The sequence below is a fragment of the Gordonia terrae genome (assembly GCF_001698225.1).
GTDB lineage: Bacteria > Actinomycetota > Actinomycetes > Mycobacteriales > Mycobacteriaceae > Gordonia > Gordonia terrae.
The window spans coordinates 3,792,197-3,905,704 of record NZ_CP016594.1; the positions used below are offsets into that span (position 1 = coordinate 3,792,197).

Genomic DNA, 113,508 nt, shown 5'->3' on the forward strand with positions numbered 1-113,508 from the left:
GCTTCATCAGCGCGCGGGGGATGATGCCGATCGTGTGACCGCCCGCCTCGCGGGCGGCGTTGACCAGCGCGCCCATCATGGAGATGTTCCCGCCACCGGAGACGACGACATGCCCCTGCTCGGCCAGGGTCCGCCCGACCTCGGCGGCGAGGTCGAGATAGGGCTGGTCGACGGGACCGGACGCGCAATAGACACAGACAGCACTCACCGGGCAATCGTGCCATCGCCGCCCGACCCGGTCATCTCGGCCCTCAGGGTGTGGCGGCCTCGATCGCGGCGACCACGTCATCGGGGTCGTCGACGACGGTGAGCAGGTCCAGATCCTCGGGCGAGATCATCCCGCGCGCGGCGAGGACGTCGCGCATCCAGGCCAGGAGCCCGCCCCAGAAGTCGCTGCCCACCAGCACGATCGGGAATCGCACCACCTTCTTGGTCTGTACGAGGGTCAGCGCCTCGAAGAGCTCGTCGAGCGTGCCCATCCCGCCGGGGAGACAGACGAACGCCTGCGCGTATTTCACGAACATCGTCTTGCGGACGAAGAAGTACCGGAAGTTCATCCCGAGATCGACCCACGGGTTGAGGCCCTGCTCGAAGGGCAGCTCGATGTTGAGGCCGATGGACTGGGCAGCCGCCTGGCGGGCGCCCTGATTGGCGGCCTCCATCGCTCCGGGCCCGCCGCCGGTGATGACCGCATACCCGGCCTCGCCGAGCGCACGTCCGACCCGCACCCCGAGCGCGTATTCGGGCGATTCCGGGGCGAGGCGGGCGGAGCCGAACACGGTGACGGCCTCGGCCACCTCGCTCATGGCGTCGAACCCGGCCACGAACTCCGACTGGATGCGCAGCACGCGCCACGAGTCGCGCATGGTCCGCTCCGAGCGCCGCTCGGCGTCGCGCGGGTCGACCCACTCGAGCAGCCGTCGATCGGTGGTCTTGCCCTGCTGATCCCGGCGGATGCGGATGGGCCCGACGTAGCAGGTGTCGGGATCGGTTCCGTCGGTGTCGGCGGCGGGATCGGGCGTGGTCGACATGGCGGTCACGCTAGCAGCGTGGCCGGGCCACCCGATCCGGCCACTCAGGACAGGTAGTCGCGCAGCAGCTCGGTCACCGCGCGGATCTGCTCCACCGGGACCCGCTCGTCGACGCGGTGCGCGAGGTTGGGGTCGCCGGGACCCAGGTTCACAGCCGGGATGCCCAGCGCCGAGAACCGCGACACATCGGTCCACCCGTATTTCGCGCGGAAGCGGCCACCCGCGGCCTCGACGAGCGCCGCAGCGGCCGGGTGTGCCAGACCCGGCAGGGCGCCGGCGGCCGAATCGGTGACCGCCAGCTCGATGACACCGTCGGCCAGGTCGGCGGCGAACACCTCGCGCACGTGGTCGAGGGCCTGATCGATCGAGCGGTCGGGCGCGAAGCGGAAGTTCACGTCGACGTGTGCGGCGTCGGGGATCACGTTGCCCGCGACCCCGCCCCCGACGGCGACCGCGGACAGACCTTCGCGGTACTCACAGCCGTCGATGTCGACCCGACGGGCCTCGTAGCCCGCCAGCGTGGTCAGGACATTGCCGAGCTTGTGGATGGCGTTGTCGCCCATCCACGATCGGGCCGAATGCGCCCGGATCCCCGACGTCGACAGCCTGACCCGGAGTGTTCCTTGGCATCCCGCCTCGATGAGCCCCGCGGTCGGTTCGCCCAGGATCGCCACGTCGCCGGCCAGCCATTCGGGGAGTTCGCGTTCGATGTCGTTGAGGCCGTTGAACTCCGCCGCGATCTCCTCGCAGTCGTAGAAGATCAGCGTCAGGTCGGAGGCCGGCTCGGGCAGCGTTGCCGCCAGGTGGAGGAACACCGCGTCACCGGACTTCATGTCGACGGTGCCGCAGCCGTGCAGGACGTCACCTTCCTCCGGATGGGTCTCACGGCGATGCGGGAGGTTGCCGGCCACCGGCACGGTGTCGAGGTGACCGGCGAGGATGACTCGCCGGTCATGCCCCCGATCGGTACGGGCGAGAACGCGATTGCCGTGGCGGAGGATCTCGAAACCGGTTGTCTGCGCCCGCAGTGCGGCCTCGACCGCGTCGGCGATGGCCGATTCGTTGCGCGACTCGCTCTCGATGTCGACGAGCGCGGCGGTCAGGTCGACGGGATCGGCGGTCAGGTCGAGATCGGGAGTGCTCACCCCTTCACCGTAGTGAGCCCATCTCGGCGGCGCCGAAGGAGACGCTGAACTTCACGCACCAGAGGAACACCGACGGATAGTCGCCCGGGTCGACGTCGGCGGGGATCTCGTAGAGCTGGTCGCCCTTGTTGCCCTTGATCATGCCGAGGTCGACGTGCGGGGCCCCGGCGGCCGTGCGCCAGCCGGCGAATCCCTCGACCACCTCCCCCTGTGACAGCCACACGTGGACGTCCGGGCCGGTGGTGGTGTCCAGGTTCTCGATCGCCAACACGCGTGAACCGTCGGGTTGTTCGATGACCGAGACCGTTCCGGAGGTCGAATGCTCATGGCTGATCAGGCTTCCGCGCGAGACCACCACCGGTCCGGCGGGGGGCGCCTGGCCCGGCGCCGAGGTCGTCGGGGTGACCGCCACGGGGATCGCGTCGTCGATCTCGGTGTCGACGAAGATCAGCCACGGCTGGAAGACGACGGCCCCGACCGCCAGCACCGCGACGAGCACGACGCCGAGGCCGCCGAGCACCCACGGCCAGCGACGACGTCGACGCCGGGGCGGTGCAGGTGGCTGCGGATGACCGGTCATGGTGGCGACCCTACGAGCGCCGCACGGCACGTGACCAGGACTTTGGGCCGAATGGATGACGGCAGAGCGGCGGCGGGGCACCGGTGGCGGCGCGGGACGACGGGCAGCGATCACCTAGACTCACCTGTCGTGACATCTACTGGCGCACACGCAACTGGCATCGCGACCGTGACCGACGGGGGTTCGACTCCCGGCGTCGTCCTCGACGTCTGGTTCCCCGAACCCGAGCTCGACGGTGTCGAGACCGCCGAGACCGTGACCCTCGACGACGAGTCGACGCCGGCCCATCTCCGCGATCTGGTGGGCGTCGACGAGGCCCGCGGAGTGAAGACCATCGCGGTCCGCACCGGCATCGCCGACATCGCCGCCGCGCCCATCGACGCCTACGACGTCTACCTCCGGCTCCACCTGCTGTCACATCGCCTCATCACCCCGCACGGCGCCAACCTCGAGGGCATCTTCGGGATGCTCACCAATGTCGTCTGGACCAACCACGGCCCATGCGCGGTCGAGAACTTCGAGTCGGTCCGGGCGAAGCTGCGTGCGCGCGGACCGGTCACCGTCTACTCGATCGACAAGTTCCCGCGCATGGTCGACTACGTCGTGCCCGGCGGCGTGCGGATCGGCGACGCCGACCGCATCCGCCTCGGCGCGCACCTGGCGGCCGGCACCACCGTGATGCACGAGGGCTTCGTGAACTTCAACGCCGGCACCCTCGGGTCGTCGATGGTCGAGGGCCGGATCTCCGCGGGCGTCGTCGTCGGCGACGGCTCCGACATCGGCGGCGGCGCCTCGACGATGGGCACCCTGTCGGGCGGCGGCAAAGAGATCATCGCGCTGGGCAAGCGCTGTCTCCTGGGCGCGAACTCCGGCTGCGGCATCCCGCTTGGTGACGACTGCGTCATCGAGGCCGGCCTCTACGTGACCGCAGGCACCAAGGTCACCGGACCCGACGGCACGCAGATCAAGGCGCGCGATCTGTCCGGCCAGTCCAACCTTCTGTTCCGTCGCAACAGCCTGACCGGGGCGGTCGAGGTCGTGCCGTGGAAGGGCGACGGCATCGCCCTCAACGAGGCGCTGCACAAGAACGACTGAGTCCGGCCGACGCCACCGTCGCGCACTGGCCGGATCGGTGATCGCGACGTATGGTGGGCTCATGAGCACATCGAACAATCGTTCGACGAACGATTCCGACGACGTCCTCGGCGCAGGCGCCGGAAACACCACCGAAAAGGACCCGGACGACTGGGTGACCGGTGACGAGCCGATGACCGGCGCCCAGCGCAGCTATCTCGACACCCTCGCACGAGAAGCCGGCGAGACGCTCTCGGCCGACCTCACCAAGGCCGAGGCCTCCGAGGAGATCGACCGGTTACAGCAGAAGAGCGGCCGCGGCTGATCCGGTCGGGACTGATCGGGTCGGGGCTCAGGCGGCCAGGCGGGCGACGGCCGCGCTGATCCGCTCATCGGTCGCGGTGAGCGCCATCCGAACGTGGCGTTCACCCGCCGGGCCGTAGAAATCGCCAGGGGCGCAAAGGATTCCACGCGTGGCGAGCCAGTCGACGGTCTCCCGGCACGGTTCGTCCCGGGTTGCCCAGAGGTACAGGCCCGCCTCGGAATGGTCGACCCGGAAGCCCGCACCCTCGACCGCGGCCTTCAACAGTCGACGACGGGCTGCATAGCGTTCACGCTGCTCGTCGACATGCGCGTCGTCGCGCAGCGCGGCGGTCATCGCCCCCTGTATCGGGAACGGCACGATCAGTCCGGCATGCTTGCGGACCGCGAGCAGTTCGCCGATGAGATCGGGGTCGCCGGCGAAGAAGCCGGCACGGTACGACGCGAGGTTCGAGATCTTCGACAGCGAGTGGACGGCGAGCAGCCCGGTGTGGTCGCCGTCGCAGACCCGGGGGTCGAGGATCGACAGCGGCTCGCCCTGCCAGCTCAACCCGAGGTAGCACTCGTCGGACACGACGACGGTTCCCCGCTCGCGTGCCCACCCGACGACCTTGCGCAGATGGTCGAGACCCAGCACCTTGCCGGTCGGATTCGACGGCGAGTTGATGAACATCAGCGCCGGGTTCATCGGCCCCAGGGCGACTGTCGAGTCGGCGCGCACCGGCCGGGCACCCGCGAGCAGTGCGCTCACCTCGTAGGTCGGATACGCGACCTCGGGGATGACGACGTCGTCGCCGGGTCCGAGCCCGAGGGTCGACGCGAGTCCCGCGATGGCTTCTTTGGTCCCGATCACCGGCAGGATGCCCGTCTCGTCGAGAGCGGTGACGCCATGCCGACGCGCCAGCGACTCCGCCGCGGCCCGGCGCAGTTCCGACGTCCCGATCGTCGTCGGGTACCCCGGGAACGTCGAGTTGTCGGCGAGCGCGTCACGGATGAGGGCGGGCACCGGGTCGACGGGCGTGCCGACCGAGAGGTCGACGATGCCGTCGGCGTGGGCCCCCGCCGTCGCCTTCGCGTCGGCGATCGTGTCCCAGGGAAAGTCGGGTAGGCGCCCGCTCACCCGGGTCGAGGTGACGCGTAGCGGAGCGGCCGCACGGGATACAGGACTGCTCATGCCGAGCCGGTCAGTCCTCTTCGTTCATCGGCGGGAGTCCCTTGATGAACGCCGGATCGGCGTCGGTCTTGCCGACCTTGCTGGCGCCGCCGGGCGAGCCCAGGTCGTCGAAGAAGTCGGCGTTCGCGCTGACGTAGGGCTCCCACTCGTCCGGCACATCATCTTCGTAGAAGATCGCCTCGACCGGGCACACCGGTTCGCACGCACCGCAGTCGACGCACTCATCCGGCTGGATGTAGAGCATGCGTCCACCCTCGTAGATGCAGTCGACGGGGCATTCCTCCACGCAAGCCTTGTCCAACACGTCGACGCAAGGCTCCGCGATGATGTAGGTCACCACTCACTCCTTCGCTAGGGAAGATCCGGGTCGGCGCGACGAGAAGTGCGGGTTCGGCGTCGAACAGCACTCCGGCGTCGGCGCCGGTGCGGCTCGAGGGCTGGTCGAACCGCACCCCACAGTATCCGCCCCGGTGGACGCTGCGACGAAATCGGCCCCCGCCCAGAACCGCGTGGATCGGCCTTCGAGTAACGAGGATCACACTTGGACCGCACGCGAGCGCCTCGGGTTTCGCTCAGCGTGCCGACAAACCTCGACGCCGCGACCATCCGCGGGCAGTGTCGGGCGCATGATCGTCGTCGACGAATCCGTCCTGAGGGGACACCGACCCGCGGGTGCGTGCGCCCGGGTGCCGCACCGACCCACCGCGCGGTCGATGTCGATGTGCTGTTGCTGAACCGATCGGCCTCATCACCTCCTCATCGACCCACGCAAGGATTCGCCATGACCTCCACCCTCGCCCGCACCGAATGGGCGTCTCGGTCCTCCGCTGCCCCGCGCACCATCAGCCACCTGCCGACGCGGCTCCGGCCCGCCGACCTCCTCCGTATCACCGATCAGGGCGTCGCCGACGTTCTCGACGGCCGGCACGACGCCGTGCTCCCGAAGGTCTGGGACGAGCGGCACCGCTGGTCGACGCGACTGCACGCCGACGACGACGTCGACGTGTGGCTGATCAGCTGGACGCCGGGAGAGGCCACCGAACTCCACGACCACGCCGGCTCGCTCGGCGCGCTCACCGTGCTGTCGGGCAGCTTGCGCGAGTACCACTGGACGGGAGACGATCTCGCGGTGCGCATCCTCGACGCCGGCGACCAGGCCGCCTTCCCCCTCGGCTGGGTGCACGACGTCGTGCGGAACCCGGTCGTGGCCGCGCCGGAGCCGTCGACGAGTGAGCAGCCTGTCGCACTGGTGACCCCGACACTGAGCGTGCACGCCTATTCCCCGCCGTTGACCGCCATGTCCTATTACGACATCTCCGAGGGCGGGTACCTGCGCCGCAACCGGACCGTCCTCACCGACGAACCCGAATGAGCGCTCACCGGACCATCGACGACGTGCTCGCCGACGCGCGGTCGCGGATCGCGCGGGTCGAGCCCGTCGACGTCCCCGCGGAGCTGGCCGACGGCGCGGTGCTGGTCGACATCCGGCCCGCGGCCCAGCGCGCCGAGGAAGGCGAAGCGCCGGGGGCTCTCGTGATCGAACGCAATGTCCTCGAATGGCGTTGCGATCCGGCGAGCGACGCACGTATCGACCAGGCAGTCGACCACGACGTCCGCTGGATCATCCTGTGTTCGCAGGGTTATACGTCGAGTCTCGCCGCGGCGGCGCTGCAAGAGCTCGGACTCCACCGCGCGACCGACGTCATCGGCGGATACGAGGCTCTGGCACCGGTTCTCGGCTGACCCTTCGAGGCTCGCTTCGCTCGCACCTCAGGGAGCACACGGCTCGCTTCGCTCGCACCTCAGGGAACACACGGCTCGCTTCGCTCGCACCTCAGGGAGCAGGACATCAAGCCACCGCGGGCCAGGGCCTTGGCGCGGGGCGGGTGTCGACGGCGAGGCCGGTGACCGGGTCGGCGAGTGCGGACACATGGTGTGCGAGGGCCGGATCGATCCAGTCGATACCGTTCAACACGTACGGCGGCTGCGCGGTGATGCGTTCGGTGAGAACGAAATCGGACTCCGCGGTCCGCGCGGCCAGAGCGTCGAGGTGGGGCCAGGGGCGCTCCGGGTTGACGTGGTCGGGCGTCAGGGGTGACACCCCACCCCAGTCGTCGACGCCGGAGGCGATCAGGGCAGCGCACTCGGCGGGCGACACGAGGTTCGGCGGCGCCTGGATCCGCATGTGCGGGCCGAGGACGATCCGGGCGACCGCGACGGCGGCGAGGAACTCGGTCATCTCCGCATCGGGCGTCGAGCGCATGGCGGTGTCCGGCTTCGCGCGGAAGTTCTGCACGATCACCTCCTGGATGTGCCCGCCCGCGGCGTGCACATCGGCGAGCGCCAGCAGCGATTCGGCTCGCTCGGTGAGGGATTCACCGATCCCGACGAGGATTCCGGTGGTGAACGGAACGCGAGCGGTGCCCGCGTCGCGCAGCACCTGCATGCGGACCAGAGGGTCCTTGTCGGGACTCCCGTAGTGCGCCTGCCCCTTCTCGGTGAACAGGCGTCGCGACGTCGTCTCCAGCATCATCCCCATCGACGGCGCGACCGGCCGCAGGTGGCGGAGCTCGTCGAGGCTCATCACACCGGGATTGAGGTGCGGCAGCAGACCCGTCTCCGACAGCACCGCGACCGCGGCCGCACGCACGTAGTCCAGCGTCGAGGAGTATCCCCGTTCGGCGAGCCACTCGCCGGCCTGGGGCCACCTGTCCTCCGGTCGGTCGCCGAGGGTGAAAAGGGCTTCCTTGCAGCCCAGTTCGGCGCCGCGCCGCGCGAGATCGACGACCTGGTCGAGCTCGAGATACAGGCCCTCCCCCGCTCGGGCGAGCTTCCCGGGGACAGTCACGAAGGTGCAGTAGTGACACCGGTCGCGGCACAGGCGGGTCAGCGGGATGAACACCTTGCGCGAATAGGTGATCTGACGCGACCTGCCGACCGCCGCGAGGCCTTCGTCGCGGATCGCCCCCGCGATCGACTGGAGTTCGGTGAGGTCCTCACCCGAACAGGACAGGAGCGCCACGGCATCGTCGAGACCGATCGGCGCGCGTTCGTGAGCGGCGGCCAGCGCCCCGCGGATGATGGACTTGTCGGTCATTCCTGCCCCTCCTCGGGTGTTCCGGTGCCGGGATCGCCGGGATGTGGTTCATAGGGTGCGGGGTCGAACGTGCCGTTGCGTTCGCGGAACGACGCCGCGGTGCCCGGCCAGAGCAGGGTCAGGCGACCACTGTCCGGATCGACATACCAACTGTCACAACCGGTCATCCACACGGTCGACTCGGCGCGCGCGTCGATCTCCCGGGTGTAGGCCTCCTCGGCGGCAGGCGACACCGCCAGGGTCCCGATCCCGTTGTCGGCCATGTACTCCAACGCGCCCAGGACGTAGTCGAGCTGCGTCTCGATCATGTAGATCGCCGAGTTGTGTCCGAGTGCGGCGTTCGGTCCGTCCAGGACGAACATGTTGGGGAAACCGCTGACGACGGTCGAGGCGTGGGAAGTCATGCCTGCGGACCAATGCCCGGACAGCCGACGTCCGGCGCGGCCGGTGATACGCGACGCCGCGGGCGGGCGCGCGGCCTCGAAACCGGTCGCCATCACCAGGACGTCGAGGTCGTAGGTGCGGCCGCTGTGCGCGGTGGCCTTGGACTCCGCGACCGACGTCAGCGCGCTCGGCTCGAACACCACGTTCGACCGCTGCAACGCCGGGTAGAAGTCGTCACTGAGAAGGATGCGCTTGCAACCGATCTCGTAGTCGGGGGTCAGCTGCTCACGGAGGCCGGCGTCGGCCACCTGCCCGTGCAGGTGGTCTCGGGCGCGCGCCCGGATCTGGTCGATGTCCGGATGCAACCCGAGTCGCTGCCGGAACGCAGAGTCGGCCTCGATCAGCAGGTGCTCGCGCACCTCGGCGGCGACGACCGGATCGAGCATCGCGACGCGCTCGTCGGCGGTGTAGCTCCGATCCGCCCGCGGCACGACATACGGCGCGGTACGAGAGAAGACGACGAGGTCCTCGGCGACCTCGGCGAGGTGCGGGACGAGTTGCACGGCCGACGCACCGGTCCCGACGACCCCGACCCGCGCACCGGCCACCGCGACGGCGTCGTGCCAGCCGGCCGTGTGGACGACCTGTCCCGGAAACGTGTCGAGCCCTTCGATGTCGGGGATGCGCGCCTCCGACAACCGCCCCACAGCCAGGACCAGCGTACGGGCGCGGAACGTCGCGGACCGCCCGTCCGGCGCGGCGGCGGTGATCATCCAGTGTGCGCCGCGCTCGTCCCAGACGGCTTCGCGCAGTTCACGATTGAGATGAATCCGATCGGCCAGCCGTTCGTCGACGACGATCTGCTCGAGATAGCTGCGGATCTCGGCGCCGCGCGGGAACCGCGCGGACCAGTCCGCGGGCGGCCGGAACGAGAACGAGTACAGGTGCGCGGGGATGTCACAGGCGATTCCGGGATAGGTGTTGTCGCGCCACGTGCCTCCCACGCCGTCGGCGCGTTCGAGAACGACGAACGACTCCTGCCCTCGGCGCGCGAGTTGCGTCGCCATGCCGAGTCCGGCGAAGCCCGCGCCGATGATGACCACATCGACGTCATCCATCATCAGCGACGACGGTCGCATCTCGTTCGACGGCCCGGCATCGGACGGTGTCCGGCTCACGCGGACACCGTGGGCAGTGGGAGCAGCCGGTCCGGTCCCGGCACCCCATAGCGGGTGGTCCGCTGACGCGGCGCCCGTCCGGCTCGCGCCGCGATGTCGACGACGGCGGCCGCGTCGAGCACACGACCGGCTTCCGGTCCGGCCGTCGGCATCAGCGTGCCGTCGAGCAGCAGACCGCCCAGATCGTCGGCACCGCCCCGCAACACCCGATCGACGGTGGCGGCGGGAAGCTTCGTCCACGCCACCTGGAGATGGTCGAGAAGGCCCGCGGACATGAGTCGGGCCACGGCGTGCACCGCTCGGGTCTCCCGTTCCGACGCCGTCCGGGTCGCGGTCCCGGCAAGGTGCGGCGGCACGTTCTCGGGCAGCAGCGGCATCAGGATGAGTTCGCTGAAACCGCCCGTGCGACGCTGGATCTCGAGCAGGAGCCGCAGGTGGGCGACCTGGTGCGCAGGCGTCTCGACGTGCCCGTAGAGCATCGTCGCGGTGGAGAAGAGACCCAGCCGATGAGCGGTCTCGATGACATCGACCCAGCTGCCGACCGCCGGTGCCGAGCCGGTGGGCGACAGCGTCGCACGCACGGTGTCGTCGAGGATCTGGGCAGCGGTCCCCGGCACCGATCCCAGGCCTGCCGACCGCAACCGCTCGAGATGTTCGGCAACCGACACCCCGGCGCGCTCGGCTCCGTCGACGATCTCCGGTGCCCGGTACGCGTGGAGGTGCAGTCCGTCGGCGGCCCCGGTGATGACTTCCACGAGCCGGACGTACTCGTCGGCCGGGAGCTCCGCGGGCAGTGGTCCCTGCATGCAGATCTCGGTCGCCCCGAGACCGACCGCCTCGGCGACCAGGTCGTCCAACCCGGGATCGTCGGGGCCGAGACAGCTGACGACCCCCGTGTCGAAGTTGCGGTTGACGACGAACGTCAGCACATCCGGATCGGTGACGCGGCGACGCACGGAGTCGGCGAGGTCGCACAATTCGTCGAGCTGCGCACCCGAGGCACCCAGCAGCGCAACCCAGCCGTCATCATCCAGGGCGTCGGCCCCGAGAGTCGGGTCGTCACGAACACGGCTCAGTGCGGCCGTGACGCGCTCGATCGGGGCCAGGATGTCTTCGGCCCACGCGCGCAGAAGCATGTCTCTCACTCTAACTCCGCACCGCGAAGTGCAGCGCAGAGCGCCCCGTCGCCGGGCGGTCACTCGGGTTCGGGCAGCCGACCCGTCCAGGCCAGCGCGACGCACGGCCCGACGCCGAGCACCAGGAGCAGAAGGGTCTGCACCAGGTAACCGCCGCTGATCGACAGCACGACATCACCGCCCGGCCCGGGGAATCCGCCGGCGATGACGACGACGAGCCCCCAGGCGGCGAGCGGACCGTACCGCCACGGGGTGGCGGTGAAGGCGGACGCGAGCCAGAGCAGGGCCGCGTTGACCGCCCCCGCGACGAGCGCCGCCACGGGTAGCGCGACACCACCGAAGCGCTGGTAGGTGAACGCGACGCCGAGGAGTCCGACCGCGAACCCGTCGACGATCAGGAAGCCCAGGAGGAGCCGGTCGAGGACGGAACCCGGTGCGGGGCGAGCCGAACGTGTCATCGTCGCAATCCCGGTCTCAGTCGATCCCGGCGAACAGGTCCGACTCGCGCGTGTCCGCGGCACCGAGGGACTCGTGGCGTTCCGGCTCGGTGAGGATGAAGTGCTCCGCACGGGCGATCGGCTGCAGGATGTTGTTCGACAGGGCGTACTCGGTACCCGACGCGGCGACGGTCACCTGGGTGGCGTGGGCGGCCAGTGCGGCGACCTTGTGGGCGAGGTATGCGCTGATGTCGATCTCGGTGGTGATGTCGGCATCGGGATAGCTGGGGAGCTCACCGTCGTGCGGCATCCGCCAGCCGTCGGGCACGGTGACGGCTCGGGCCAGCCCGGACTCGAGGGCACTGCGTTCGGTCACCGATTCGTAGACCTTGACCGGACCCGACCCGACTTCGCGGGCCCGCGCGACCGCGGCGGCCGTGACCTCGTGGACGAGTTTGTGATCGGGATGCCCGTACGTGCCGGATGCGTCGTAGCTGACGACCACCTGCGGTGCGAACTCGGTGAGCACGTCGACCAGCGCACCGACCGGCTCGTCGAACGCCGCCCGCACGAGCGCGCGCGGGTGGTTCGCGGACGGCGCGCCGGCCATGCCGGAGTCCCGCCAGCGCCCGGCGCCGCCGAGGAACCGCGGCCGCAGCGGCGCGCGGCCGTCGGGAGTGAGCGCGGCCAGTGCGCGCGAGAGCTCGAGAATCCGGAAGCCCCCCAGCTGATCGGCACCGCCGTCGGCGACCAGCTGCGCCCACTCGTCCCCGATCACCTCACCCTCTTCGCCGAGGGTGAAGGTCAGCACCCGCACGTCGACGCCCTCCGCGAGATACCGGGCGATGGTGCCGCCGGTCATGATCGTCTCGTCGTCGGGATGCGCGTGCACGAGCAGCAACCGACGACCGGCGGGGGTACCGGTCACGACAGCTCCCAGTTCACCGCGGTCCCGAAGATCGAGACCTGGATGGGCCCGGTGAGCGGGACGTCGCGCACGGCCGGCGTGGTTCCCACGACCATCGAGTCCTGGTACAGCGGCAGGTAGATCGCCTGGGCGGCCAGGAGCGGTTCGGCCTCGTTCAGGGTCGGGATCGGGTCGTCCTCGGAGAGCGCGGTGCGGGCGAGCTCGATCAGTCGCGGATCACACAGGCCGGAGATGTTGCTGGCGTAGCTGTCCCCGGGATCGCCTCCGCTCGGCGCGATGCTGGTGGGGGTCGGGGGCGTCGCGGGCGACGGTTCGGTACCGGGTTTGGGCTGGTTGCAGTCGACCTGCGAGGCGAGTGAGGCTGCCGGGGGCACTCCGAGGCCGGACCATCCGACGACCAGGTCGACACGTTTGTTCGTGAGTGCCGACCCGTACAACTCGCTGTTGGGGAGCGTGACCACCTGCGCCCGCACACCCGCCCCACGGAGCTGGTCGACGATGCTCGACGCCGCCGACGTGGTCCGCGGATCGCCGGCCACCGCACCGACACGGACGATGAGGTCCTGTCCGTCGCGCTGGAAAGGCAGGATGCCCTCGGGCAGCTCCGGCACCTCGACCAGACCCTCGATCGGGGCGTCCGTCGCACCGGGCGTCGTGGACCCACCGGCGGACGGTGACCCGGATGCGGGGGGTGAGGACGGCGGGACCGAGGGTGCCGCCGACGAGGATTCGGACGACGCCGACGGGACCGGGGATGCGGAACCGACGGGTTCCGGCGCGGCCCGACGGTAGCCCGCAGACCCCAGCAATGCGTCGATCTCGGCCGGCCCGACACGGGGTCGGTCCACCGGTGAATAACCGGGGTCCGACGGCGCGAAGACCGTGTTGGCGAACGGCTCGACGACCCAGTCCCCGGCGCCGGCGAAGGTCGTCAGCCGCGGATCGACCAGTCCGAGGATCGCGCGGCGGACCTCGACCAAGCTCATCGCGTCGGTGCGGGCGTTCACGCTCACCCCGAGTGACCGTGACGTCAGGCTGCGCGCGGTCTCCAGACCGGGCAGGGCGGTCAGTTCGGCGTCGGTGGCCGGCGAGGCGCCCAGGGCCACGACGGCCGAGTCGCCGGAGCGCACGGAGTCGAGCATCTGGGCCGAGGTGCCCGCGCGGCGCAAGACGACCTGATCCAGCCGTGGCGGGGTGACCCAGTACCGGTCGTTGCGGGCGAGCCGCACCTCGTCACGGGTCTTGTCGATGCCGACGATCGCGTAAGGACCGGCCGACACCGGCTTGCCGGTGTCCATCCCGGTCTGGAAACCTGCCGGCGCTCCCTTCAGCACGTGACTCGGCAGCAGTCCGGTGAACAGTTCCCGCCAGGCCGGGAACGGTCGCTCGAACCGGACCTCGACGACCTTGCCGCCCTCCCGGGATTGCACCGAGTCGATGAGGCGGTAGCCGGCCGGCGCCACCACGTTGGGTTGCCGGGACATCTGCTGCCACAGGAAGTTGAAGTCGTCGCCGGTCACCGGCAGCCCGTCGGACCACTGGGCGTCGGTGTGGATGCGGTAGGTCACGGTGAACGGCGCTCGCGAGGTGACCTCCGCGGAGGTCACGAACGAACGCTGGAGTTCCCACACCGTCCCGCCCGGTGTCTGCACCGGGGCGAAGGCACTCGGCAGCGTCATCGCCGCGACCGCCGTGGTCACCGGGTTCTGATCCGCCGCGATGTGCGGATTGAACCCGGAGCCGACCGAGTCGGTGGCGATGTAGATTGTCTTCTCCACCGGGTACTCGGTCGGGGTGGGCGGCGGCCCGGTGTCGCGGACCGGTGGCGGCGGATCGGACATGCACGCCGTCAGTACGACGAGCAGGGCGATCCCGCACGAGACCACGCCGAACAGCCGGCCCCGGACGCGATTCGTGGTCTCGCGGCCTGGTCGTGGTCTCGCGCGATTCACCTCGGATACCCCCATGACAAAGAAGCTGCTCGGTCCGTCAGACGTGTCTACCACCGTGCACGGGCGCTGCCGTACCGCCGTACCGCCGAACCGTCAGCTGACAGCTGCATCCCGGGACTTGGCACGCGAACGCTCGCGGGCACGGGTGTTCGAGTCCAGGTGGACCTTACGGACGCGGACCACCTCCGGGGTCACCTCGACACACTCGTCGGCGGCGCAGAACTCCATCGCACCCTCGAGATCGAGCTGCATCGGCTTGGCGAGGGTCTCCATCACGTCGGCCGACGACTGACGCATGTTGGTCAGCTTCTTCTCGCGGGTGACGTTGATGTCGAGATCTTCCTGACGCGGGTTGATGCCCACGACGTGTCCCTCGTAGGAGTCCTCGCCCGGGTTGACGAAGAACGTGCCCCGGTCGGCGAGTTGGATCATGGCGAACGGGGTGACGGTGCCGGCGCGATCGCTGACGAGCGAGCCGGTGTGGCGGGCGCGGATCTCGCCGGCCCAGGCGTCGTAGCCGTCGAAGACGGCGTTGGCGATGCCGGTGCCGCGGGTCTCGGTGAGGAAGTCGGTGCGGAAACCGATCAGGCCGCGGGACGGCACGATGAACTCCATCCGGACCCAGCCGGTGCCGTGGTTGTTCATCTGCTCCATGCGGCCCTTGCGCGCGGCGAGCAGCTGGGTCACCGCGCCGAGGTACTCCTCCGGCACGTCGACCGTCAGGTGCTCGAAGGGCTCCTGGATCTTGCCGTCGACCTTGCGGGTGACCACCTGCGGCTTGCCGACCGTCAGCTCGAAGCCCTCACGGCGCATCTGCTCGACGAGGATGGCGAGCGCGAGCTCACCACGGCCCTGCACCTCCCAGGCGTCGGGGCGGCCGATGTCGAGCACGCGCAGCGACACGTTGCCGATCAGCTCGGTGTCGAGGCGCTGCTTGACCATCCGGGCAGTCAGCTTGTGACCGGACACCCGGCCGGCCAGGGGTGACGAGTTGGTGCCGATGGTCACCGAGATCGCCGGCTCGTCGACCGTGATGCGCGGCAGCGGCTGCGGGTTCTCCAGATCGGCGAGGGTGTCGCCGATCATGATCTCCGGCATTCCGGCGACGGCGACGATGTCACCGGCCGACGCGGACTCGGCGGGGGCGCGATCGACGCCGACCGTGGCGAGGAGCTCGGTGATCTTGGCGCGCTCGACGACGGGTTCACCGTCGACCTCGCGGCACCAGGACACCTGCTGACCCTTGCGGAGGGTGCCGTTGTGGATGCGGACGAGCGCGAGGCGACCCAGGAAGGCCGAGGCGTCCAGGTTCGTGACGTGTGCCTGCAGGGGCGCGTCCGGGTCTCCCTTGGGAGCCGGGACGTGCTCGAGCAGGACGTCGAAGAACGAGTCGAGGTTCTCCCCGGCCGGGATCTCGCCGTCGGCCGGCTGCTCGGTACTGCACACACCGGCGCGGCCCGAGGCATAGAGCACCGGCAGCTCCAGGACGAGCTCGGCGGCTTTCGCGGCCTCTTCGTCGAGGTCGGATGCGAGGTCGAGAAGGAGGTCCTGCGTCTCGTCGACGACCTCCTGGATGCGGGCGTCGGGTCGGTCGGTCTTGTTGACGACGACGATCACCGGCAGTTCGGCGGCCAGCGCCTTGCGGAGCACGAAGCGCGTCTGCGGCAGCGGGCCCTCTGAGGCGTCGACGAGGAGGACGACACCGTCGACCATCGACAGACCGCGCTCGACCTCGCCACCGAAGTCGGCGTGGCCGGGGGTGTCGATGACGTTGATGACGACCTCGGTGCCGTCCGGCTGGCGCCGGTGGACCGCGGTGTTCTTGGCGAGGATGGTGATGCCCTTTTCACGTTCGAGGTCACCGGAGTCCATCACCCGGTCGACGACCTCGGCGCGCTCGCCGAAGACGCCGGACTGGCGCAGCATGGCGTCGACGAGTGTGGTCTTTCCGTGGTCGACGTGCGCGACGATCGCGACGTTGCGGAAGGTGGGGGCAGCGCTCACTGGCTCTCTTTCGTGTGGGTGGGGACCTGCGGCGACGGACGGCGCTCGGCTCACTGCGGAACGTCGGCGACGCTCGCATCCGAACGGCTCTGACCGGCGCGGGGAGCAGATCACCTAGGGATTCAATGTGACAGAGTATCGGCTCGGACGGTGAGACCGCGATCACAGCACCCACAAAGGCGATAGTTAGGGTCTGCTAACCTCGCCGTATGGGCAAGGTCGACCCGACCAGAGTGGGCTCGTTGAAGCCCAAGAAGAAGTGTTGCAAGAGTTCCACGCGCTGCGTTCGCTGTCCGGTGGTCATCCATCGGATGCGCAAGCTCGACACCTCCGACATGTCGAAGAAGGAACTCCACAAGGCGTTGAAGAAGGCGCGCGCCGCCTGACCACGGGTCAGCCCGGCGGTGTCTCGCCCTCGCGGTCGACGAGCCGATCGTCCTCGTCGGCCGATCGGACCGCGACGGCCACCGCGACGAGGGCGATGCCGGCTGCTTCGAGCGGCCGCGGAACCTGTCCGAGTGCGAGCAACCCGATCACCGACGCCGTCACCGGCAGCAGTGCGAGCAGGATCGCGAACCTCGCCTGTCCGACTCTCCGCAGCACGATCTGGTCCAGGGCATACGGCACCGCGGTCGACGCGATGCCCAGCAGCAGGCCCTGTGCCAGCACGGCCGGCAGGGCGGCACCCGCGCGCACCGCGTCGGCCACCCACCACGCGAGCGGCGCGGTGAGCAGTGCGGCCACCGCGAAGCCGGTGGCCAGATCCTCCACGCCCGCACCCCGCGCCGCGACGCGTTTGCCCAGGACGATGTACCCCGCCCAGCAGGCGGCCGCGGTCAGCGCCAGGACGACGCCGATCGCCGTCCCCGACCACCGGACATCGGCGATCAGGACGACGCCGACCGCCGCCAGCACGAGCGCGGCGACGTCGCGACGCGTTGCAGAACCCAACGCGGCCACCACGATCGGACCCAGGAACTCCAAGGCGACGGTCGTACCCAGCGGCAGATGTGCGAGGGCCTCGTAGAAGGCGATGTTCATCCCGGCGGTGATCAGCCCGAAGCACGCCGCGAGGCGTAGCCGTTCCCACCGCCAGGCGGTCCGCGGTGGCCGCACCCACAGCAGCAACACCAACGCGGCCCCGGCGATCCGCAACCAGGCGACCGCGGCCGGGGAGATGACGTCGAACAGGCCGACGGCAACGGCCGCGCCGAGGTACATCGACGTCGCGCCGACGACCATCAGGCCCGGCGGGACGAGCAGGTCGCGTCGCGTCACCGGCACGGCGAGGCCTCCACCACCGCGCATCGTCACGGCCCGATCACCGCGACGCGTTCGGGCACCAGACGCATCCGGACCCGGTCGCCGACGGCGACCGATGCGTCTGTCACGGCGTCGATCTCGCCGACCGGGGTGTCGATGCGCACGCGCGGGCCGGCCGGGAGTTCGGCGACGAGCATGACGATCGCTGTCGCTGCCGTGTCCTCGTCCGCCCCCGGCGACGCCGGGCCGATCGAGACCGACTCGGGCCGCAGACCGAGCCTGCGACTGCCATCGGGGAGGTCGAGTGGCATCTCGCCGAGCACGGTGTCGGCAACACCCGACCGGACCTGTGCGTCGACGACGGTCGTGGCGCCGAGGAATCGTGCGGTCCACTCGTCGACCGGGCGTCGCCACAGCCCCGCCGGGGCGTCGGTCTGGATCATCACGCCGTCACGCATCACCGCGATCTCGTCGGCCATGGTCGCGGCTTCGGCGTGATCGTGGGTGACCACCATCGTCGGGACACCGGCCGCGCGGACGATCTCCGAGATCTCCACCGCCAGTTCGTCTCTCATACGTCGGTCGAGGGCCGCGAGCGGTTCGTCGAGCAACAGCAGCCGCGGGCGTGGGGCCAGCGCACGCGCGAGTGCGACGCGCTGCGCCTGGCCGCCCGACAGGGTGTCGACGAGACGTCTGTCGTAGCCCGTGAGGCCGACCACGTCGAGCATCTCGGCGACGCGTTCGGCGATGGCGCGGCGCGACCAGCGCCGCACCCGGAGTCCGTATCCGATGTTCGACGCGACGCTGCGCCCGCCGAAGAGCTGCCCGTCCTGGAAGACCACGCCGAAGTCCCGGCGATGGACCTCCACCCCGGCGAGGTCGACACCGCCGAACCGCACGGTTCCCCGGACCGGCGACTCGAGCCCGGCGATCGCCCGGATGAGGGTCGACTTGCCGCACCCCGACGGGCCGAGGATCGCGGTCACCAGGGAGCCCTCTCCCCCGAGCCGCCAGGACAGGCCGTCGATGACGGTCTCGTCGCCGTACGCAACGGTGAGATCACGGACTTCCAATGAATTCCCGGGGGTCACAGCAGCGGGACCTCCGAGCGGGGACGGAACGCCTCGACCGCGACGACGGCGAGAACCGTCGCGACGACCAGGACCACGGAGGCGGCCATGGCGGTCGCCAGATTGTCGGCACCCGGCCGGTTGAGGGCCGACCCGATCAGCACCGGGAGGGTGGTCGTGTCCGCGCGGGCGAGAAAGCTCGTCGCGCCGAACTCGCCCAGGGCCATGACGAAGGCGAAACCCCCGGCCGCTCCCATCGACCTGCCGATGATCGGCAGATCGACCGTCGCGAACACCCGAATCGGCCCGGCTCCCAGCGTCGCCGCGGCGTGCCGCAGCCGGGCCGGCACCGATTCGAGCGCGGGCATCATGATCCGGATGACCACCGGTATCGCGATGAGCGCCTGGACGAGCGGGATGACCGCGGGCGACGCGGCGATCTCGTAGGGCAGCGACGCCAACACGATGAGATATCCGAATCCCAGTGTGACGGCGCTGATCCCGAGTGGCACGAGCGACACCGCCGAACCGATCGCCCCGACCACCCCGTGTGCGCGGTGGAGCGCGACCGCGGCGAGTGTCCCCACCACCAACGCGATCGCGGTCGCCGCGGTCGCGGTCACCAGTGAATACCGCAGACTCTCCAGCGGCGTCACCCCGTTGACCGGTTCGGCGAGTGCGCGATAGCCGGCGAACGTCCAGTCGCCGTGCGCGACCGGCCGGACCGACCGCACCATCAGCACCAGGACCGGCCCGACGAGGAGTACCGCCGTCCATGCCCCGACCGCCCAGACGGCCGGCCGCGTCCACCGGCCGCCGGCGACCCTGCGGTCGCGTTCGGCCCGCCGCGCACCGCCGCCCGATCCGCGGCCGGCCGGATCGGCGAACACCCGTGTCAGCAGCAACGCGGCGAGCACCACCACGATCTGCAGCATCGACAGGGCGACCGCCTCGGGGATGCGGAAGTATCCGATGGCCTGGGTGTAGATCTCGGTCTCCAGGGTGCGCAGCTCGCCCGCGCCGAGGATGATCACGACGCCGAAACTGGTGGAACAGAACAGGAAGATGAGCGCTGCGGCCGACGCGATCGCGGGCACGAGTCGCGGCACGACCACGGTCAGCGTCGCCCGTATGCGGCTGGCGCCCAGCGACCGTGCCGCCTCGAGCAGCCGTGGATCGAGGTTGCGCCAGGCCGCGCCGACGACGCGGACGACGACGGCGATGTTGATGAAGACGTGGGCCGCGAGCACGGCCGGCAGCCCGGACTCGATGTGCAGGAACGCGAGTGGGCCCGACAGCAACGAGCGGAACGCGACGCCCACGACGACGGTGGGCAGCACGAACGGCACGGTCACCACGACGGCGAGGACGACAGCGGTGGCCCCGCGCACCCGGGCGAACAACCACGCGATGGGGGCGGCGGCGGCGAGCGCCAGGACGGTCGACGCCGCCGCCTGACCGAGGGTGACGCCGAGAAGTCCCAGTGCGTCGGTACGTTCGAGCAGTTCACCCAGGCCCGCCCCGGAGTCGCGGGCGATCGACACGGCCCGCCGGACGAGGGCGACGACCGGCCACGCGAACAGCACCACGATGAACAGTGCCGGGAGGAGCCACAGCGCCACCGGTCCGGCAGCCCGGGACGCCCGGGTCACCGCCGTCCCGGCGCGGGTCACCGAGGCATCACCGGCCGACCGCGGCGCGCCACTGGTCGAGCCACATCTCGCGGTTCTCCGCGATCGTGGCGGGCGGCAGCGACGACATCCAGGCGGGCACCTCCGCGCGCGCCGGCCAGCCCGGGGGCAGCGGCGTGTCGCGCTGCACGGGATAGACGTACATCGACGACGGGACTTCTTCTTGCACGGTGGGACTGAGCATGAAGTCGACGAGTTTGCGTGCCCCGGTGGAGTTCCGGGTGCCCTTCAGGATGCCGATGTACTCGACCTGCGGGAAGCAGCTGTCGAGCAGCGCGCTCGTCCCGGGCGTGGCCGCCGGGGACGAGGCGTAGGACAGCACGATGGGCTTGTCGCCGCGACCCTCGCCGGCCGTGAAGAGCTGGTTGTAGGCGACCTCCCAGCCCGAGACGACCGTTGCGCCGCCGCCGACGACCTGTTTCCAGTAGTCCTGCCAGCCGTCTCCGAGCGCGCCGACCGTGGTGAGCAGGAACGCCGTGCCCGGTGAGGAGGTGGCGGGGTCGGTCACCGCGGTGAGCGACGCGAACTCCGGGCGGGTCAGATCGCGGAAACTCACCGGCGGGGTCAGTCCTCTGGACTCGAACCAGCCGTCGTCGACGTTGAGGCACACATCGCCCCGGTCGACGGCCGTCAGCTGCCCCTCGGCGCCGGGTACCGCATAGTCCGCGGCACCGTCGACCGCGGCGGGTGACTCGTAGGATTCCAGGGCGCCGGCGTCGATCGGGCGCGACGCAAAGGTGTTGTCGATACCGAAGACCGCGTCACCCTTGGGTGCGCCCGGTGTCAGCGACACCGTCGATGCCAATTGCCCGGCGTCGCCGGACTTCACGATCTTCAGGGTCAGGCCGGTCTCCTGGCGGAATGCGTCGAGGACGGACTCGGGCAGTTCGAACGAGTCGTGGGTGAGCAGGGTGACCTCCGCACCCGACGACGAATCGTCTGCGCATGCGACTGCGGTCGACGCAGCCAGTGCAAGGGCGGCCACGGCGACGACGACACGCGTCAGCCGCGATCTCCCGCGTCGACGACCCGGCAAGCCGTCGGTGCGCAGCTCGTTCACATCAGACTCCTGTTCGACATCGGCGAGAGTTCCCCGATTCTCCTCATCCAACCAGGTGGCCGACTGGCCGCACGCCCCGACCGCGTTGACCTCACTTGAGTAACAATTGCATCAATAACCACACAAACCTCACCCGTAACAGGACCTCGGCCTGGACATTGGAACCCGCGAGGGGCTTAGAATGACCCGCGACGACTCGGGTGAGAGGATGGGCTGTCCGCGAGCCGACACCCGGGCGGATGCCACGACCACGAGGCGCAGCACGACTCACCCGCCTGCGCCACGACCGTTAGGACACACCAGTGCGTTTCTCCCGGCCACCGAGGTTGCGATCCGGCAACGCCCCGCATCGAATCCGGACCCGTCGCCTCCTCGTCGCCGCGTCGGCGCTCGCGGCGGCCACGTCGCTCGCTCTTCCGGTCGCCGCCCAGGCCGCACCGGCGCCGAAGGTCGACCAGCGCGTGCTGGACTCGCTCGGCGCGTTCGCACCCGCGATCATCGGCTCGGTGGCGACCCCCGGACCCGACGGCAAGGTCTCGGTCGATCTGCTCCGTCAGGCCCAGTCGTTCGCCGACACCCCCGGAATGCCCGGTGAGGTCAGCAAGATCTGGCGCTCGATCGCCGACTTCCTGGGCGAACCCGGCCGCAAGCAGGCCGCGCGCGAACTCGCCGCCGAGCGCAAGCCCGGCGATCCGGAGATCCCGCAGGGACCGAACGCTCCGAAGATCCAGGAATTCCTCTACCCGACCTTCGGCCTCGGCTGCATCCCCGGCGGTGGTTCGCTCGGACGCGCCCTGGCCACCGCCGGACCGCAGGAAGCCCCGGCTCCCGGCCCCAAGCGCGGCGAGGCGGGCTACGTCTACACCTCGCTCGGTACCGGCCCGGCCATCGACAACAAGACCGCACCCCTCACGGTGAGCTGGTTCAACGTCGACACCGGCCGCACCGGCACGACGACGCTGAAGCGGAACCCGAAGATCAACGTCCAAGAGGGACCCGGCACCTTCACCGGTATCTCGCGGACCGGCAAGGGCCGTGTCATCTCGGCGATCCACGGCAACGTGACCACGAAGACGAAGGGCAAGATCGTCTCCTGCACGATCGTCCCGGTCATCGGACTCGCGATCATCTGACCGCTTTCCCTCTCACAGACGAAGGCACCTCGGCTCATCGCCGGGGTGCCTTCGTCGTGGCGGGGGGTGGGGCGCTCACTTCGAACACGCAGCTCGACGCGGGTTCGGTCTCTCGCCGATCGCGCCCATGTCACAGGTCGGACTCGCAACTTGCCGGGGCCGACACCGACATGGTCTCTTTTAACTTGAGTCCCACCTGTCACACCCGCCACACGTGGCGGGTGCTCGATCGCCCATCCGGTCGTCATGGCCGGTTGCCACAAGGAGAGCCATGTCCCTCACGTCTCGGTTCACGCGTTCCGACGCTCCGCGTCGCGTCACTCGCAGCCGCGCGATCCAGCGCTGCGGCGCCGGTCTCATGGGTGTGGCGATGGCGGCGGCCACCCTCACCGCAACGTCGGCACCCGCAGCCGCGGAACCGCTCGTTCCCGCCAACATGCTCGGTGCGCTGTCGATCCCGTTCGACGCGGAGCTGGCCGGAGCGGTCCGCCTGCTGAAGGCCGCGGGCGTCGACCAGATCGCGGTGCAGGCCGCACAGACGATCATGGGCAGCGCCGGCCAATTGTCGGTCGAGGACATCGCCGGTCGTGCGGGAGCCCTTCCGCTCCCGGCAGCCGCCGAGGGTGCCCCCGCCCCGGGCGCCACGCCCGCCGCCGCGCCGACCGATCCCATCGCCCTGCTCCGCACGCTGGGCATCCAGACGCTCACCCCGTCGGTGTCGCCGTTCTGCACCGCGCCGACCGCCGACAACCCGCTCGGTCTCGTGACCGCCGGGGCGGGAGCCGTGGCAGGTCCGTGGCCGATGAAGACCGATCCGCTGACCCAGCTCAAGCCGCTGCTCGACATGATCCCCGGCGTCAAGCTGCCCGAGAAGTTGAACCTCGTCGACAAGGGCGAGACCGCCTACGCCTTCGTGCCTGCCTCACCGACGGCCGGCAGCGGCGGCAAGATGCAGGTCGCCTGGTTCAACACGAGCACCCTGCAGGGCGGCTTCGCCGATCTCGACCCGATCACCGACCGGACCGCGCTCACCGCGCTGCCCCTGCTGTCCGGGGTCCGGCTCGCACCGGTCAAGACCGGCAGCGGCACCATCCTGTCGGCGGTCTTCGGCAACGCGAGCAACGGCACCCAGAACTGCTGGTTCCTGCCGGCCGTCGGCGTCGTCAACGCCTGAGCGACAACGCCTTCGGTAACCGACCCACCTCACAGAACGAACTGACACATGAACCCCCACGGCAACACTTCGAAACCCCGGAGTGCCCACCTCACCCGCGCCCTCGCGGCCGCAGCGGCTCTCACGATCGTCGTGGCTCCGGCCGTCGCCGGTCTGACGGCCACGGCCGCGGCCCAGCCGGCCCCGAGCACCTCGTCACCAGGCACGGCGGAACCGTCGTCGACAGACAACAGTGCCCCCGCCGACGACAACGCGGGCACCGTCGACACGCGTGGTCCCGGACAGGCCCCGGGCGCCGTCTACGCCAATCGTGAACTCCCCCGGGCTCGTACGGTCGCCGGAGCGGCCTCGGGCAACGACTTCACCTACTGGAGCACCGGCGCCGACGGCAAGGCCCACCTGTCCTCCGGCGTGCTCATGGTGCCCGGCGGGCGCGCGCCCGCCGGCGGCTGGCCGATCGTCGCCTGGGCGCACGGTTCGCGCGGTATCGCCGACAAGTGCGCGCCGTCGACGCGGCCCACCGCCGAGGACACCGAGGAACTCAAGCGTTGGCTCGGACGCGGATATGCCGTCGTCAGCACCGATTACGCGGGTGTCGGCACGCCCGGCACCCCGCAGTACTACGACCTGGAGGCCACCGCACGCAACATCGTCGACGCGGTGCGCGCCTCGCGGGACATCGCCGACAACCTGTCGCGCTCGTGGGCGGTCGTCGGCGAGGGACAGGGGGCGGCGGCCGCGATCACGCTCGCCCGGTTGGCGCCGACCATCCAGGGCGGCAAGCTCGACTTCAAGGGTGCCGCGGCGAGCTCGATCCCGGCCCAATTCGGTTCGCTGGTGGCCAATCTCGGCCCGTCCTCGGCGGCGATGCCGTCCGGACTGGCCGCCGACGCGCTGTACACGCTGAGTGCGATCCGCAACGCGCACCCGGACATCGACGTGAACGCCTACCTCACCGACGCCGGCAAAAAGTGGATGACCAGGGCCGCCGCATCATGTGTGACCGAGTTCGTCCGTGAAGTGGATGGTCTCGCAATCGGTTCGCTGTTCACCAAGCCGCTGTCGGGGAACACCGAACTCACCTCCCTGCTCACGAAGGCGACCGACCTGCCGACCCGCGGTTTCGAACGTCCGGTTCTGATGACGCAGACCCTTCAGGACACCTCCGTCGTCGTACCGCTCACGCTCAAGTACCTCAACGACGCACGTGGCGGTGACGCCAAGGTGTCGGCACGCACGTATCTGACTCTCGACGGGGCGCAGTCGAAACGATTCTCCGACACCGACATCCGTGGGTTCGTCGCCCGAATCCTGCAGTGAACCGGGCATTCCGGATCGCCTATGCGGCCACCGCCGCCGCAGCGACGATCAGCGGGTCGGTCGGTGACCGACGCAGCGCCGAGATCACCAAGCCGCTGCCGATCGCGCTTCTCGCGGCGCGGGTGGCCGCCGGAGCACGCCGCCGCCCGGTCGCCGACACCGTCGCACTGGCAGCCGTTCTCGGTTTCTCGGCGGTCGGCGACCGATTCATGCTGCGGGAGGAGTTCGAACACGACGACCCGGTGGCGAAGGATCGTTGTCTGCGCAGAGGTGCAACGTCTTTCGCGGGTGCGCAGCTGAGCTACGCGACTGCGATGTGGCGCGCAGGCGCCCGGCCGTCGGTCCGCACGCTCGCGCCGCGAGTGAGCATCCTGGCCGAGTCGGCGACGGTCCTGGCGCGCCACCGTCCGGCACTGCTGCTGGTGCTCGGTACGTACGGCAACACGCTTGCGACCATGTCGGCGCTGGCGTCGGACGTGCCCGCGCCGCAGCCGCGCCTGCGCGCCGGCGGGTGGTTCTTCCTGCTCTCGGACCTCGCGATCATCAATCGACGGCACCTGGTCACCGATCCACGACTACGGGTCGCCGGTGAGGCCTGGGTGCTCGCGAGTTACTTCACCGCGCAGTACCTCCTGGTCGGCGGACTCGCCGACCGGTAGGTCATGCGACGGCGCGACCCGAGCACGACGAGTACTTCGGATTGGTCATCGGGAAGAACGCGAGCGCGCCGATCTTCTGACGGATCGTGAAGGCCACGGGACCGCTCCCCGGATGGATGTCGACTTGCCACTTGACGGTGTAACCCCGTCCGGGAACCGTCGTCACACCGGTCCGCCCGGTGCGCAGATTCCGCCACGACACCGACACCTCGTAGGTGTATTCGAGTGCGACGCGCTTGGCGCGGTCGGTGCCGATGAGCGCGATGACCGGACCGGGCAGTCCGTCGGCCGGGTGGCGGATCTGGTTGAACACGTCGACGCGGACCTTGACCGTGCCCGCGGGCCACGGGTTGACGCTGTCGCACCGCAGCGTGGTGACGTAGTTCGCCCCGTCGTCGGCCGGCGCGGCCGTGGCGACACCAACACCGAAGAGCGACACCGCCAGTCCCATCACGGTTCCGACCACCATGGCGATCGTCCCCGCCCCGAAGCCCCCTCGCCGTGGCCTGCTGTTCTCGACGCCGCCCGTGTTCTCCCCGCTGATCATGGAGGCAGTCTAGAGCCGCGCACGGGTGCCGTCTGCCAGAATCGACCCATGCCGAAGATCCAGATCGCCCAGGAACCCGCGGCCGACGAACTCCTCTCCCGCGATTCGTTCGCCCTCCTGACGGGAATGCTCCTCGACCAGCAGTTCCCGATGGAGCGGGCGTTCGCCGGGCCGGCCAAGATCCGCGACCGGTTCGGCACGATGGACCCGGTCGAGATCGCCGACGCCGATCCCGAGGCGTTTGCCGACCTGTGCGCCACTCCCCCGGCCATCCACCGCTACGGACGCTCGATGGCCGGGCGGGTCCAGGCACTCGCGAAGGTCGTCGCCGACGAATACGGCGGCGACGCAGCGCGCATCTGGACCGAGGCCGCCGACGGTGCCGACCTCATGAAGCGGCTGCGCGCACTGCCCGGTTTCGGCGACCAGAAGGCCAAGATCTTCGTCGCCCTCGTCGCCAAGCAGCTCGACGTCAAGCCGTCGGGCTGGACCAAGGTCGCCGGGGACTACAGCAAGAAGGGGTTCCGTTCGGTCGCCGACGTGACCGGCCCGGATTCGCTGCAGAAGGTCCGCGACTTCAAGAAGGCCGCCAAGGCGGCCAAGGCCGCGCAGGCCTCGGGCGCCGACTCCTAGGGCGACACCGCCCGCCGGATCGCGCAACCCTCGCCCCGAACGCACACCCCTTGGCCTAGGGTCGGACACCATGGAGTCCCTTCCGGATCGGTCGCTGTCCGACCGTCCCGTCCCCGGTCGGCGCGACGTCGAGCGTCGGCAGGCTGCACTCGATCCCGGCCGTGCTCTCGTCGAGATGCCGTTCCGGGTCGGATTCGCCGTCACCGGCGTGGTGCTGAGCGCCGCGGAGTCCGCCGTCACCATCGCTCGGATCACCGCCGGCAGCGTCCAGCACGAGCTCGCGCTGGCCGTCGGCGTCGACGCCGACGAGTTGGGCAGCGCCCGCACGCCGCTCGCCCTGCTCAACCAGCTGTCCGAGCTGCTCGGACCCGACCGGCCGTTCGGACGCATCCTCGCCAGCGCGGGTCCGCTGGAACGGTTGCTGAACCCGGGCGGCGTCATCGACCGGCTCACCGCGTCTGACGGCCCGCTCGAGAAGCTCACCGCGAAAGGCGGGCTCCTCGATCAGATGGCTGACGAGCGAGGCATCCTGATCCGCCTCACCGCCAAGGACGGCCCCCTCGACCGGTTGACCCGCCCGGGCGGCGTCGTCGACCAGTTCACCGAGAACGAGGGCATCCTCGAACGTCTCACCTCCGAGGGCGGGATCGTCGACAAGCTCACGGCACCCGACGGTGTGCTGGAGAAGGTGACCGCGGCCGGGGGCATCCTCGACCGGCTCGCTGAGGACGACGGCCTGCTCGATCAGCTCCTGGGCGAGAACGGTGCGGTCGAGCGTGCGATCGCACCCGGCGGGCCGCTGGACCGGATCACCGAGCTGACCGAGGTCATCGGACAACTCGGCCCGACCCTGATCACCATGCAGGAGACGGTCCACGAACTCGCCGAGACCGTGGACCTGCTCAACCAATCGGTCGCACCGCTCGGCGGTCTCGCCGAACGACTTCCCAAACGCCTCACCCGTCCGCCGAAGGGGTCGGGCGGAAACGGACACGGAGACGCCCCGGCGGACACGAACGGGTACCCGCGGGGTTAGCCACCACAGGCCACGCCGAGCGCCGGGTCAGAATGGCGGGGGCTCGTCGTCGTGGGTTGTCGGCTGGTGGTGGGCTGCCTCGGTCCGGGCCCGTCGATCCACTTCGCGCTGTGTCTTGTTGCGGGCGCGTTCTTCTCGCCGCTTCGCGTGTTTCGCGGCGGTTCGTTCGGTGATCGTGCGGGGTGGTCGGCCGTGGTGGTCGGGCACGATGATGCGCGGTGTCGGTGGTGCTTTCGCGGCTTGCTCGAATCGGATACGACGTAGGTTCGGGAAGAGATCCTCGAGGGTTTCGGCCGCGCCGGGGATCACGAAGCCTTCCGGCGTCACGAATTCGGTGACCAGTCGGCCCTCGTCGTCGCGGTACTGCACGTCGGTCCAGTCACCGTGCGTCTTGTGCAGATGACCGGCGCGGCATTTGGCGTTGAGGTTCTCACTCGAGGTCGCGCCGCCGCGGGCGGGCCGGGCGTGGTCGTACTCGGCGACGTGATCGACGTCGCCGGTGAACGCCGAACGCGTGCAACCCGGCTCGGTGCAGTAACCGTCGCGCACCCGCACGAACTCCGCACACGCACTCGTCGGCCGGTACGGGTCACCGGGCAGGGCGCCCGGGTAGACCACCACGATCTCCGACGACGTCGGCTCCGTCGACGACGTGGCCGGAGTCGGGGGTGCCGACGCGTAGCCCGCTCCGTCGCCGTCGGCGTCGGTGTCGGTGTCGGTGTCGGTGTCATCCGTATCCTGCTGTGGTGCGGAGATGTTCGCGGTCCGCGTGGGCTCGTCGTCGTATCCGTCCTCGCCGGTGACGCCTGGGCCGCCGGCGACGACATGCGACGCTGGTGTCCGCACCGGGGTGACCGGCCGGATCGTCGCGTCAGGCCGGGCGGCGAGATCGCGCACATGCTCATCGCAGATCACCCCGTGCCCATCGACCCAACCGGGCCCGGAGCCGCCGGCCAGGGTGTCGGCGTCGGTGACGACATGGATCACGACCTCGGTACCCGCGGTGGCGCCGGCAGGATCGGGCAGTGTTGCGGTGCAGTCGGATCGTCCGCACGCGCAGGTGAACTCCGTTCGGGTGAGCAACGCGCACATGGCGTCGGACTTCCGTTCCCCGAGGGTGCGGCCATCGCGGTCGCAGACGGATGCGGCCAACTCGCGTACCGAGGCGTTGGAAGCCCGGATGTTCTCGGCGGCCATCACCGCGGTGATCTCACCGGTCCCGTCACCGTGGTTCTCGGTCCACACGCCACGGTTGTCCAGCGCCTCGCGGCGCCGTTCGCGGACCGCGTCGGCGTCATGGCCGAAGACCAGGCGGTCGATCATGTCGCGCAAACCTGACGTCGACCACGACCCGGCCCGAGAGCGCAGCAGGTCGGCGATGGCTTCGTCGAGCACCTCGATGATCCGGCGGCTGGCGGGGTCGGCGGGGTCGAGCAGGTGGTCATCGGCCACCAGGTGGGTGCGGCCGACGATCTCGCGGATCTGGTGCGGCCCGATGATGCCGTCGCGCAACGTCTCCAACACCCGCGGCAACCGGTCACGCAGACACAGCGCCTCGTCGACCAGCACCCCGGCGCGGTAGCGGGTGATCCCGGCCTCCCGCGAGACCCGGGCGACGATGTCACCGAAACCATCAGACACGTAACTGTTGCCGACAGTGTTCAGCAGACGGTCGCACAGCACCAGGATCGTCTGATAGCGGCACCACGCCAGATACGACTCCCCGGCACGGATCGACCCCAAACACTGCATATGGGTGGCGGTGTCGGCATCAGCCGGGCGCGCTGGATCGACCCCGGCGAGAAACTCGCCCGGCAGATCCGTCCATGCCCCCACAGTGACCCCCCCCGAAGTCGTTGCCGCCCGGCCTGGTTGACCGGTCCACCTGATACATCCAAGATAGACCCGACCACCGACAAGAAATCGCGCCCGACGAGCAGTCCTCGACATCTGGCTATGGTCGGCTGCGCAGATCATGTCGAATTCGAAGGGAGCGGGGACATTTCGTCGCCATACCCTTCGTGACGCACCCTCCGCAAGCTCCGGGCGCTCCTCAAGGAGCGGAAAGTAGGCTCGTCGACCTCGACGCGCTCCTTCGTCGCTTGCTCGGCCCGGCGGCTATGGCTCCTCGCACCTCAGTAACTGCGGCCCGGCGGCCGTCGTGGATCAGAATGGACCCGTTGTGTTGGAGCGACCCCAACCACTGCTCCCTGAGGAGGCCGGAGCTTGCGGAGGCCGTCACGAAGGGTCCCGGCGAGATGACGTCGCCACCCTTCGAGGCTCGTCGCTAACGCTCCTCGCACCTCAGGGAGCAAAGGGAGGGCATCGCAGACCAGCGGTTTCGTGGTTCTTTCGGATCAGGGAGCAATGCGGTCGCTTCTTTCGGATTAGGGAGCAGAGGGGCGCCTGCGCTCGTCGCGACGAAGGGAGCGGGGGCGCCGGTTTGCGGCGGCGGTGAGGACCTTAGCTACCCACCGCCCGCGCGAGCAGCTCCACGTACCGGTCCACGTCGTCCATCACATCGGGGCTCGTGGTCACCGAGATCGCGATCCGATCGCCGATCCCGTGCACGCCGTGGGTCAGGCCCTGAGCGGGCGACAGCGCGGGAAAGCCTGTGGTGAACAGGATCTCGCCGCCATCGAGGTGGAGGTCGGCGGCGCCACGGTTCACCGACGACACCACCGAGACGCCGGTGACCGTCTCGGGCGGGGTGTCGAGGTCGAAAGCGTCGATCCCCCATCGGGCCAGAAGCGCGGGCGTCGATTCGGACGCCCGACGCCGCGCATCCCGCAACGGGTCCTTCTCGGCCGCTCGAGCTGTGGCGATGTCGGCGCCGATGAGTCGCGCGCGCTCGTCGAGGTCGTCGACGTCGATGTGCAGGTCCACTCCGGCATTGCGGAAGTGGTTGCGGGACCGCGGTTCACCCGACCGGCCGATCGTCAGCTCGACGCCCATCCGCCGCCCGGTCTCACCCAGGTATTCCGGCAACGCCACCGAGATCGCGGTGAGTACCGCGACCGTGACCGGCTGTCCGCGGGCGGTCAGGCGATCGCGCTCGACGACCAGCACCCGAAGGGTCCGACGCGGGCCGGGCGAGGCGTTCAACGCAGTCGGTGTGTACCCCGGCGTTTCCGGCACGGACGCCGAGGCGAGCCGCGCCGCGCGGAATCCCCGCCGGGCCGTCATGACGAACTCGCCGGGGAATCGGAGGACACCACCGAGTACAGTCCCGGCGTCGACCAGCAGCTCGCGACCCGGCCGGTGTCGCGCGGGTCCGGGATCTCGTTGCGTGGCGGGCGCAGTGAACAATTCACGAGCGATCCGAGAAGCGCGACGTCCGTCACCCAGCGCGTGACAGATCTGCAGTACGACGACGCAGGCCGCGCCCGCGGCGCCCGGGGCGTCGACGACGGGACCGAACAGGTGTACCCGCCACGCCGCCGACGTGGGGTCGAGTGGACTGGCGATGAGTGCGGCGATCTGGGCCAGGCACGACGACCACGTCCGGCTCGACCGGTTCACACGGACCTGGTCGTCGGTGGGCCGTACGGATTCCCAATACGGGCGGTCGACCGTGCCGGGAACCTCTCGTATCCGGAGGCACAGATCGTCGACGAACGCGGCACGGAGCCGGAGTCCCGCCGCGCAGTCCTCGATCGGACTACGCGGCGCGGCAAAGCAATACACCACGAACTCGTCGTTCGGGATGTGTTGCGACATCCAGTACGACGCCGCGTCCGCCGCGGCCATCCGGTGCATGGCCGCCAGAGTAGCGGCGCGGCGCGCGCTACTTCTGTCCGGCGCTCCAGGCGTAGGGCAGGTCGGTGCCGTTGAGCACGTGGTCGCCGACCGCCTGCAGTTTGAAGATCAGCGGGTTGTGCACCGAGATCACCCGGGCGTTGCGCCAGTGACGGTCGAGGCGCAGACGTTCGGAGGTGATCGACGCACCACCGACCTCGAACAGCTGGGTGGTGGCGTCGAGGACGGCGGGGATGACCGCGGCCTGGGCACGGGCGACGTCGAACTCGACGCGGTCGAGGAGATCGGCGTCCTCCCAGCCGGCGAGTGCGAGCTCGTCGAGTTCGTCGGCGATGTCGAGAACCAGCGTGCGCGCGGTGTAGGCCGCAGCCGACAGCCGGCCGATCACCTGCTGCACGAGCGGATCATGACGAGGCAGGTCGGCCGTCGAGTGGGTGAAGGTGCGTGTGCGGTTGCGCACCCACTCCACGACGTCGTCGGTGGCGCGCGCCGCGATGCCCGCCAGCACCGCGAGCTGGACCAGCTGCAAGTACGACGTCGCATACGTGCGGCCCTCCCCGCCGTAGCCCGGACCGAGGACACGTTCGGCCGGGACCCGGACACCAGCGAACTCGGTGGTGCCACTGGCGGTCAGGCGCTGGCCGAAGCCATCCCAGTCGTCGTGCTGGGTGACACCGTCGGCGTCGGCGTCGACGAGCACCGAGACGCGCTCCCCGTCCTGGTCTGCGGCGACGAGGATGTGATCGGAGTAGAGACTGCCGGTGCTGTAGTACTTGGTGCCGTCGAGCCGGAACCCGTTGCCGTCCGCGCTCGCCGGATCGGGGGTGAGGCGCGTCTGATAGCGGTCGATGGCACCGACGCCGGGCTCGGTGATGGCGTTGCCGACCAGCGTCCCCTCACCGACCTTGCGCAACCACTGCTGCGCGGCCTCGTCCGGGAGTGCGGCGAGCTGGTCCTCGACGAACGACCAGTGCACGCGCAGGGCCTGCGGCAGATTGGACTCCGCGGCAGCCAGATCGATGAGCAGCCGGAACAACTGCCGGATCGACGCACCGTATCCGCCGAGTTCCACCGGCACGCGCAATGCGCCGAACTTCGCCTCCCGCAGCCAGGAGACCTCGTCGTGTGCGAGCCTGCGGTCGTCCTCGCGCTGTACCGCGCCCTCGGCGATCCGGGCGAAGATCGGCGCGAACACCTCGTCGAGCCGCTCGTCGGTCGTTCCGGCGGACTCGCCGGTCGCGGGCCCGCCGGCAGGCTTGGTGGACACGGTGGACGTCATCGGTGGTCCTTTCGATCGCAATCTGGTCGGCGACAGTCTGGTCCGATCCGCGGCGCCCGACCACGGTTGGAACCGCGCTGACCGCAACACTGACGTTCTCGGCGAGCCGACCGCACACTGACGCCCCGACGTTCGTGCACCACCTCCGATGAGACCCCGGTCACGCCGTGTGTCAATGTTTGGTATGCCAACAACGCTCGTTGATATCGATCCGACCACCCCCGTCGTCGTCGGCGTGGGCCAGGCCTCGGAGCGCCTGACCGATCCCGGGTACGAGGCGCTCGGCGAGGCCGACCTCGCCGCCCGGGCGGTGACCGCCGCGTTCGCCGACTCCGGAGGCGACGTCGCCGCGTCGATCGACACGATCGCCGCGATCCGCTCGTTCGAGATCTCGAGCCCGTTGTCGTCGTCACCGCTGGGCCGACCGGACAACATGCCGCGCGCGGTCGGCAACCGGGTCGGGGTGGACCCACGCCGCGCCGTGCAGGCCGTGACCGGCGGCCAGACCCCGCAGACGATGCTCACCGAACTCGCGGCGGCCATCGCGGCCGGCAGATCCGAGGGCGCAGTCGTCTTCGGCGCCGAGGTGATGTCGACCGTCCGCCATCTGATGTCCCAGCCGGAGGACCAGCGGCCGAGCTTCGCCGAAGAGGTCGGGGGCCAGCTCGACGACCGCGGCTTCGGGCTGAAGGGGATCATCACCGTCGCCGAGATGCGGCACGGCCTCGCATCGGTGCTGCCGCAGTACGCCCTACTGGAGAACGCCCGCCGGCACGCCTCGGGGTTGGGCCGGGACGCCTACATCGCCACCCTGGGTGAGTTGTTCGCACCCTTCACCGAGGTGGCCGCCGCCAACCCGCACTCGGCGGCACCGACGGCGCGCACCGCCGCCGAACTCGTCGCGGTCACTCCCGAGAACCGGGTCGTGGCGGATCCGTTCACCCGGTACATCGTGGCGCGCGATCAGGTGAACCAGGCAGCCGCGGTGGTCGTGATGTCGGTCCGGGCGGCGCAGGCCGCCGGGATCGATCCCGCGAAATGGGTGTTCCTGCATGGTCACTCGTCGACCGTCGAACGCCCCGTCCTGGCTCGTCCCGACCTCGGCTCCGCCCCCGCAGCCCCGGCTGCGGTGCAGCACGCGCTGCAGGTCGCCGGACTCGGACTCGACGACATCTCGGTCCTCGACATCTACAGCTGCTTCCCGATCGCGGTGTTCAACGTCCTCGACGGAATCGGGATGGCGCCCGACGATCCACGCGGGCTGACCCTCACCGGCGGGTTGCCGTTCTTCGGCGGCCCGGGCAACAACTACTCCCTGCACGCGATCGCCGAGGTGGTCACGCGGGTCCGACGATCACCGGGCGATTTCGGTCTGGTCGTCGCCAACGGCGGGGTGCTGAGCAAGCATGCCGCCGGGGTTTACTCGACGACGCCGGCACCGTGGCGCCCGGACACCAGCGGACCGGTCCAGGCCGAGCTCGACGCGGCGGCAACCGTTCCCACCATCGCCGACGCCGACGGCGCCGCGGTCATCGAGACCTACACGGTCATCCCGCAGAAGAGCGGCCGCCGCACCGGTGTGGTCATCGGCCGGCTGGTCGACCCGACCTCGCCGGACGGGCTCGGCGCCCGGTTCGTCGCCAATCTCGACTCCGACGACGACGAGTTCTTCGACCTTCTCCTGACCTCCGACGACCCCGTCGGCACGCCGATCGTCGTGCGGTCGTTCGACAAGGGCAACCGGGTGGCCCTGACCGCCGCGGCCATGAACTCCCGGCATCCAGTTGTCGCACCGGCATTCCGCGAGTCCTACGAACATGTCGAGGTCCGTCGCGACGGTCGGTTGCTCGAGGTGACCATCAACCGCCCCGACGCACGCAACGCGTTGAACCCCGCGGCCAACGCCGAACTCGACTCGATCTTCGACGCCTACTTCGCCGATCCCGACCTGTGGGTGGCGATCCTGACCGGTAAGGGCGACAAGGCCTTCTCGGCGGGCAACGACCTCGCCGCGACCGCAGGCCCGGCCGCCCTGTCGGTCCCGAAGAACGGGTTCGCGGGACTGACCTCACGGCGCAGCCTCCCCAAACCGGTCATCGCCGCGGTCAACGGGTTCGCACTCGGCGGTGGCTGTGAGATCGCGATGGCCTGCCACATCGTCGTGGCCGACGAGGACGCCTCCTTCGGCCTGCCCGAGGTGAAGGTCGGACTCGCGGCGGCCGCCGGCGGGTTGGTCCGGCTGCCGCGGATGATCCCACCTGCGCTCGCGCGCGACATGATCCTGACCGGCCGCCGGATCTCGGCCGCCGAGGCCACCGCCGCCGGTCTGGTGAGCCGGATCGCCCCGGCCGGAAAGGTTCTCGAGACCGCGCGCGGAGTGGCCGAGGAGATCCTCGCCGCCTCACCCACGTCGGTGCGGGCGTCGATCGCCACCATGGAGCAGTCCGATGCCATCACCGACACCGTCGATGCCGTCCACGCCAGCACCTCGGTGCTCGACTCGCTGGTCATCAGTGGCGACACCCTCGAAGGGATCATGGCGTTCGTGATGAAGCGTTCACCGAACTGGAAGGGTCACTGAGAACCAACCGGAGACGTAAGCACCCCGAAAGCGCGCGGATGGTCGTCGAATGGTCAACACTTGACGGCGGCCACCCCGCGCGTCGGGGTGGCCGCTGTTCCGACACATCAGTCGTGTCCAGAAAGGCGGCACACCATGTCCGGTCGCAGTGAGGCAAGCGGAACGAAGTCGTCCAAACGCACTCCGCCACAACCCTCGTATCGAGTCGATCCGCCCGATTGGACGCTGCCACGGGGCACCATCGTGCTCCTCACCATCGCCGGCCTCGTCGTCGCCATCGCCGGGATCAAGTCGGTGGCGTCGCTGGTCGGGCCGATCTTCCTCGCGCTGATGCTCACCGTCGCCGTTCAGCCGATCCCGACCTGGTTGCGCAAGAGAGGATTTCCCCGCTGGGCCGCCTTCGTGACGACGGTGCTCCTCGTCTACGGCATCCTCATCGGATTGTTCGCGGCGCTGGTGTTCTCGGTGGCGCGCCTGGCGTCGATACTCCCCCAGTACGACGACAAGTTCGACGACCTCGTCACCAGCTTCCAGAACTTCCTCACCAGTCACGGCGTGAGCCACGACAAGGTGCAGGACATGATCTCCCACGTCGACACCAGCAAGGTCGTGAGCGCGGTGACCGACGTGCTGGCCAGCACGTTCAGTGTCGCCTCGGCACTGATCCTGGTGCTTGCCCTGCTGCTGTTCATGGCGGCGGACTCGGTCGGCTTCGACGACCGGATGAACATCCTGGACCGGATGCGTCCCGACATCGCATCGGCCTTCCGTTCCTTTTCCCAGGGCACGCGCAGCTACCTCTGGGTGTCGACGGTCTTCGGGCTCATCGTCGCCGTCCTCGACAGCGTGGCCCTCGCCTTGCTCTCCATCCCGCTCCCCATCCTCTGGGGCCTGTTGTCGTTCATCACCAACTACATCCCGAACGTCGGCTTCATCATCGGTCTCGTCCCACCCGCACTGCTCGGACTGCTCGACGGCGGGGTCAGCAAGATGCTGATCGTCATCGTCGTCTACAGCGCCATCAACGTCGTCATCCAGTCGGTGATCCAGCCGAAGTTCGTCGGCGACGCGGTGGGACTCTCCACCACCCTGACGTTTCTGTCCCTGCTCTTCTGGGCCTGGGCGATCGGACCGTTGGGCGCGATCCTCGCGGTACCGCTGACACTGCTCGGCAAGGCCCTGCTCATCGACATCGATCCCGCGACCCGCTGGGCGGACGTGCTGCTGTCGTCGGGCGGAAAGCCGAATGACTCGGGCGGAAAGCCGAATGACACGGACTCACCCGATGACGAGGCACCCGACGGCGACGGCGCCGAGCCCACGAAGACCCCGGACGCGGAGGGCGAGGATCCCCCTCGCGGTTTCACTCCGGACGTCACACTGAAGCCGGAAACGTGAGGCGGGCTACGCACCGCGCCGATCATTGGGTAGATTCCCTTTCGACCCCAATCTGACCACAACCGTTTACAGATAGGTTGCGCACCGCTCATGGACATGAACTGGTCTCCGGACGACGCTGCGTTTCGCGACGAGGTCCGCGCGTTCCTCGACGAGAAACTGACCCCCGACCTACGCGCTGCGGGCACGCTGCGCACCAGCGTCTACTCCGACCACGAGGCCTCGATGGAGTGGCAGGCGATCCTGCACGAGCGTGGCTGGGCCGCTCCCGCGTGGCCGGTGCAGTACGGCGGGTGCGACTGGTCGCAGTCCCAGCACTACATCTTCAGCCGTGAGTCGATCCTCGCCGGCGCACCCTCGCTGTCGCCGATGGGCATCCGCATGGTGTCGCACGCGATCATGGCGTTCGGCACCGACGAACAGAAGAACTTCTTCCTGCCCGGCATCCTCGACGGCAGCGTGTTCTTCTGCCAGGGCTACTCCGAACCCGAGTCCGGCTCCGACCTCGCGTCGCTGTCGATGGCCGCGGTCGACGACGGCGACGACCTCGTCGTCACCGGTTCGAAGATCTGGACCACGCACGCCTCGGAGGCGAACTGGATCTTCTGCCTGGTGCGCACGTCGCGCCAGGAGCGCAAGCAGCAGGGCATCACGTTCGTCCTCATCGACATGAACTCGCCGGGTATCGAGGTACAGAACCTGGTGTTCGCGTCCGGCGAGCAGGTGCAGGCGCAGGTCTTCTTCGACGGCGTGCGCGTGCCCAAGAAGAACGTCCTCGGCAAGATCGACGACGGTTGGACTGTCGCCAAGTACCTGCTCGTCTTCGAGCGCGGGGGCGGCGCGGCCGCACCGGCGCTGCAGGTCATGGCCGAGCAGCTCGGGCGGGACGCGGCATCGGTGACCGCACCGAACGGCGGCCCGTTGTCGGAGGATCCGGCGTTCGCGGCCAAGCTCACCGATCTCCAGGTCCGCGCGAAGATCCTCGAGGTCCTCGAATACCGCGCGCTCGCCGCGATGAGCTCGGGCAAGGACCCCGGTTCCATCGCATCGATGCTGAAGATCCTCGGCACCGAGCTGAGCCAGGAGATCACCACCCTGAGCCTGGAGGCCGCCGGCCCCCACGGACGCGTCTTCCAGCCGCACGCCACCAAGCCGGGCGGACCCATCTTCCAGTACACCCCGCCCACCGACGGCTACGTCAGCGGCGAACCGTGGCAGGCCGTCGCCCCGCTGCACTACTTCAACGACCGCGCGGGCTCGATCTACGCCGGCAGCAACGAAATTCAACGCAACATCCTCGCCAAAGCGGCTCTCGGTCTCTGACGGGTCACAGGAGAAAACTGATGGACTTCACACTCACACCCGAACAGCAACTGCTGTCCGACGGTCTCGGCAAGTTCCTCGACGCACGGTACGACCTGCAGGTCAGCCGCGACGCGGCCAAGGTCGGCGAGGGCTGGCAGCCGAAGATCTGGAAGGCCTTCGTCGAGGACCTCGGCGTCGTCGGCGCCTGCCTGCCCGAGGACATCGGCGGATTCGGCGGCGGCCCGGAGGAACTGATGGTCGTCACCGAGGCGCTTGGGCACGCTCTCGTGGTCGAGCCGTTCGTCGACACGGTGGTGCTCGGCGCGGGTCTCCTCCATGCGACCGGCAACCCGGCCGCTCTCGAAGCCGCCGGTCGCATCGCCGAGGGCGAGGCCCTGAGCGCGCTGGCCGCACTCGAAGACGGCTCGGGCGGGGTTCTCTCACGGATCGAGACCAGTGCCGACCGCGACGGTGATGCCTGGGTGCTCAACGGCACCAAGGCTGTCGTCACCACGGCGCCGCTCGCCGACTACCTCATCGTCAGCGCCCGCACCGCAGGCGAACCCCACGATCCCGCCGGGGTCTCGCTGTTCCTCGTCGACCTCGCCGATGGCGGCCCGAAGGGTCTCGAGCTGCACAGGCTGCGCACCATCGACGACCGCCAGGCGGCCGACATCACGTTCACCGACGTGCGCCTGCCCGCCGACGCGCTCATCGCCGACGAGAATGCGATCGAGATCCTCGAGAAGGCCTGGGACACCGCGACCGCCGCGGTGGTCTCCGAGGCCGTGGGCCTGATGCGCAAGGTGTTCACCGACACCGTCGAATACTCCAAGCAGCGCGAGCAGTTCGGCGTGCCCATCGGCAGTTTCCAGGTGTTGCAGCACCGCATGGTCGACATGCACCTCGAACTCGAGCAGTCGGTCGCCGCACAGTATTTCGCGATCCTGTCCCTCGACGGCTCCCCGGCCGAGCGTGCGGCGGCGGTCTCGGCCGCCAAGGCCACGATCAGTCGCGCCGCCCGGTTCATCGGCCAGAACGCGGTGCAGTTGCACGGCGGCATGGGCATGACCGAGGAACTGGCGATCGGTCACTACTTCAAGCGACTGACCGCGATCGAGTACGAATTCGGCACCGCCGACGCCCATCTCGCGCGCTTCGCGACCGCCACCGCGCAGATCGACGCCTGACTCCATCGCAGAATCGCCGCCTCCCGCTTCCGGTGGGCGGCGATTCTGCGACCAGGCCCTAGCTGTCGGTCCACACCGGCTTCCGCTTCTGCAGGAACGCCGACATCCCCTCCTGCGCATCGCACGTCATCGCATTGGTCGCCATCGTCTCGCCCATCTCGTCGTAGGCGGCGGACTCGTCGAGCTCGATCTGCCGGTAGAACGCCTGCTTGCCGATGGACACGGTCCGGGCACTCGATCCGGCGATCTGCAGAGCCAGTTCACGCACCGAGTCCGCCAGCGCCTCGTCGTCGACGACACCGCTCAGGAGTCCCCACTCGGCGGCGGTCTCGGCATCGATCGCCTCGCCGGTGAGCAACATGTGCATCGCGCGCTTGCGTCCGATCGCGCGGGACAGCGCGACCATCGGCGTCGAGCAGAACAACCCGATGCGGACGCCCGGCGTGCTGAATCGCGCGCTGCGACCGGCCACCGCCAGATCACATGTCGCGACCAGTTGACACCCCGCCGCGAACGCCATGCCGGCGACCTCGGCGATGACGGGCGGTCGCACGTCGTGGACCGTCTGCATCAGCTCGGTGCACGTCGCGAAGACAGCGCGCTCGTCGTCGAGGGTTCGGTCGACGAGCTCACCGAGGTCATGCCCGGCGGAGAAGGCGGGCCCGAGCGCGCGGATGACGATCACTCGCACGCGCGGGTCGTCGTCCAAGTTCCGCAGCGCGGCGGTGATGGCGCGCATCGTGCTCGTGGACAACGGGTTACGACGCCGCGCATCCCCCAACGTGATCACCCCGAGGGGTTCGGCGATCTCCGTCGACACCGCATCGAGCGCGGTCTGATCTGTCATGTTCGGCTGCCTCTCATCCGTTCTCTTCACTGACGCACGTTCGTCACTCGCGCACCCGGTATCGGTCGCCGACCGCGATGTAGACGGTGTAGCCGATCAGCGCCAGGACGTAGACGACGAGCGGCACCGCGAACGCCCAGGCGTTCATCGACGCCTCCCCCGACGCCGAGAAGACCGTCGTCGCCGCCAGCAGCCAGGCCAGCAGCGCCATCGTGGCCGCCCCGATCAGCAGGCCGACCGCACCCAGGCCAGTCAGCACGACCCACTTCGAATCCCACCTGGTGACCTCGCCTGCGGCGTCGATGTGCCCCGCGATCCGGGCCGGACCGGCGACGGCGACCGCCACCCACACCGACGCGAACACGGCTGTGGCGAGTACGAACGCCCATCGCTGCGCGCTCCACGGCGAATCGGTCATGCCACGACGATATGGCAGCCGGCAGGGAATACGGCGCCCCGTCGATCGTTGTGTCTCCTCGTGACCAGTACCGCGCTCTTCGAACCGATCACCCTCCGCGACGTCGCCGTCCCGAACCGGATCTGGCTCGCCCCGATGTGCCAGTACAGCTGCTTCGCCGGCGATGGGGTGCCCACCGACTGGCACCTGACGCACCTCGGCGCCCGAGCCGCCGGCGGTTTCGGACTCATCCTCACCGAAGCGGCAGCCGTGGTACCCGAGGGTCGGATCAGCGCCCATGACGCCGGACTGTGGAACGACGACCAGGCGGCGGCGTGGCGGCACATCGTCGACTTCGTACATTCCCAGGGTTCGATCATCGGCACCCAGCTCGCCCACGCGGGCCGCAAGGCATCCACCTATGCGCCGTTCGACGACCGCTCCGGGGCGATCCCGCTCGACGACGGCGGCTGGACGACATTCGGCCCGTCCGACGTCGCCTTCGAGGGACTACCCGCCCCCACCGCGATGACGACCGAGCAGATCGTCGACGTCGTCGACGCCTTTGCCCAGGCCGCCCGTCGTGCCGACGACGCCGGCTTCGACGTGGTCGAGATCCACGCGGCACACGGCTACCTGCTCCACCAGTTCCTCTCCCCGCTCTCGAACCAGCGCACCGACGCCTACGGCGGCGACTTCGACGGACGCACCCGGCTGACCCTCGAGGTCGCCGACGCGGTCCGCGCGGTGTGGCCGTCGTCGAAGCCGCTCTTCATCCGCGTCTCCGGCACCGAATGGACCGAGGGTGGGTGGGACGTCGAGGAATCGGCGCGTCTCGCCGCTCTCCTCGCCGGCCGCGGCGTCGACCTCGTGGACGTCTCCTCGGGTGGCAACGTCCTCGCCGACATCCCGGTCGGTCCCGGCTATCAGGTCGATCTCGCCCGCTCGATCCACCGGGAGTCGGGCGTTCCGACCGCGGCCGTCGGCCTCATCACCGAACCCGATCAGGCCGAGAAGATCGCCGGCGACGACGACATCACCGCCGTCTTCTTCGGTCGTGTCGCGCTACGCGAACCGTCGTGGCCACTGCGCGCCGCGCACGAGCTGGGCATCGACCGACGCGAGGCGCCGTATCCGCCGCAGTATCAACGCGGTTCGTGGCACTGAGCCCGGTCCCCGCTCCCTGAGGAGGCCCGGAGCTTGCGGAGGGCCGTCACGAAGGGTCTCGTCACTCCGACCGTGGCGTCACCAGTGCGAGGGACGCCGCGGTCGCGGGCTCGATGATCGATGCCAGCGGAGTCCCGGATTCGACCGCGCCGGCAGTCAGTTCCCGGAAGCCACCCCAGAGGAAGATCGCGCGTTGGCGGTCCATCGGCACCACCCCCGCCGCGGCCATCGTCGGGGTCGAGGTGAGGCCGACGAAGAGTTCGATCCACGCTTCCATCGTCTCGTCCTTGACCGCCTGGGCGGCGCTGCCGAGCGCGGGCAACTCGCGTATCCAGCTCAACGTGAGACCCGGATACCGCTCACTCGCTTCGACGTATGACGACACCGCCTGTCGCACTTGATCTTCGATGGATGCTTCCGCATCGACGCGCCGCGCGATCTCGGCGATCATGAACTCGTTGGTCACCGTCAGCAGCGCGAAGAAACACGACTGCTTGTCGGCGAACTCCTGATAGAACGACCGCCTCGAGGTCCGCGCGACCCGCACGATGTCGGCGACCGTGGTGTCGCGGTAACCCGCCTCGGCGATGCACTCGAGCATCGCGGCGAGCAATCGGTCCCGAGTCGACGCGCCGGCCGGCGAGCTCAGCCAGGGCGCAGGGAGCGGAGCGAACGGGCCCGGCGTCGCGGGCGGGGCAAGCGGGCCCGATCCAGCAGTCACGTCTTCGAGCATAGGCCCTTGCCCCGGCCGGTACGTGAGCGTACCGTCTGCTGGTACGTGGACGTACCAGCAGACTGCGGCGAGAGGACCCGACGCCCGTGAACACACCGACCCGAAGCGGCGAGGCGGTACTCCCGCCCACCACGTCGATCCCGTCTGCCATCCAGGGGCTCGGCGCGGTCGTGTCGCGCCGGCACTTCTTCCGCCACCTCCACGACCGGCACGGCTCGGCGTTCACCGTGAACCTGCCCGTCTTCGGTCCGTCCGTCGTCATCTCCGATGCCGCGATGGCGCGCGAGTTGTTCACCGCGGGCGACCAGGTCGAGAACGTCCAGCCCAACCTCGGTCGCATCCTCGGCACCGGATCGATGTTCGCCCTGGAGGGCGCCCGGCACCGCGCCCGACGCAAACTGCTCACCCCGCCGTTGCACGGCAAGCCGATCCGATCGTACGAACAGTTGGTGGTCGACGAGGTCCGCGCCGAGTGTGCGTCCTGGCCCTCCGGCGTCGAGTTCGCCTCCATCGAACCGATGATGCGCATCACCCTGAACGTCATCCTCCGCGCGGTCTTCGGCGCCGAGGGCAGCGAGCTCGACCGACTCCGCGACATGATCCCGCCGATGGTGACCGTCGGTTCGCGCGCCGCAACGGTACCCCCACTCCCACGCCCTCTCCGTCGGATCGACCCCAATCACCGGTACGCACGACGCAATGCCGAATACCGGGACTATGTCGGCGGACTGATCGCCAAGGCGCGCAGCGATTCTCACCTGGACGAGCGCACCGACATCCTGGCGATCATGCTTGGCAGCACCTACGACGACGGCAGTCCGATGACCGACGACGAGATCGCCGAGGAGCTGGCCACCTTGCTCGCGGCCGGGCATGAGACCACGGCAACAACCCTCGCGTGGGCTCTCGAGCGGCTGCGGCGGCACCCCGAGGTGGTGCGCGAGCTCGTGGCCGAGATCGACGCCGGCGGACATGACTACCGCCACGCGACGATCCTGGAGGTCCAGCGCAGCCGACCCGTCATCGACTTCGCCGGCCGGCATGTCGTCGCCGACCATCTCGACCTCGGCGAATGGCGCATCCCGAAGGGATACAACGTCCTCGTCTCGATCGCCCTTCTCCACGACGACAGCAGCGAATTCGCTCGCCCCGAGCTCTTCGACCCGACCCGCTTTCTGGGCACCAAGCCCTCGCCGGCCTGGCTCCCCTTCGGCGGCGGGACCCGGCGGTGCATCGGGGCTGCGTTCGCGACCATGGAGATGGACATGACCCTGCGGACACTGTTGGCGGACTTCCAGCTGCTGCCGACCGACGACAAGCCCGAACGCTGGTTCTCGCGCGGGGTGGCCTACGCCCCGTCCCGCGGCGGACGGATCGCGGTCTTACCACGCTGAGCCCCGCCTGACGCCGACTCGAACGTGACGGGTACCACTTTCCCCCTGTGACCTTCGTCATCGAACGCGCCCGAACACGCCCGCTCGAGAACCCCCACGGAATTGCGGGATGCGCTGGGAATTCGCCGGAAAGCTAACAGCGTTATCCGGACGTTATCCGAACCCCGCAGGTCACGGCGTCGACGTGACCCAGCCGTTACCGGACCCGTATGGTCGCCCACGGTCCGAGATCAACTGTCCTGCCAACCCCGGGGCAGTGAGGAGGAACGAAGACCATGCGTATGACCAAGACCCACATGACCAAGCTCGTCGCCCGCGCCGCGATCGTCGGCGCACTGACCGCCGCCCCCTTCGGGATGCTGGCGTCCACCGCACATGCGGCAGGCGGCAACTGGGACGCGGTCGCTCAGTGCGAGAGCGGCGGCAACTGGGCCACCAACACCGGCAACGGATACTACGGCGGCCTCCAGTTCTCGATGAGCACCTGGCAGGCCAACGGCGGAACCGGCAACCCGGCAGACGCCTCCCGTGAGGAGCAGATCCGCGTCGCGGAGAACGTGCTCGCTTCGCAGGGCGCCGGAGCCTGGCCGACGTGCGGCGCCAACCTCTGACGCACGCACCGGCGCAGCACGCGCCGTGAGGCCGTGCAGTCGTTGACACGACGAGGCCGGCGGGTCCATCCAGGACTCGCCGGCCTCGTTGCGTCTGACGCCGCCTACGGTTCTGACGCTGCCTACGGCGTGGGTGCGGCGTCGTCCCCGCTGTCCCCGACAGCCGTGTCCAGCGCGCTCACCGCGATGCCATACGGCAGGAATCGCACGTTGCGGCGTGGGTCGGTGTTGCTCTTGTTGGCGCGCAGTGCGTCGAGTTCGGTGGCGTAGACCTGCTCGACCCGGGCACCGCCGTCGTCCTCGACGACGAAGACCGCCCAGACACCGGAGCCGGCCTCGCCGGTGGTCTCTTCGCGCGGCTTGGTGCGCGTGCGCCCGCGGGCGGCCTCGTCGAAGAACATCGAGAAGGCCGCCGGCCCGGCCTGCCCCTCGAAGAGCTTGCCGAACACGTCACGCAATCCGTCCCCGGCCTCCCGTGCGAACCGGTCGAAGTCCTCGGGGCCGAAGTTGAATGAGCCGCCGAAGCCGCTGTTGTCGCTCATGATGTTCCCTTCCTCCGGCACCCTGACGGGCCGCCGGCCAACTCAGCCCAGTCTCCTCACAAATCCGCGGCTTCGCCACCCGCGTTCTCGGTCTCGTCGAGCCGCTGATGCAGTCGGGCACGAACGTCATCGGCCGAATAGGACTTCCGCTGCCGCTGATCCCGCGCGACCATCACCCCGCCGGTGGCCACCCCGACCGCGCCCGCCAATCCCAGCCATTTCCAGAGGTTCCTCATGCGGGCAGGATAGGTCGCTCGGTCCGGGGACGCATTAGCCTTCATTCGTGCCCACCAGCAGAATTCTCTTCGGCCGAGACCGCGCCGACGCCGGCATCTCGTTGACCGACGCACTCGACGCCACCCGCACCGGCGACATCTGGCTCTTCCATGGTCATTCCGGACCCGACCGGGCCATCCGCACGCTGACCAATGCGCCGGTGAACCACGTGGCGATGGCGGTGTGCATCGACGATCTGCCCCCACTGCTCTGGCACGCCGAGCTCGGCGATCGCCTGACCGATGTGTGGACCGGATCGAACCATCGCGGTGTTCAGCTGCACGACGCGCGAGAAGCCGTCGAGCAGTGGATGATCCGCTACAAGCAGGCGTGCTGGTTCCGTCAGCTCACCCCGGAGGTCACCCTCGATCAGGAGAACGCTCTGCTCAAGGTGATCGCCGAACTCGACGGGACACCGTTCCCGACGACCGCACGCCTGGCCGGACGGTGGTTTCGTGGCCGGGTGCCCAACTCGATCGATCTCGTCCGGGGCATCCCCTACCTCGACCGCAAGGTCCGTCAACGACGCGATGAACGGCAGCAGCGCCGCAACCGCACCACCGACGGCGCCGGACTCGAAGCCGCCTACTGCGCCGAGGTGGTGGCGATCACCTACCGCGAGATGGGCATCCTCGATACGTCGAAGGATTCCAACTGGTTCGACCCCGGGCGATTCTGGAGCGGCGACGATCTCCCCCTTCACGCGCCGCATGAACTCACCCCGGAGGTGGGGGTTCGGCTGGACTGACGCCGGCCGTCGGCCACGAGGGCGACCGGCCCCCGAAGGCCCGCAGAGTCGCCTCGACCAATGCGTCGGCATACGCCGGGGTCAGCGGTCCGCTGCGGTGTAACCACCGTTGGAACAGCGGGGCGTAGAGCATTTCGAGGAACAGGTCGAGGTCGGTTCCGGGCGGCAGCTGACCGTCGCGCTCGGCAACACGGAGTCGAGCCTTCTTGGCATCGTCCAGCGGTCGCGACAGCTTCTCCCGGTACTCCGTCGCGAGGTCGGCGTCGTTCGCGATCTCGGTGTTGACCGCCCGGATCAGCCGGTCGAAGGACGGATCGCCGAACTCCGCGACCGTGGCTCGCACGACCTGCTTCAGGTCGGCCTCGAGATCCCCGGTGTCCGGCAGGACGACCGACTGCCCGTCGGCATCCTCGCTCAGGGCCAGCACGGCCGCGAAGACGACCGCACTCTTCGACGGCCACCGCCGATAGATCGTCTGCTTGCCGACGCCGGCACGGGCAGCGATCGCCTCGACGGTGACCTTGTCGTACGGCTCCTCGACGACGAGGGCCCGGGTCGCCTCGAGAATCGCCTGTCGAGACCGCTCCTTTCGACGTGAGTGGTCCGGTCCGGCGTCGTTCCTCATGTCGCCAGGCTAGTACACGAAACGAGACGGTCCGTCTTGACACCCGACACCGGGACGTCTAACTTACTTTCGAGACGGAACGTTCCGTTTACTTGAGGAGGCGACCATGTCAACCCCACGGGTCTGGTTCATCACCGGTGCGTCCCGCGGACTCGGGCGAGCGTTCGCCGAGACGGCCCTCGCCGCCGGCGATCGTGTCGTTGCCGTCGCCCGCAACGTGGATCCGCTGGCGCCGCTGGTCGAGCGATACCCCCAGCACCTGCGCCCGCTGTCGCTGGACGTCACGGACCGGCAGGCCGTGTTCGACGGTGTCGAGAAGGCGGTTGGCGCTTTCGGCCATCTGGACATCGTCGTCAACAACGCAGGCGGAATGCTCTACGGGATGGTCGAGGAAGCCTCCGAAGCGCAGATCCGGGCGCATCTCGACCTGAACTTCTTCGGAGCCGTCTGGGTCGCGCAGGCGGTGCTGCCCCACCTGCGCGCCCGCGGCGGCGGACGCCTGCTGCAGGTCACGTCGATGGGCTCCGGCGGTGGGATGGCCACCGTCGGCTATTACGGAGCCGGCAAGGCGGCGCTCGACTCGGTCAGCGAGGCGCTGGCGATGGAGGTCGAGCAGTTCGGCGTCAAGGTCACCATCGTGCAGATGGGCGGCTACGACACCGGGTTGTTCACCACCGGGACGACCACCACCGAGCCGATGTCGCAGTATCAGGATCTGCGCACCGGGATGGAGGAGTCCTGGGGTGACGACGCCGGGCCGTCACCGGCCACCGCTGCGCCGGTCATCCTGCAACTCGCGGCGCTCCCCGACCCGCCTCGACGGCTGATCCTCGGGAGCCAGTCGTACGATCACGTGCTGGAGATGGACCGGGCGCGTGCGGAGAACTATCGGGCATGGGAGCACCTCAGCCGGCAAGCGCCCGGCTGAGGCACCCCGCAACTTCCTCCAACTAGATTGTCATCGCTTCGCGCACAGCGTTTTCCGCAGTCGAACCGCCGTCACCCGACGACGTCACACGCCCGCTCTCCAGCACGTAGTACCGCTGCGCCGCCTCGAGGGCGAAACCGATGTGCTGCTCGACGAGGAGCACTCCCAGTCCGCCGCGCTCGGTGAGCGTGGTGATGGTCTGCTCGATCTCGGCGACGACCGAGGGCTGAATGCCCTCGGTCGGCTCGTCGAGGATCAGCATCCGCGGTTCGGTGATGAGAGCGCGAGCGATCGCCAGCTGTTGACGCTGGCCCCCGGACAGCAGGCCGGCGCGTCGCCCCAGCAATTCCTTGAGTGCCGGGAACATGTCCAGCATCTCGGCAACCAGTTCCTTGCCACGTTGACGACCGTCCGCCACGACCTGCAGATTCTCGGCAGTCGTGAGGTGACCGAAACTCTGCTGCCCCTGCGGCACATACGCGATGCCGTGCCCCACCCGGGCGCTGGGTCGCGCCCGGGTGATGTCGACACCGTCGAACGTGATCGTGCCCTTGGTGGTCTTGACGAGCCCGACAGCTGCGCGCAACAGAGTGGTCTTCCCCGCTCCGTTGTGTCCCATCACCGCGACGACGCCGTCGGTGGGTACCTCGATGTCGACCCCGTGGATCACCTCGGTGCGCCCGTAGCCCGCATGGACCCCGGAGAGTTTCAGCATGATTCAGCCCCTGTCCTGGGTCGATGGCGTGGAGAGTCCGGCGGTGTCGGTCTCGGCGGCGATCTCCTCGAGTTCCTCACCGCCCGCGGCGGTTCCGAGGTACACCTCCTGGACCTTCGGATTGGCCTGGACCTCGGCGACCGTGCCCTCGGCGAGCACCCGGCCGCGGGCGAGCACCGTGACCGAGGTCGCGAAGGACCGCATGAAGTCCATGTCGTGTTCGACGACCACCACCGTGCGTTCACCCCCGATGCGACGCAACAGGTTCCCGGTCTCCTCCCGCTCCTCGTGACTCATGCCCGCCACCGGCTCGTCCAGCAGCAGCACGGAGGCGTTCTGTACCAGCAGCATCCCGATCTCGAGCCACTGCTTCTGCCCGTGGGCGAGCACCCCGGCCGGCGTCTCGGCCAGATGCTGCAGGCCGATGGTCTCGAGCGCCTCTGCGATCGAGTCCGGGATCCGAGCCGGCCGTCGCCGGAGCATCGTCCACACCGACCGCCCCGCGCCCGCGGCGATGTCGAGGTTCTGCAGCACGCTGAGTTCCTCGAAGACGCTGGCGGTCTGGAACGTTCGGCCCACACCGAGACGCGCGATCTGGTGCACTTTCTTTCCAACGAGTTCGACCCCGGACTTCTGGATCGACCCGGTCGGCTTCACCAGTCCGGTGATCGTGTCGATGATCGTGGTCTTGCCGGCCCCGTTCGGCCCGATCAGGAACCGCAGATCACCCTGGAGCAGGGTGAGATCGACGTCGGAGACCGCCTTGAAGCCGTCGAACTCCACACTGAGACCGCGCACCTGGAGGTAGTCGCTGTCCATCCCGGCGTTGCCACCGGCGACGGGCAGATGCTCGACGACCGTCGATTCCGCTTCGGTCATGACGACGCTCCTACCTTGCTGACGGTGTGTTCATCGATGTCGCCGGTCGGCGACGAGTCCGGGGCTCTCCTCCGCCGCCACTTGATCAATGCCCCGAGTCCGGCCAGACCGGCCGGGAAGAAGCCCACGACCACGATGAACAGGATGCCCTGGGCGTAGGTCCACCCGGACGGGAAGTTCTCCGACAGACTGGTCTGCGCCCAGGCCACCGCGATGGCGCCGAGCACCGGGCCGAGAAGCGTTGTGCGCCCGCCGATCGCGACGCCGATCAGGAAGGCGATCGAGGGCACGATCCCGACGTCCGCGGGTGAGATGATGCCGACGATGGGAACGAACATGGCGCCCGCGATGCTCGCGAACAGCGCCGCGACCGCGTAGGCGACGACCTTGGTGTTGGCCGGGTCGTAACCGAGGAATCGAACCCGCTCCTCCTGGTCGCGGACGGCGACCAGCAGTTCGCCGTACCGGCTGTACATCAGCTGTCGCGTGATGGCGACGACGGCGAGCAGGATGGCCGCGGTGATGAAGAACAACAGCTGCCGGTTCACCGGGTCATTCAGGGCCAGGCCGAAGAAGCTGCGAAAGCGGTTGAGGCCGTTGCTGCCACCGGTGGTCTGCTGACCGATGAGCAGGATCGCGAAGGCCGCGGCGAGCGCCTGCGACAGAATAGCGAAGTAGGCGCCCTTGACCCGCCGTTTGAAGACACCCAGACCCAGCAGGATCGCGAGGAACGTGGGCACCAGCAGGATGCCAAGGATCGTCACCACCGGTGAGGCGAACGGCTTCCAGTACCCGGGCAGGTCGCTGATCCCGGCGATCTGCATGAAATCGGGCACGTCGTCGCCGCGCAGTTCGGCGTCGGAGATCTTCAGGTGCATCGCCATGATGTACGCACCGAGACCGAAGTACACGCCCTGCCCGAGGGTGAGCATGCCGCCACGCCCCCAGGCCAGGCCGATACCGACCGCGACGATGCCGAAGCACAGGAACTTGCCGAGCAGATTGAGGCGGAAGTCCGACAAGACGGCGGGCGCGACCGCGAACAGCAGGATCGCCGCGAATCCGAACCCCGCCCAGACCTTCCACGAAGCGCTGAAATAGTCCTTCACACAAGACTCCTCGACTGGACCGTGAACAACCCCTGCGGCCGGATCTGCAGGAAGATCACGATGATGACGAACACGGCGACCTTCGCCACCGACGCCGTCGTGTTGTATTCGATGAACGAGTTCAGGACGCCGAGGGCGATGGCCGCGATGACCGCGCCCTTGATCTGGCCCAGGCCGCCGATGACGACCACCAGGAACGCGTCGATCAGATAGGTCATCCCGGTGTTCGAACTGGTGGAGCCGATCAGGGTCAGTGCCACACCGGCGACGCCGGCGAGCCCCGAGCCGATGAAGAACGTAGTGATGTCCGTACGGCGGCTGGAGATACCGCTCGTCTCGGCGAGATCTCGATGCTGGACGACCGCGCGAATCCGCCGTCCCATCGGCGTGTACTTCATGGTGACCGCGATCGCGGTCACGGCCACGATGGCCAGCAACATGATGAACAGGCGCGTCTTGGGGACGACCGCACCGAGGATGTCGACGCCGCCGGACAACCACGACGGCGCCACCACGTCGACCGCCGGTGCGCCGAAGATGTCCCGGGCCAGCTGCTGGAGGATGAGTCCCACGCCGAAGGTCACGAGAAGTGTGTCCAGCGGCCGGTCGTACATCCGCTTGATCAGGGTGACCTCGAGCAGGACCCCCATCAGGCCACCGACGAGAAACCCGATGACGAGCGAGACGAGCAGGGACACCCCGGCATCGGAGATCAAGTACTCCTGCACCGTGTACGCGGTGTAGGACCCGGCCATGATGAACGACCCGTGGGCCATGTTGATGACGCCCATCTGCCCGAAGGTCAGGGACAGGCCGAGAGCTGCGAGGAGCAGAATCGAACCGAGGCTGAGCCCGGTGAAGAGCTGTCCGATAACGGTTTCCACGTGTCTATCCGTTCGTCGGCGGCGGGTGCCGCGTTCGCCAGGAGGGACCGTGCGCGACCCGTCCCGCGTCAGGTGGACGCGGGACGGGTCGTCGACGGTGTCAGTTGCTCAGGCCCTCGGCCCACGGGTACGACTTCAAGTAGGGGTCCGGTTCGATCGGCTGACCCGAGTCCCACACCGTGTAGATCAGTCCGTCGCCGCGGATCTCACCGATCCGAGCGGTCTTGGTGATGTGGTTGTTCTCGCCGTCGATCGTGACAAGACCCTCGGGAGCGTCGAAAGTGACGCCGCCGGCGGCTTTCTGGACATCCGCGACGGCAAAGGACTGGGCCTTCTCGACGGAGTTCTTCCACAGATACACCGAGACGTAGGCGGCTTCCATCGGGTCGGAGGTCGGCTTGTTCGCGCCGTAGGCGGCCTTGTAATCACGGACGAACGACACGTTCGCCGGGTTGTCGACGGTCTGGTAGTAGTCCCACGCGACCAGCTGGCCCTCGATGTTGTCCACACCGATGCCGCCCACCTCCTCCTCGGCGATCGACACCGAGACGACGGGCATGGCCTGCGGGGTGAGCCCGACGTTCTTGTACTCACGGAAGAACGCCACGTTGGAATCGCCGTTGAGAGTGTTGAACACGGCGTCGGCGTCGGCGGTGCGGACCTTGTTGACGATGGTCGAGAAGTCCGTCGAACCGAGCGGGGTGTAGTCCTCGCCCTTGATCTCGATACCGTTGGCCTCGGCGTACGCCTTGATGACCCGGTTGGCGGTCTGTGGGAACACGTAGTCGCTACCGACCAGGTAGAGCGACTTCACGCCCTCTTCTTTCAGGTACTCGAGCGCCGGCACGATCTGCTGATTCGTCGTCGCGCCGGTGTAGAAGATGTTCGGCGATGACTCGAGCCCCTCGTACTGCACCGGGTAGTAGAGCAGGGAGTTGTTGTCCTCGAAGACGGGCAGCATGGCCTTGCGGCTCGACGAGGTCCAGCCGCCGAACACTGCTGCGACACAGTCGCTGGAGATCAGCTTCTCGGCCTTCTCGGCGAAGATCGTCGGCTCGGAGGCGCCGTCCTCGCCGATGAGCTGCACCTGCTTGCCCAGGACACCGCCGTTGTCGTTGATCTGATCGACGGCGAGCTTGATCGAGTCACGAACGGTGACCTCGGAGATCGCCATCGTTCCCGACAGCGAGTTCAGCGACCCGACCTTGATGGTGTCGCCGGAGGTGTCGACGCACGATTGCGCATTCGACGCCGATTCCTCGCTGGCCGAGCTGCCGCAGGCACTGAGGACCAGTGCCACCGCGGAGAGGGCCGCGGGGACGAGAATGCCGTACCGCCGCCCGCGTGACCGGGTGGTGGTGGGCGGCGGGGTGTCGGCCGGCAGGGAGCCGGACGGCAACGGAACAGACGGCATCGGCGGAGCCTTTCTCACTACGTCACTGGTCCACTCAGGTGGGGGCACGACGAACACGCGGCTGTCACCGCTTGACCCCCGATGAGATACGCGCCGCAACAAAGCTTGCGATCTGGCGTATGGGGGGTAAACGTATTTTGACTTTGTTACACCGGCGTGACGTGAGATGAATTCGATGTTTCTGCTTCCGGACGCGTCACCGCAGCCGAGTTCCGCTGAATCCCGTTGGCCTCATTGACGATTCAGAGAGGCCCAGTTTGACACAAGGACCCACAGGCGCTAGTGGGCGAATGAGGCCTCGACGTCGGCGCGGGTACGCTCGGGGTCGGATCCGAGCTCATATCGCGGAAGAGTGTGCGGCACAGTGGTCCCCCGCGCCACGCGGCGGCGCGCGGCCGCGAACTCCGGCGCCTCCCCCATCGTGAGATGCGCCGAGTTGATGATGCTCCACACCGCACTCCGGCGCGCACGCCGCTCGATCGGATTGGGCGCCCGATACATGATCAGCTGTTTCGCCCAGCGCGGCATCGTGTCACGGATCGCCCAGTCCACGGCACCCTGGGCCGGGTTGCGCACATTCAGCCCGGTCGCCATCGCATTGCCGTGCGTCAGAGCCAGTTTCGGCAGATACTCCTCGAGACAGGTGAGGGTGTCGGCCTTGGTCGTCGGCAGATCGGTACCACCGAGCGCATGGCCGACCCGGACGAATTCCCGGTAGTAGGCGTCGAGCTCGCCACCGCGCAGCGGCTGCGGGTGGTAGATCTCGTGTGCGGTCGCGATGCCCCAGACCACCGTCGCGTAGTTCCACCGCAACCAGGACGGGTCGTCGGCGTCGTAGGCCGCCCCGTCGGGGCGGACGCCCTTGATGGTGTGGTGCATCGCGCGAACCGTTCGTGCCAATCGTTCGGCGGACTCGGTGGACCCGTATGCGGTTCCCATGAAAAATGCCAGCGAGTGCCCGAGCCTGGTCATGGCACCGTCGGGATCGATGGACAGGGTCGGGGTACCGTCCTCCCGTCGCCGGACCAGCCGCGAATGGTGTACGCCCATCCAGAAGATGCTCGGGTCCAGACGTTCGAGGTACGACGCGCACTGGAGACCGAAGATGAGTGCCGGGGTGTGCGAGTGGACGTACCAGGTCGCGCTGTCCGGCCCGAACCAACCGGGGTCTCCGGCGGGGTTCTCGAAGTCCATTCCGCGGAAGAACTTCGCACGCACGTGGGCGTCGAACTTGCCGTTGAGCCAGGACCCGACGAACTCGTGCGGGAGCCGGACGGGGACCCGGTCGGTGGACGGCAGCCGGAGGGGAGCCAGGGACACAGTCATCTACAGACCTTCCGCTCGGGGCGACCATCGGTCACCGTCGTGTCCAGACTAGCCCTTTGGCTACGGGTGTGACCAGATCCGGTACGGCCGGGTCACGGCCGACTATGGTGAGACGATGTCATCACCGACCCGCTGGGCGGGCGTACCGCTCGCGGACCGCCGCGCAGAGCGCAGATCCGACCTGATCGCGGCCGCCTTCGACATCTTCGGGGGCGTCGGCGTCGAGTCCGAGCTGTCGGTCCGCTCCGTGTGCCGGCACTGCGGCTTCAACACCCGATACTTCTACGAGAGCTTCGCCGACACCGACGAGCTGCTCGGAGCCGTCTACGACGCCACCGCCGCAGAGCTCGGCGCGGTGGTCATGGCGGCGATGGCCGACGCAGAGCCCGCGGTCCGGTCACGCACTCGAGCGGGTATCCGCGCGGTCCTCGGGCACGCATCCTCCGACCCCCGCCGCGGTCGCGTGTTGTTCACCGCGGGGGTGACCAATCCTGTTCTCGCCCAACGGCGCGCCGAGACCCAGGCGATGCTGCGCGACATGGCGTTCGCCGAGGCCGACGCCCTGGACACCGATCGGCTCACCAGCCGGGTACGAGCCGCCGTCTTCACCGGCGCCATGGCCGAGCTGGTGCAGCAGTTCTTGGCCGGCAGCCTGGGCGACGACCTCGACCGCGTCGTCGACGAGGCGATGGCCACCCTGCTACCCACCCGGACCTCGTAGCAACGATCCGCGCCGTGGGCGCACTGTCGCTACGGGATCGAGGTTCCGAGGCGTGTCATGAGACCACGATCGAGGGCACGGATCATGATGAGGCACCCGAGTCCGGACAGGACCAGCCCGGTCGCGAAGATCGCCGGGAATCCGAAGAGGTCGCCCACGATGCCCGCGGCGAATCCGGCCGCGCCCTGCACTCCGACCACCGCGCAGGCGAACAACGTGTAATCGCTGCCCTCATAACCCTTCTGGCAGGCGTCCATCATCAGCGTGAACACCGCGACCGTCGCCGCCCCGCCAAGGACGTGCTCGGCGAGACTGGCCGTGACCACGAGCCAGAAGCCGCCGACCCCCATCGACGCCACCAGATACAGGCCGAGACTGAGCGTCTGGGTGACCCCGCCGACGAGCAGCGCGTGCCGCCGGCCGTAGGTGTAGGCGAGCCACCCGCCCAGCGCCGCCCCGCCGAGTGCCCCGGCCGACGACAGCGCACCTTCGACAAGCGCGATCTGCCCCAGGGTGAGCCCGATGTCGGACATGAACGGACCGACGAGCGCCGACGCCATCGAGTTGCCGAACTTGAAGGCGCCGACGACGAGGATGAAGGCGATCACGCCGGGGCGTCGGAGCCGCGACGCCCACCCCGTCAGCAGCAAGGCAGGTGACACCGACCTCGGCTGCCCGGGCGTCGCATCACCCCGGCGCGGCCCGGGGTCACGGGCGAGGAGCCACACCCCGACGGTGACCGCGAACAGCAGCACCGACATCACGACGAAGAGGGCACGCCACCCGGCGAGGGAGAACAACCAGAGAAGTCCGCCGCCGCCGGCGATCATGCCGATCCGATAGGCGCCCACTTGGATTCCGTTGCCCAGACCACGCTGTCGCGGCTCGAGCATCGACACGGCGAGGCCGTCGGTCGCGATGTCCTGCGTCGCCGAGAGCAGGTTGATGACGGCGATTCCCACCAGGAGCCAGACCAGGGTCCCGGACAGGTCGAGACATGCCAGGACGAGCGCGACGACCGCCGACGACAACTGCAGCGCGAGCAGCCATCTGCGTCGGGTGCCGTAGGCGTCGACGTAGGGCGCCCACAGGAACTTCAGGCCCCACGGCGCGAACAGCAGTCCGTAGACGCTGATCTGCGTCAGTGAGTAGCCCTCCTCGCGGAGGATGACGGGTATCGCCTGGCTGAAGAACCCATAGGGCAGACCCTGCGCGAAGTAGAGAACGGTGAGCAGCACCAGGGTGCCGACAGCGAGCCCGGAGCGCGGAGTCGACATGGACCGCGGAGTCGACATGGGTGACATCATGCCGCACGTCGTGCCGGCCGGTCGGCTCTCATCTGTTCGCGAGCGGCGGCTAGTTGCTCGCGCGTTTCGTGAAGGGTGCCGATGCCTTTCGCGGCGAGGTCCCGGGCCGAGGCCGGTACCCGCTGACGATGGACATCCGGTTGAACGCGTTGATGGTCACCGCCGCCCAGATCAGGACCGCGGTCTGCTCGGTGTCGAGGATGTCCGTCGCCCGGTCGTAGGCCAGGTCGGCGGCGTCGTGGGCGGGTAGCTCGGTGACCAGTTCGGCGATCTCGAGAGCGGCCTGTTCGACGTCGTCGTAGAGGTCCGGTGCATCGCGCCACCCGGCGATGACGTCGATCTGCTGCGTCGACAGACCCGCGGAACGGCCCAGTTGCGCATGGAGATCCATACAGTAGGCGCAGCCGTTGATCTGCGAGCACCGCAGATTGACCAGCTCGACGAGTGACCGACTCAACCCGATCGATTCGGCGGCCGCCGCGACCTCGGCCGACACCGCGATCAGCTTCCGGTAGACCTGCGGTGTGGTCTTGTCGATTCGCACCCGTTGCGCAGGCATGGGCCAACAGTAGCCGTCCGGGAGCCGGCTCCCGCGAAGTCCCCACGTCGTCTGGGTAGGACTACTCATCCATGCCGGGACGCCACGGGTCATCGTCGAACCATGACCTCTTCCAGCAGCATGTTCGGCGGCGCTCCCGGCACTGCCACGCTCGCCCGGATCTCCTCCGAGTTCGAGGCGATCGCCCGCCAGATGTCCACCGTGTCCGAGGAATTCGCCGAACTCCAACGCATCGCCATGCGGCCGGAAGAGCCGGCCCCCGACGGCACCACCGCGCCACAACCAGCCCCAGCGGCGGCGTCCCGCGGACTGACCCCGCCGATGGTGACCTCGACTTCTCCGCATGCCACGAGACCCCCACTCGTGCCCCCGTCCCGTCCCTGGCCCCCGGCGCCGCCCGTCGCGCCCCAGCACCGGATCGCGACCGCGCCCCCGATGCCACCGGCTTCTGCCGCACTCCCCCCGATGCCGCGACCGACCGCCACGCCCGGATTTCGTCCACCCGCATCGCCGGTCCCTCCGGTCATCCAGCCTCCTCGACCGCCGGGGCCGTCGATGTCCGAACGGATCGGCGCCGCCGCCGAACGCGGACTGATCGGCAAGATCCTCGCGACCGCAGGCGTCGGTGTGACCCTCGTCGGCGTCGCACTCCTCCTCGTCCTGGCCGCACAAGCCGGAATCCTCCGCCCGGAGTTCCGCGTCGCCGGCGGGGCGGTCCTCGCGGCGGCACTCATCGCCGGTGGGATGTGGCTGCGCGGCCGGAGCGATGGTCGGATCGGCGCCATCGCCCTGACGGCCACCGGCATCGCGGCCGGGTACCTCGACGTCCTGGCCGCGACCAAGATCTACGAGTGGCTGCCGATCGTGCCCGGACTCGGCGTCGCCGGACTCGTCGCGGCGGGTGGTCTCGTCTTGGCCCACCGTTGGCGCAGCGAACATCTCGGCCTGCTCGTCGTGGTGCCGCTGATCGTCCTGGCCCCGGTTCTCACCGGTGGACTCGACACCACCTTGATCGCATTCATGGTGGTGCTCTGCGCCGCGTCGGCGTGGGTCCAGTTCGGCCGTGACTGGATCTGGCTGCATGCCGTCCGTCTGGCGGCACCCACGATCCCACTCACCCTGGTCGGGCTCTTCGGCCTTGCCGGGTGGAGTGCGCCCGGAAGCTCCGACCCGGTCTTCGCCGCCGCGGTCACCGTGGTCGTCGTCCTCGGCGTCGGCGGCGCGCTCATCGCGATGCCCACCACCGAGTTCCGGGAGGTCCTGGCGGGCCTCGCGAGTGCGACGACCATCCCGGCACTCTTCGCCGGCACGGCGATGCACCTACCCGGCGCGGTCATCCTGCAGACCTCCCTCGCCCTGGCCCTCATCGGCACCGTGTTGGTCGGCTCGGGACTCACGGGTTCGGGCGCCGTCACTCGTGTCATGCCCGACTCTGTCGCCCAGATCTGGTCCGCCACCGCGCTTCTCCTGCTGTTCGTCGCAGTGCTCGTGACCTTCGACGGGACCGTGGCGGTCGCCGTGCTGCTGGGGTTGGCCACGGTGACCGGCCTCGTCGCCCGGACGTGGTCGACGACCTCGCGTGTCCTCCTCGCCGGCAGTTCGGTCATCTGGGCGATCGGTTTCGCCGCCCTCCTCGACGCAGCGCCGCCGTACGTGCTCGCCGACGCCGACCTCATCGGACGCGACGCGAACCTGGAGATCGTTGTCGCGAGCCTGTTCGCTGCTGTGGGCGCACTCATCCTGGCCGCGGGTTGGGCGCGCCTGACCGACGAGAGAGTCTCTCGCGCAGCCCACATCGCGGCGGGGGTGGTCGTCGTCTACGCGCTCACCGCGATCAGCGTGACCGCCGGTGTGCTCGTCGGTGGGCCCGACGGATTCCTGGCCGGACACGTGCTGGCGACCACCTGCTGGATGGCCCTCGCCGGCGCCGCACTCGCGTATGCCCGACGACGTGGCGGCGCGGCGCGCACCGCCGCGGTCACCGGCGGTCTGGTCCTCGTCGCCGCGGCGATGGCCAAGCTGTTCCTGTTCGACCTGGCCACCCTCGACGGCATCTTCCGAGTGATCGTGTTCATCGTGACCGGACTCATCCTGCTCGGACTGGGCGCCTGGTACGCACGCGCCCTGCAGGGCGACCCGGTCGAACCGGATTCGGCTACAGCCGTGTGACTCTGCCGAACAGTATGACGTCGTGCCCGGAATGCGGGCACGACGTCATACGGCTGGGCGTCGGAACTACGCGGTCGTCGTGCGGACCGGCGCGGCCACGTCGACCTCGGTCGTCGCGTCGTGGGCGGGCGGCCGACGATCCGGCGCGGTCCGCACATGCGTCAGGTACAGCGTCAACCCGACGAAGGTGAGCCCGCCGACGAGATTGCCGATCACCGTGGGGATCTCGTTCCAGACCAGGTAGTCGGCGATCGAGAAGTCGCCACCGAGCATGAGGCCCGACGGGAAGAGGAACATGTTGACGATCGAGTGCTCGAAGCCCATGTAGAAGAACAGCATGATGGGCATCCACATACCGATCACCTTGCCGGGCAACGATGTCGACATCAGGGCGGCGACCACGCCGGTGGACACCATCCAGTTGCACAGCACCCCGCGGATGAACAGGGTCAGCATGCCGGCCGCCCCGTGCTCGGCGTATCCGACGGTCCGGCTGTGACCGATCTCGCCGAGCTGCCGGCCCACTTCATCGGGTGCGACGCTGAACCCGTAGGTCAAGATGACCGCCATCATGACCGCCACCAGGAAGGCGCCGAGGAAGTTCCCGAGGAACACCAGACCCCAGTTGCGCAACATCGACCGCACGGTCACGCCTCGGCGCTTGTCCAGTAGTGCCAGCGGCACCAGCGTGAACACGCCGGTGAGCAGATCGAATCCCATCAGATAGAGCAGGATGAAGCCGACCGGGAACAACACCGCCCCGAGCAGCGGCTCACCGGTGCGCACGGTCACCGTCACCGCGAAGGCCGCGGCCAGAGCCAGGATCGCGCCGGCCATGAACGCTCTGATCAGCGTGTCGCGGGTGGACATGAACGCCTTCGACTCGCCGGCGTCGACCATCTTCACCGCGAATTCGGACGGTTTCACATAGGACATGTGGTTCTCCTCGAACTCTCCAGTTGTCGGGCCCCATCGAACCGAGGTCACATGTCCGTCCGGTGTCATCGACGATTCGTCCTGTTACACCGCGCTCACTCGCGTCACCTCGCCGTGTGAAGTGCCGGTCACGCCTTGCCGTCCGGCCATATGTCGTTCGTGTGAACACTGCCGGATGTCGCTGCCTCGACTTGGCATCGCGCGTGCCGATGGGCAATGTGGGTGCGGTCCAACACTATCGACGGAGATGATGATGACCACCCCGATCATGCCGAAAACCGATGCCGCAGAGCTCATCAACGCCGCACGGATACGCCAGGGACTCACGTGGGCGACGATTGCCGACAAGATCGACGCCCCGCTGGTGTGGACCGTTGCGGCACTGCTGGGCAAGCATCCGGTCCCGCCCGCGAAGGCGACCGCCGTGGTCGAGTTGCTCGGACTCGGCGAAGGTGTGGCGGAGAGCCTGCGGCAGCAACCCACGCGGACGCCCGACGAGGCGGCGGCGAACGATCCCACCATCTACCGCTTCCACGAGGCGATCGACGTCTACGGACCCGCGCTCAAGGAGCTCATCCACGAGGAGTTCGGCGACGGCATCATGAGCGCCATCAACTTCAAGATCGGCTTCGAGCGACGGTCCGACCCCAACGGCGACCGGGTGGTCGTGACCTTCGACGGCAAGTTCCTCGACTACAACTGGTGACCCTCGCTCGTCAGCGAACGCAGGGCGAGCATCATCGACGCATAGACGGCCGGGTCGGTGGGATCGAACCCGAGAAGGGTCCGAATCCGCTCGATTCGCTGGTAGAGGCTCTGTCTGCCGATGTGGAGCGCCGCGGCCGACCGCGTCGCACTGCAACCGTTCGACAAGTGGACCGTGAGGGTCCGCACGAGGTCCGACGACGAGCGTCCGTCGTATGTCACCAGCGGCTCCACCATCGCCCGGAGTTCCGCGCGCACGGCGGGGTCGAGCGCCCGGACGGCCTCGTCGGCGAGCAACTCGCGGGAGGTGAACACCCGACGGGAAACCCCGAGACGCGCTGCGGTCGACGCTGCGAGTCCCAGTTGTCGCCCGCATCGCCGCAGCGACTCGGACAGGGCGGCCGCAGTGTCGGCAACGGGCCCGAGATCGTCCACGCGGCAGGGATTTCCGACAACGATCGTGGTACGTCCGAGCCCGCCGCCCCGCGCGGTCAGCGTGGACGCCACCCGGTCGACCGGGTCGACGGTGCCCTCACCTCGCCCGGCCGGCACCGCGGCCAGCGCATAGACCGTCGCATCGACGATGCTGCGCGCCACCGCATCGAGCTGCGCACCGGCGACCGCGTCGTCGGCCATGCGCGGATCAGGGGCCTCGGCGGCCAGCGGCACCACCAGGGTGGGCCCCGCCGCGGACAACCCGGCACCGGCCAGGCGGATCCGGAGGTCGGCGGGGCGCATCGGTCTGCCGTCGACCAGATCTTCGACGAGCCGCGCCGCCAGCGCCGAGCCCCGCACCCCGGTCCGGGTCAGGCCGACTGCCACCGGACCGGCAGCCGCGCGCAGCAGGCTGTCGGCGAACGGGATCTCACCGGCGTCGGCGCACTCCCCCACGATCAGGCGGGCCATCGGGCGCCCCTTGCTGTGAACCGCGGCCTCGGCCACCGCCCGGTCGACGACCCGCCACGCCGCCGAGTCGTCGTCGACCCCGTGCGCGGACAGCAGCGCACCGGATGTGGACACGAGAACGACCGGGGCATCGAGGCGCTCGGAGATGTGGCCGAGCATGGGGGCGACACCGGCTCCGGCCGCCAAGTCGTCGTGCAGGGCGTCGACGAGAGCGGACCGGACGCGCAGCTCGTCGACCTCCCGCGCGGCGATCGAGGTGTTGACCGCGCGACACACATCGATGAAGGGGACCACGGCCCGCAATTCGATGATCGGAAGCCGGGCCGCCGAGCCCGCCCGCACCATCTCCTCGGGCACCTCCTCGAACGTGCGGCCCACCTCGATCGCCACCGCGGCGACACCTCGCTGTGCGAGGTCTCGGACGTAGTGCTTGCGGGTGCCCGCGTCGAGTCCGCGCAGACCGAGTCCCGTGGTCAGCAAGAGCTCGCCACCGGTGAGCAGCGGGCCGATCTCGTAGATCTCGCTCGAGTGCACCCAGCACACCGGCGCGTCGAGGTGCTCGTGACCACTGAGAATCCGCGGTTCGGCGGCCGCGAGGTGGCTGTCGAGGACCTCGCGGAGCGTCGGCGTCGTGCTGCTTGTCGAGAGTCGACCACTTGTCATGGACCGAGACACTATGCACAGTCCGCATCGGCCGCAGGGCGACGATCTGTCAGTTGCGGCAGCTGACGCCGCGCGGCACCCTCGATGGCATGACGCTCTCCCTCCCCGATCGCGCCGACCTCGACCTCTCCGGGATGCTCGATGTCGCCTACGCGCAGGCTCGAATCGGCCTCGAGGAGGGCGGAATACCGATCGGCGCGGCACTCTTCGCCGCGAACGGCACGGTGCTCGGTGCGGGTCACAATCGGCGCGTACAGGCCGACGACCCGTCGGCGCACGGTGAGACGGACGCGTTCCGCGCCGCCGGACGGCAACAGGACTACGCCTCGACGATCATGGTGACGACGCTGTCACCGTGCTGGTACTGCTCGGGTCTCATCCGTCAGTTCGGCATCGGCACGGTGGTCATCGGCGAGCACACCTCCTTCTACGGCGGCGAGGACTGGTTGCGCGACCACGGGGTCGAGGTCATCGTGCTCGACGACGAGCGGTGCACGGAGATGATGTCGTCGTACATCGCGGCGAATCCCGCGGTGTGGAACGAGGACATCGGCATCGCACCCGCGGACGCGTCGGAGCAGCGGGCATGACCGACAGTCCGGTCCTCACCGTCGATCTCCGCGAATGGCGATCCGGCGGGGCCGGCGCACAACGCGTCTGCGCCGCCGTCGACGAGTCACTGCAGCAGGCCGGGTTCCTGCTCGTCACCGGGCACGAGGTCGATCCCGAACTGCCGCGGGCGTTGCGCGCGGCGGCCCGCAAGTTCTTCGCCCTCTCCGCCGACGTGAAGAGCGAGTACTCGGCGGGCGTCGGCGGCCGCGGCTGGATCGGGCCGGGCAAGGAGGCGAACGGCTTCTCCGAGGGCACCGAAACCCCGCCGGATCTCAAGGAATCGTTCACCGCCGGTGCGCAGACACCGGTGGGCACACCCGAGATCGACGACTACTGGTTCGCTCCGGACGTATGGCCGACGGAGACACCCGAACTCCGGGAGTTGTTCACCGCGTGGACGTCTCAGATGAGGAAGCTGTCCGACGACCTGCTCGGTTTGATGGCCGCCGCACTCGGCCTCGTCGGTCCGGACAACCCGTTCCGGGATCTCGCGTCGAACCCGACGTGGTCCGCCAACATCAACCACTACCCGCCACTGCACGACGTCGGACATCCCGAGCCAGGCCAGTTCCGCATCGGGCCGCACACCGATTTCGGCACCGTCACCATCCTCGACCGCGAACCGGGCGCCGGTGGATTGCAGGTCTACAGTGAGCATTCCGGCTGGGCCGACGCGCCGTGGAACCCCGATGCCCTGACCGTCAACATCGGGGACATTCTCGAATACTGGTCGGCGGGACGCTGGCCCGCCGGTCGGCACCGCGTCCTACCACCACAACCCGACGCCCCAGCCGAAGACCTCGTCTCGCTGATCTTCTTCTACGAACTCGACCACGACGCCCTCGTCACCCCTGTTGCCCCGCCCATCGGGCGCCGCGCCGGACTCGAACCGGTGGTGTCCGGGGACTTCATCAGACAGCGCCTGGACGCGATCACCGTCGGCTGAACCCTGCCCCTGCCCCTGCTCCCGAGGCGCGTGCGGCGCCCCTCCGCGTCCGCGCCTCGGGGAGCAGATGTCGTCAGCGGGGTTCGGAGCCGGTGACCAGCGGGAGTGACGGGTCGTTCGCCCACGCGGTCATCGAGCCGTCGTAGACCGCCACGTCGTCGCGACCGACGAGCGCGAGCGCGTGCGCGATTCCGGTGGCTGCGATGCCGCCGCCGCAGTACGTCACCACCGCGGTGTCGTCGGCCAGCAATCCGGCCGCCTCGAACTCACGACGCAACTCGTCGATGGGCCGGAGGGCGCCGGTCTCGGCGTCGCGGATCGAGAACACGGGCAGGTTCACCGACCCGGGGATGTGCCCCTGCCGAGCATAGGTGGTGGTTTCGCCGCGATAGGTCGGCTCGTCGAGGACATTGACCAGGAGGGTCGACGGATCATCGAGCGCCGCAGCGACATCGGCGGTCGATCGCAGGAGTTCGGGGCGACGCGTTCCACTGAAGGCACGCGGGGTGATGGTCGACTCGGCATCGGTGACCGGGGCACCGGCAGCCTTCCAGGCAGGCAGTCCGCCGTCGAGCACGGTCACGGCGTCGAACCCTTCGAGGCGCAGGTGCCACCAGAACCGCGTGGCCCAGAATCCCTCGAGTTGGTCGTAGACCACGACGGTGGCGCCGTCGCCGATACCCAATGCCGAAGCAGCCGAGGCGAATTGCTCGGACGACGGGACCGTCCACGGCTCGGCGCTGTCGGCGTCGGCGAAGTCGGTCAGTAGGTCGGCGAAGACTGCACCCGGGATATGTTCTGCACGAAAAGATTCCGCACCCGACTCCGGGACATAGGGCCCCTCCTTCGGAATCGGGAGATGGGTGGTCGCGTCGACGATGACCACGGACGGGTCATCCAGACGATCCCGCAACCAGGCGACATCGACCAGAGCAGGCAGGACAGGTGTACTCATCAGAACCTCTCGAGAAACGGGCAAAACACCCCCGACTCCTCCGAGCGTAGGTGGCCGCCGACCTCAGGGCACCGTGCCGAATCTCACCGAGCGCGACGGTTGACGCACCTCCCCGCACAGGGCAGCGTGTGCCCGGCCGCGGGACCGCCGGCGATCAGGCCCGCTCCCGCATGACCCCGACGTGACGGACGGTCCCGGAGATGCCCGGGATCTGCTTCACCGGCGTCCAGGTGCGCATCCCATCGGTGCTGTCGGAGTACAGATATCGGCCGTTTCGATAGGCGTCGAGGTACATGCGCCAGGCACCGTTCGGCAGTTGGACGACGGCCGGCCCCTCGACGAGAAGGCCCCAGTTGCCCGGCGGCACGAATCGATAGGGCCCCAGCAACGACGTCGCGACCGCGTGCTGGATGAACTTCTTCGTCTCGTTCTTGGTGAATGCGTGGTAGGTCGGGCCGACCTTGACGACCGTCGTGTCGATGTGGTCCGCGCCGATGCTCAGCATCGGGACGGGCGGGCTCCAGATCCGCAGCCCGGGGTCGAGGGCCGTCATCACGTACGGGATGAAGCCACCGCCGGTCGACATCGACAGGATCACGCTGACCCGGCCGCCCTCGACGAACCATTCGGGGGCCCAGGCCTTGGTGGTGAAGGGCGACAACGACGGGCCATCGCTCGAACCCGCCGATCCGGACGAGCCGGCCGAACCGGACCCGCTCGACGAGCCGAGCCCCCGGCCGTCGCCTGTACCCGGCAGGAACGCGCAGCACAGCGGGACGGGCCAGTTGTACAGGAAATTCCAGTTCATGCGGTCCCGGCTGCGCGCGAAGCCGATGTTCGCCCCGTCGGCGGTCGTGTACGTCACGTAGTACCAGCCGTCGGTGTGCCGGAAGATGCTCGCGTCCCGCACGTACCCCGTCGGCGGCCGATACGCGGATCTGCGAACCATGCGGTACTCGAGACCATCGGTGGACTCGTACACGTCCATGTCGCGTGCACTCGAATTGCTGAACGCCACCATCGTGTACCGCCAGCCCGAGGGTGCGGCGTCGCCGATCGCCGGCGTCGGGATGAGGAGTCCGGCCACGGCGAGCAGCACCACGGTCACCGCCGACAGGACGGTACGTCTGGAAAGAGTCACCGATGCAGTATCGACGACGACCGGCACGCGATGTGCAACTTTCACCGGGAACATCAGCGCGTGTCCGCCGAAACCACCGGGCCGCACGGATCGACGAGCAATCCGTGCGGCACGGCGAGGATCACGGGGTCCGTCGGACCCCCACGCGCTAGCTGCCGTTGGCGTACAGCGCCAGGAGCGGACCGATGAAGGCGAGCAGAGCGGTGAGACCGAGTTCAGACGAGGACACTGAGTTATCTTTCGAGATGCCAACTGGATGGCCGGTGAACACGACTGCGCTCATCGGCCAGGCAACACCATCTCATGCCGCGTTTTGTTTGTCAGGCGAATGAGCGACAGAACCCGTTCCGGCACAGACCATTTGAACATCACCGATCGGCCGGTCGTCTCAGTCAGGCGTCCCAGTCGGTGCGTGGGTGCGACTCACGCAACCGCCTGTCGAGATCGGCCATCAGAACGCCGACGCGCGACGCGCCACGACCGGGTTTCGGATATCTGCGCAGGACGTCCACGAGTTCGGGTGGCGTGCGGCTGCACACGATCTCGATCATCTCGCTCCCGACGACGGGGTCGCCCCCGCTCTCGAGTTCGGCGACGAGAGCCCGATTCGCCGCAGCCCGCAAGATGTGCCTGACCTGGTGCGCTTTGGCGATCGGGTGCAGATAGGCGGCCGCCGAGGCGTCGCCGGCGGCCTGTGCGGCCAGTCGCGCGACCTCCAACGGCGCATCCTTCGCCGCCCGATGCGCCGCAAACGGCGAACTCCGCTGCAGCGCGGATCTCCGTGCGCCGCAGGCAAATTCCTGCGCCGCCTCGATGGCTGCGCGCGGCCGATCGTCATCGGGCTGCGCTCGCTCGAAGACCGGCAACACTTCTGCAGCCCACTGCGTGGCATAGCCGACGACGACGCGCAGGTCGTCGTCGGTCAACTCGAAGTCTGCCATCGGGCGAAGGCTAGCAGCGTCCTCACCCGGTCGTGGACGACCCGTCGATACCCGGATCGCGGAGCATCGAATGCACGACGAGGCCCATGTCGACCGGAGTCGTTGCGGTGACGACGAACCCGACGCGTTCGTAGATCATCACATTGCGGTCGTCGGAGGTCTCCAGCGCGACTCGCGCACCCGGAGGGGTCCTGCCGTCGACCATGGCAAGCCCGGCGCGGACCAGAGAGCTCCCCAGACCCTTGCCCTGGCTGTCCGGGTGGACACCGAGGGTCGCCAGGTTCCATGCGCCGGCCGGGAACGCGGGGGTCTGCGCCCGCGCGACCGCGGCCAACCGGTCGCCGTGCAGGCCGGCCACTTCTGTCTGGAACCGGCCGTCCGGCTCCGGCACGTCCGGGGGTAGCAAGGCGATCACACCCCGCCGATCCGTGGTGACCAGCACGACGCCGTGGTCGAAGGCATACCCCAGATACATCCGTTGAAGTCGGTGCAACCGTTCCGGATAACCGTCCTCGGGAATGGACCATCGGGTCCAGGGATAGGCGTCGAAAGCGGCAGCGAGAGTGCCGGCGGCATCGTCGAGATCCGCGATGATCGCGTGGTCGATGGAAATGTCACTGCCCTCGATGGTCTGCGTCGGGTGTCGGCGGGTCGACGGGTCACATTACCGCGCACCCGCATTCGGACGACAACGACTTTCCCGCGCAGCCCCGCCGGAGACACGCTGTGCGCAGGTCAGAAACTGCTGAGAGTCCGCGTCCACCTTGTCAGGAAATCCGCAGGATATCTGTAGCTCTGTTCACATGAGGTCCGGGCATCGTGGTGCCGTGAACACGCCCCAGACCCCCATGCCCCAGAACCCCGACGGCCATGATCCGATCACCGAACCATTTGTGCCACCGCACGGATCGGCGCATCCGCCCGGGCCGTGGATGATGAACCAGCAGGCAACCTCGCCGCTGCCGCCTCCGCCGATGCCGCCGGTGTCGCGACCCCGTGCCGGGGTGACCAAACCGATCATCGTCACCGCGCTGCTGGCCGGGTTGCTCGGTGGCGCCGTCGGCATGGGCGGCAGTGCGCTGCTCGGGCACGACGCCGCGTCCGTTCCGGTCCTCAGCTCGCAACCGGCCGCGGCGGCCAATGCTGCTGACGCACAACCCGGTTCGGTGACCTACGCCGCGAGCGTGGCATCGAAGTCGACCGCGGACATCAAGGTGCAGACCGCGAACGGCACGGCCGTGGGCAGCGGGGTCGTTCTCTCCCCCGACGGCTACGTCCTGACCAACCATCACGTCGTCGCCGGCGCCGGCTCCGGGAGCACCATCGTCGTCACCACCGGAGACGGACATCAGCACAACGCCACGGTGACCGGAACGTCCCCGTCGTACGACCTGGCCGTGATCAAGCTGCAGGGCGCGTCGGGACTGACCCCGGCGGCACTCGGCGACTCCGACGCGCTGAAGGTGGGCCAGCAGGTGGTGGCCGTCGGCAGCCCCGACAGCCTGTCCAACACGGTGACGTCCGGCATCGTCAGTGCACTGTCGCGCACGGTGACCGCCGGAGACCAGAGCGGTTCGTCGCTCACCGTGTACAACGGTCTGCAGACCGACACCCCGATCAACCCGGGCAATTCCGGTGGGCCACTGGTGAATCTGCAGGGGCAGGTGATCGCGGTGAACTCGGCCGTGGACACCGGTCAGGCCGCGAGCGGCGGACCGCAGTCCTTCGGGCTGGGCTTCGCCATCCCGATCAACACCGCCAAGCGCATCGCCAATCAGCTGTTGCAGGACGGCAAGGCGACCAAACCGGTACTGGGCGTGTCGGGTTCGCTGTCGGCCGGCGATCGGACCGAGGGCGCGTCGGTCTCGTCGGTGCAGCGTGGCGGCCCGGCCGCGGCGGCAGGCATCCGGCAGGGCGACGTCATCACGAAGATCGGGGACACCGCCGTCGCCGACTACGCCGACCTGATGGCGCAGATCCTCACCCACAAGCCCGGTGAGACGGTGCCGGTGACCATCGGTTCGGGCTCCGATGCCCGCACGGTCGAGGTGAAGCTGGGCAGCGCCGTCGACGAGCAGGAGACGACAGTCCCGGAGTCCGGCAGCGGATCGGGCGGCTCCCCACTGCCGTTCGGCGGCAACCCCTTCGGCCAGAACCCGTGAGTCAGCTCGGCGAGAGTTGCTGGGCGAGCATGACGATTATGTCGCTCGGGCCGCGCACGTAGGTGAGTTTGTACAGGTCCTCGTAGGTGGCGACGCCGCGCAACGGATGACACCCGTGCCGCGCCGCCACTTCGAGAGCCGCGTCGATGTCGTCGACCGAGAACGCGACGCGATGCATCCCGATGTCGTTGGGCTGGGTGGGCCGGGTCTCGACGGCCTCCGGATGTATGTACTCGAAGAGCTCGAGGCGCCCGTGCCCGTCCGGGGTCTGCAGCATGGCGATCTTCGCGTGATTGCCGTCGAGCCCGACGGCGGTGTCGGTCCACTCCCCGCTGACGGTGTCCCGGCCGATGACCTCGAGACCGAGGTCGGTGAAGAAGGCGATCGCGGCGTCGAGGTCCCGCACCGCGATGGCAACGTTCTCGAGTGAGATGGGCATGACCGTCACGCTACGCCGGACCTCGACGCTGAGCGTGGCCGCGACCGCCAGACGTCAACTCGACTGCCAGACTTCGATCGAGGTCTGGCAGTCGAGTTGAGGTCTGGCGGTCGTTTCGTCAGGCCCGGTACTTCGTCAACAGCTCCGGCGGAAGGTGGCACGAGCTCCCCGGGAACCGCGCGAGCCGATCCTGGTGCTCGTCGGCACTGCGCACATAGTTCGTCAGCGGGAGCACCTCGACGGCGATGCGATCAGCGTTGTCCCGAGCACCGATGAACTGTCGCGCCCGCTCGAGATGAACCGGGTCGTCGGAATACACGCCGGTGCGGTACTTCTCGCCGACATCAGGCCCCTGCCTGTTCAGGCTGTACGGGTCGATGATCTCGAAGAGGTACGCCACCAGTTGCTCGGTACTCACGACGGCCGGATCGAATCGGGTCCGCACACATTCGGCGTACCCGTCGTACTCGCCGTCGAGGGACGCGCTGCTGCCGTTGGCCCGACCGGCCTCGGTGAACGTCACCCCCGGCAGCGTCGCGAGAAACGCCTGCACGCCCCACAGACAGCCGCCGGCGAGGTAGATCTCCTCGTTCGGCGCGACAGACGTCATCGCCCGATCAGACGTTGAACCGGAACTCGACGACGTCGCCATCCTTCATGACGTAGTCCTTGCCCTCCATGCGCACCTTGCCCGCGGACTTGGCCGCGGCCATCGATCCGGCGGCGTCGAGGTCGTCGAACGACACGATCTCGGCCTTGATGAAGCCCTTTTCGAAGTCGGTGTGGATCACGCCCGCCGCCTTGGGCGCGGTGTCGCCCTGGTGGATGGTCCAGGCGCGGGACTCCTTGGGTCCGGCCGTGAGGTAGGTCTGCAAGCCCAGGGTGTGGAAACCGGCGCGCGCCAACGACGTCAGGCCCGGCTCGTCCTGCCCGATGGAGTCGAGCAGTTCCTGGGCGTCCTCCTCGTCGAGCTCCAGGAGCTCACTCTCCACCTTCGCGTCGAGGAACACCGCGTCGGCGGGTGCGACGGCGGCACGCAGCTCGGCCTTCTTCGCGTCGTCGGTCAGCACTCCCTCGTCGGAGTTGAAGACGTAGAGGAACGGCTTCGCGGTCATCAGATGCAGCTCGCGCACCGATGACAGATCAAACGAATTGCTCTGAGAGAACAGTGTTTTGCCGCTGTCGAGCAATTCCTGCGCCTTCTTGGCGGCCTCCAGGGTCGCGGCGAGCTCCTTGTTCTTGCGTGCGTCCTTCTCCAGGCGCGGGATGGCCTTCTCCAGGGTCTGCATGTCGGCCAGGATCAGCTCGGTCTCGATGACCTCGATGTCGGCGAAGGGGTCGACACGACCGTCGACGTGGACGACGTCGCCGTCGTCGAACACCCGGACCACCTGGCAGATGGCGTCGGCCTCACGGATGTTGGCCAGGAACTGGTTGCCCATGCCCTCGCCCTCCGATGCGCCCTTCACGATGCCGGCGATGTCGACGAAGGACACCGTGGCAGGCAGGATCCGCTCGCTGCCGAAGATCTCCGAGAGCCGATCGAGCCGGCGATCGGGCAGTTCGACCACGCCGACGTTGGGCTCGATGGTCGCGAACGGATAGTTCGCGGCGAGGACGTCGTTACGGGTCAGGGCATTGAACAGGGTCGACTTACCGACGTTGGGCAGACCGACGATTCCCAGGGTGAGACTCACGGGCGCCCAGTCTATCGGCAGCGGGCGCAGCGTCCGGCGGGGCGTCGGTCAAGCAGGTCAGTCGCGGTCGAGCAACCCCTTCACCGGGTTTGGTTTGTCCTCCGGCGGGTCCTTGTCGGGAACCCCGACCTGGGTCGTCACCGGGGTGTTCGGCGGCGGCAGCGACTCACCGGCGCGCTCTGCGATCTGCTCGTTCAGATAACGCAGGACGACGGCCAGAGAGGCCACCGCGGGCACCGCGAGGAAGGCCCCGGTGATGCCGAAGAGCGTGCCGCCGAGGGTGACCGACAAGAGCACGATCACCGCGTGCAGGTCCATGGACTTGGCCTGCAGCCACGGCTGCAGCACGTTCCCCTCGAGTTGCTGCACCGCGAGGATGATGCCGAGCACGATGAGCGCGGTGGTCAGACCGTTCGACACCAAGGCGATCAGCACGGCCAGGGCACCGGCGACGAATGCGCCGACGATGGGGATGAAACCACCGAGGAAGGTGATGACCACCAGTACGCCGGCGAGCGGCACGCCCAGGATGAACAGGCCCAGGCCGATGAGTGCGGCATCGACGAAGCTGACGATCGCCTGCGTCCGGATGAAGCCGCCCAGGCTGTTCCACATGCGGGTCAGGACCTCGCCGAGGTGGTTGCCCGACGGGCGGCCGACGGTGCGACCGAGCCACGGCACGAACTTCGGGCCGTCCTTGAGGAAGAAGAACACCAGCACGAGCGAGGTGAACATCGTGATGAGGACCGAGGTGGCCGTCCCGACGCCGCTGAACACGCCTGCCGCGATGACCGATGCGCTGGACTGGAGCCGCCCGGTGATCGTGTTGACCATGTTGTCGAGTTGCTTGTCGTCGACGTTGAGCGGCGGACCCTGCACCCAGTCCTGCAGGTGCCGGACGCCGTCGGTCGCGCGACTCGCGAGTTCGGGGGCCTGATCGACGACCGACGGCACGATCAGGCCGATCACGCCGCCGAGCACACCGAGCCCGATCAGCATCATCAGGAGCGACGCGGCGGCGGCCGGTATCCCGTGGTTGCGCATCCATCGCACCGGCGGCCACAGGATGGTGCACGCGATGATCGCCAACAGAATGGGTAGCAGGATCACCCAGAACTTCGCCAGCAACCAGAACAGCACCCACAACGCCGCGGCGACGAGCACGATCTGGAGCCCCACGGTCGCGCACGAGCGCAGGCCGGTCATCATCACCTGCAGTCGCGTCGGATACGACTTCTTGCCGCCGCCGAGCACCGCATCGCCGCCGAGGACGGCATCGGCACCGAGCTTGCTGGTCTCCTGTGTCGCGTCGGCGGACGTGCCGTCCGCGCGCTGATCGTCCGAGCTGTCGGTCACCCGAGGATCCTCACACATCGCGGTGACAAAGCGACATCGACGCGGCGACGGCCGGCCGAACGCGACCGGACCGCCGACGAGATCTGCGGCGACGGATCAGTGGCGACGGAGCTTTCGCCCGAGATAGCGGATGAGGGAGTTGATCGCCTCGAGTTCCGCGTCGACCTGATTGAAGACGACCGGCTCGTCCCCGCGTCCGTCGGAACCGGCTCCCGATCGCGACCGGTCGGTGTCGGCCGGGGAAAGTGTGGGCGCGGTGACCCGGGAAGGCGGCTCGTCCGGCGGGGCCACGACCCCGAGTTCGGCCTCTTCGGCGCAGACACGCCTGATCGTCTCGGGGCCGTACAGGCCCATCATCATCTCCAGACCCCAGGCGGGGAGTCCGGCGAGCGGGAGGTCGTCGTGCCGGCTTCGTCGGCGGCCATCGAACCGGGTCGTCATGGCGCCATGGTGCCACACACATGTAACCCAGATCACACTTTTCGCCCGCTCAGTGGGACGGCCGTCGCCGTGTCCGATTCCCGCCAGACCCCGCCGCCGCCGGGTGACACAGTGGACCGGTGACCACACGCATCGCAACCGACGCCGACACCGCGGGAACCGCGCCGGACTTCGACCGGTGTTACCGCGCGGTGCAGGCCCGCGACGCCCGCTTCGACGGACAGTTCTTCGTCACGGTCCGCACCACCGGTATCTACTGCCGTCCGTCGTGCCCGGCCCAGACACCCCGGCCCGCCAACGTCGGATTCGTGCTCACCGCCGCAGCGGCCCAGCAGCAGGGCTTCCGTGCCTGCCGACGGTGCGCGCCCGATGCCGTACCCGGGTCTCCACTATGGAACATCAACGCCGACATGTCCGCTCGCGCGATGCGGCTCATCGCCGACGGGGTCGTCGAACGCGAGGGAGTCGACGGACTCGCCACGCGCCTGCGGTACTCGCCCCGGCATATCACCCGCGTGCTGACCCGGCATCTGGGCGCCGGGCCGCTCGCCCTCGCCCGGGCGCATCGGGCCACCAACGCGCGGGTGCTCATCCAATGCACGACGATGCCGATGACCGACATCGCCTTCGCCGCCGGATTCGCCAGCGTTCGTCAGTTCAACGACACCGTCCGCGCGGTCTTCGGGCTCACCCCCACCGAACTCCGCCGACTTCCCCGTCGCAAGAACACGCCGAACGGCACCGATTCCGCGCCCGGGAGCGTCACCCTACGACTGCCGTTCCGCGCACCGTACCGCTGGCCGTGGATGCGGTGGTTCCTCGACGCGCACGCCGCCGCGGGCGTCGAGTCCGTCGTCGACGACCCGGACAGCCCCCATGGCTGGCGCTACCGTCGAATTCTCACGCTGCCGCACGGCATCGCCTCGGCAGAAGTGGAGCCGCGGGACGACCATGCCGTGGTGGCGCTCCGTGGACTCGACATGCGCGATCTGGGTGTCGCGGTCAACCGGATTCGTCGTCTGCTCGACCTCGACGCCGACATCACCGCCGCGCAGGACGCGCTCGCCGCGGACGACACGATGCGACCACTGCTCGAACGCGCTCCCGGGCTCCGGGCGCCCGGCAGTCTCGACCCGGCCGAGACGGTCATCCGCACCATGCTCGGTCAACAGGTCAGCCTCGCCGCCGCCCGCAACCAGATCGACCGGCTCGTCGATGTACTCGGTGAACCCGTCGGCGACTGGTTCGGCCCTGCGCCCGGCGACGCTTCGACGGCAGATGGCGAGCCGCCGTCGAAATCCTTCCCGACGCCGAGCGTGATCGCTGCCCGCGGACACGAGGTCCTGCGCGGACCGAGGCGGCGGGTCGACGCCGTGATCGGTGTCGCCGGGGCACTCGCCGACAAGCGAGTGGAACCGCATGTGGGGGTCGATGCGTCTGATCTTCGTGCCCAGCTTCTCGAACTGCCCGGCATCGGCCCCTGGACCGCCGACATCGTCACGATGCGAGTCACCGGCGATCCCGACGTCCTGCTCACGAACGATCTCGTCGTCGTCCGAGCAGCCGCCGACCTCGGGATCGATCTGCGCACGACCGATCACTGGGCACCCTGGCGCTCGTACGCGACCATGCATCTGTGGCGGCACCGACTCGACGCCGCCGGGCAGATCGTGTGACGAGCAGACATCCGACGACCGACTCCCCTCTCCGTCCCTGTACCGATCTCCGCCCCACCGAACCCTCAGGAGCGACATGTCCACACCGACCACCACCTCCGACACCCCCCGCGGCACCGCCGGCCCCGAAATCATCGACACCGAGTCCTCTGTTGCCGAGACATCGGGTCCCACCACCACAATCGCCGGCCATGCCACCGTCGCCACGCCGAACGGTCCGTTCACCGTCGTCGCCGACCGCGACCACAACGTGCTGGCCTCGGGCTGGACCGACGACCCCGCCTACCTGACGGCACTCGTCCACCGGGCTCTACGACCGGAATCGATCCAGCCGTCGGCCGCGCTGGGCGCGATCACCGACGCGGTGTCGGCCTACTACGCCGGAGATCTCACCGCGCCGGCCGGCATTCCCGTCGTGCAACGCTCCGGCGGCGTCTTCCTGGGCCCGGCCTGGGACGCCTTGCGCACGGTCGAGGCCGGGCATCCCGTCACCTACACCCGCTTCGCCGAACTGGCCGGCCAACCGGCGGCGGTGCGGGCCGCGGCGGCGGCCTGCGCGCGCAATGCGGCCGCGCTCTTCGTGCCGTGCCACCGGGTGAAGCGCAGCGACGGCTCCCTCGGCGGTTTCCGGTACGGCCTGCCGATCAAGCAATGGCTGCTCGATTTCGAGGCCGGCACCCAGGACGCCGCTCCCGGGCGGTGACGCCCGCGGCCGTCAGGCCAGCCGAACTTGTCGGGGGTGTCCGACACCATCGGCGTCATGACTGCTGCTGCGCTCGCCCTCGTCGTCGGACTCGCCCTGGGGATCGCGCTGGGCTGGTGGGCGCACGCCGCCCGCAGCGCCGCCACCGTGGCGGCCGCCCGCGCCGAGGTCGAGATGCTGCGCGCCGGCCGCGAGGATGTCGCGTCCTCGCTGTCGTGGGCCACCGAGGACGCGGCCCGGCGGCAGTCGTCGGCGATCAGCAGTTCGGTCGCCCACATCGTCGAGCCGCTGCGCGTCAACCTGGCGCAGCTCGCCGACGAACTGCGCCGGGTCGAGAACAACCGGATCGGCGCCTACGCGGGCCTGACCGAGCAGGTCCGCGGAATCCACTCGGCATCGATCGCGCTGAACGACCAGACCCGGCAGCTCGCCAACGCGTTGCACAGTCCGCACGCCCGCGGCCGGTGGGGCGAGGTCCAGCTCGAGCGCGTGGTCGAGCTCGCCGGGATGACCAAGCACTGCGACTTCAGCACACAGGTGTCGGTTCCGGACACCTCCGCCTCCAACGGCTCGGGAGGCCGCACCGGCAACACACTGCGGCCGGACCTCGTCGTCCACCTCGCCGGCGGCCGCGACATCATCGTCGACGCCAAGGTGCCCCTCGACGCATACCTGCGAGCGGCCGAGGCCGGCGACTCGTCCGCACGCGACAAGCTCATCGGCGAGCACGCCCGCTCACTGCGCGCGCACATCGCACGCCTGTCGGCGAAGTCCTATTGGTCCGCTTTCGACAACACGCCCGAGATGGTGGTGCTGTTCCTACCCGGTGACGTCGTTCTCGAAGCCGCGGCGCGCACCGATCCGGATCTGCTCGAATTCGGGTTCGCCCGGAACGTGGTCATCGCCACCCCGACCACACTCATCGCCCTGCTGCGGACGGTCGCGCTCGGCTGGCGACACGATGCGATGGCGCGCGACGCCGCGGTCATCCATGACCTCGGCCTGCAACTGCACCAGCGGCTCGCCGGTGTCCTCGGTCATCTCGGCTCGCTCGGGACGTCACTCCAGCGCACGGTCGACGCCTACAACGCGACGATCGGTTCGGTGGACAGCCGACTGGGCGTGACCGCGAGGCGGCTGGCCGAACTCGATGCTCTCGGCGACGTCCCCGAGGCGCCGCAGCCGCCCGTGATCCACGACACCTGCCGGGCCACAGGATCGAGGGTCACACCTGGGACGACGCCGGAGCCGGCACCGACGCCACGGCCCGGGGGTGGAACGAAATCCATCGACAAACCGGTACCGTGACCATGTGTCTTCCCCGCAACGTCTCCAAACCGCGGTACCTCTGGACCAGCAGTCGGTACTGCCCGCGGTCCGCGGTGTGCCGTGGTGGGGCGCCGTTCTCCTGGGTACCGGGATCACGGCCCTCGGTGCGGCGATCGACGCCGGCAGCAACGATTCGCTCGGGTCGATCTACAAGTTCTGTTACCTCGTCGGCTGCGTGATCGCCGCTCTGGCCGTCCGCCGCCGAGCACTGTTCACCGCCGCCGCGCAGCCGCCGCTCATCGCGTTCTTCGTCAGTATCGTCACCCTCTACGGCATCAATTCCGAGCAGGCGTCGTCAGGTTTGAAGAGCCTGATCTTCAACGTCCTGCTCCCCATCGCCGCAGACTTCCCGTGGATGTTGACGACCTTCCTCACGACGCTGGCCCTTGTGCTCGCCCGGTGGTTCCTCACCCGCGACCCGGGCAAGTCCGGGAAGGGCGGGACCCCGAACCGCGACAAGTCGGGCCGCAACCCGGCGAGCAGGGCCACAGCCGACAGCAGCACCGACCGTCAGCGAGGCCGCGCGACGTCGCATCGCCGGGCCAAGGGCGGTGGAACCTCCGAATCGGCCGCGGATGCCCCGTCGGCGTCGACCCCCTCGGCGATATCTCCTACTTCGAGGCCTGCACCGAAGACGCAGGCAGCGAAGACGCAGTCACCTGGAAGCCGACCGAGGCCACGGACCAACGTCGCTTCGGACCGGCCGTCGCCGACCTCGCGCTCGGCGGGTGGGTCCCGTTCCACGCCGGGCGGCCAACGGCCGACGGTGGCCGATCTCGGGGCCCCCGACCTCACCCCGTCGGACGCCGCGCCGGCCACCCCGCGCCGCTCCGACATCCCGACCTACGAATCGGCGACCGACATCCCACCGGCCGGAGTCGCCGACACCCGGTCCTGAACCCTCAGCTCACCAAGTTCAGTTCCAGCCACCGACCCAGACGCCGTGCCGCGGCATCGACGAGTGCGGGCCACTCCATCGCACCCTCGTCGGCATTGTCGGTGACCGCCTTGACCAGGCGGCAGGGCACCCCGAATTCGGCGCTCACATGCGCGACCGCGCAGCCCTCCATGTCGACGAGATGCGCGTGCTCCGCCAGTTCCCGGCGACGAACCGGATCGGCCACGAAGGTGTCGCCGGAGGCGAGCACGGTGCCGTCGCCGTCGGGGAGGTCCCAGCGGTCGGTCATCTCATAGCCCATCGCCCGTAGCTCGGTGCTGCTGATGTCGTGCTCGAGTACCGTCGACGGCAGGAAGAGGCCCAGTTCGGCGTCGCCGGTGACACCGTCCCGCAGCGCACCGGCCGTGCCGATGTTGACGACCTCCGTGACCGGGGCCCCGCCGGCGAGTTCCCGGCTCAGCGACAGCGTCGCCCGCACCTTGCCGATACCGGTCACGAGCACCCGCGTACCGGGCGGCACATGTCTGGCCTCGGCCCGCGTCGCGGAGACGACGAGGACACCTTGTCGGGGCATTCCGTTGGGAGTCACGCGGACGATTATCGCGCGCGTCAACCACGCGCGAGCGCCGAGGCCGCCCGCGCCGCCCGCCCCAGCGACGACCCGTATCCAGGGCCGTGCCCGGCAGCGTGCACGGCGAGCGGATGCAGTTGATGGACGGCGACGCGGTCCGTCCTACCGGCGACGAGCGGGTGAACGTCCTGGTACCCGTCGACGATCGCATTGAGGTGCGGACAGCCGAAGAGCGCGAGCATCGCGAGGTCGGTCTCCCGATGACCGCCGTGCGCGGCCGGATCGATCATCACGACACCCGCGGGAGTCCACATCACGTTGCCGTTCCAGAGGTCGCCGTGGATCCGCGCCGGCCCCTCGTCGTCGTCGAACACGCCGTCGGCGATCAGTGCGCATGCGTCACGGACCGCGTCCTCGTCGGCGGCGGTGAGGTTGCCGGCCTCGCGGGCGGGCACGAGATACGGTTCCACCCGTTCATGCGCGTAGAACTCGCCCCAGGACCGGTACTCGACCGAACTCAGCGGCCGCCTCCCGATGAACAACTGACCGGAGAACGGCGTACCGTCCGGACCAGCAGGCGGAGAACCGAAATGCGCGGCCCCGGCGTCGTGCATCCGAGCGAGCGCGGCCCCGAAGTCGCGTGCAGCCGCGGGGGTCGGCCGGCCGAACTCGAGACGCTCCAGCTCGATGGCGTGTTCCTCGAGCGAGATCACCTGTACGACAGGAGCACCCGCGTCACGAAGCCAGCGCAGGCCTGCGGCCTCGGCCGCGAAGAAGTCGGGATGGCCGCCCGGCGGGCCGCTGTCGCGCAGCGTCTTGACGAAGGTGGGACTCACCGGGGCGAGTGCTCGTCGGCTGCCCTCGCCTCGAGGCTCCGCGCGCTCACCCGGGCGAGCCGGTCGAAGCGGTCGTTGGCCACCCGCATCGCTATCTCATAGGGCAGCGCGAACTTTCGCGCCCACCAGTATCCGAAGCGGATGTCGAACGAGGTGTAGACCAGGAAGCGGTTCTTGCGGACGCCCTTCAGGATCGCGGCTGCCGCGACATCCGGCGACACCGCGACCTTGTGAAAGCCGTTGATGGCGGCCTTGATCCGCGGATTCTCGCGGTCGACACCGACGATCTCGACGGAGTCCACGAGGGGCGTGTCGACGCCACCCGGGCACACCAGCGACACCCCGATACCGTGGCGCCGCAGATCGAATCGCAGCACCTCCGACACCCCGCGCAGACCGAATTTGCTGGCGCTGTAGGCGGCGTGCCACGGCAGCGCCAACAGACCGGCTGCTGACGACACGTTGACGATGTGGCCGCCGCGGCCGCGTCGGATCATCTGCGGCACAAAGCTTTCGATGATGTGAATCGGCCCCATCAGGTTGACGTCGACCAATGTGCGCCAGTGGCGGTGTTCCAGGTTCTCCACCGTCCCCCAGGCCGAGATGCCGGCGATGTTCATCACCACGTCCATCACCCCGACCTCGGCGTCGACCTGCCGAGCGAACCCGGCCACCCAGTCGAAGTCCGAGACATCGCCCGCGACGTGATAGAGAACAGTTCCATCGGCCGCGGTGATGCCCGCGACGACCTCGTCGAGCTGGTCGGCGTGGAGGTCGGTCAGCACCAGTTCGGCACCCCGGGCCGCGGCGGCCTGGGCGGTGGCCCTGCCGATTCCGCTCGCGGCACCGGTGATGAGTACCTTGCGGCCGCGCAGCGACGGCACCGGGGTGTCCATGAACAGCAGCTCTTTGATACCCATGACGCGAGGTTAGCCGTCCGCCGCGGCCCAGCTGCGCCGATCGGCGGATCAGCAGGTCAGGCCCCATCTGTCAGCCGACCACACGCACTCAGCCGATCGGCAGCTTCCCGTCGAACAGTCCGTAGACGATGGTCAGCATCGCCTTGAGCACCTGAGCGGACACGTCTTGGCCCTGCGTCATCAGGAGGCGCGCCACGGCTTCGGGATCTTCGGTGGCGAGGAGTTGCTCGACGAACGGGATGATCGAGGACAGGCCACTCGCGTCGTCGGTGGGTGTCGACGGCGCCGGCCCGGCTCCGGTCGCGGCGTTCCCGTTGACGTAGTTCAGGATGCCGTCGGTGATGGCCATGGCGTACTTGACCTGACCGTCACGCCCGGCGAGGGCCTTCGCCTCCCCCGGATTGGCGAGATTGCCCATCTCGATGAACACCGCAGGCACCTTGGTCAGGTTCACCGCCGCGATGTCGGAACGGGTCTGGATGCCGTCGCGCACGCCGGCGTAGTTGGCCGACGGGAACCCGGCCTTGACGAAGGCGTCCCGCATCGTCGTGGAGGCCTTGCGTCCTTCGCCGGACTGCACACGATCGACGGTGGCGTCCGGGACCGGCAGCGAGGGCACGATCATGTGAAAGCCCTTCTTGGACTCGTCGGCTCCACGCGCCGTCGAATCGGCGTGCAGGCTGACCGCGACCGCGGCACCGGACCGACTGGCTGCGGCCGCGCGTTCGTCCACGCAACCGCCCCACCCGGTGTCATCCGGGCGGCTGAGGACCACGCGTGCCCCCTGGCTCTCGAGACCGGCTTTGACGAGCTGGCCGATCTGCCAGTTGACGGTGTGCTCCCTGGCGCCGTTCACCCCGGTGGCGCCGCTGGTCTGACAGTCCTTCTTGCCGCCACGCCCATCGGGAACCTGCGCCTTCAGGTCGTGGCCGGCCGCCGAGGCCTGATGACCCGGGTCGAGGAAGACCGTCTTGCCCGCGAGGGCCGTGCCCCGGGCGGGGGCCGCGTCGGCCGTGGGCGCGAACAGGTTCGACGCCACCACCGTCGAGGTGGCCGCGACCACCGCGAACGCGATCGAGGTCAGGCGTCGTGTTGTCGTCTTTCGGAACATGTTCTGTCGAGGCCGCGACGCACGCTGGGTGCGCAGGTCACTTGCCTCACTCCCTCCCGTTGAGTACCACTGGTCACACTGGTCACAGACTTAACAGTGAAACAAATGAACCCGGGAATCCGAAATGGTCGTCCTGGCACAACTGGATTTCGTTAGGGAGATGTGACTTCTGCGATCGGCGTGTCCGGCGTGGCGCGGTCGGTCGGCGACGTTCAGTCCGCCAGGTGCCGTAAGACCCCGAGGATGCCGTTCTCGTCTGCAGCGTCCGCCGGGCGGGCGAGGGCGGCGTCGAGTTCGGCACGCACGGCCGCCACGTCGAGCCCACGCCCGATCGTGACCAGCTCGGTGACCGGGCGACGGTCTCCCCACGGTTCGCGCAGCACCCGGACGAATCCGCCCACACCATGTACGACGAACCGCTGTCGGTGCCGCGGCACATCGAAATGGACGATTCCCTTGATCCGGAAACAACCATCCGGCGGTCGTTCGAGGAATCGGGCGAGGCGACGTGGGTCCATCGGCCGGTCGCTGGAGAACGACACCGACTCGTATGCCGCGTGCAGGTGCTCGTGATGGTCGTGACCACCCTCCTCCAGCAACAGCTCGTCGAGGGTCAACTGGCCGGGGCCGGCCTGTTCGACCTCCCGTCGGGCGAGGTCGAACAGCAGCTCCGGATCGATCGCCGCATTGCGGGTCGCCACCCGCGGGGCGGTCGCATTGAGCTGTGCGACAAGCTCTTCGACGGCGTGTCGGGTGTCATCCGAGATCAGGTCGACCTTGTTGACGAGGACGAGATCGGCGATCGAGACGTGCGCGTCCAGCTCCGGGTGCGTGCGGCGCACCGCTTCGATGTGTGCCGCGTCGACGACGTACACCAGTCCGCCGTAGCGGAGTCGCGCGTCGGCGACCGACGTCACCATCCGGATGAGCGCTTTGGGTTCGGCGATCCCGCTCGCCTCGATGACGATGGCATCGATCCCCACGCTCGGCCGGACCAACGAGGTCAATGCGTCGGCGAGGCCATCGGCGTCGACGGTGCAGCACATGCACCCGTTGCCCAGGCTCACCGTGCCGTCGGCCTGCGCCGAGACCAGCAGGGCGTCGATGTTGACCTTGCCGAAGTCGTTGACCAGTACGCCGAGGCGCGTGCCGGTGGCCCCGGCGGACCGCAGCAGATGGTTGAGCAGCGTCGTCTTGCCCGAGCCGAGATATCCGGCCACCACCACGACCGGGACCGGACCGCGACGATCGGAAGTCCTCACGGTGCTCATCGGTGGGCTTCGGGTCCCAGGCAGTCCGGGCAGATGACGGCGAGGTCGCGTCCGTCCCGATCCGGATGGTTCGCGACGTTGCTCGTCGGACGGCCACAGTCGACGCACCGGCCGAGCACCTGAGCACGGTCGGAGAACTGCACGCCCATCCGGTCGTCGAAGACGTACAGCGACCCCTGCCACAGCCCGTCGTCACCGTAGCGCTCGCCATATCGCACGATTCCGCCGTCGAGTTGATAGACCTCGGAGAAGCCGCGGTGCCGCATGACCGTGGAGAGGACCTCGCAGCGAACCCCGCCCGTGCAGTAGGTGACGATCGGGCGGTCCTTGAGGTGATCGAAGGCACCGCTCTCGATCAGCGGCACGAAGTCCCGGGTGGTGCGCGCCTTGGTGGTGACCGCGCCGGCAAACCGACCGACCTGCGCCTCGATCTCGTTGCGACCGTCGAAGAAGACCACGTCGTCACCGCGGGCGTCCACGAGCTCGTGCACCTGCTCCGGAGTCAATCGGGTCCCGGTGTCGACCACGCCGTTCTCATCGACCTCGATCTCGTCGGGGACCCCGAAGGTCACGATCTCCGGGCGGACGCGCACGCTCAGCTTCGGGAAGTCCCGACCGGTGCCGTCGGACCACTTGATGTCCGCTCCGGCGAACCCGGGGTACGCGCGGGTCGTCCTGACGTAGCGTTTGACCGCGGCGATGTCGCCACCGACGGTGCTGTTGATCCCGTGGCGTGACACGATGATCCTGCCCCGGACCCCGAGCGACTCGCACACCGCCAGCTGCCACAACCGGATGGCCTCGGGATCGGGCAGCGGGACGAAGACGTAGAACAGAACGATCTTGGGGGTCGGCACAGTGCAAGGGTACGGAAATCGGCGACCCCGCCCCGAATCCACATCGGGGTCTCGCGATCACCGATTCCTGCGCGTGATCTGCGCAACCGCGGCAATCGGGACGCTGTCCGTTTCGGCCGCCCTCGCCGGGTGCTCATTGCCGTCCGAGTCGGGCCCCTCTCGAATCGTCATTCCGCCCACCGACGAGTTGTCGACGGTGACCGAGACAGAGTCCTCGTCGACGACGTCGACAACCGGAGAGGACTCGGCGCAGAATCTGCCCGAGTGGACAATCGGGCGAGTGATCGCCATGGCCCCACGCGTCGACAATTCGCGTTTCCATCAGGGCTCGGTGACCGAGGATTCACCACTGCAGGATTCGTCCGGCTTCCATTTCTCGACACCGGACCGCGCGGTGAATTGCTCCACCGGCACCAACGGCACGTCGACGCTCGCCTGCCGGATCGACGACGAGCAGGGCGACGACTCCCCCGCGCGACCTCCCTCGTCCGTCCCCGCGGCCTGCGACTGGGAGCGGGATCTCGCCATCCTCGGACCGGACGGCCCGCAGCGCGGAGCATGTGCCAATCGATATCCCGTTCTCTATCGGAGTTCGATTGTCGACTTCGGCCGGACCATTTCTATATCCCGCTTTTCTTGCCTCGTTGAGACCGCGGGGATGTTTTGTCTCGAATCCAGATCTAAATCGGGATTCGCAATCACACCGAACGGTTACCAAACGATCTATGCAGCAGATCGGGCACCTGAATCGCTGGTGAGCGTATCCCCCGAGGAATCGGACGAATCGTCCCGCCGGACCGCTGGGGCGGACTCCACGACCGTGACCACACCGACATCGAACCGGACCGCCACTCCGCGTAACCCGGGTCCGACCACCAGCACCGAGCCGACCCGTTAACAATCGGCCGTGTCTCGACTTCCCTAATGCTATTCAATGATTTATGGTCTAGGCGGGGGTTCTCAGCAAGTGCTCATGGTTTGAGTCTAAGCTGTGCACAGTTGGAATAGATCAAAACGGGGGGACGCAGGTTTCAGGCCTCGCGCGTCCGTCTTGGTCGGATGACACAATTCGAGGGGACAAGCGTTTCATGGCGAAAAAGGAAATCGTTCAGGTCATCGACGATCTCGACGGCAAGGTACTGGATCAGTACGAAACCGTCCGGTGGTCGCTCGACGGAAAGAACTATGAGTTCGACACATCGTCGAAGCATGCGCAGCAATTCCGCGATTCGCTGTCGAAGTACCTCGACATCTCCCGTCAGACCGGTCGTGTGACCAAGCGCGCGACGACGGCCTCGGCGGCGACCGGGGGCGGCCGCAACAAGGAGACCACCAAAGCGATCCGCGAATGGGCCATCAAAGAAGGTTACGAACTCAGCGATCGCGGTCGTATCCCGCAGAGCATCATCGAGGCCTTCGAAGCCGCACACTGACCGGTCAGACCTGACCGTCACCGAACACGAGACCCACTGCCCGGCCGCACTTCGCGAGCCGGGCAGTCGGCGTCGGGAGGACTGTTCACGATGAGGTCCTTCACCCCGCTGTCGGCCCCGGTCGACCCGGTTGGTGCACTCGAACGCATCTCGTGGCTGCTCGAGCGTCGTCGCGAGAGCACCTACCGCGTCGAGGCCTTCCGCCGCGCCGGACAGGCAGCGGCCGGACTCGATCCGTCTGAGATGCAGGCGCGAGCCGCCGCCGGCACCCTGACCGCGATCAAGGGCATCGGCAAGACCACTGCGGCCGTCATCAGCGAGGCCGCCGCCGGCGAGCTGCCTGGGTACCTGGCGCGGCTGCAGAGCGAGGACCCGCCCACCGCCCCCGACGACGCCGCCGGTCTCGTCGAGGCCGTGGTCGGTGACCTGCACGCCCATACCGACTGGAGCGACGGCGGGGCGCCGATCGACGAGATGGCCGCCGCCGCAGAGGCCTCGGGTCACGACTGGCTCGCCATCACCGACCATTCGCCCCGCCTCACGATCGCGAACGGGCTGAGCGCAGAACGCCTCGCCTCCCAGATCGAGGCGATCGATGCCTGGAATTCCGCTCACGCCACCAGTTTTCGCCTCTTCCGTGGGATCGAGATCGACATCCTCGACGACGGCGCGCTCGATCAGACCGACGAGATGATCTCGCGGCTCGACGTCGTGACCGCATCGGTGCATTCCAACCTGCGGATGGCGCACGCCGCGATGACCTCCCGGTTGGTCGCCGCGGTCTCCGATCCACGCGTGCACGTCCTCGGTCACTGCACGGGACGCCGGGTGCTGAGCGGTCGAGGCCATCGACCGCCCTCGACCTTCGATGCCGAGGCCGTGTTCGCCGCGTGTGCCGCCAACGACACCGTCGTCGAGATCAATTCCCGTCCCGAACGGGTCGACCCGCCCGACGAGTTGATCGAGATCGCGCGGGACGCCGGCTGCCTGTTCGCGATCGACTCGGACGCACACGCGCCCGGACAGCTCGACTTCAAGATCCTGGGCGCACGCCGCGCCGCGGCGCACGGTATCGACCCGGACCGGATCGTCACGACGTGGTCGTCGGAGCGGCTGTCGGAGTGGCTCGCCCGATGAGCCGGGCGATCAGCGGGAACAGCAGCACTGTCGTCGCTCCGGCAGCCACGAGAATCGACGCGAGTTCATCGGACATCAGCTCCGACGACACGGCGACCTGGGTCACCGCGACGATGATCGGCAGGCCGGTCGCCGCGAAGAACGCCAACTGGGTCCGCTCACGGGGCCTACGGAGGAAGTAGCCGTCGTCGAGCCGCCCGGCGCCGGCCCACACGGGTCCGCCCCGCGCGATCGCGATGGCGAGGATGAGCACCACCCACAGGCCCGGTTCCGACGCCACCGCCGAGACATCGATGTTCATCCCCGAGGTGACGAAGAAGATCGGGATCAGAATCCCGAAGCCGATGACCTCCAGCGACGTGCCCACCTGCGGGTGTTCCGGACCGATGAGGCGACGCAGGATGAGTCCCGCGGCGAAGGCACCCAACACGACGTCGAGGTCGAAGACGGAGGCCACCGTCATCAGCGAGACCAGCAACAGCACGACCACTCGGACGGGCAACTGCACTGTGCCCCCGGCGGCCTCGCGAATGGCGGCGCCGATGCCCGGCACGCGCGCCAGAATCCGCTGTGGCGCAGCCGATATCAGTAGCGCCGCGATCGCGAACAGCAGGAGTACGACCACCGCCGCGCCGATGCTGCGGCTCGTCAGCAACAGCGACATGGCCACCACCGGCCCCAACTCCCCGACAGCCCCGTGTGCCATCACCGCCCGCCCCAACCGGGTCCGTTCGAGTCCGGCTTGTTTGAGGATCGGCAGCAGCGTTCCCAGAGCGGTGGACGACAGGGCGATGGCCACCGCGACGTGGGCGGTGAAGCCTGTCTCGCCGAGGCCCAGCGCCAGGGTCACCGCAACCAGCGTCACGGCGGCCAGCGCAATCAAGAGACTGACCAGCCAGGAGAGCTGCGCGATCCGGCCGGTCCGGCCGCCCAGCAGCTTCGGGTCGAGCTCGTATCCGGCGAGCAGGAAGAGCATGCCAAGCCCCAACTGGCTCAACACGTCGATGCCGTCCTGCGAGGCCACGTCGAGTGCATGCGGGCCGATGAGGATGCCGGATCCGAGCAGCAGCACGGCGTCGGGCACATATCCGCGCGACATCCGGGACAGGAGCGGCGAGATCACCGCCACGAGCGCGATCCAGAACAGCGACACGGTCACCGAGGTCGCGGAGTCCCCGGACTCCGCGAGAACGAGCACAGGACCACTCGATGCCGTGTCGACGAGCAGGGTCTCCGCCGGTGTCATGGATGACATGGTGGCACGACGGGCGCCGGGAGCGGAGCGAGCGGGCCCAGGTGTCGACGGGCGCCGGGAGCGGAGCGAGCGGGCCCAGGTGTCGACGGGCGCCGGGAGCGGAGCGAGCGGGCCCAGGTGCGACGGGCGCCGGGAGCGGAGCGACGTCAGCTCAGGGCACCGACGCGATCCCGGATCACCGGCAGCACACCTTCGGCGAACCAGTGCGCCTCTTCGATGTGCGGATAGCCCGACAGGATGAAGTGTGCGAACCCTTCGGATTCGTACTCGCCGATGAGCGCCGCGACCTCGTCGTAGCTGCCCACGAGTGCAGTGCCGGCTCCTCCGCGGATGAGGCCGACACCCGCCCACAGACCGGGATGGATCTCGAGGGCGTCGCGCCGTCCGCCGTGCAGTTCGGCCATTCGTCGCTGACCGGTCGAGTCCGAGCCCGAGTGCAGGGCGAAGGCCGTCGCGATCTCCTCGTCGGAGATCCCCTGCAGCAGGGTGTCGGCTACGCGCCACGCCTCCGCGGAGGTCTCGCGTGCGATGACGTGAAGTCGCACACCGTATTCCAGCGACCGGCCGACGGCCGACGCGCGGCGCGCCACTTCCGCGATCTTCTCCCCCGCCACCGCAGGCGGTTCGCCCCACGTGAGATAGACCTCGGCCCGTGACGCGGCGACCGTCAGCGCCGGATCCGACGAGCCGCCGAAGAAGATCTGCGGCTTGACCACCGGCGGATCGGGCAGGAACGCCCCGGCTATCTGATAGAACTCACCGTCGAAATCGACTGTCTCGCCGGACCAGAGCCGCTCGACGATCTGCAGGAACTCGTCGGTGCGCGCATAGCGGCGATCGTGGTCGACCCAGTCACCGAATCGTCGTTGCTCCACCTCGTCGCCGCCGGTCACGATGTTGACCGCAACCCGTCCGCCCGAGAACCGTTGGAGCGTCGCGGTCTGCTGCGCCGCGAGGGTCGGCGAGATCAGCCCGGGCCGGAACGCCACGAGGAACTTCAGTTGCTCGGTGTGCGTGATCGCGGCGGCGGTGGTGAGCCACGCGTCCTCGCACCAGGTTCCGGTCGGGGTCAGGACACTCTCGTAGCCGAGCCGGTCGGCGGTGCGTGCGACGTCGATCAGATAAGGCAGTTCCGGCGCCCGGTAACCCGGGGGATGCCGTTTGGTCGCTGATGCGTGCGAGGCGCCGACGATTCCGCGGCTGTCGCCTGCGGTCGGCAGAAACCAGTGGAAATGACTCACGAAGATCCCTTCCTGCGGATGGATGGGCGGGTCTAGGACTGAGGCGTACCGAACAGCGGTGCCAGCGATTCGTCGTAGCGGTTGTCGACGAATGACGCGAAATCGACCTGTCCCTGCAGCTGACCGGAGTCGGCGAAGGCGTCGGCGAGTTTCTGCTGCGACGCCACGACGCTGTCGTCGAGTGCGATGGCGGGCCGCAGGCTGCGGCCCTGCGCGACCTTGCCTGCCCGCGGATCGATCCCGACCTCGGCGGAGTACTGCTCGGCCCAGGCATCCGGGTTCGCCTTCGCCCAGTTCGCGGCGCGCGCGATGCCGGTCGCGAGTTCTCGGATCGCGGTGTTGCGACGCGGGTCGGCGAGCGCCTCGTCACCGGCGATACCGAAGCCGAAGCCGTTGGAGACGCCCTCGGCGGTGACGAGCGTCTTCGGAGTGTTCTCGAGCTGCACGATCGCGGTGTACGGATCCCAGATCGCCCACGCGTCGACGCTGCCGGAAGTGAACGCCGACAACGCATCCGCAGGCTGCAGGAACACCGGTTCGACGTCCTTGCCGGGCCCGAGGGTCAGGTTGACCTTGTTCAGTTGCAGCAACAGATGTCCATGTGCCGAGCTGCCCTTCGCCACGGCGACCTTCTTGCCCTTGAGGTCGGCGACCGAGGCCAGGGGTGAGTTGCCCGGGATCAGGATCGCGTCGCCGCTGGCGTTGTTCGCGTACCCGGTGACGATCTTGACCTTCGCGTTCGCCGCTGCGCCGAAGATGGGCGGCGTGTTCCCGGTGACGGCGAAGTCGATCTTGCCCGCCGTCGCGGCCTCGATCTGCGGTGGGCCGGAGGTGAACGTGGAGAATTCGACGGTGAACGGGAGCTTCTCGAGCTCGCCCGAGGCACGCAGCAGGGCTTCGGTGCCGCCCTTTTGGTCTCCGACACGCAGAGTGAGGTCCTGCAGCGAGGCGACGTCGACCGTCTCGTTCGCGATCGATTCGGCGTTGTCCTCGCGTTGGACACATCCTGCGAGGCCCATGGTCAGGGCGGCGGTGGCCAGCACGGCGGCGAACACACGGCGTCGTCGGGGACGGGCGGAACGCACGAGGGCAGGGTCGTTGGTCATCGAGGGTGCTTTCGGGTTCAGGGGTGGACTGGTCAGCGCGTCGTGTCGGCAACGCCGAGGGCGGTCAGCAATTCAGCTCGCAGGCGCGGGATCTCGGAGTCGGGATCGTCGGGTTCACCGGTATGCCGCGGGCGCGGCACGGCGAGGTCTTCGACGATCGTGCCGCCGGCGAGGACGACGACGCGGTCGGCGAGCCGCAGCGCCTCGTCGACGTCGTGGGTGACGAGCAGCGCGCCGAAACCGTTGTCGCGCCAGAGACGAATGAGCAACTCGTGCATCGTGCGTCGGGTGAGTGCATCGAGGGCACCGAACGGCTCGTCGAGCAGCAGGAGCTGCGGACGTGCGACGAGGGCACGGGCGAGTGAGACCCGTTGCGCCTGGCCGCCCGAGAGCTGCGCGGGCCAGGCACCTGTCTTGTCGCTGAGACCCACCTCGTCGAGAGTGTGGCGCGCCCGCTCCCTGGCCTGCGACTTGCCGACCTTCTCGCGCACGAGGCCGAAGGCGACGTTCTGCAACACGGTGCGCCAGGGAAAGAGTCGCGGTTCCTGGAACGACACCGCCGGGTGGCCTGCGGTGCGCACGGTGCCCGCCTCGGTGGTCGACAGGCCGGCGAGAAGTCGCAGCAGCGTCGACTTCCCGCTGCCGCTGCGTCCGATGAGCGCGACGATCTCGTGCGCGCCGACTCGCAGCGTGACGTCGCGCAGCACGGGATTGTCCCCGTAGCTCAGGCTGGCGTGTTCGACTTCGGCGGCGTAGGCGACCGGGCCGGCGGGCTTCTCGGCGAGCGGAACCTCGAGATCTCGGGTGGCGATGGCGGTCATGATCGGGCCTCCTTGACTCGGGATGTTCGGGATGGGACCGTCACCGGTTCTGGTACCGCGTCGTGTAGCGCTCCAACGCCCGCACGATGGCGTCGGTGATCAATCCCAGTGCGGCGTAGACGATCAGGCCGAAGAAGATGATGTCGGTGCGTAAGAAGTCACGAGCGTTGTTGATCAGGTATCCCAGTCCGGAGGTCGCCGCGATCTGCTCGGCGACAATCAGGCTCAACCAGGCGATGGCCAGGGCCTGTCGGAGGCCGACGAGGATCTGCGGCATCGCGCCGGGGATGATGAGGTCCCGGACGGTGGTCAGCCGCGAGAAGCCCAGGACCCGCGCAGTTTCCACCAACCGTCCGTCGATCTGGCGAATCGCGGCCGACGTGTTGAGATAGAGCGGGAACAGTGCGCCCAGTGACACCAGCAGGACTTTCGGCATCTCGCCGATGCCGAACCACAGGATGAACAACGGGATCAGACCGAACAGCGGAAGTGCGCGGATCGCTTGCATGTTCGGGTCGATGGCCGAGTCGGCGAACTTGCTCAGTCCGACCAGCAGGCCGAGCCCGATCCCGACCGCGACGCCGATCGTCAGTCCGATCGCGACCCGCTGCGCCGACGCCGCGATGGCGTCGAGGAGCTGCCCATTGCCGAGGACTTCCCAGCCGGCTTCGGCGATCAGCGACGGTGCGGGCAGCTTGTCCTGCGGGATGATCCCCAGTGCGCTGCCCACCTGCCAGAGCACGAGGACCGCGACGGGCGACAGGGCGCGCAGGGTCGTGTGCAGCCGGGAGGATCTGGCTGCCTTGACCGACGCCGATGAGTCATCCGGCGAACCCGGCTTCGCTGCTCGCGGGACGCCGGGCGCGCTGATGCTGAGTGTTCGGTCGGCCACGTGCGGCAACGTTACGAATCGGGAAACACTCGCGACACCGTTGAGGTCAGCGTGAGCACAAGTAGGTCGCGGGCCCCGGCATTCGCGTACTGCGAGCGTTCGGCCCCGTGTGACCTCAGCTCCGCTTGATCGTGATCCCGGTCATCCCCGACGCCGAACCGGTCAGTTCGATCACCGGTCCGCCCGGACGCGTCGGCGCACCGGCCTTGTCCTTCACCTTCGACCATCCGGACAGTTGCAGGTCCCCGTATCGGATCTCGTGATCGGGACCGATCCGCAGCTTCACCGTGGTGACGGACACCTGGAACTGCAGCGTCGTCGACGGCCCGGGGAACGACGCGTGGGTGAAATCCAGATCGACGGTGCCCATGCTGCCGGTGACGAGGGTCGACGGCGGGACGTGCCAGGTCCCCTTGCGTCGAACCGTGTCCCATTCGGCCGCCAGGTGCACGGGTGCGGCCGACGGCACGGCGACGGCCGGAGTCGCGGCAGCGGCTGGACTCGGGTCGTTGAACAGGCGACCGGCGTTCGGCAGGTTCGCCAAGACGGCTCGCAGGTCGGCGCGGGTCTTCGCCGCATACACGAGGCCCGATCGGTCCTCGAACTCCGCGATCTCCAGGTAACCGGCGGAGAAGGCGTCGTTCAGCAGGGTGACGGCACGTTCGCGTTCCGGGTTTCCGACCCGAAGATCGTCGTCGGGGAGGCGGTCGACCATGCCTTCCACCCTATTGCACCGCGCCGCGGCGTTGTTCGCGGCACGAGCGCCGGTGGTCGCGGCTCGATCAGTTCCGCGGGATCGGCGGCGCGGCGTCGGGTGCCATCAACGCGCCGATCTGCGCGAAGATCGGGTTGCCGCCGTTGTCGTAGGAGCCTTCGGGACCGAACGCCTCGGGGTCGTAGGTCACCGACACCGCGATGGCGATCTTCTCCGACGGCAGATATCCCGCGACCGCGGAGTACCCGTTGAACAGCGGGTTCTGCACGACCCAGTCGCCGGTGCGGACGACACCCATGCCGTAGGTGTATCGGTCGGTCATCGTCATGCAGGTCGAGCAGCCGGCCAGTGGGCGCGCCACCCCGCGCAAGCTCGTGGAGACCATCGTGTCGTATGACTCCGACGACAACGTCTCACCCGCGAACAGTTTCCGTGCCGTCGCCTCGACGTCGTAGATGTTCGACGTCTGGATGGCGCCGTGGGTGATGCTCCACGAGGGGTTCCAGCCGGTGGTCTCCTCGTAGAAGGGTGTCGTCGGTGGAAGGTTCAGAATCCCGCGTCGCTCCGACGAATAGGCGTGCAGGGCGGGTTCGGGGATCACCGCTGTCAGATCCGAGACCGTGTTGTCGAGGTCGAGCGGTTCGGAGATCCGCTGCCGGAGCAGATCGGCGACCGACTCGCCGGTGATCTTCTCGAGAGCCAGCCCGAGGATCACGTAGTTGGTGTGCGCGTAGTTCCAGTTGGTTCCCGGTTGGTAGAGCAACGGCTTGTCCACGGCGTAGGACAGCATCTCCTCGGTCGTCCACGCTTTGAACGGGTTCGTCAGCTCCTCGGTCTCGAATGCGTCGTTGCCGAGCACGTAGTCCTGGTATCCGGACGTCATCGTCGCCAGTTGCCGCAGAGTCACCCGGTCGCTGTTGGGGATCTGGGGAACCCATTTCGCGATGATGTCGTCGAGACCGACGGTCTTCTCGTCGGCGAGTTGCAAGAGCACGGCCGCGACGTAGGCGATGGCGACGGAACCGTTGCGGAAGTGCATGTCCGTGGTCGCGGGGACACCGGTCTGCGATTCGCCGAACGCCTTGGTGATCACGTCCTGCCCGTCGTCGGTGACACGCACGATCGCCGACTTCAGGTGTTTGGTCTCCATCAGATCTTCGACGATCCGCTCGATCTGCGCCGCCTGCTGTGGGTTCGACGACGCGGCCGAAGAGGTCGCGGATTCGGAGCCGCCGTCGGTACCGCATGCGGCGAGCGCGACCGCAAGGATCACGACAACCAGCGTCGACCAGCGCTTTCGCATCCTGGGATTGTTCCACGAGCGCAGAACTCCTGTCGGCGACTTCGGCGATCCCGGAGTAGCGTCGATCCCGTCCGCGCGGCGGACGGAGGAGGGCGTCGATGACAGCAGGACACGCGACCGGCCCGGCGGCGGTTTCGATGCCGAGGCCGATGCCGACCGCGTTCATCGGGCATGGCAACCCGATGAACGCACTCGAACGCAACAGGTACACCGAGGCCTGGGCCGCCCTGGGCGCATCGGTGCCCAGACCCCGCGCGATCCTGGTGATCTCGGCGCACTGGTACACCAACGCCACCGCGGTCACCGCGATGCCGCGGCCGCGCACCATCCACGACTTCTACGGCTTCCCGCAGGACCTCTTCGACGTCGAGTACCCCGCCCCGGGAGATCCGGATGTCGCCGACATGGTTGCCGATGTCGTCAAACCCACATGGTGCGGTCACGACGTCGACAGTTGGGGCATCGACCACGGGACCTGGTCGGTCCTCGTCCACACGTTCCCGGATGCGTCGATACCCGTACTGCAGTTGTCGCTCAACGCCTTCAAGGACTTCGAGCACCACTACGACCTGGGCCGCAGGCTCGCGCCGCTTCGAGAACAGGGTGTGCTGATCATCGGCAGCGGCAACATCGTGCACAACCTGCGGGCGGTCGACTTCGCCAAGTCCGACAGCGGATTCGACTGGGCCAACCGATTCGACGATGCCGCCCGAGAGGTGTTGCAGGACAACCCGTCCGACATCCTCAGCCTGGACGGACATCCCGACTTCGACAAGTCCGTGCCGACTCCCGACCACTACCTGCCGTTGCTCTACATCGCCGGACTGGCCGGCGACTCGCCCCTGGACCTGTTGGTGAACGGCCATGCCGCCGGGTCGATCTCGATGGCCGCCTACACGCACGGGCTCGACGTCGAGCCCTCGGGGTCCGGCGCCGACGCTCCGGCCGCCGAACTACCCGAGGGGTTTCCGACACTCAACTCGAACCTGTGAGCCTCAGGCCGCGAGGAACTCGTCGATCTGGTTGATCGCCGAGGACGCACCTTCGACGACGCCCATGTCGAGCACCTTCTGCAATGCCTCGGCCGAGTCATAGGTGCTGATGTAGGTGGCGACCGTCGTGCCGTCTTTCTCGGTGAACGCGTAGGAGTTCCGAGACTCCGGCATGTCGGTGATCGGGTTGAGGTCCCCATCGGCGAAGCCGTCGAGGAAGGTGAAGCCGGTGGGCTCGTCGACGGACTCGACCTTCCAGTAGCCGCCGAACTTCTCCCCCTCGGGACTCGTCATGTAGTAGGTGACCCGACCGCCGGGGCGGAGGTCGTGGTCGACGACGGTGGCCGGGTAGGTCGGCGGGCCCCAGATCTTCTCGAGCTGGCGCGGGTCGGCGTAGATCTGCCACACGCGGTCGATCGGCGCCGCGAATTCGGCATTGATGGTGATGGTGCGGGCGTCGAGGTCCGGCGTCACGTCGATGACAGGCATTGTTCATTCCTCCGATGAGGTTGTGGGTGAGGGTGATTCAAGTGAGAGCAGATCGTCGATGCGGGCGATACGACCGCGCCACACCTGTTCGAGCTCGGTGAGCATCGATGCCACCGAACGCACTGCCGCGACGTCGCCACTGGCCAGCTGCTCACGCCCGGAACGACGCTTGGTGAGCAGGCCGGCCTTCTCCAGGACGGCGACGTGCTTCTGCACTGCCGCGAAGCTCATGTCGTATTTCGCAGCCAGCACCGAGACCGAGTGTTCACCGGCGAGCACACGTCGCAGGATGTCGCGACGGGTGCGATCCGACAGCGCGTGGAACAGGGCGTCCGCCCGGTCCTCGTCGGTCGGTTCGCCCGCGTTCTCGGTCACCTCTCAAACATACAACCAATCGGTTGTATGTCAAGAGCCTGTTGCGATCACCCCGGGCGCAACCCTCGCCCTCGGCGTTCGGCGCGCCTTGACTTGTCCCGATCACCTCCCCGCCCGTGGCGGCACCTCCCCGACTCGCTCCGGCGACCCAGACCGAAGGACATCATCCGTGACCCGTCAGCTCCATCTCGGTGGATTCTTGATCGCCTCCCCCGTCACCCACTCGCACGCCGCGTGGCGTCATCCCGGTTCGGTGACGGACTATTTCGGGCCGGACCACTATCACCGGGTCGGGCGGATCCTCGAGCGCGGCAAGTTCGATTTCGCCTTCTTCGCCGACCTGCTCGCCGCCCCGGTCCGATTCGGCGGCGATCAGTCCGAACCGTTCCGACGCGGCACGCAGGCCGCCGCGACGATCGACCCGAGCCTGGTGGCGGCGAGCATCGCCGCGGTCACCACCCGGCTCGGAATAGCGGTGACCAAGTCCACCACCTACTTCCACCCCTACGAACTCGCACGCGTCTTCGGGTCCCTCGACCACCTCACCCGGGGACGCATCGCGTGGAACATCGTGACGTCACTGTCGCAGGCCGAGGCGCAGAACTTCGGCTTCGACGACCACGTCGGACACGACGAGCGGTATGTGCGCGCCGAGGAGTTCGTCCGCACGGCGATCAAACTGTGGTCGAGCTGGGACGCCGATGCCGTGACCGCCGACAAGGAGTCCGGCGTCTGGGCGGACCCGGCGAAGATCCACACCGTCGACCACGACGGCGCGCATTACCGCACCCGAGGCCCGCTCAACCAGCCCCGGTCACCGCAACACCGACCGGTCCTCATCCAGGCGGGGTCGTCGAACACCGGCAAGGATTTCGCCGCGCGGTGGGCGGAGGCGATCTTCGAGATCGACCCGACCCCGGAGGGGCGCCGCGCCTACTACGACGACGTGAAGTCGCGCGCGGTGAACTTCGGCCGTAACCCCGACCACGTCAAGATCTTTCCGTCCTTCATCCCGTTCATCGGCGAGACCGAGTCGATCGCCCGGGAGAAGCAGGCCTTCCACAACGAACTCGCCGACCCGATCTCGGGCCTGATCACGCTCTCGGTCCACACGGACCACGACTTCTCCGCCTACGATCTCGACGCCCCCGTCGAAGACGTTCAGGTGAGCGGCACACAGGGGCTGTTCGATGTCGCCCGACGCCTCTCCGAGCGGGACAGTCTCACCCTCCGCGACATCGGCAAGCTCTACGCGCAGGGAGTCCTGTTGCCGCAGTTCGTCGGCACGGCCGCCGACGTCGCGGACCAGATCGAGGAGTCGTTCTCCGGTGGCGAGGCCGACGGGTTCATCGTGTCGAGTGCCCAGACTCCCGGCACCTTCAACGACTTCGTGGACTACGTGGTGCCGGAGTTGCAGCGCCGCGGCCTGTTCCGGACAGAGTACGAGGGCACGACCCTGCGCGAGCACCTCGGACTCGGGACCGCGGAGGAGGATCTGCCCGCGGACGTGCGCGGGGTCGACACCCGGCTCGCGGGCTGAGGCGGGGAGGACCTCAGCGCTCGCTGACCCGGCCGCCGTCGACGTCCCAATGCCGGTCGACGTGGACGTTCTCCAACATGCGCCGATCGTGGGTCACGAGAAGCACTGCGCCGTCGTAGGAATCGAGCGCGGACTCGAGTTGTTCGATGGCCGGCAGGTCGAGGTGGTTGGTCGGCTCGTCGAGGACGAGGACATTGGTGCCGCGCGCCTGGAGCAGTGCCAGTCCGGCCCGGGTGCGCTCGCCCGGTGACAGCTCGCCGACCGGCCGGTCGACGTGATCGGCCCGCAGACCGAACTTGGCGAGCAGGGTGCGCACGTCGGCGGAGGAGTATTCGGGGACGAGGGCCTCGAATCGTTCGGCGAGCGGCCGGGTGCCGGTGAACTGGCCACGCGCCTGGTCGATCTCACCGATCGCGACGTTGGCTCCGAGTTGCGCCGTTCCCTCATCGGGTTCGACCCGCCCGAGAAGCAGCCGCAGCAGCGTCGTCTTGCCGGCACCGTTGTGGCCGGTGATGCCGATGCGTTCGCCGGCATTCACCTGCAACGACACCGGCCCCAGCACGAAATCACCCTGCCGCACAACCGCTTCGTTGAGTGTGGCGACCACCGAACTGGAGCGTGGGGCAGAGCCGATGGTGAACTCGAGCACCCATTCCTTGCGCGGCTCGGCGACCTCGTCCAGCCGCGCGATCCGACTCTCCATCTGCCGGACCTTCTGCGCCTGCTTCTCGCTGGATTCCGTTGCGGCGCGGCGTCGGATCTTGTCGTTGTCCGGCGCCTTGCGCATGGCGTTGCGGACGCCCTGACTCGACCATTCGCGTTGCGTCCGCGCCCGGGCGACGAGATCGGCCTTCTTGGCCGCGAACTCCTCGTATTCCTCGCGGCGGTGGCGCCGGGCGACGGCACGTTCCTCGAGGTAGCTCTCGTAACCACCGCCGTACACGGTGTTGGTGTGCTGCGCGAGGTCGAGTTCGAGCACGCGGGTGACGCTGCGCGCGAGGAACTCTCGATCGTGACTGACGAGGACGACGCCGCCACGCATCCCGGCCACGACCTCCTCCAGCCGCGCGAGACCGTCGAGGTCGAGGTCATTGGTCGGTTCGTCGAGGAGCACGATGTCGAACCGAGAACACAGCAGCGCGGCGAGCCCGACCCGCGCGGCCTGGCCACCGGACAGATCCGTCATCAGCGTGGCGTCCGGGTCGATGACGCCGTCGCCGAGACCGAGATCGGCGAGAACGGCGGGCAGTCGCTCGTCGAGATCGGCCGCCCCGGTGGCCAGCCAGTGGTCCAGCGCGGCCGCGTAGACGTCGGCCGGGTCTGCCGACGTCGCCGTGCCAGGATCGGCCAGCGCGTCGGCCGCGGCGTCCATCGCCACGGTGGCCGCCGCGCACCCGGTACGGCGTGCCACATAAGCGCGCACGACTTCCCCGGGAAGTCGCTCGTGCTCCTGTGGCAGCCAACCGACGAAGGCGTCGGACGGCGCCCGGGTGATCGTGCCCTCCAGAGGAGCGAGGTCACCGGCGAGGACCCGCAGGAGCGTGGTCTTCCCGGCTCCGTTCGCACCGACCACGCCGATCACGTCCCCGGGGGCCACGGTGAGATCGAGGTGATCGAACAGGACGCGGTGGGCATATCCCCCGGCGACGTCCTTGGCGACGAGCGTGGCGGTCATCGGTCCATGGTCGCACCCTGGCCGCGGCCGACGAGGACCCGGCGGGCGGCAGGCCCGTGTCCCCCGGTTTTCCCGACAGCCCGGCCGGGTATCCCCACGCATGACCTCAACTCGTGAGACCCGACACTTCGACGTCGTCGTCATCGGCGGCGGGAATGCCGGCCTCAGCGCAGCGGCGCGCCTGCTGCGCCTGGGCTTTCCCGACGTCGCGGTGATCGAACCGCAGGCCGTGCACACCTACCGCCCGCTCCTGTCCTATGTCGGCGGCGGCCAGGCGTCGCTTCGTGACGCCGAGCGCACACAGCGATCGGTCACGCCGGACGGGGTGACCTGGCTGCGGGACACGGCTGTCGTCGTCGACGCGGGCAAGCGAACGATCCGCTGTGCCTCGGGCGTCGACATCGGCTACCGAGACCTCATCCTGGCCGTCGGACTCGTGCCGGATCACGACGCGATGCCGGGGATCGACCTCGCGATCGCCGACCCGGCGGTCGCCAGCAACTATCTCGACCGAGCCGAGCAGACGTGGAATCTGGTGACCTCGATGCCGCGGGGCGGACGCGCCGTGTTCACCGTCCCGCGTCCGCCGGTCAGCTGCACCGGCACCACGCTCAAACCGTTGTTCCTCGCCGCCGCCCAGTGGCGGCGGGCCGGAATACTCGAATCCCTCGACATCACCCTGACCGTCGACCGGCCGCATCTGCTCGGCGTCGACGGCCTCGACGCCCGTCTGTCGGAGTGCCTCGACGAACTCGGCGTCCGCGTCCTGCTCGACAGCTCCGTCCGGCTCCACCCGGTCGATCGCCGGGTCACCGTGGTGACGGGCTCGGACACGCAGGACGTGCACTACGACATGCTGCATCTCGTGCCGCCGTTCCGTGGACCCGACCTCGTCACCGACTCGGGCCTGTCCGGCACCCGCGACCGGGGACTCGTCGACATCGACCCGCACACCCTCCGACACCGGACCCACCCGTCGGTCTGGGGCGCCGGCGACGGTGCCGCGATCGCCACCGACCCGTCCGGCGGCGGGCTGCGACGACAGATCGCGGTGCTCGTCGACAATCTCGCCGCGGCGCGGGCCGGCGAGGAACTGACGGCCTACGACGGGTACACGGTCGCTCCGATCGCGACCGACGCCCACCATCTGATCGCCGCCGAGTTCGACCGCGACGGAACACTGACGTCGTCGTTGCCGTCGGTGATCGACCCGCTCAAACCGCGTCGGAGCGCGTGGGCCTTCGACCGTTACGTCCTGCCGCGCCTCTACTGGAACGCAATCCTGCGCGGCCGGGTGTGAAACGCGCCCACCTGCCCCATCGGTTCGGAATCGAGAAGCTCTGCGGCCCGACCCGCACTACCGTGGGAAACGCCTCGGCACCGGGGCGTTGACCACGAAAGGAATGCGAATGGGCGACTCGGGAGGATTCTCCGACCAGGAACGTGCCGCGATGAAGGAGCGTGCGGCGGAACTAAAGAAGGAGAAGGCCCGCGGACGCGGCAACAAGCGCGCGGCCGAGGAACTCGATCTGCTCGCCAAACTGGAGAACATGGAGCCGGCCGATCGCGCGCTGGCCGAACGCATCCACGCGATCGTGACCGCGACCGCGCCGGACTTGGCGCCGAAACTCTGGTACGGGCAACCGGCCTACGCGCTGAAGGGCAAAGTGGTGTGCTTCTTCCGGAGCGGCCAGGACGACAAGGAACGCTACTCCACCTTCGGCTTCACCCAGAACGCGAACCTCGACGACGGCGGCTTCTGGCCCACGTCATTCGCGGTCAGTGCATTGGACACCGACGCCGAGAAGACCATCGCAACACTGGTCGCCCAGGCCGTGAATTGACCGTCCGGGTATCCGGGACAGGCCGCGGAAGCCACCCCTCTGGCCAAGAGGACTGCGACACGGTATATTTCGTCAGGTGTTGACTTCCTCTGAACAAAGATTGGGGGTCCACGTCGTGCGCGGTGAGTGCTGATGCGCCTCCCGCCCACGACTGGAATTCCTCCCCGCCTCTCCCCCTGGCTCCGCGCCCGTCAATTCGCGGTACCACCCTCCATGATCGACGCCGCCACCGCTGCGCGTCGTGCCGCCGACTGGATCGGCGCTTGCGCCGCAGCAGGTTTCGACGCCGACATCGATCTGGACGCCGTGCGCCGAAGGTGCGGCGCCGACCTGGCCGAACACCTTCAGGACGACCTCCTCCATCTCGCGCCCGACCTGCTGCGTTGGCATCTGCCGCGGATGGGCCCCGCCGGACACCTGCGCCCTGGCCTCACCATCGCGCTAGCCCGATATGGGCACGGTCCCGGAAACCGTTTCGGCACAGCAGGTTCGGTATACCTCGTAGCACGGACCGCACCGCGGTGGGCCGATGCCGGACAACGAGTGTCGCTGACCCTGTGGGACGGGTCGACGCCCGTCCCCCATCCACACCCCCGGCCGGACCGCAGATACCGGCTGGACCTGCATCGTCATCTGTGGGACGTCCGCCGCACCGCAGAACTCCGAATGCGTTGCGGTGCTTCCTCATCACCGTCACCGCCGACCCCGTCCCCGCCGCGTGACCCGCCCGACGGATGCGCCGTCGATCGATGGGCAGCCGAAGCCGCCTTGGTCCTCCGCGCCGACGGCCGTCGGTCAGGGTGCGTGCGGATACGGCTTGGAGCTGGTCGAGAACTGTTCCTGCACACCGACATCGATGATCTCGACGCCACCCGGTGGGTCGTCGACCCTCCTGCGGGAGGGATCACGGCTCTCCCGGTTCTTCCCGACGCCGCGACCAGGACGCTTCCGGATCTCGAACTGATCCGACACGGCGCGATCACACCCGGTCGGTTGCACCCGCTGGTGGCGGCCGCGCTCACGCCCGGGTGTGCCTCGGCACCTCGTGATCGAGAAGAGCTGGACGGAAACGGCTTTCAGAAGGTGCGATGTCGGGGCGAGCTACATCGCATCGGGATCGCCGACGGAGTTCTCTCGGCCCTCGATCACGACCGCGACGAGATCCGCCGCGAGGAGATGCTGGCCTCACTCACGGGCACACCCCTGCCCTGCCTGCAGGCCATCGACCGCGCCCACCGGCGGCCCGATTGCCTCGCCGGAGTACGTGAACGACTCGACTTCGGCGACATCGACGGCGCACTGGCGATCGTGGAACGACTACTCGGCCCGGAGGCGACCCTGCGGAACGGGCCGCTGCGTGATGCGGTCGAGCGCACCCGCGCGCAACAGGAGATCTACGACGCGTATCGCGCCGGGGCGACAGATCCTGTTCCGCAGCCGGTTCCGGGCGGGCCCCGCTGTCGTCACCACCGCGGTCGGCGTCGGCGCGCCCGTCCGCGCCACGCAACTCAACTCTGACGCCGACAACACCCCCACTTCTCCCACCCCTAGGTGAATCATGTCCACACACACCATGCCCACTGTCACCACAGCCACTGACATCACGGCCACCGACATCACGGCCACCGCGGCCCATTCGACATACCTCGGCAGGGCCGAACTCGACAGGGCCGCCTCGCTCCTCGCGATGCTCGAGGAGACGACCACCGAACAGCGGACCCATGACCAGCTCGAAGCGCTCACGCTCGCGGTGGCCGCCGACCTCCCGGTCCTGCTGTGGGGTGAACCGGGGATCGGCAAGACCGCGGCACTGACACAACTCGCCGAGTCCCTGGACCTGCCACTCACGACGGTGATAGCGAGCGTTCACGAGCCCTCGGACTTCTCCGGGCTACCCATCATCGGGGATGACCCGGCCACCCGGGGCGTTCCCATGGCACCCCCGGACTGGGCCGTTCGTCTCGCCGACGCCGGCCGCGGATTGCTCTTCCTCGACGAGCTCTCCACGGCACCTCCGGCAGTACAGGCGGCGCTCCTGCGACTGGTGCTCGAGAGACGCGTAGGCGCTCTGCAATTGCCTCCCGATGTGCGGATCGTCGCCGCCGCCAACCCGCCGTCGTCGGCGGCGGACGGCTGGGAGCTGAGTGCACCGCTCGCCAACCGTTTCGTCCATCTGCACTGGACCCACGATCACGACGTCGTGGTCCGCGGCCTCGGCGGCACCTGGCCCACGACGGACCTGCCGACCCTGGACGCGGAGAAATTCCCCAGTGCAGTCGATTTCGCGCGCCGAGCCGTGTGCACGTTGCTGGCGGCGCGTCCCGCGCTGGTCCATCAGCTCCCCGGGAGCCAAACCCGTCGGGGCGGCGCCTGGCCCTCGCCGCGAAGTTGGGCCGCGACGGTGCGACTGATCGCGTTCGCCACCGCCGCGTCGGCGTCATCCGACGTCCTGTCGTTGTTGGTCCGCGGCACGGTGGGCGACGGGCCCGGCTTCGAATTGCTGGCGAGTATCGATCACATGGATCTGCCGGATCCCGAAACGCTGCTCGCCGATCCGTCAGCGGCGCAACTCCCCGAGCGAGGTGACCTGTGTCAGGCGACACTCGACGCCGTCGTCGCCGCGGTCCGGCGTCGACCCGATCGGACCCGGTGGGACGCCGCATGGGAGGTGCTGGCCGTCGCGGTCCAGACCGGCGCACCTGATCTCGTGGTGGTTCCGGCGACCACCCTGGCGACGCTACGACGGGACGACTGGCAGATCCCCGCCACCATCGACCGACTGGCGGGGGTGGTGTCGGTGTCCCGCGCGGCCGATGAGGCCGCCGACCGGGTCGCCGCGCGCCCAGGACAGGACCGGATGCGATGACGGTGACCGAAGCATTGGTGTCGACGCCATCGGTGTCGGTCTCGGACCGGATCTACGCTGCTCGCCTGCACGCGGTGCGCGCACGGCCGTACATGGCAACCGCGCTCTACGCCCTGCACCTCATCGAGTCGCCGCTCGTCCCGACCATGAGCGTCGACCGCTATTGGCGGTGCTACCTGTCGCCGGCGTTCGTCGCGAGCCGACCCGAGGAAGAGATCGCCGCTCTCCTGGTGCACGAGGTGTCACATCTCCTCCGGGATCACGCCGCCCGGTCCGACCGGTACGCCGAGGATCACGGCTTCGACAGCCCGGCCGAACGGTTGCGGATGAACATCGCCGCCGACTTCGAGATCAATGACGACGTGTACGGGTCCGGGCTCGTCACGCCCGACGACGCAGTGCACCCGTCCGCACTCGACCTGGACACCGGATTGCTGATGGAGGACTACCTCCGCTGGTTCAGTCTGGGTCCACGGACCGAGGCGATGGCCTGGCTCGAATGCGGTAGCGGAGGCGACGGCCGACATCGCGAGTGGGAACGGGGGCCGGAGGACGCCGATGGTCTGAGCGGCCAGGAGCGCGACGCCGTCCGATTCGCGGTCGCGACGGCGATCTCCGACCGCGCAGGCGATGTCCCGGCCGGCTGGCGGCGGTGGGCGCACGACGCCGTGCACCCGCCGCAGCCATGGCAGGCCCTGTTGGGCGCCGCGATCCGGGCCGCCGTGTCGACCTCCGGCGTCGGCGACGACTACACCTTCGGGCGGCCGGCGAGGCGGTCGGTCGCGCTGCCCGGTGTGATCGTGCCCAGTCTTCGACGGACCCCGCCGAAGGTGAGTGTCGTGATCGACACCTCGGGATCGGTCAGCGACGCCGAACTCGGCAGCGCGCTGCTCGAGGTCGCCGCGATCGCACGTGCCCTCAGCGGCCGACGCGATCTGCTCACCGTGGTGTCGTGCGACGCCGCGGCGCATGTCGCACAACCCATCTGCCGTGCGGAGAGCATCCCGCTACACGGCGGCGGCGGGACCGACCTGCGTACCGGGTTCGACGCCGCCCTGCGTACCCGACCCGACGTTGTCGTCGCACTGACCGACGGACACACTCCGTGGCCGAGTCACCGGCCCGCCTGCCGCACCATCGTCGGGCTCTTCGCTCGCGAGTATCGCGCGTATGCCCCGCTCAACGCTCACCCGTGGCCGCATACTCCGGTGGCACCTATTCCGGCGGTGGGTCGGCGCCACCCGACTGGGCGCAGGTCGTTCGCATCGGCGAGCCGGGCCGGTGAGCGCCTCGAAGGGTCCTCACCACCCACACCACGACCCGCCGCGCCTCGATTTCCGTCCACCTCAGCAGGGTCGAAGGGCATATTCGGGCTGTCGGGATTTGTTGGCCACGATTCACGGGTGTCGGACCTCTAAATCGGGCTTTGAACTGCGATGATGTGTGGATGGCGAAGGATTATCGGCCGGTTGATCGTGACCAGGTATTCCTGCTTCCTCCGGATATGCGGGACTGGGTCGGCCGCGATGACCCGGTATGGCTGGTGATCGCCACGGTGCAACGGATGAACACCGCCTCCGTGCACAAGCTGCGCAAGACCGGCGGTGTCGGGCGGCGTGGCTATGACCCGGACATGTTGTTGACCTTGCTGATTTGGGCGTGGGCTCATGGGCAACGGTCCTCGCGGCAGATCGAGCGTTTGTGCCATCGGGACCTGACCTACCGGGTCATCTGCGCTGGCGATGTCCCCGATCACTCCACGATCGCCCAGTTCCGCAAAGATGCCTCGGCGGTGATGGCTGATTTGTTCGCTGAGTCGTTGACGGTGTGCGCGCAGCTAGGGATGGGCCAGTTGGGTGTCGTCGCTCTTGATGGAGTCAAGATCGCCTCGAATGCCTCGCAGTCGGCCAACCGCACAGAGAAGCATCTGGTCAAAGAACGTCAGGCAGAGGCTCAACAGCTCCGCAGCAAGCTCAAAGACGTTGGTGCACAGTCGGATGCCGAACATGCCGCCAACGATGACGATGGCGATGGCGATGGCGGTGACGAGATCCCGCCGGGTCTCATCAATGCTCCCGGCGCTGAACGGCTCGCCCGAATCGACGCTGCGTTGGCTTCGGCTCGCGAGCACAACCAGGCAGCGCGAGACGCCAAGCCGACCCAGACGCGCGCAGAGATCAACCGTGATCACACGGTTCGGCGCCGCGCGGCCGAAGACGCCAAAGCCCAGCAGTGGGTGGTGGCCTACACCGCCCATCTCGCCGGTGACGGCGACTATCCAGGGGCGCCGCCGATGGCGGCGCAGCTTCAGGCCGCTGTGCTGCGGTTGAGCAAAGCACGTGCTGATCAGCAGACCAAGATCGATGCGTGGGAACGCAAACCGCGTAAACGTAGGCCGCCGAGCGCAGTTGATGACCACAGCTCAGTTCGACAAGCGCGCACACGTGTTAAGCGGGCCGAGGTCCTGGACGCGCAGCTGCGTGCCCGGCGTGTGGCCGAGGACGAAACCTACGCCGCCGCGATCGTGGCCGCCCGCAACCACACTCGCACACCACATCGGGCCAATACCGACACCCGCCGCAACATCACCGACCCGCAGTCCCGGGCCCTGTCGTTGCGTGGTGGTGGCTGGATCCAGGGATACAACTGTCAAGCCGTCACCAGCAGCGACGGCTTGATCATCGCGACCATGGTCACCAACGGGGCCATCGATACCCCACACTTCGTACCGATGATGAACAAGGCCGTCGCCGCCGCTGAACACATTCAGTCCCACCAGCACCCACCACCGGACACGCCGGGAATCGGGCTCTTGCTCGCCGATGCCGGCTACCACTCTGAAGCCAACATCACCGCCGCTGGACCCGACCGGCTCATCGCTTCGACCAAAACCCACAAACTTCGCGTGGCGCGCGCCGAACACTCCACCACCGAAACCACGGCATCCTCACCGGCCCAATCAGATACCGTCGCCACCCCGATCGAGGCAATGGCAACCCGATTGCTCACCGAAGAAGGCCACGCCGCCTACAACAGACGCAGCCACATCGCGGAAACACCGTTCGGGTGGGCTAAACACACCCTCGGTTTCCGTCGATTCACCGGCCGCGGACTCGCACGAGCAAACGCCGAGTTCACCTTCCACGCCATGGTCAACAACATCTGCAAAGCCCTCACCGCCGGCCACCTCGCCACAACCTGACCCGTCACGGGGGCCACACCCCCTCACAGCCCAGAGCTCTCGTGATCCCCGGAGACCACCGGGAAGACCACCGGGAACTTCAAATCCCGACAGCCCGTATTGCCCTCGGAGGACGCTCACGAGGACGTGAAATTCCCGAACCACCGACCGATCCGCCGCGTCCCGGTCGAATGGTCATCCGCGTCGAGCACCGCCCGACGAAACGCGGGGCCGAACGATCCGGTAGATCTGGGGTGCGGCCAGTCGCAGGGAAGGTGACGCAACCGATGACACGGTCAGACGTGAACCCCGAGCGGATCCTGTGGCGGGCCTACGAGCCGATCCACGCGATCTGCTACTTCGATCCGCTGTTCGCGACTGTCATGGCCGAGAGCGGGCTGACCGGCTGGTGGAACGGCTACTTCGCCGGGCGCGCCTCCCCGCTCGGCGCGTCGCCGCCGGAAGTGGTCTCGGCGCTGTTCTACGGGTTCGCCCCGGCGATGGTCGCCCGAGCGATCCCCAAGGTGTGGACTCGCATCACTCCGCGGGATGCCCTCGACGCTCGTTTCGACGCCGCCGAGCGAGTCCTCGGTGAGCACGCGTCGGCCGGATCGACCGATGACCTGCGCCGGGCCACCGACAATCTGGAACATGCTGTCGACGCCCTCTCCCACGACGGGCGGGCTCTGGCCGCCGCGTGGAGTTCCGTTGCCCGACCCGCGTCGATGCTGGGGCGATTGTGGTTGGCCACCACCGTTCTCCGTGAACACCGCGGCGACGGTCATGTCGCGGCCGCTACCGCCGCCGGCCTGACCGGACTGCAGGCGTCGATGACCCACATCGCCGGCGGGCACGTCGACCGGACGCTCATCCAGGACAATCGCGGCTGGACCGACCACCAGTGGGACAGCGCACGCCGCTCCCTCGAGGACATCGGAATCCTCTCTGGCGACGGAACTCTGACCGACCGCGGCGCCGCCCTTCGTGAACAGGTCGAGGAGACCACCGACCACCTCGCCAATTCGAGCGTCCGTTTCCTGCCCGACTCCGACTGGACCGTCCGGGTCCTCCGGTCGCTGTCACATGCGCTCGTCGATCGTGGCGTGATCCCCTTCCCCAATCCCATCGGGGTGCCGCGCCCCTGAGCGGGGCATTCCGGCCGGTTCCGCCGGTGGGCCGACTACTCTGGCCGCCATGATCACCGCGGTACACACACTGATCTACTGCGACGACCCAGAGGCCGCCCGCGCCTTTTTTCGCGACGTCCTCGCCTTCCCGCACGTCGACACCGGTGGCGGATGGCTGATCTTCCAGACCGGCCCCAGCGAGTTGGGCGCGCACCCCGACAAGTGGGAGCACGAAGGGACCGCCGGCCGCACCGATCAGAAGTTCGATGTGTCGTTCATGTGCGACGACCTCGAGTCGACGATGGACGAACTCTCCGCGCGGGGCGCCGAATTCGTCGGCGCTCCGACCGACGAGGGATGGGGCGTGACCGTCGGGATCAAGGTTCCCGGCGCCGGGCAGATCACCTTGTACGAGCCGAAATACCCGCCGCCCGCGCTCCGGTGACCGGTCGGGCCGATGGTCGCGCGTCGCTCATTCGGTCGCATGAAAGCCGATCTCGCCGAGCGTCACGCGCGGTAATCTCCCGAGGTCACCGACCATGAGGAGCCGACCGTGGGCAGTCCCTACGACCCCAATCAGCCGACCGCCATGGGTCCGCAGGGGCCGCAGCAACCCGGATGGCCGCCGGCCGGCGGTCACCAACCCGGTGGACCGCACGCGACTCCGGGTCAGCCGCCGCAGGGCGGGCAGCCCTACGGTCAGCAGCCATACGGCCAACAACCTTTCGGACAGCAGCCGTACGGCCAACAACCTTTCGGTCAACAACCGTTCGGTCAACAGCCATACGGCCAGCAACCCTTCGGTCAGCAACCGCCGCCCCCGTCTTCCGGCGGCGGCAAGAAATGGTGGTTCATCGGCGGCGGCGGACTGGTCCTCATCGTGATCGTCGTCGTGGCGGTGGTACTGGCCCTCACCCTGAGCGGGGGCGAGGACGAGCCATCGACACCGACCGCCTCGGCGCTCGATCTCGTCCTGCCCGAGGACCAGTTCCCGGACATCACGGGCGATTTCACCACCGAGACGGGTAGCACCGACGACGACGACAGCACCGTGGACAACGAAAAGTGCGCAACGCTGGTCGACTCGCAGCAGACCACCGGCGAACGAGCCGAACGTGAGCTCACCGAGACCTCGTCGTCGAGCGATATCCTCTTCGGACTCGACAACTACAGTGCGGATGTCACCAAGCCGGCCGACAACGGTTACGACGACTTCGACGAGATCGTTTCCGCCTGTTCGTCGTTCACGCTGACACTCGACGACGGTGATGTCCCGGTTGCGCTCACGCTCGAAGAGGTCGAGCTGCCGATAGACAGTGACTACAAGGCGGTACGGATGACCGGCGCGTACGAGGTCGGTGCATTCCAGCTCAACCTGGCGGGAATCATCGTGATCGGCGAGGAGCGGGGCGTGTCGTTCTCGGTCACGCACAACACCGTCGACGACACCCCGCCCGCCGCGGACCCCGAGGTCAGCAACAACCTGGCCGAGATGTTCAAGGCGCAGCGACAGATCATCACCGACGCTGCCTAGAGTTTCTCCGCTCGCCGAGGAGCATCTGCGCCAACGCAACCGGGTCGTCGAAGATGCTCATGTGCCAGGCTCCGGCGCGAACGACGAAGTCCGAACCCGGGATTCGACGATGCATGGCTTCCATGGAGGCGATGTCGGAGACCGTGTCGTGTTCGGCCGCGAGCACGGTCACCGGGCACGAGATCGACGCCGTGCGTTGCGAACAGTCGAAGTGGGCGATCGCGCGGAGCGCCGACGCCCAGGACGCGTGGTCCGCTGCGGCCACGGCCTCGCGAGCGTAGCGGACGACCGGTCCATCGTTGCGCAATTCGTCCGCGCTGAACCAGCGTCCGAGTGTGCCGTCGACGTCGACGGACCCCACTTCGACGGCGGCGGCCACCGCGTCGAATGCCGGGAAGGGCGTGTCCCGCGTGCACAACAGGGTGAGGCGCGAGACGAGATCGGGCCGCGCGATCGCGAGTTCGAGTGCGACCTGCCCACCGAAGGAATGGCCCACCACATGCCAGGGCGCTTCGGCTGCGGCCGACTCCGCGACGTCCTCGGCAAGCCGTTGCTGCAGACCGGAACCTCTATAGCCAGGCGGAGGCACCATCTCGGGGGTGATCACGTGCCCGTTCCCGGACAGTTCAGCCCGCACGCCGTCCCAGACTTCGGGTGACAGCGGGGTGCCCGGTAGTAGGAGCCAGCGCGCCAGAGGCACTACGAACAGGCTGTCTCTTGGATCATGATGAACAGCTGGCCGGCTTGCCCCTCGCGGATGCCCAAGTCGTCGGCCAGCCACCTGACAATGTCGTTCGAACCCGTTCCGTTACTCAGTGACTGGCAGACTCCGCGGGCGATCTGCAAGAGTCGTGTGCGATCGGTGGGCACGCCCTGCATGTCGAATCGCAGTCTCTGATCGATGAAGGCGTCCTCGCCGGGACGGGCGGGGCGCACGTCGCTCCAACAGTTCCACGGACTCGTGTGAGCTCCGCAGTAGCCTGGTTGTCCCGGTGCAGGAATCGTGGTCGGGGGACCCGCGAAGGCCACGCCGCTACCCATGACCAAAGCCGCGGCGATTCCGCCGGAAACCACCATTCCGCGGGCGCTTCGACGCATAGCCGGTCCCCCGTGATCTCGGTCGAGTGAATGGACCAAGACTAGCCTCCCCGGATGCCACAACCACAGCGAATTCGAGTATGTGTCCTTCGATCAGGTCGATCACGCCAACGGAGCACTCCCAGAGCGGCCGGCCACGTGTTGCGCCGCACTACTATTCAGTCGGTCCCGATCAACTGTCCCACTGTGGGCTTCGCAAGTCGATCGGCGATGCGCACCGGCGTCCCGCGGAGTCCATCAGCGCGTTGAGCCGAACAGATGAAATCGAAACATCCCGCGACGGGCGGAAGAGTCCCCTGAATATGCTCGGGCGTCTGTTCCCACCTCTCGAAAACGGAGCCACTGTGACCCACTTCCCCGGACAACCTGTACCCGTGATTCGCAAGCAGGGCGCCTGGACGCTCTGGTGGCTCACGGTCATCACCTGCGGCGTCTACTACTTCATCTGGTACGACAGAATCAATTCCGAACTGGCCACCGCTACCGGCGACGCACGAACCGCCTGGACACAATGGTGGTCCCAGCTCATCCCGTTCTACGGGCTCGTCGGCCTCCACCACACTGCCCAGAGACTCAACGAGGCGCATACCGCTGCAGGCTCCACCACGCAGGTTTCGCCGCTGGTGACATGGTTTTGGGCACCCGCTTGGTTTGGCTCACAGACTCGCTACCTACAGCGTCGACTCAACACGCTCGCCGATGTACAGGCTGCTGGGCGAGTGACTGAACCCCGCGCGGCATAGCGCACCCGAGGCCCACGGGCATCGAGCACGCTCGTCTTGCACACCCTTGCAAGCGTGAGTTCGACGAGCCCCCCAGTGCCACCGACAGTTCCGTCCTCTCGCAGCGAGGTCCGCCGATCCACCAATTCACCACTATCCGATTGATCTCGACCATGTCTTCACCACTTTCGTCCGGACGATCGGGGCCTGGTGGCCGCTACAACCGATGTCCATCGGCGGACCGGGCCCGCACCGTGAAGGTCGACGAGTACACGAGCGGGACCGAGGTCGAGCTGGCGTTCACCGCTCTCGGTCCGACACTGACGCGAGTGTCCGTGGAGCACCGTGGCTGGGAGCATCTCACCGAGGACCAGTTGCGCGAAGACTGCGCCACCCCAGGCGGTTACAGCTCCGGCGCGTACTCCGGCGGCTGGGCCGCAGCTCTGGCGGCGTCGGTCGCCGCCATCGAATCCACACTCCCCTGATTACAGGAGGCTCATCGCATGTCCCACTTCGTGTACAAACTCGTCCCGCCCAGGCCCACCTTCGGTCCCGGGGACATGTCCGACGACGAGGCCGCCATCATAGGCCGACACAGCGCGTACTGGTCGGGTCTCCTCGCCGACGGCACCGCAGTCATCTTCGGACCGGTGGTCGACCCGGCCGGGAACTGGGGCCTGGGCGTCGTGCGCGCAGATTCCGAGGACGCGGTCCGGGCGATCAGTGCCGCCGACCCGGCCGTCACCTCCGGCCTCGCCCGCGTCGAGATACTCCCCATGCCCGTGGGCATCGGGCGCGATTGACCGTCGCGACCTCGCCGCAGCACTGTCCCCACCGTCGCGTCGGAATGTTGCCGCGGATCGCGCCGACGTGATGTGACCGACTTCCCGCGGCGCCCGCGTCGAGTCACTACACTGGCCAAATGGGCGATCCGGCAACCGATCTGACGCGAGGTCAGTTGACGCGGGCAGTACGGCTGCTCCAAGGCCATGTGCACTTCGACGCCGCGCTGCTCATCCACCAGCCGGAGGGCGCTCGGTCTCGTATCGTGTCCCGGGTCGGGTACTCCTCGGGTTCGGCCTGGGCCTTGCAGCACCTGTTCCCTCGTGATTATGAGGTTGGCTTCACGAACCGACTCAACCCCTCAGACGGCCTGCCTCTCTCGATCAGCGACGTCGGTGGACGGGTCCGCGACGAGTTCACCCGCACCGTATTGTTCGAGCAGTACCTGCGGGCCGAGGGCTTCACAGACGGGATGACGGTCGAGTTGTTCGACGGTGGCGATTACGTGGGTCTCGCGCACTTCTCTGCTCGACGCCCCGACGCATTCGCAGCGCCACAACGCGCGTTGGCCCGCGACCTGTCGGGTTTGCTGGCGCTGGTCCTGCGACCGGACCAGGCGTCGGAGAACATTCGGCGACCATCGTCGGACGACGCGGGCTCGGCCGTGCCGGCCCCATCCACCGTCTACCTGCGCCGGGGCGCTCGGACCCTGTCCGCTGGTCCGGTGGACGTCCCGTTCGTCACCGAAGCCGCTTTCGTCCATGTGGTGGACGACTTCGTCGCCTGCGGCGTCGGCGAACTCCGACACCTGTGGTGGCATCAGGGAACCTGGTACCGGGTGATGCTCTCGCGCCTCGGCGACTTCGGCGACCTCAGGGTGACGGCCTGGCCGGTGACCTCCGAACAGGTGTGGCACCTGAGTCGACAGGAGGTGCGCGTACTCAGCGGGTTGGTGGTCGGACGCACCGACGCCGCGATCGCCACGGGACTGAATCTGAGTCCGCGGACGGTGCACACGCACATGGTGAACATCCGACGCAAGCTCGGGGTAGACCGACGGACCGAGGCGGCGGCCAGGGCGACGGCGACCGCAACCGTCGTCCCCGGCCCCGCGACAGCGCCCGTCGCCGAGCTGGCACGGATCTACCGCGACTCGTTCCCTACGTGATATCCGCCAGCAGCTCCGCGGCCGCGTCGACCGCCTCGCGCTCATGGGCGAGCAGGTCATCGCCGCCCATGGGACCCAGGATCGGTGCAAACGCGTCGGCGGTACCGGTGGAGACGCCGGCGAGCTCCTCGACCACCGCAAGCCCGCAGAACGGAACGTAGTACGGGCTGTAGCCACCCTCCTGGAGACAGACGAGTCTCCCGCCGGCCACCTCATCGGCCACGTCGATGATCTTCCTGGCCAACGATCGGAATCCGTCTGCGCGCAACATCATCCGCGCCAGGGGGTCCATCATCGAAGCATCGAAACCGCTCGCCACGATGATCAGTTCGGGACGATAGGCGCGCAGCGCGGGCAGGACCACCGCGTCGAAGGCGTATTCGTATGCGCCACTGCCGCCGCCGGGAGGCAGCGGGACGTTGAGGGTGTAGCCGAACCCGTCACCGGAACCCCGCTCGTCGCGGAACCCCGAGTCGGACGGGAAGCAGCGATCCTGGTGCACCGAGATGTTCAACACGTTCGACGACTCGCGGAAGATGTCCTGGGCGCCGTTACCGTGGTGGACATCCCAGTCGACGATCGCCACGCGTGTCATCCCGAGCACGTCGAGCGCGTGCGCTGCGGCGATCGCGCCGTTGTTGAAGATGCAGAACCCGCGGCCGGTGGCGCGCTCGGCGTGGTGCCCCGGCGGGTTGATGAGTGCGTAGGCGTTGCTCACGGTGCCGTCGGCCACCGCGCGAACGGCCTCGATCGCGCCTCCGGCCGCGAGCAGCGCGATGTGGTGCCCACCGTTGCCGAACGGCGACACCCCGTCACCGGCGTCGCCGCCCTTCGGGAGGGCGCTCTCGGTGACGATGCGGTCGTAGTGGGCGGCGTCGTGGACTCGGAGGACGTCCTCGCGGGTCGCGGGCGCCGGCTCGAGCTGTCGCAGCGAGTTGATCAGGCCGGAGGCGCTGATCAACTCATGAAGCCGCCTCTTGGTGTCGGGGTGTGCGACGTGATGCGCGATGGGCTGGGTCAGGGCGTCGACGCTGGGCGGGAAGATGCCGCCGCTGCCTGTGTCTGCCCACCCGTAGAGCGTGTTCCAGATGTATCCGGTGGTCGTTGCCACGATCGTTCCTTCCGTCCGAACCCGTGTGTCGGTGGACACAGCATCATCGGAGCGGTGACGACTGTCATCGGTACAAATACTGAGGATGGACGAGCCGGGGATCGGCGGTGGGAAGGGTCGACACCGACCTGAAGTCGC

Annotated in this window: 115 protein-coding genes (2 of these 115 only partly in view); 49 read left to right on the forward strand and 66 right to left on the reverse strand. The window is 68.4% G+C overall.

What is annotated here, in order from left to right:
* The 4 genes in view from BCM27_RS17025 to BCM27_RS17040 are tightly spaced (at most 44 nt apart) and all read right to left on the reverse strand, a layout consistent with a single transcriptional unit that may run on beyond the window.
* Positions 1-208, reverse strand: partial view of an LOG family protein gene (locus BCM27_RS17025; protein WP_004019224.1) — the start only. Its footprint begins 329 nt before the window's first position; the window shows 208 of its 537 coding nt (coding positions 1-208); it begins with the start codon at positions 206-208; its stop codon lies beyond the left edge, outside the window.
* A gap of 43 nt (positions 209-251) precedes the next feature.
* Complete coding sequence (locus BCM27_RS17030; protein ID WP_004019223.1) at positions 252-1,031, reverse strand: LOG family protein; 780 nt, start codon at positions 1,029-1,031, stop codon at positions 252-254.
* 44 nt (positions 1,032-1,075) lie between these two features.
* The gene (gene dapE, locus BCM27_RS17035) at positions 1,076-2,176 is read right to left on the reverse strand and encodes a succinyl-diaminopimelate desuccinylase (RefSeq protein WP_004019222.1); all 1,101 of its coding nucleotides are present in this window, start codon (positions 2,174-2,176) and stop codon (positions 1,076-1,078) included.
* A 4-nt stretch (positions 2,177-2,180) separates the two neighbouring features.
* On the reverse strand, positions 2,181-2,696 hold the full coding sequence (locus BCM27_RS17040) for a DM13 domain-containing protein (protein ID WP_004019221.1): 516 nt from the start codon (positions 2,694-2,696) through the stop codon (positions 2,181-2,183).
* A gap of 189 nt (positions 2,697-2,885) precedes the next feature.
* On the opposite strand from BCM27_RS17040, the gene dapD reads away from it, so the two are divergent.
* On the forward strand, positions 2,886-3,851 hold the full coding sequence (dapD, locus tag BCM27_RS17045; RefSeq protein WP_081486967.1) for a 2,3,4,5-tetrahydropyridine-2,6-dicarboxylate N-succinyltransferase: 966 nt from the start codon (positions 2,886-2,888) through the stop codon (positions 3,849-3,851).
* A gap of 61 nt (positions 3,852-3,912) precedes the next feature.
* Positions 3,913-4,155, forward strand: a complete 243-nt coding sequence (locus BCM27_RS17050; RefSeq protein ID WP_004019219.1) for a DUF3072 domain-containing protein — start codon at positions 3,913-3,915, stop codon at positions 4,153-4,155.
* Between the two features lie 27 nt (positions 4,156-4,182).
* Here the strand turns inward: BCM27_RS17050 and dapC are convergent, their stop codons facing one another.
* Both dapC and fdxA read right to left on the reverse strand, forming a co-directional pair.
* The gene (gene dapC, locus BCM27_RS17055; protein WP_004019218.1) at positions 4,183-5,325 is read right to left on the reverse strand and encodes a succinyldiaminopimelate transaminase; all 1,143 of its coding nucleotides are present in this window, start codon (positions 5,323-5,325) and stop codon (positions 4,183-4,185) included.
* A gap of 10 nt (positions 5,326-5,335) precedes the next feature.
* Positions 5,336-5,665 carry a ferredoxin gene (gene fdxA, locus BCM27_RS17060; protein ID WP_004019217.1) on the reverse strand — a complete coding sequence of 110 codons (330 nt, stop codon included), beginning with the start codon at positions 5,663-5,665 and terminating at the stop codon, positions 5,336-5,338.
* Positions 5,666-6,106: 441 nt separating this feature from the next.
* Between fdxA and BCM27_RS17065 the strand changes: the two genes are divergently transcribed.
* A complete protein-coding gene (locus tag BCM27_RS17065; protein WP_004019216.1) occupies positions 6,107-6,697 on the forward strand; it encodes a cysteine dioxygenase in 591 nt (196 codons plus the stop codon).
* Positions 6,694-7,068, forward strand: a complete 375-nt coding sequence (locus BCM27_RS17070) for a rhodanese-like domain-containing protein (RefSeq protein ID WP_004019215.1) — start codon at positions 6,694-6,696, stop codon at positions 7,066-7,068. The genes BCM27_RS17065 and BCM27_RS17070 overlap by 4 nt, the downstream gene beginning before the upstream one ends.
* Before the next feature lie 106 nt (positions 7,069-7,174).
* Here the strand turns inward: BCM27_RS17070 and cofG are convergent, their stop codons facing one another.
* The 7 genes from cofG to typA form a co-directional block, all read right to left on the reverse strand.
* The gene (gene cofG / locus BCM27_RS17075) at positions 7,175-8,422 is read right to left on the reverse strand and encodes a 7,8-didemethyl-8-hydroxy-5-deazariboflavin synthase CofG (RefSeq protein WP_004019214.1); all 1,248 of its coding nucleotides are present in this window, start codon (positions 8,420-8,422) and stop codon (positions 7,175-7,177) included.
* Positions 8,419-9,927: a flavin-containing monooxygenase gene (locus BCM27_RS17080; RefSeq protein ID WP_004019213.1), complete on the reverse strand. Its 1,509-nt coding sequence runs from the start codon at positions 9,925-9,927 to the stop codon at positions 8,419-8,421. The genes cofG and BCM27_RS17080 overlap by 4 nt, the downstream gene beginning before the upstream one ends.
* A gap of 53 nt (positions 9,928-9,980) precedes the next feature.
* On the reverse strand, positions 9,981-11,120 hold the full coding sequence (locus tag BCM27_RS17085; protein WP_004019212.1) for a hypothetical protein: 1,140 nt from the start codon (positions 11,118-11,120) through the stop codon (positions 9,981-9,983).
* 59 nt (positions 11,121-11,179) lie between these two features.
* Positions 11,180-11,578, reverse strand: coding sequence for a hypothetical protein (locus tag BCM27_RS17090; RefSeq protein WP_004019211.1), 399 nt, complete (start codon positions 11,576-11,578; stop codon positions 11,180-11,182).
* A gap of 16 nt (positions 11,579-11,594) precedes the next feature.
* Positions 11,595-12,485, reverse strand: coding sequence for an N-acetyl-1-D-myo-inositol-2-amino-2-deoxy-alpha-D-glucopyranoside deacetylase (gene mshB / locus BCM27_RS17095; protein ID WP_004019210.1), 891 nt, complete (start codon positions 12,483-12,485; stop codon positions 11,595-11,597).
* Positions 12,482-14,452 (reverse strand): ABC transporter family substrate-binding protein, encoded by a 1,971-nt coding sequence (locus tag BCM27_RS17100; protein WP_004019209.1) that lies wholly within the window; start codon positions 14,450-14,452, stop codon positions 12,482-12,484. The genes mshB and BCM27_RS17100 overlap by 4 nt, the downstream gene beginning before the upstream one ends.
* A 78-nt stretch (positions 14,453-14,530) precedes the next feature.
* Entirely contained in the window at positions 14,531-16,441 is a 1,911-nt protein-coding gene (typA, locus tag BCM27_RS17105; protein WP_004019208.1) for a translational GTPase TypA, read from the reverse strand.
* 209 nt (positions 16,442-16,650) lie between these two features.
* Between typA and BCM27_RS25895 the strand changes: the two genes are divergently transcribed.
* Positions 16,651-16,827, forward strand: coding sequence for a hypothetical protein (locus BCM27_RS25895; RefSeq protein WP_004019207.1), 177 nt, complete (start codon positions 16,651-16,653; stop codon positions 16,825-16,827).
* 7 nt (positions 16,828-16,834) lie between these two features.
* Here BCM27_RS25895 and BCM27_RS17110 read toward each other — a convergent pair whose 3' ends face one another.
* The 4 genes from BCM27_RS17110 to BCM27_RS17125 are packed head-to-tail and all read right to left on the reverse strand — an operon-like array spanning position 16,835 to position 21,525.
* On the reverse strand, positions 16,835-17,749 hold the full coding sequence (locus BCM27_RS17110) for an EamA family transporter (RefSeq protein WP_033203991.1): 915 nt from the start codon (positions 17,747-17,749) through the stop codon (positions 16,835-16,837).
* A 2-nt stretch (positions 17,750-17,751) separates the two neighbouring features.
* Entirely contained in the window at positions 17,752-18,795 is a 1,044-nt protein-coding gene (locus BCM27_RS17115; RefSeq protein ID WP_004019205.1) for an ABC transporter ATP-binding protein, read from the reverse strand.
* Positions 18,792-20,426: an ABC transporter permease gene (locus BCM27_RS17120; RefSeq protein WP_240492361.1), complete on the reverse strand. Its 1,635-nt coding sequence runs from the start codon at positions 20,424-20,426 to the stop codon at positions 18,792-18,794. The genes BCM27_RS17115 and BCM27_RS17120 overlap by 4 nt, the downstream gene beginning before the upstream one ends.
* A gap of 28 nt (positions 20,427-20,454) precedes the next feature.
* Positions 20,455-21,525, reverse strand: coding sequence for a thiamine ABC transporter substrate-binding protein (locus BCM27_RS17125; protein WP_004022505.1), 1,071 nt, complete (start codon positions 21,523-21,525; stop codon positions 20,455-20,457).
* A 302-nt stretch (positions 21,526-21,827) separates the two neighbouring features.
* Here BCM27_RS17125 and BCM27_RS17130 point away from each other — a divergent pair, with 302 nt between their 5' ends.
* The 4 genes from BCM27_RS17130 to BCM27_RS17145 all read left to right on the forward strand — a co-directional run bounded on the left by BCM27_RS17130 (position 21,828) and on the right by BCM27_RS17145 (position 25,811).
* A complete protein-coding gene (locus BCM27_RS17130; RefSeq protein ID WP_004022506.1) occupies positions 21,828-22,658 on the forward strand; it encodes an Rv1157c family protein in 831 nt (276 codons plus the stop codon).
* Between the two features lie 271 nt (positions 22,659-22,929).
* Positions 22,930-23,832, forward strand: coding sequence for a hypothetical protein (locus BCM27_RS17135; RefSeq protein WP_004022507.1), 903 nt, complete (start codon positions 22,930-22,932; stop codon positions 23,830-23,832).
* A gap of 48 nt (positions 23,833-23,880) precedes the next feature.
* On the forward strand, positions 23,881-25,152 hold the full coding sequence (locus tag BCM27_RS17140; RefSeq protein ID WP_004022508.1) for an alpha/beta hydrolase family protein: 1,272 nt from the start codon (positions 23,881-23,883) through the stop codon (positions 25,150-25,152).
* A complete protein-coding gene (locus BCM27_RS17145; protein WP_004022509.1) occupies positions 25,149-25,811 on the forward strand; it encodes a lysoplasmalogenase family protein in 663 nt (220 codons plus the stop codon). The genes BCM27_RS17140 and BCM27_RS17145 overlap by 4 nt, the downstream gene beginning before the upstream one ends.
* A 1-nt stretch (position 25,812) precedes the next feature.
* Here BCM27_RS17145 and BCM27_RS17150 read toward each other — a convergent pair whose 3' ends face one another.
* The gene (locus tag BCM27_RS17150) at positions 25,813-26,358 is read right to left on the reverse strand and encodes a hypothetical protein (RefSeq protein ID WP_033203995.1); all 546 of its coding nucleotides are present in this window, start codon (positions 26,356-26,358) and stop codon (positions 25,813-25,815) included.
* Positions 26,359-26,406: 48 nt separating this feature from the next.
* Between BCM27_RS17150 and BCM27_RS17155 the strand changes: the two genes are divergently transcribed.
* Both BCM27_RS17155 and BCM27_RS17160 read left to right on the forward strand, forming a co-directional pair.
* Positions 26,407-26,991 (forward strand): HhH-GPD-type base excision DNA repair protein, encoded by a 585-nt coding sequence (locus BCM27_RS17155; protein ID WP_004022512.1) that lies wholly within the window; start codon positions 26,407-26,409, stop codon positions 26,989-26,991.
* Positions 26,992-27,061: 70 nt separating this feature from the next.
* On the forward strand, positions 27,062-28,027 hold the full coding sequence (locus BCM27_RS17160; protein ID WP_004022513.1) for a hypothetical protein: 966 nt from the start codon (positions 27,062-27,064) through the stop codon (positions 28,025-28,027).
* Positions 28,028-28,054: 27 nt separating this feature from the next.
* On the opposite strand, the gene BCM27_RS17165 is transcribed toward BCM27_RS17160, so the two are convergent.
* The 3 genes from BCM27_RS17165 to BCM27_RS17175 all read right to left on the reverse strand — a co-directional run bounded on the left by BCM27_RS17165 (position 28,055) and on the right by BCM27_RS17175 (position 33,065).
* Positions 28,055-29,863 (reverse strand): DUF222 domain-containing protein, encoded by a 1,809-nt coding sequence (locus BCM27_RS17165; protein WP_004022514.1) that lies wholly within the window; start codon positions 29,861-29,863, stop codon positions 28,055-28,057.
* A gap of 627 nt (positions 29,864-30,490) precedes the next feature.
* Entirely contained in the window at positions 30,491-31,786 is a 1,296-nt protein-coding gene (locus tag BCM27_RS17170) for a WS/DGAT domain-containing protein (RefSeq protein WP_004022515.1), read from the reverse strand.
* Between the two features lie 28 nt (positions 31,787-31,814).
* The gene (locus BCM27_RS17175) at positions 31,815-33,065 is read right to left on the reverse strand and encodes an acyl-CoA dehydrogenase family protein (RefSeq protein WP_004022516.1); all 1,251 of its coding nucleotides are present in this window, start codon (positions 33,063-33,065) and stop codon (positions 31,815-31,817) included.
* A gap of 175 nt (positions 33,066-33,240) precedes the next feature.
* On the opposite strand from BCM27_RS17175, the gene BCM27_RS17180 reads away from it, so the two are divergent.
* From BCM27_RS17180 to BCM27_RS17195, 4 genes are all read left to right on the forward strand, one after another.
* Complete coding sequence (locus BCM27_RS17180) at positions 33,241-35,646, forward strand: acetyl-CoA acetyltransferase (RefSeq protein WP_373278299.1); 2,406 nt, start codon at positions 33,241-33,243, stop codon at positions 35,644-35,646.
* A 135-nt stretch (positions 35,647-35,781) separates the two neighbouring features.
* On the forward strand, positions 35,782-37,044 hold the full coding sequence (locus BCM27_RS17185; RefSeq protein ID WP_004022518.1) for an AI-2E family transporter: 1,263 nt from the start codon (positions 35,782-35,784) through the stop codon (positions 37,042-37,044).
* 90 nt (positions 37,045-37,134) lie between these two features.
* Complete coding sequence (locus BCM27_RS17190) at positions 37,135-38,367, forward strand: acyl-CoA dehydrogenase family protein (protein ID WP_004022519.1); 1,233 nt, start codon at positions 37,135-37,137, stop codon at positions 38,365-38,367.
* Positions 38,368-38,387: 20 nt separating this feature from the next.
* Entirely contained in the window at positions 38,388-39,539 is a 1,152-nt protein-coding gene (locus BCM27_RS17195) for an acyl-CoA dehydrogenase family protein (protein WP_004022520.1), read from the forward strand.
* A gap of 58 nt (positions 39,540-39,597) precedes the next feature.
* On the opposite strand, the gene BCM27_RS17200 is transcribed toward BCM27_RS17195, so the two are convergent.
* Both BCM27_RS17200 and BCM27_RS17205 read right to left on the reverse strand, forming a co-directional pair.
* A complete protein-coding gene (locus BCM27_RS17200; protein ID WP_004022521.1) occupies positions 39,598-40,386 on the reverse strand; it encodes an enoyl-CoA hydratase in 789 nt (262 codons plus the stop codon).
* 43 nt (positions 40,387-40,429) lie between these two features.
* Positions 40,430-40,804, reverse strand: a complete 375-nt coding sequence (locus tag BCM27_RS17205) for a hypothetical protein (protein ID WP_004022522.1) — start codon at positions 40,802-40,804, stop codon at positions 40,430-40,432.
* Between the two features lie 60 nt (positions 40,805-40,864).
* Here BCM27_RS17205 and BCM27_RS17210 point away from each other — a divergent pair, with 60 nt between their 5' ends.
* Positions 40,865-41,950: an NADH:flavin oxidoreductase/NADH oxidase gene (locus tag BCM27_RS17210; RefSeq protein WP_004022523.1), complete on the forward strand. Its 1,086-nt coding sequence runs from the start codon at positions 40,865-40,867 to the stop codon at positions 41,948-41,950.
* Between the two features lie 61 nt (positions 41,951-42,011).
* On the opposite strand, the gene BCM27_RS17215 is transcribed toward BCM27_RS17210, so the two are convergent.
* Positions 42,012-42,671, reverse strand: coding sequence for a TetR/AcrR family transcriptional regulator (locus tag BCM27_RS17215; protein WP_085944175.1), 660 nt, complete (start codon positions 42,669-42,671; stop codon positions 42,012-42,014).
* A gap of 98 nt (positions 42,672-42,769) precedes the next feature.
* On the opposite strand from BCM27_RS17215, the gene BCM27_RS17220 reads away from it, so the two are divergent.
* Both BCM27_RS17220 and BCM27_RS17225 read left to right on the forward strand, forming a co-directional pair.
* Entirely contained in the window at positions 42,770-44,077 is a 1,308-nt protein-coding gene (locus tag BCM27_RS17220) for a cytochrome P450 (RefSeq protein WP_004022525.1), read from the forward strand.
* Positions 44,078-44,352: 275 nt separating this feature from the next.
* Entirely contained in the window at positions 44,353-44,688 is a 336-nt protein-coding gene (locus tag BCM27_RS17225; protein ID WP_004022526.1) for a transglycosylase family protein, read from the forward strand.
* A 122-nt stretch (positions 44,689-44,810) separates the two neighbouring features.
* Here BCM27_RS17225 and BCM27_RS17230 read toward each other — a convergent pair whose 3' ends face one another.
* Together BCM27_RS17230 and BCM27_RS17235 are read right to left on the reverse strand one after the other, a co-directional pair.
* Complete coding sequence (locus tag BCM27_RS17230) at positions 44,811-45,230, reverse strand: hypothetical protein (RefSeq protein WP_004022527.1); 420 nt, start codon at positions 45,228-45,230, stop codon at positions 44,811-44,813.
* 56 nt (positions 45,231-45,286) lie between these two features.
* Positions 45,287-45,466, reverse strand: a complete 180-nt coding sequence (locus BCM27_RS17235) for a hypothetical protein (RefSeq protein ID WP_033205713.1) — start codon at positions 45,464-45,466, stop codon at positions 45,287-45,289.
* A 47-nt stretch (positions 45,467-45,513) separates the two neighbouring features.
* On the opposite strand from BCM27_RS17235, the gene BCM27_RS17240 reads away from it, so the two are divergent.
* On the forward strand, positions 45,514-46,254 hold the full coding sequence (locus BCM27_RS17240; RefSeq protein WP_004022529.1) for a hypothetical protein: 741 nt from the start codon (positions 45,514-45,516) through the stop codon (positions 46,252-46,254).
* Here BCM27_RS17240 and BCM27_RS17245 read toward each other — a convergent pair.
* Entirely contained in the window at positions 46,223-46,879 is a 657-nt protein-coding gene (locus BCM27_RS17245; protein WP_004022530.1) for a TetR/AcrR family transcriptional regulator, read from the reverse strand. The two genes, BCM27_RS17240 and BCM27_RS17245, sit on opposite strands and share 32 nt — an antisense overlap.
* Before the next feature lie 106 nt (positions 46,880-46,985).
* On the opposite strand from BCM27_RS17245, the gene BCM27_RS17250 reads away from it, so the two are divergent.
* The gene (locus tag BCM27_RS17250; protein ID WP_004022531.1) at positions 46,986-47,807 is read left to right on the forward strand and encodes an SDR family NAD(P)-dependent oxidoreductase; all 822 of its coding nucleotides are present in this window, start codon (positions 46,986-46,988) and stop codon (positions 47,805-47,807) included.
* A gap of 22 nt (positions 47,808-47,829) precedes the next feature.
* On the opposite strand, the gene urtE is transcribed toward BCM27_RS17250, so the two are convergent.
* The 6 genes from urtE to BCM27_RS17280 form a co-directional block, all read right to left on the reverse strand.
* Positions 47,830-48,522 (reverse strand): urea ABC transporter ATP-binding subunit UrtE, encoded by a 693-nt coding sequence (gene urtE, locus BCM27_RS17255; protein ID WP_004022532.1) that lies wholly within the window; start codon positions 48,520-48,522, stop codon positions 47,830-47,832.
* A gap of 3 nt (positions 48,523-48,525) precedes the next feature.
* Positions 48,526-49,401 (reverse strand): urea ABC transporter ATP-binding protein UrtD, encoded by an 876-nt coding sequence (gene urtD, locus BCM27_RS17260; RefSeq protein WP_004022533.1) that lies wholly within the window; start codon positions 49,399-49,401, stop codon positions 48,526-48,528.
* Positions 49,398-50,510, reverse strand: coding sequence for an urea ABC transporter permease subunit UrtC (gene urtC, locus BCM27_RS17265; RefSeq protein WP_004022534.1), 1,113 nt, complete (start codon positions 50,508-50,510; stop codon positions 49,398-49,400). Before urtC ends, urtD begins: the two co-directional genes overlap by 4 nt.
* Positions 50,507-51,394 (reverse strand): urea ABC transporter permease subunit UrtB, encoded by an 888-nt coding sequence (gene urtB / locus BCM27_RS17270; protein ID WP_004022535.1) that lies wholly within the window; start codon positions 51,392-51,394, stop codon positions 50,507-50,509. The genes urtC and urtB overlap by 4 nt, the downstream gene beginning before the upstream one ends.
* 100 nt (positions 51,395-51,494) lie before the next feature.
* Positions 51,495-52,808, reverse strand: coding sequence for an urea ABC transporter substrate-binding protein (urtA, locus tag BCM27_RS17275; protein WP_004022536.1), 1,314 nt, complete (start codon positions 52,806-52,808; stop codon positions 51,495-51,497).
* A 279-nt stretch (positions 52,809-53,087) separates the two neighbouring features.
* Entirely contained in the window at positions 53,088-54,134 is a 1,047-nt protein-coding gene (locus BCM27_RS17280) for an oxygenase MpaB family protein (RefSeq protein WP_004022537.1), read from the reverse strand.
* Between the two features lie 115 nt (positions 54,135-54,249).
* On the opposite strand from BCM27_RS17280, the gene BCM27_RS17285 reads away from it, so the two are divergent.
* Positions 54,250-54,855: a TetR/AcrR family transcriptional regulator gene (locus tag BCM27_RS17285; RefSeq protein WP_004022538.1), complete on the forward strand. Its 606-nt coding sequence runs from the start codon at positions 54,250-54,252 to the stop codon at positions 54,853-54,855.
* A 29-nt stretch (positions 54,856-54,884) separates the two neighbouring features.
* Here BCM27_RS17285 and BCM27_RS17290 read toward each other — a convergent pair whose 3' ends face one another.
* The 3 genes from BCM27_RS17290 to BCM27_RS26110 form a co-directional block, all read right to left on the reverse strand.
* Positions 54,885-56,132: an MFS transporter gene (locus BCM27_RS17290; RefSeq protein WP_033205718.1), complete on the reverse strand. Its 1,248-nt coding sequence runs from the start codon at positions 56,130-56,132 to the stop codon at positions 54,885-54,887.
* 79 nt (positions 56,133-56,211) lie between these two features.
* The gene (locus tag BCM27_RS17295) at positions 56,212-56,721 is read right to left on the reverse strand and encodes a carboxymuconolactone decarboxylase family protein (RefSeq protein WP_004022540.1); all 510 of its coding nucleotides are present in this window, start codon (positions 56,719-56,721) and stop codon (positions 56,212-56,214) included.
* A gap of 89 nt (positions 56,722-56,810) precedes the next feature.
* On the reverse strand, positions 56,811-57,248 hold the full coding sequence (locus tag BCM27_RS26110) for a hypothetical protein (RefSeq protein WP_004022541.1): 438 nt from the start codon (positions 57,246-57,248) through the stop codon (positions 56,811-56,813).
* A gap of 28 nt (positions 57,249-57,276) precedes the next feature.
* Between BCM27_RS26110 and BCM27_RS17300 the strand changes: the two genes are divergently transcribed.
* Positions 57,277-58,890 (forward strand): DUF2339 domain-containing protein, encoded by a 1,614-nt coding sequence (locus BCM27_RS17300; protein WP_004022542.1) that lies wholly within the window; start codon positions 57,277-57,279, stop codon positions 58,888-58,890.
* 66 nt (positions 58,891-58,956) lie between these two features.
* On the opposite strand, the gene BCM27_RS17305 is transcribed toward BCM27_RS17300, so the two are convergent.
* Positions 58,957-59,826 carry a formate/nitrite transporter family protein gene (locus BCM27_RS17305; protein WP_004022543.1) on the reverse strand — a complete coding sequence of 290 codons (870 nt, stop codon included), beginning with the start codon at positions 59,824-59,826 and terminating at the stop codon, positions 58,957-58,959.
* 253 nt (positions 59,827-60,079) lie between these two features.
* Here BCM27_RS17305 and cynS point away from each other — a divergent pair, with 253 nt between their 5' ends.
* The gene (gene cynS, locus BCM27_RS17310; protein ID WP_004022544.1) at positions 60,080-60,532 is read left to right on the forward strand and encodes a cyanase; all 453 of its coding nucleotides are present in this window, start codon (positions 60,080-60,082) and stop codon (positions 60,530-60,532) included.
* On the opposite strand, the gene BCM27_RS17315 is transcribed toward cynS, so the two are convergent.
* Positions 60,520-62,100, reverse strand: a complete 1,581-nt coding sequence (locus BCM27_RS17315; RefSeq protein ID WP_004022545.1) for a PucR family transcriptional regulator — start codon at positions 62,098-62,100, stop codon at positions 60,520-60,522. The genes cynS and BCM27_RS17315 overlap by 13 nt on opposite strands.
* A gap of 89 nt (positions 62,101-62,189) precedes the next feature.
* On the opposite strand from BCM27_RS17315, the gene BCM27_RS17320 reads away from it, so the two are divergent.
* Both BCM27_RS17320 and BCM27_RS17325 read left to right on the forward strand, forming a co-directional pair.
* A complete protein-coding gene (locus BCM27_RS17320; RefSeq protein WP_004022546.1) occupies positions 62,190-62,690 on the forward strand; it encodes a nucleoside deaminase in 501 nt (166 codons plus the stop codon).
* Positions 62,687-63,658: an isopenicillin N synthase family dioxygenase gene (locus tag BCM27_RS17325; RefSeq protein ID WP_004022547.1), complete on the forward strand. Its 972-nt coding sequence runs from the start codon at positions 62,687-62,689 to the stop codon at positions 63,656-63,658. Before BCM27_RS17320 ends, BCM27_RS17325 begins: the two co-directional genes overlap by 4 nt.
* A 73-nt stretch (positions 63,659-63,731) precedes the next feature.
* Here the strand turns inward: BCM27_RS17325 and BCM27_RS17330 are convergent, their stop codons facing one another.
* The 4 genes from BCM27_RS17330 to BCM27_RS17345 all read right to left on the reverse strand — a co-directional run bounded on the left by BCM27_RS17330 (position 63,732) and on the right by BCM27_RS17345 (position 67,170).
* The gene (locus BCM27_RS17330) at positions 63,732-64,613 is read right to left on the reverse strand and encodes a sulfurtransferase (protein WP_004022548.1); all 882 of its coding nucleotides are present in this window, start codon (positions 64,611-64,613) and stop codon (positions 63,732-63,734) included.
* Between the two features lie 154 nt (positions 64,614-64,767).
* Positions 64,768-65,808, reverse strand: coding sequence for a glycoside hydrolase family protein (locus BCM27_RS17335; RefSeq protein ID WP_051987134.1), 1,041 nt, complete (start codon positions 65,806-65,808; stop codon positions 64,768-64,770).
* 338 nt (positions 65,809-66,146) lie between these two features.
* A complete protein-coding gene (locus BCM27_RS17340) occupies positions 66,147-66,695 on the reverse strand; it encodes a putative immunity protein (RefSeq protein ID WP_004022550.1) in 549 nt (182 codons plus the stop codon).
* Between the two features lie 22 nt (positions 66,696-66,717).
* Complete coding sequence (locus BCM27_RS17345) at positions 66,718-67,170, reverse strand: GNAT family N-acetyltransferase (RefSeq protein ID WP_004022551.1); 453 nt, start codon at positions 67,168-67,170, stop codon at positions 66,718-66,720.
* Positions 67,171-67,498: 328 nt separating this feature from the next.
* Here BCM27_RS17345 and BCM27_RS17350 point away from each other — a divergent pair, with 328 nt between their 5' ends.
* Complete coding sequence (locus BCM27_RS17350; RefSeq protein WP_004022552.1) at positions 67,499-68,857, forward strand: S1C family serine protease; 1,359 nt, start codon at positions 67,499-67,501, stop codon at positions 68,855-68,857.
* Position 68,858: 1 nt separating this feature from the next.
* Here BCM27_RS17350 and BCM27_RS17355 read toward each other — a convergent pair whose 3' ends face one another.
* The 5 genes from BCM27_RS17355 to BCM27_RS17375 all read right to left on the reverse strand — a co-directional run bounded on the left by BCM27_RS17355 (position 68,859) and on the right by BCM27_RS17375 (position 72,790).
* Positions 68,859-69,296 (reverse strand): VOC family protein, encoded by a 438-nt coding sequence (locus BCM27_RS17355; RefSeq protein WP_033205734.1) that lies wholly within the window; start codon positions 69,294-69,296, stop codon positions 68,859-68,861.
* Positions 69,297-69,414: 118 nt separating this feature from the next.
* Positions 69,415-69,906: a peptide-methionine (S)-S-oxide reductase gene (locus BCM27_RS17360; protein ID WP_004022554.1), complete on the reverse strand. Its 492-nt coding sequence runs from the start codon at positions 69,904-69,906 to the stop codon at positions 69,415-69,417.
* 7 nt (positions 69,907-69,913) lie between these two features.
* Entirely contained in the window at positions 69,914-70,993 is a 1,080-nt protein-coding gene (gene ychF / locus BCM27_RS17365) for a redox-regulated ATPase YchF (protein ID WP_004022556.1), read from the reverse strand.
* Positions 70,994-71,050: 57 nt separating this feature from the next.
* Positions 71,051-72,349: an AI-2E family transporter gene (locus BCM27_RS17370; RefSeq protein WP_004022557.1), complete on the reverse strand. Its 1,299-nt coding sequence runs from the start codon at positions 72,347-72,349 to the stop codon at positions 71,051-71,053.
* 96 nt (positions 72,350-72,445) lie between these two features.
* Positions 72,446-72,790, reverse strand: coding sequence for a hypothetical protein (locus BCM27_RS17375; protein WP_172622065.1), 345 nt, complete (start codon positions 72,788-72,790; stop codon positions 72,446-72,448).
* A gap of 119 nt (positions 72,791-72,909) precedes the next feature.
* Here BCM27_RS17375 and BCM27_RS17380 point away from each other — a divergent pair, with 119 nt between their 5' ends.
* The 4 genes from BCM27_RS17380 to BCM27_RS17395 all read left to right on the forward strand — a co-directional run bounded on the left by BCM27_RS17380 (position 72,910) and on the right by BCM27_RS17395 (position 77,396).
* The gene (locus tag BCM27_RS17380; RefSeq protein ID WP_004022559.1) at positions 72,910-74,466 is read left to right on the forward strand and encodes a DNA-3-methyladenine glycosylase 2 family protein; all 1,557 of its coding nucleotides are present in this window, start codon (positions 72,910-72,912) and stop codon (positions 74,464-74,466) included.
* Between the two features lie 76 nt (positions 74,467-74,542).
* Complete coding sequence (locus BCM27_RS17385; RefSeq protein ID WP_004022560.1) at positions 74,543-75,169, forward strand: methylated-DNA--[protein]-cysteine S-methyltransferase; 627 nt, start codon at positions 74,543-74,545, stop codon at positions 75,167-75,169.
* A 57-nt stretch (positions 75,170-75,226) separates the two neighbouring features.
* A complete protein-coding gene (locus BCM27_RS17390; protein WP_033205767.1) occupies positions 75,227-76,477 on the forward strand; it encodes a DNA recombination protein RmuC in 1,251 nt (416 codons plus the stop codon).
* A 4-nt stretch (positions 76,478-76,481) separates the two neighbouring features.
* Positions 76,482-77,396, forward strand: a complete 915-nt coding sequence (locus BCM27_RS17395) for a DUF6542 domain-containing protein (RefSeq protein ID WP_004022562.1) — start codon at positions 76,482-76,484, stop codon at positions 77,394-77,396.
* A gap of 4 nt (positions 77,397-77,400) precedes the next feature.
* Here the strand turns inward: BCM27_RS17395 and BCM27_RS17400 are convergent, their stop codons facing one another.
* From BCM27_RS17400 to trhO, 6 genes are all read right to left on the reverse strand, one after another.
* Positions 77,401-77,970 carry a nucleosidase gene (locus BCM27_RS17400; RefSeq protein WP_033205737.1) on the reverse strand — a complete coding sequence of 190 codons (570 nt, stop codon included), beginning with the start codon at positions 77,968-77,970 and terminating at the stop codon, positions 77,401-77,403.
* 35 nt (positions 77,971-78,005) lie between these two features.
* On the reverse strand, positions 78,006-78,803 hold the full coding sequence (locus BCM27_RS17405; RefSeq protein WP_004022564.1) for a fructosamine kinase family protein: 798 nt from the start codon (positions 78,801-78,803) through the stop codon (positions 78,006-78,008).
* Positions 78,800-79,723 (reverse strand): SDR family oxidoreductase, encoded by a 924-nt coding sequence (locus BCM27_RS17410; RefSeq protein WP_004022565.1) that lies wholly within the window; start codon positions 79,721-79,723, stop codon positions 78,800-78,802. The genes BCM27_RS17405 and BCM27_RS17410 overlap by 4 nt, the downstream gene beginning before the upstream one ends.
* 88 nt (positions 79,724-79,811) lie before the next feature.
* Positions 79,812-80,834 (reverse strand): N-acetylmuramoyl-L-alanine amidase, encoded by a 1,023-nt coding sequence (locus BCM27_RS17415; protein ID WP_004022566.1) that lies wholly within the window; start codon positions 80,832-80,834, stop codon positions 79,812-79,814.
* A gap of 212 nt (positions 80,835-81,046) precedes the next feature.
* Complete coding sequence (locus BCM27_RS17420) at positions 81,047-82,105, reverse strand: CobW family GTP-binding protein (RefSeq protein WP_004022567.1); 1,059 nt, start codon at positions 82,103-82,105, stop codon at positions 81,047-81,049.
* The gene (gene trhO, locus BCM27_RS17425) at positions 82,102-82,962 is read right to left on the reverse strand and encodes an oxygen-dependent tRNA uridine(34) hydroxylase TrhO (RefSeq protein ID WP_004022568.1); all 861 of its coding nucleotides are present in this window, start codon (positions 82,960-82,962) and stop codon (positions 82,102-82,104) included. The genes BCM27_RS17420 and trhO overlap by 4 nt, the downstream gene beginning before the upstream one ends.
* A gap of 196 nt (positions 82,963-83,158) precedes the next feature.
* Here trhO and BCM27_RS25505 point away from each other — a divergent pair, with 196 nt between their 5' ends.
* The 3 genes from BCM27_RS25505 to BCM27_RS17445 all read left to right on the forward strand — a co-directional run bounded on the left by BCM27_RS25505 (position 83,159) and on the right by BCM27_RS17445 (position 85,532).
* Positions 83,159-83,860 carry a hypothetical protein gene (locus BCM27_RS25505; protein WP_239450614.1) on the forward strand — a complete coding sequence of 234 codons (702 nt, stop codon included), beginning with the start codon at positions 83,159-83,161 and terminating at the stop codon, positions 83,858-83,860.
* 190 nt (positions 83,861-84,050) lie between these two features.
* Positions 84,051-84,395: a histone-like nucleoid-structuring protein Lsr2 gene (locus BCM27_RS17440; protein ID WP_004022570.1), complete on the forward strand. Its 345-nt coding sequence runs from the start codon at positions 84,051-84,053 to the stop codon at positions 84,393-84,395.
* A gap of 90 nt (positions 84,396-84,485) precedes the next feature.
* A complete protein-coding gene (locus tag BCM27_RS17445; protein WP_004022571.1) occupies positions 84,486-85,532 on the forward strand; it encodes a PHP domain-containing protein in 1,047 nt (348 codons plus the stop codon).
* Here BCM27_RS17445 and BCM27_RS17450 read toward each other — a convergent pair.
* The 7 genes from BCM27_RS17450 to BCM27_RS17480 all read right to left on the reverse strand — a co-directional run bounded on the left by BCM27_RS17450 (position 85,486) and on the right by BCM27_RS17480 (position 92,865).
* Positions 85,486-86,778, reverse strand: coding sequence for a cation:proton antiporter (locus BCM27_RS17450; RefSeq protein WP_004022572.1), 1,293 nt, complete (start codon positions 86,776-86,778; stop codon positions 85,486-85,488). The two genes, BCM27_RS17445 and BCM27_RS17450, sit on opposite strands and share 47 nt — an antisense overlap.
* A gap of 155 nt (positions 86,779-86,933) precedes the next feature.
* Positions 86,934-88,028 (reverse strand): LLM class flavin-dependent oxidoreductase, encoded by a 1,095-nt coding sequence (locus tag BCM27_RS17455; protein WP_004022573.1) that lies wholly within the window; start codon positions 88,026-88,028, stop codon positions 86,934-86,936.
* Between the two features lie 32 nt (positions 88,029-88,060).
* Positions 88,061-89,134: an ABC transporter substrate-binding protein gene (locus BCM27_RS17460; RefSeq protein ID WP_004022574.1), complete on the reverse strand. Its 1,074-nt coding sequence runs from the start codon at positions 89,132-89,134 to the stop codon at positions 88,061-88,063.
* Positions 89,135-89,166: 32 nt separating this feature from the next.
* Complete coding sequence (locus tag BCM27_RS17465; RefSeq protein ID WP_004022575.1) at positions 89,167-89,955, reverse strand: ABC transporter ATP-binding protein; 789 nt, start codon at positions 89,953-89,955, stop codon at positions 89,167-89,169.
* A gap of 40 nt (positions 89,956-89,995) precedes the next feature.
* Positions 89,996-90,847: an ABC transporter permease gene (locus BCM27_RS17470; protein WP_004022576.1), complete on the reverse strand. Its 852-nt coding sequence runs from the start codon at positions 90,845-90,847 to the stop codon at positions 89,996-89,998.
* 115 nt (positions 90,848-90,962) lie between these two features.
* Positions 90,963-91,562 carry a DUF1707 SHOCT-like domain-containing protein gene (locus tag BCM27_RS17475; protein ID WP_004022577.1) on the reverse strand — a complete coding sequence of 200 codons (600 nt, stop codon included), beginning with the start codon at positions 91,560-91,562 and terminating at the stop codon, positions 90,963-90,965.
* A gap of 67 nt (positions 91,563-91,629) precedes the next feature.
* On the reverse strand, positions 91,630-92,865 hold the full coding sequence (locus BCM27_RS17480; protein WP_004022578.1) for a serine hydrolase domain-containing protein: 1,236 nt from the start codon (positions 92,863-92,865) through the stop codon (positions 91,630-91,632).
* Positions 92,866-93,014: 149 nt separating this feature from the next.
* Here BCM27_RS17480 and ygiD point away from each other — a divergent pair, with 149 nt between their 5' ends.
* Entirely contained in the window at positions 93,015-93,857 is an 843-nt protein-coding gene (gene ygiD / locus BCM27_RS17485) for a 4,5-DOPA-extradiol-dioxygenase (RefSeq protein ID WP_446667205.1), read from the forward strand.
* Positions 93,858-93,860: 3 nt separating this feature from the next.
* Here the strand turns inward: ygiD and BCM27_RS17490 are convergent, their stop codons facing one another.
* Both BCM27_RS17490 and BCM27_RS17495 read right to left on the reverse strand, forming a co-directional pair.
* Positions 93,861-94,346 carry an SRPBCC family protein gene (locus BCM27_RS17490; RefSeq protein WP_004022580.1) on the reverse strand — a complete coding sequence of 162 codons (486 nt, stop codon included), beginning with the start codon at positions 94,344-94,346 and terminating at the stop codon, positions 93,861-93,863.
* Between the two features lie 3 nt (positions 94,347-94,349).
* A complete protein-coding gene (locus BCM27_RS17495) occupies positions 94,350-94,721 on the reverse strand; it encodes an ArsR/SmtB family transcription factor (RefSeq protein WP_004022581.1) in 372 nt (123 codons plus the stop codon).
* A 169-nt stretch (positions 94,722-94,890) separates the two neighbouring features.
* Here BCM27_RS17495 and BCM27_RS17500 point away from each other — a divergent pair, with 169 nt between their 5' ends.
* Positions 94,891-96,261 carry an LLM class flavin-dependent oxidoreductase gene (locus BCM27_RS17500; RefSeq protein WP_004022582.1) on the forward strand — a complete coding sequence of 457 codons (1,371 nt, stop codon included), beginning with the start codon at positions 94,891-94,893 and terminating at the stop codon, positions 96,259-96,261.
* A 13-nt stretch (positions 96,262-96,274) separates the two neighbouring features.
* Here the strand turns inward: BCM27_RS17500 and abc-f are convergent, their stop codons facing one another.
* Positions 96,275-97,936 carry a ribosomal protection-like ABC-F family protein gene (gene abc-f, locus BCM27_RS17505; RefSeq protein ID WP_004022583.1) on the reverse strand — a complete coding sequence of 554 codons (1,662 nt, stop codon included), beginning with the start codon at positions 97,934-97,936 and terminating at the stop codon, positions 96,275-96,277.
* A gap of 100 nt (positions 97,937-98,036) precedes the next feature.
* Between abc-f and BCM27_RS17510 the strand changes: the two genes are divergently transcribed.
* From BCM27_RS17510 to BCM27_RS17550, 9 genes are all read left to right on the forward strand, one after another.
* Positions 98,037-99,236 carry an NAD(P)/FAD-dependent oxidoreductase gene (locus tag BCM27_RS17510; protein WP_004022584.1) on the forward strand — a complete coding sequence of 400 codons (1,200 nt, stop codon included), beginning with the start codon at positions 98,037-98,039 and terminating at the stop codon, positions 99,234-99,236.
* Between the two features lie 109 nt (positions 99,237-99,345).
* Positions 99,346-99,780 (forward strand): DUF1801 domain-containing protein, encoded by a 435-nt coding sequence (locus BCM27_RS17515; RefSeq protein WP_004022585.1) that lies wholly within the window; start codon positions 99,346-99,348, stop codon positions 99,778-99,780.
* A 132-nt stretch (positions 99,781-99,912) separates the two neighbouring features.
* Positions 99,913-101,298, forward strand: coding sequence for a hypothetical protein (locus tag BCM27_RS17520; protein ID WP_004022586.1), 1,386 nt, complete (start codon positions 99,913-99,915; stop codon positions 101,296-101,298).
* Positions 101,299-101,467: 169 nt separating this feature from the next.
* Complete coding sequence (locus BCM27_RS17525) at positions 101,468-102,646, forward strand: AAA family ATPase (RefSeq protein ID WP_033205777.1); 1,179 nt, start codon at positions 101,468-101,470, stop codon at positions 102,644-102,646.
* Positions 102,643-104,064, forward strand: coding sequence for a vWA domain-containing protein (locus BCM27_RS17530; protein ID WP_110117429.1), 1,422 nt, complete (start codon positions 102,643-102,645; stop codon positions 104,062-104,064). Before BCM27_RS17525 ends, BCM27_RS17530 begins: the two co-directional genes overlap by 4 nt.
* Positions 104,065-104,093: 29 nt before the next feature.
* Positions 104,094-105,848 carry a transposase gene (locus BCM27_RS17535; protein ID WP_068884403.1) on the forward strand — a complete coding sequence of 585 codons (1,755 nt, stop codon included), beginning with the start codon at positions 104,094-104,096 and terminating at the stop codon, positions 105,846-105,848.
* 266 nt (positions 105,849-106,114) lie between these two features.
* On the forward strand, positions 106,115-106,972 hold the full coding sequence (locus BCM27_RS17540) for an SCO6745 family protein (protein WP_004023617.1): 858 nt from the start codon (positions 106,115-106,117) through the stop codon (positions 106,970-106,972).
* A gap of 49 nt (positions 106,973-107,021) precedes the next feature.
* Positions 107,022-107,399, forward strand: a complete 378-nt coding sequence (locus BCM27_RS17545; RefSeq protein WP_004023618.1) for a VOC family protein — start codon at positions 107,022-107,024, stop codon at positions 107,397-107,399.
* 108 nt (positions 107,400-107,507) lie between these two features.
* Positions 107,508-108,488 carry a hypothetical protein gene (locus BCM27_RS17550; RefSeq protein WP_004023619.1) on the forward strand — a complete coding sequence of 327 codons (981 nt, stop codon included), beginning with the start codon at positions 107,508-107,510 and terminating at the stop codon, positions 108,486-108,488.
* Here BCM27_RS17550 and BCM27_RS17555 read toward each other — a convergent pair.
* Together BCM27_RS17555 and BCM27_RS26335 are read right to left on the reverse strand one after the other, a co-directional pair.
* A complete protein-coding gene (locus BCM27_RS17555) occupies positions 108,472-109,188 on the reverse strand; it encodes an alpha/beta fold hydrolase (protein ID WP_004023620.1) in 717 nt (238 codons plus the stop codon). The two genes, BCM27_RS17550 and BCM27_RS17555, sit on opposite strands and share 17 nt — an antisense overlap.
* The gene (locus BCM27_RS26335) at positions 109,188-109,586 is read right to left on the reverse strand and encodes a DUF732 domain-containing protein (protein ID WP_373278312.1); all 399 of its coding nucleotides are present in this window, start codon (positions 109,584-109,586) and stop codon (positions 109,188-109,190) included. The genes BCM27_RS17555 and BCM27_RS26335 overlap by 1 nt, the downstream gene beginning before the upstream one ends.
* 374 nt (positions 109,587-109,960) lie before the next feature.
* Here BCM27_RS26335 and BCM27_RS17565 point away from each other — a divergent pair, with 374 nt between their 5' ends.
* From BCM27_RS17565 to BCM27_RS17580, 4 genes are all read left to right on the forward strand, one after another.
* Positions 109,961-110,329, forward strand: coding sequence for a DUF4234 domain-containing protein (locus BCM27_RS17565; protein ID WP_157781282.1), 369 nt, complete (start codon positions 109,961-109,963; stop codon positions 110,327-110,329).
* 152 nt (positions 110,330-110,481) lie between these two features.
* Positions 110,482-110,793, forward strand: coding sequence for an SRPBCC family protein (locus BCM27_RS17570; protein WP_239450615.1), 312 nt, complete (start codon positions 110,482-110,484; stop codon positions 110,791-110,793).
* Between the two features lie 18 nt (positions 110,794-110,811).
* Positions 110,812-111,111 carry a YciI family protein gene (locus tag BCM27_RS17575; RefSeq protein WP_004023624.1) on the forward strand — a complete coding sequence of 100 codons (300 nt, stop codon included), beginning with the start codon at positions 110,812-110,814 and terminating at the stop codon, positions 111,109-111,111.
* 119 nt (positions 111,112-111,230) lie between these two features.
* Positions 111,231-112,259, forward strand: coding sequence for a helix-turn-helix transcriptional regulator (locus BCM27_RS17580; protein ID WP_004023625.1), 1,029 nt, complete (start codon positions 111,231-111,233; stop codon positions 112,257-112,259).
* Here BCM27_RS17580 and BCM27_RS17585 read toward each other — a convergent pair.
* Positions 112,252-113,370, reverse strand: coding sequence for a class II histone deacetylase (locus BCM27_RS17585; RefSeq protein ID WP_004023626.1), 1,119 nt, complete (start codon positions 113,368-113,370; stop codon positions 112,252-112,254). The two genes, BCM27_RS17580 and BCM27_RS17585, sit on opposite strands and share 8 nt — an antisense overlap.
* A 107-nt stretch (positions 113,371-113,477) precedes the next feature.
* On the opposite strand from BCM27_RS17585, the gene BCM27_RS25805 reads away from it, so the two are divergent.
* Positions 113,478-113,508, forward strand: partial view of a sigma factor-like helix-turn-helix DNA-binding protein gene (locus BCM27_RS25805; RefSeq protein ID WP_004023627.1) — the start only. Its footprint extends 536 nt past the window's final position; 31 of the gene's 567 nt are visible here — the first part of the coding sequence; its start codon is at positions 113,478-113,480; its stop codon lies beyond the right edge, outside the window.

Bases quoted from the DNA above. Each gene is read 5' to 3' on its own strand.
- BCM27_RS17030 (WP_004019223.1), bottom strand. From the start codon at position 1,031: ATGTCGACCACGCCCGATCCCGCCGCCGACACCGACGGAACCGATCCC.
- BCM27_RS17050 (WP_004019219.1), top strand. From the start codon at position 3,913: ATGAGCACATCGAACAATCGTTCGACGAACGATTCCGACGACGTCCTC.
- dapC (WP_004019218.1), bottom strand. From the start codon at position 5,325: ATGAGCAGTCCTGTATCCCGTGCGGCCGCTCCGCTACGCGTCACCTCG.
- BCM27_RS17065 (WP_004019216.1), top strand. From the start codon at position 6,107: ATGACCTCCACCCTCGCCCGCACCGAATGGGCGTCTCGGTCCTCCGCT.
- BCM27_RS17070 (WP_004019215.1), top strand. From the start codon at position 6,694: ATGAGCGCTCACCGGACCATCGACGACGTGCTCGCCGACGCGCGGTCG.
- cofG (WP_004019214.1), bottom strand. From the start codon at position 8,422: ATGACCGACAAGTCCATCATCCGCGGGGCGCTGGCCGCCGCTCACGAA.
- BCM27_RS17080 (WP_004019213.1), bottom strand. From the start codon at position 9,927: ATGATGGATGACGTCGATGTGGTCATCATCGGCGCGGGCTTCGCCGGA.
- BCM27_RS17085 (WP_004019212.1), bottom strand. From the start codon at position 11,120: ATGCTTCTGCGCGCGTGGGCCGAAGACATCCTGGCCCCGATCGAGCGC.
- BCM27_RS17090 (WP_004019211.1), bottom strand. From the start codon at position 11,578: ATGACACGTTCGGCTCGCCCCGCACCGGGTTCCGTCCTCGACCGGCTC.
- BCM27_RS17100 (WP_004019209.1), bottom strand. From the start codon at position 14,452: ATGGGGGTATCCGAGGTGAATCGCGCGAGACCACGACCAGGCCGCGAG.
- BCM27_RS25895 (WP_004019207.1), top strand. From the start codon at position 16,651: ATGGGCAAGGTCGACCCGACCAGAGTGGGCTCGTTGAAGCCCAAGAAG.
- BCM27_RS17110 (WP_033203991.1), bottom strand. From the start codon at position 17,749: ATGCGCGGTGGTGGAGGCCTCGCCGTGCCGGTGACGCGACGCGACCTG.
- BCM27_RS17135 (WP_004022507.1), top strand. From the start codon at position 22,930: ATGTCCCTCACGTCTCGGTTCACGCGTTCCGACGCTCCGCGTCGCGTC.
- BCM27_RS17140 (WP_004022508.1), top strand. From the start codon at position 23,881: ATGAACCCCCACGGCAACACTTCGAAACCCCGGAGTGCCCACCTCACC.
- BCM27_RS17150 (WP_033203995.1), bottom strand. From the start codon at position 26,358: ATGATCAGCGGGGAGAACACGGGCGGCGTCGAGAACAGCAGGCCACGG.
- BCM27_RS17155 (WP_004022512.1), top strand. From the start codon at position 26,407: ATGCCGAAGATCCAGATCGCCCAGGAACCCGCGGCCGACGAACTCCTC.
- BCM27_RS17160 (WP_004022513.1), top strand. From the start codon at position 27,062: ATGGAGTCCCTTCCGGATCGGTCGCTGTCCGACCGTCCCGTCCCCGGT.
- BCM27_RS17170 (WP_004022515.1), bottom strand. From the start codon at position 31,786: ATGCACCGGATGGCCGCGGCGGACGCGGCGTCGTACTGGATGTCGCAA.
- BCM27_RS17175 (WP_004022516.1), bottom strand. From the start codon at position 33,065: ATGACGTCCACCGTGTCCACCAAGCCTGCCGGCGGGCCCGCGACCGGC.
- BCM27_RS17180 (WP_373278299.1), top strand. From the start codon at position 33,241: ATGTTTGGTATGCCAACAACGCTCGTTGATATCGATCCGACCACCCCC.
- BCM27_RS17185 (WP_004022518.1), top strand. From the start codon at position 35,782: ATGTCCGGTCGCAGTGAGGCAAGCGGAACGAAGTCGTCCAAACGCACT.
- BCM27_RS17190 (WP_004022519.1), top strand. From the start codon at position 37,135: ATGGACATGAACTGGTCTCCGGACGACGCTGCGTTTCGCGACGAGGTC.
- BCM27_RS17195 (WP_004022520.1), top strand. From the start codon at position 38,388: ATGGACTTCACACTCACACCCGAACAGCAACTGCTGTCCGACGGTCTC.
- BCM27_RS17200 (WP_004022521.1), bottom strand. From the start codon at position 40,386: ATGACAGATCAGACCGCGCTCGATGCGGTGTCGACGGAGATCGCCGAA.
- BCM27_RS17205 (WP_004022522.1), bottom strand. From the start codon at position 40,804: ATGACCGATTCGCCGTGGAGCGCGCAGCGATGGGCGTTCGTACTCGCC.
- BCM27_RS17225 (WP_004022526.1), top strand. From the start codon at position 44,353: ATGCGTATGACCAAGACCCACATGACCAAGCTCGTCGCCCGCGCCGCG.
- BCM27_RS17230 (WP_004022527.1), bottom strand. From the start codon at position 45,230: ATGAGCGACAACAGCGGCTTCGGCGGCTCATTCAACTTCGGCCCCGAG.
- BCM27_RS17235 (WP_033205713.1), bottom strand. From the start codon at position 45,466: ATGAGGAACCTCTGGAAATGGCTGGGATTGGCGGGCGCGGTCGGGGTG.
- BCM27_RS17245 (WP_004022530.1), bottom strand. From the start codon at position 46,879: ATGAGGAACGACGCCGGACCGGACCACTCACGTCGAAAGGAGCGGTCT.
- BCM27_RS17250 (WP_004022531.1), top strand. From the start codon at position 46,986: ATGTCAACCCCACGGGTCTGGTTCATCACCGGTGCGTCCCGCGGACTC.
- urtE (WP_004022532.1), bottom strand. From the start codon at position 48,522: ATGCTGAAACTCTCCGGGGTCCATGCGGGCTACGGGCGCACCGAGGTG.
- urtD (WP_004022533.1), bottom strand. From the start codon at position 49,401: ATGACCGAAGCGGAATCGACGGTCGTCGAGCATCTGCCCGTCGCCGGT.
- urtA (WP_004022536.1), bottom strand. From the start codon at position 52,808: ATGCCGTCTGTTCCGTTGCCGTCCGGCTCCCTGCCGGCCGACACCCCG.
- BCM27_RS17280 (WP_004022537.1), bottom strand. From the start codon at position 54,134: ATGACTGTGTCCCTGGCTCCCCTCCGGCTGCCGTCCACCGACCGGGTC.
- BCM27_RS17285 (WP_004022538.1), top strand. From the start codon at position 54,250: ATGTCATCACCGACCCGCTGGGCGGGCGTACCGCTCGCGGACCGCCGC.
- BCM27_RS17290 (WP_033205718.1), bottom strand. From the start codon at position 56,132: ATGTCGACTCCGCGCTCCGGGCTCGCTGTCGGCACCCTGGTGCTGCTC.
- BCM27_RS17295 (WP_004022540.1), bottom strand. From the start codon at position 56,721: ATGCCTGCGCAACGGGTGCGAATCGACAAGACCACACCGCAGGTCTAC.
- BCM27_RS26110 (WP_004022541.1), bottom strand. From the start codon at position 57,248: ATGACCGGAGGGACCGGCGATGCGGGTGGACGAAATCCGGGCGTGGCG.
- BCM27_RS17300 (WP_004022542.1), top strand. From the start codon at position 57,277: ATGTCCGAACGGATCGGCGCCGCCGCCGAACGCGGACTGATCGGCAAG.
- BCM27_RS17305 (WP_004022543.1), bottom strand. From the start codon at position 59,826: ATGTCCTATGTGAAACCGTCCGAATTCGCGGTGAAGATGGTCGACGCC.
- cynS (WP_004022544.1), top strand. From the start codon at position 60,080: ATGACCACCCCGATCATGCCGAAAACCGATGCCGCAGAGCTCATCAAC.
- BCM27_RS17315 (WP_004022545.1), bottom strand. From the start codon at position 62,100: ATGACAAGTGGTCGACTCTCGACAAGCAGCACGACGCCGACGCTCCGC.
- BCM27_RS17320 (WP_004022546.1), top strand. From the start codon at position 62,190: ATGACGCTCTCCCTCCCCGATCGCGCCGACCTCGACCTCTCCGGGATG.
- BCM27_RS17325 (WP_004022547.1), top strand. From the start codon at position 62,687: ATGACCGACAGTCCGGTCCTCACCGTCGATCTCCGCGAATGGCGATCC.
- BCM27_RS17330 (WP_004022548.1), bottom strand. From the start codon at position 64,613: ATGAGTACACCTGTCCTGCCTGCTCTGGTCGATGTCGCCTGGTTGCGG.
- BCM27_RS17335 (WP_051987134.1), bottom strand. From the start codon at position 65,808: ATGTTCCCGGTGAAAGTTGCACATCGCGTGCCGGTCGTCGTCGATACT.
- BCM27_RS17340 (WP_004022550.1), bottom strand. From the start codon at position 66,695: ATGGCAGACTTCGAGTTGACCGACGACGACCTGCGCGTCGTCGTCGGC.
- BCM27_RS17345 (WP_004022551.1), bottom strand. From the start codon at position 67,170: ATGTATCTGGGGTATGCCTTCGACCACGGCGTCGTGCTGGTCACCACG.
- BCM27_RS17350 (WP_004022552.1), top strand. From the start codon at position 67,499: ATGAGGTCCGGGCATCGTGGTGCCGTGAACACGCCCCAGACCCCCATG.
- BCM27_RS17355 (WP_033205734.1), bottom strand. From the start codon at position 69,296: ATGCCCATCTCACTCGAGAACGTTGCCATCGCGGTGCGGGACCTCGAC.
- BCM27_RS17360 (WP_004022554.1), bottom strand. From the start codon at position 69,906: ATGACGTCTGTCGCGCCGAACGAGGAGATCTACCTCGCCGGCGGCTGT.
- BCM27_RS17375 (WP_172622065.1), bottom strand. From the start codon at position 72,790: ATGACGACCCGGTTCGATGGCCGCCGACGAAGCCGGCACGACGACCTC.
- BCM27_RS17385 (WP_004022560.1), top strand. From the start codon at position 74,543: ATGTCCACACCGACCACCACCTCCGACACCCCCCGCGGCACCGCCGGC.
- BCM27_RS17390 (WP_033205767.1), top strand. From the start codon at position 75,227: ATGACTGCTGCTGCGCTCGCCCTCGTCGTCGGACTCGCCCTGGGGATC.
- BCM27_RS17400 (WP_033205737.1), bottom strand. From the start codon at position 77,970: ATGCCCCGACAAGGTGTCCTCGTCGTCTCCGCGACGCGGGCCGAGGCC.
- BCM27_RS17410 (WP_004022565.1), bottom strand. From the start codon at position 79,723: ATGGGTATCAAAGAGCTGCTGTTCATGGACACCCCGGTGCCGTCGCTG.
- BCM27_RS17415 (WP_004022566.1), bottom strand. From the start codon at position 80,834: ATGTTCCGAAAGACGACAACACGACGCCTGACCTCGATCGCGTTCGCG.
- BCM27_RS17420 (WP_004022567.1), bottom strand. From the start codon at position 82,105: ATGAGCACCGTGAGGACTTCCGATCGTCGCGGTCCGGTCCCGGTCGTG.
- BCM27_RS17440 (WP_004022570.1), top strand. From the start codon at position 84,051: ATGGCGAAAAAGGAAATCGTTCAGGTCATCGACGATCTCGACGGCAAG.
- BCM27_RS17445 (WP_004022571.1), top strand. From the start codon at position 84,486: ATGAGGTCCTTCACCCCGCTGTCGGCCCCGGTCGACCCGGTTGGTGCA.
- BCM27_RS17450 (WP_004022572.1), bottom strand. From the start codon at position 86,778: ATGACACCGGCGGAGACCCTGCTCGTCGACACGGCATCGAGTGGTCCT.
- BCM27_RS17460 (WP_004022574.1), bottom strand. From the start codon at position 89,134: ATGACCAACGACCCTGCCCTCGTGCGTTCCGCCCGTCCCCGACGACGC.
- BCM27_RS17465 (WP_004022575.1), bottom strand. From the start codon at position 89,955: ATGACCGCCATCGCCACCCGAGATCTCGAGGTTCCGCTCGCCGAGAAG.
- BCM27_RS17475 (WP_004022577.1), bottom strand. From the start codon at position 91,562: ATGGTCGACCGCCTCCCCGACGACGATCTTCGGGTCGGAAACCCGGAA.
- BCM27_RS17480 (WP_004022578.1), bottom strand. From the start codon at position 92,865: ATGCGAAAGCGCTGGTCGACGCTGGTTGTCGTGATCCTTGCGGTCGCG.
- ygiD (WP_446667205.1), top strand. From the start codon at position 93,015: ATGCCGACCGCGTTCATCGGGCATGGCAACCCGATGAACGCACTCGAA.
- BCM27_RS17490 (WP_004022580.1), bottom strand. From the start codon at position 94,346: ATGCCTGTCATCGACGTGACGCCGGACCTCGACGCCCGCACCATCACC.
- abc-f (WP_004022583.1), bottom strand. From the start codon at position 97,936: ATGACCGCCACGCTCGTCGCCAAGGACGTCGCCGGGGGATATGCCCAC.
- BCM27_RS17510 (WP_004022584.1), top strand. From the start codon at position 98,037: ATGACCTCAACTCGTGAGACCCGACACTTCGACGTCGTCGTCATCGGC.
- BCM27_RS17515 (WP_004022585.1), top strand. From the start codon at position 99,346: ATGGGCGACTCGGGAGGATTCTCCGACCAGGAACGTGCCGCGATGAAG.
- BCM27_RS17520 (WP_004022586.1), top strand. From the start codon at position 99,913: ATGCGCCTCCCGCCCACGACTGGAATTCCTCCCCGCCTCTCCCCCTGG.
- BCM27_RS17525 (WP_033205777.1), top strand. From the start codon at position 101,468: ATGCTCGAGGAGACGACCACCGAACAGCGGACCCATGACCAGCTCGAA.
- BCM27_RS17530 (WP_110117429.1), top strand. From the start codon at position 102,643: ATGACGGTGACCGAAGCATTGGTGTCGACGCCATCGGTGTCGGTCTCG.
- BCM27_RS17535 (WP_068884403.1), top strand. From the start codon at position 104,094: ATGGCGAAGGATTATCGGCCGGTTGATCGTGACCAGGTATTCCTGCTT.
- BCM27_RS17540 (WP_004023617.1), top strand. From the start codon at position 106,115: ATGACACGGTCAGACGTGAACCCCGAGCGGATCCTGTGGCGGGCCTAC.
- BCM27_RS17545 (WP_004023618.1), top strand. From the start codon at position 107,022: ATGATCACCGCGGTACACACACTGATCTACTGCGACGACCCAGAGGCC.
- BCM27_RS26335 (WP_373278312.1), bottom strand. From the start codon at position 109,586: ATGCGTCGAAGCGCCCGCGGAATGGTGGTTTCCGGCGGAATCGCCGCG.
- BCM27_RS17570 (WP_239450615.1), top strand. From the start codon at position 110,482: ATGTCTTCACCACTTTCGTCCGGACGATCGGGGCCTGGTGGCCGCTAC.
- BCM27_RS17575 (WP_004023624.1), top strand. From the start codon at position 110,812: ATGTCCCACTTCGTGTACAAACTCGTCCCGCCCAGGCCCACCTTCGGT.
- BCM27_RS17580 (WP_004023625.1), top strand. From the start codon at position 111,231: ATGGGCGATCCGGCAACCGATCTGACGCGAGGTCAGTTGACGCGGGCA.